Raw genomic sequence first — 115,343 nt, 5'->3', positions numbered from 1 at the left:
CGATCAGCGCGCGCTCGACCTTGCCTTCTCGCGCTCCGTCGAGGGCGGCCTGAAGTATCAACCCCTGTGGCTCGATGCGTCGAACCCCAGCCCGGACCAGGGCTGGCGGCAGGCCGAGCGGTCCGGCTTCTCCACGCGCGCCCGCGTGGATGGCCTCATCGCGCTCGCTTTCGAGCATCACCTCGCCATCGCGAAGAACGTGCCGCTGCCGGAAGTCGTCAACTGGCTCGTGGATATCGCGCCGGTCGGCGTGATCGAATTCGTGCCGAAGAGCGACCCGACGGTGCAGAAGATGCTCGCGCTGCGGGAAGACATCTTCGACGATTACACCATCGAAACCTTCTCGAACGCCCTCGCCCAGCGCGGCCGCATCGTGAAGCAAGAGAAAGTTTCGCAGAGCGGAAGAACGCTGTTCTTCTACGACAGGAGCTAAGCGAAAGGCGGCGGGCGTTTCACGTTTCCGCCGCTTTCGGGTGTTGAACACTTCGCTGCGGCGGGGCGCTTTTGTCGGGAAAAGCCGCAAGAGACAATCGCAACCAAGCCTCGCCTTGCAGCCGAGTGAGACACATGCCTTTCGTCGCCGCCTTCGCCATTGCCTTCCATGTCGTCGTTCTGGCGCCGCTGTTCCTGATCCTCTCTCACGGCGACCGTCTCGAGGTCGGCGTGCTCGACATGCTCGGCTGGCCGCTCCTCGCGGCAATCGGCTTCGCTCTCGTTCTCGGCGCGGCCCTCAAGTTCCTTCTGTCGCGCGGCTACCAACGCCCGCTCGCCTTCACGATGGCGGTCGGGGTTTATCTTTACATCCAGTTCTACCTCTTCGTCTGGAACTTCGGGGTCTTCGACGGCCGCTCAATCGCGTTCTCGTCATACGCGAAGAATGCCGCTCTTGAAGCGGCCGTTCTCTTCGTGCTGCTCGGCATCGCGGTCTTTCGCCCTGCCGTGGCCCGTCAGCTTTTCGGGCGCTTTCTCATCGTTCTCCTGGTCGCGAATGTGGGCTTTGCGGCCTGGCAGTTCTCTGCGGGCGAGGGGAAGCGTGCACCGGTTCAGGCCGCCGCCACGGCCGCGCAGAGCGAGATCGCCTCGGCCAATTTCTTCCGCGACGATGTTGCGGTCATGCGCAATGCCGCGAAACTGTCGAAGAACAAGAACGTCATCATCCTGCTCCTCGACACGCTGCAGGTCGATGTTTTCGAACAGATCGTGCAGGGCGATGCGAACCTGAAGCGGCAGTTCGAGGGATTCACGCTCTTCACGAACGCCACAGGGCATTTCCCCTACACGGCGATGAGCATTCCCTCCATCCTTACCGGAGAGCCCTACAAGGCTGACGGCGAGAGCATTCCCACCTACCAAAAGCGTGTCGGCCACACGCGGGTGGAAGCCGTTCTGGCGCGACAGGGCGCCGAGGCGTCCCGAATTCCGCTCGAGAGCCGGCAGAATTATCTGAGCGGCGACAGCGCGCGGTGCCGCAGCTTTGCGGCGGTCTATGATCTCTACGGCTTTCGCCAGTTGCCGATTGCGCTCAAGCCGTTCTTCTACAATGGCGGGCAGTTCAGGCTGAGCCCTCTGTGCGGGGCCGTGCCCGCAACAAACTCGCAGGTCGATCTGGCCGTTTTCGACAAGCTGATCGGCGAGGCCGCGGTTTCGACGGACGCGCCGAGCGTTAAGTATCTGCATTTCTGGGGCGCGCACCCGCCCTCGATGCTCAGTGCCGATTGCAAGGTGCGGAACCAGGGTCAGGCTTTCACGGATTTCCAGGGCCAGGCTTATTGCGTGCTGCGCAAGACAGGCCAGTATCTCGACAAGCTGCGGGAACTCGGCGTCTTCGACAACAGCATGATTTTCGTGATTTCCGATCACGGCTCGCGGTACGGCTTCCTGAAGGCGTCGCCGCGCACGCCGGTGCCGGGCTATGTCATGTCGTCCGCCAATCCCTCTCTCGCTTTCCACGATTTCGGAGCACGAGGCGAATTCCGCACCAGTGCCGCGCCCGCGATGCTCGCGGACATCTATCCGACGGTCCTGTCGAGTTTCGGTCTCAAGCCGGACGTGTTGGGCATGAGCCTTCGGGACCTGAAGGAGGATGCCAAGCGGGAGAGGCCCTACCTGTATTACAAGGGAATCGCCGATGCCTATGGCGATTTCTTCCCGCAGGTCGAGCGTTTCGTCGTCACCGGCAACGTGCGCGATCCCGCAGCCTGGGCTGTGACAGGAAGCCATTCGAACAGTGCCAACGATGCACCGCTCGGACGGCTGGTCTTCGGCAAGCCCGAAACGAGCCGGTTCCTCGGTCTCGGGTGGTCCGCCGAGGCCGAAGGCGTTCCGGTGTCCTGGATTATCGCGAATCCCGCGTCGATCACCGGCAGGCTGCCCCAGGGCGGTCGTCCCGTCCGCATGGCGATGTCCTTCATCAATCCGCATCCGGGACAGGTCGTGCGGATCAGCCTCAATGGCCGCGAGCTCGCGCGCTGGGATGTTCCCGAAGTCGGGCAATTCAACAGGAATTTCGTCTTCACCCCGACGGAGGAAGACCTTGCGGGCGTGGCGCGCGTTGAAGTCGATGTCGAGAAGATCGCCCCGGTCACACAGGGCGACGTACGCCAGGTCGGGATCGGCGTGAGGTTCGTGGATTTCGGATTCGACGGCGAGCCAATGGTGGCGGACATTCATTCCGGCCCTCTGGAGACGCTGAAGATGAGTGATCCGAAAATTCGCGATTATCTCGATTTCGCGTGGAGCGTGGAAAGCGGCGGCGTGGACACGTCCTGGATCGTCGATGCGCCTGCGACATTGTCGGGGCGGCTGCCGAAGGGCAGGGAAGTCCGCATGACGATGCGATTTATCAATCCGCACCGAAATCAGGCTCTCCGGATCATGCTCAATGGCCGCGAACTTGCGAAGTGGGATGTCGCGGACGAAAAGAATGTCATCGAGAGAAGCGTCACCTTCGCCCCTCATGAGGCTGAGATCGGGCAACCGGTGACGATCGAGATCGATGTCGACAAGATTGCGCAAGTGTTTCCCAACGATTCACGAAAGCTCGGTGTGGGAGTCCGCGAAATCAAATTCGAGGCCTTGAACTGATCACCGCGCACCTGAGCCCGGCCGCCGCAATGGCGTGATCCGGGCTGCAGAGGAAAGAATGTGAAATGCCGTTCGTCATTGCTTTTGCCATTGCCTTTCATGTCCTGATTATCGCGCCGCTTTATCTGATGGACTTGCAGCGGTCGCAGCTTGCCCTGGAGCCTGCAGCCCTTCTTCAATGGCCGCTTGCCACTGCTTTTGGGGTCAGCGTTGCATTGGGCCTTGTGCTCATGGTCCTTGCCCGGCGCGGCTGGGGCCGCGCGGTCGCGATCGCCGCGGCGCTCGGCATCTACCTTTATCTTCAGTTCTACGTGGTGGTGTGGAATTTCGGCCCCTTCGACGGCCGGATCATTTCGTTCGCGGATTACAAACTCCAGGCGGCGCTTGAAATCGCGCTTATCCTTGCTCTTATCGGCAGCGCCCTGAAGTGGCCTGCCGTGACCACGCCGCTTTATGGTCGGCTTCTCGGGATGCTTCTCCTTCTCAGCGGAGCCTTCATCGGATGGCAATTCGCGAATGCTGAGCCGGCGCCCGCGCCGCAGGCAAAAGGTACGACGCCGCCCTCACCGGTGGCCTCCGCGAACTTCTTTCGCGATGCCAAGATGCTTCCCGACGTCACGAAATTTTCGAAGGACAAGAACGTTGTTGTCCTGCTTCTCGACACCTTGCAGTCGGACGTCTTCGAGAATGTGGTTTCAAACGACCCTGTCCTGCGCAAACAGTTTGCGGGCTTCGTGCTGTATCCCAATGCGTCGAGCCACTTTCCGTTCACTGGGCTCAGCATGCCTTCGATCCTGACCGGTGAGCCGTACAAGGACCTGACCGAGAAGATTCCGGACTACCGCGCCCGCGTTGCGCCAAAGCGTGTGGAAGCGGTGCTCGCCGCGCGCGGCTTTCAGGCCTCCCGCATTCCGCTCCACAATCGCGCCGATTTCCTGAGCGAGACCACCGTGGTGTGCCGAAGCTACGGGGCCGTTTACGATCTTTATGGCTTCCGGCAGTTGCCCATCGCTCTCAAGCCGTGGTTCTACGACCACGGCAAGTTCCGCATCGCGCGCCAGTGCAGCAATGTTCCGCCTTCCGATGCCGAGACCGATATCGCCGTCTTCTCCCGGCTGAGGGGCGAGATGTCGGCCGATGCTGGCGCGCCTACCGTGAAGTACTTCCATTTCTGGGGCGCTCACCCACCTGGAATGGTCACCGCCGATTGCCGCCCTCAAACCGAGACGAGCACCTTGAAGGACTTTCAGGGACAGGCGACCTGCGCACTGCGCCAGGCCGGAGAGTTCCTCGACAAGATGCGAAGCCTCGGTGTCTTCGACAACACCCTGCTGTTCATCATCTCCGATCATGGGTCTCGCTATGGCTTTCTCCAGAAGCGTGGGGGGAAGGCGGGCGCGCCGGCCTATGTCATGTCGGCGGCGACACCGTCGATCGCCTTTCATGATTTCAACGACAAGGGCGAGTTTCGGTTGAACCATGCTCCCGTGATGCTCGCGGACGTTCATGCAACGATTCTGTCGGCGCTTGGAGACACGACAGAGACATTCGGTCGGGACGTCCGCAAGGTCGCGGAAGGCGAGCAACGTCAACGCACCTTCCTTTTCTTCCGCAATGCGGGCGATGCCAGCGGCGATTTCCTCAGCAAGATCGACCGCTTTGTCATCAACGGCGATGTGCGTGATCCGGCGGCCTGGTCTCCTTTGGTTGAGGGTGCGAGTGCGCAGGCCGCGCCTCTTGCAGCGATCGATTTCGGAAAGCCCACCATCAGCAATTATCTGGGTCTTGGCTGGTCGGCGGAGGCCAAAGGGGTCGCCCAGTCGTGGGTTCTTGCGAGCCCCGCCTACCTGTCAGGCCGCTTCCCGGAAGGCCGGCGCTTCCGCATGACCATCGATTTGCTCAACCCGCACAAGGACCAGACGGTGAGTGTGAAGCTGAATGGTCGCGATCTCGCGGAATGGAAATTCCCCGACCCGGTGAGCTGGACGGAAAAGACCATCGACATCGAGCTTCGGCCGGAAGAGTTGGGCAAGGCCGCGACTCTGGAGTTCGAGGTGACGCAACTCGGGGATAATGCCCGCGGAATAGCCGTCCGGGCGATCAAGCTGGAGGCGAACGAGGGTCACTGACCGCTGCGATTCAGGCGGTCCACCACGCCCGCAACTGAAGTTGCATCCTCGGCGCGAGACAGAACGAACGCGCCAGCTCGATACCCATGCCGATCATGTTGCCGGCATTGCGCAATGCGACGGCTCGTTCCACATGGAGCCAGGCCTTGAGGCGGCGCTGGAGCGCTTTGTCGATGGCGGGGTGCTGCATCGTCGAGAACTTGCGCTCGATGAGCGCGGCGGATTGAAAGACGTTGTCGGGATTCGCCCGGCGTCCGATACCGATGACGCTGCCGATGATCGGCGCGACGCGCAGTTTGCCGCCGGCAAGGGCAAAACGCAGAAACCAGTCGAGATCCTCCAGCCGCCGAAGGCTCGGGTCGAACGGTCCGACGATATCGAAGGCGCGCTTGGGAATGAGGACCGTCGCGCCGGGGCTGAACCAGCAGCCGCTGGCGAAGTCGCGCGGGTCCGCGCTCTCGATGGGGATGCGGCGATAGCTGTGCCCGGTGTTCTCGTCATTGGCCTGCCAGCCGCAGGCCACCGTCGTCAGATCGTCGTTCTCGCCGAGGAGGGAGAGCTGCGCCGCGAGTTTTTCGGGAAGAAACACGTCGTCGGAATCGAGGAATGCGATGAGCCGCGAGCGCGCCTCCTCCACGCCAACCATGCGTGCACCGGCAGCGCCACGATTTTGTGCGAGACGGACGATGCGGATGCGCGGATCTTCGATGCCGAGGGAGGCCGCCGTCACGGGTTCCGTCGAGGCATCGTCGACGATGACGATCTCATCCGGCGCGCGCGTCTGATCCAGTGCCGACTGCACCGCCTTGCGTAAGGAGGCGGTGCGGTTGTGAACCGGGATGACGACGCTGACCGTCTGGGCGGTCATATCAGTCGCGGAAATCGGCCTGGTGGGCCAGGAACCACTCGTAATAACCCTTCAGGCCCTCGCTCAGCTCGATCTTCGGGCGCCAGCCGAGGCCGTTGATGCGGCCCGTGTCGAGCAGCTTGCGCGGCGTGCCGTCGGGCTTCGTGGTGTCGAAGACGAGCTCGCCCTTGAAGCCGACCGTGTCCTTGATGAGCCGCGCCACGTCGCCGATGGAGATGTCCTCACCCCAGCCTACGTTGAGCGGCACGTCGCCGCTGTAATTGCGCAGGAGATAGACGCAGGCGTCGGCCATGTCGTCCACATGCAGGAACTCGCGAAGCGGCGTGCCTGTGCCCCACACGGTCATGCTCGGCGCATTGGCAATCTTGGCCTCGTGCGCCTTGCGCAGCAGCGCGGGCAGCACATGGGAGGTCGAGAGGTTGAAGTTGTCGTTTGGACCGTAAAGGTTGGTGGGCTGGCAGGAAATGTAATCCCGCCCATGCTGCTTGCGATAGGCCTGGCAAAGCTTGATGCCGGAGATCTTCGCCAGCGCGTACCATTCGTTGGTCGGCTCCAGCGGCCCGGTGAGCAGCGAATCCTCGTTGATCGGCTGCGGCGCGAGGCGCGGATAGATGCAGGACGAGCCGAGGAAGAGCAACTTCTGCACATCGGTGCGGTGCGCGGCTTCGATGAGGTTCGAAGCGATCATCAGGTTTTCATAGATGAAGTCGGCCGGCTGCGTGTTGTTGGCGTGAATGCCGCCGACCTTGGCCGCCGCGATCACCACCACATCCGGGCGCTCGCGCTCCATGAAGCCGCGAACGCTTGCCTGGTCGCGCAGGTCCACGTCCTTGCGGCCTGCCGTCAGCGACGGAATGCCGTCCTGTGCGAGGCGGCGGACGATGGCCGAGCCGACCATGCCGTTATGACCCGTCACGAAGATCTTCTTGCCGTCGAGATTGAAGGTCATTGCCGGTCTTTCATCATCGAAAACTGAAACGAAGGAAATTCAGGGTGCTTTGCCGAAGCGCCTCGCCAAGCCAGAGCGCAGGTTCTCTTATCTCAATGCCGCGACAGGCACCAAGCCTGCTTTTCGCTGTCGAATTCGCAGAAGGGGGCAGCCTTCAAGAGATACAGCCGCTCCGCGAGGGGCCTCAAGCCCCGCGGCAGGGAGCGGCGCAAGCCGACGGACAGGGTCTGGGCGAGCGCATTGCGCGGCCGTGCTCCGAGACCCTCAAGGGCCCGCCGGGCCTCGTTCAGGTAAACGTCCCAATGGGTGCGGCTGAGCTGGTTGGCGTGGCGACGAAAAGTCCCGATGGGGGCCGAGACCGACCAGAGCTCGGCCTGCTGGAAGAACCGCGCCCACAATTCGAAATCCGCCGCGAGGCTATAGGAGAGGTCGAGGCCCCCACCTGCCCGCTCCCACAGGGAGCGCCGCCAGAAGGTCGATTCCTGCTGGATCATGCTCAAGGAGCGGCCCTTCGAGAAGCCTGGCAGGTGTTCCCCACTCAGGAAGCTCTCGCGGGAGACGCCGCTATGGACGTGCTGCTCGACCAGCCGCCCGCGCTCGTCGAGAAAGCTGATGACGCGGCTCGTGATCCACTCGATTTGCGGATGGGTTGAAAAAATCTCGTCGATGACCCGAAGGCTGTCTGGCATCAGGGTGTCGCCGGCGTTGATCCAGCCCATGATCTCGCCCGTGCTTAGAGCGAAGCCCTTGTTCAGGGCGTCATAAAGGCCCTCGTCCGGTTCGCTGATCGTCGCGCTGAGGCGGTTGCGCCTTGCTTTGACCAGCGCCTGCGACCCGTCCGTCGATCCGCCGTCGACAACGATGTAGTCGAGGTCGCCATGATCGGCGGCAAGAACCGAATCCATCGTCTGCGCGAGAAAATCGCAGCGATTTAGATTGGGCGTGACTATCGAAATACGCATCAACGATCCAAGACCCATCCAGGCCGGGCGAGCCAATAAAATAGTCAAGAGTTTGAAAGGGGCTGGATCAGAGGCCAGCGTCAGCAGGCTCTCAATTTAACAGGCGTCGTCCTCTTGTCACCTTTTAGCGAGGCCCCCAACGAAGCGTGACCCAGGGGCGGACGAAGGATTTGAATCCCCGATACCAGTCTTTGAGCGTCATGAAGTCGCCCGCCGTTGCCCCGGATTTTGACAGGGTATAGCGGAAAAGTCCTTTAATACAATACAACGGTGCGCGCGCGTTGAGGGCGACCCACAGTGCCTTGAAATACACCCAACGAATGAAGATGTAGCCGTATTCCCCGTAAAACTGGGCGTGAAATTTCGTATAGAGATGGTCGCTGACCGCCTGGACGTAGTACGGCGATATAATCCCGAATACTCTTTGCTGCGTCGCAAGAATTTCCGCGTAGAGATCGAATGTCTGCGCGGATGTCTTTGTCGTCTCATACCAGCGATTGCCGGAGATATCCGCATCGATGCGCGCGAATGTCGCCCCCGATACCGCAAAGCGGGTCCACAATTCGTAATCCATGCAAAAGTGCAGCGAACGGTCCAATCCGCCCACGCGGTTATAGAGTTCGCGCGTATAGAAGACGGAAGGCTGTGCCACGTAGCCCTTTTCGAACATCTCGCGCTTCACATCGATGCCGGGGCCGACATTGATGGTCGGGTAGGGCCGCTCATTGGAGCCGTCGGCGTCCATGTAATGCCCGCCGCCGATCACGACTTCCGCGTTCGGATTGGCTGCGACGGCCTCGTTCAAGCGCCAGAGGGCGCGATTGCATTGGACGTCGTCGGAGTTGAGCCAGGTGATCCAGGGCTTCGAGGTGCGGGCAAAGCCTTTCACGATGGCGTCCGACTGCCCCTCGTCCTTCTCGCTGATCCAGCGGATCCTGTCGCCATAGACTTTGAGGCGCTCGATGGTGTCATCCGTCGAGCCCCCGTCCATGACGAGGATTTCGAGGTTCGGGTAGTTCTGGTCGAGGAGGCTGCGGATCGTCTCGTCGATGAAGCGGCCCTGGTTGAACGAGGGCACGACGACACTGATACCGATCACGTTTGTGGGCGATGTCTCAGACATTGCGCGCCGTTCTCCTGAGAAACTGTCCGAAGCCGCAAGATTCCTTGCGTCGTCCTTGGTGCCGTTCGTGAGCGAGGTCACACCTCTTCTTCCGAAAAGCAGGTGGTGAATTTGACGTGGAACGAAAGGTGGCGGCCCTTCGTGTGGTCCGGGATGGAGGAACTGAAGGCGAATTCCATCGCCTCCGCCGATCCCGGAATTTCAAGCCGCTCGATCTTGTCGGCCTCGAGCTGATATTCCGCAACCAGCTTTTTCCCGGCCCTGACTCTCAACGTCATCTTGCGGGGGGCGCGCCCTTCCAGAATGAGCGTCCTGTCGCGCAGGGGCGAGGGGGCCATCCGCACGCGGGTGGCGAGCCAGTTGTCGAAATAGACGCCGGAGGCGCCGGCGCTCGGCTGGCGCAAGGAGGCAAGGCGCGGCGACCATTTGATGTGGCGCCTGACCCGCGCCTTGACGCCGCCGGCGATCTTGCGCGCCACATGCCGCAGCGCCTTTGCGGGTGGATAGGCCGGGTCGCCGAGACGGGCCGCGTCGTATTCCACGAAGGTCTTTTCGAGGCTGGGAACGCGGCGCGCGATTCTGGCGAAGGCGTCGTGCCGTTCCCACAGCCGATGGTTCCAGTAGCCCTGGACATAGCTCTTGCTGACCCGGCCCGCATGCTTCTTGGAGATCATGAAGATCTCCCGGTAGATCAGGCCGCGCGCCGACATGGTCTTGGTTTCGGGATAGAGGCGCGAATTGGCGAGGAGGACCGGCAGATGGCGGATGCTGCCGCCGCCGCGCGCCACCCGCAGCCAGTAATCGTAGTCCATCGTGTAATCGAGCGTGTCGTCGAACAGGCCGAACCGCTCGACGACGGACGAGCGCCAGAACGTTGCCGGCTGGCACACGCAGCAATCCTGCACCAGGCGGTCGAAGGAATAGGCGGCGGTGAGGTAGCGGCCCGTCACGTTGTCGTCGACGTCGATGTAATGCGCGTCGCCATAGACGAGATCCACGTCCGGGTTCTCGTTGAAATAGCGCACGATGGTCTCGACCGCGTCGAGTTCCAGCGTGTCGTCGGAGTTCAGATAGGCGAGAATCTGCCCGCTGGTGCGCTTGAGACCCTTGTTGATCGCATCCGTCTGGCCCTTGTCCTTCTCGGACACCCATTGGATGCGATCCCCATAGGATTTCAGGATCTCGACCGACTCGTCCGTCGAGCCGCCATCCATGACGATCAGCTCGATGTTGGGGTAGGTCTGGTTCAGAACGCTGTCGATGGTGCGCTTGAGAAAGCGGCCCTGATTGTAGGAGGGCGTGACGATCGACACTTTGATGGATGTATCGAGCGGGGCCTTGGCGGGAGCAGCCTGCACTGCGGCGCGCTCGCCGGCCCGGCGCGCGACGACACGCTCGAAGGCCTGCTTCAGATTTTCCGCGGCGCGCTGCCACGTATAGATGGCGACGCGCTTGCGGCCTTTGGCGATCAGATCCTGCGCCAGCGCAGGGTCCGACGCGATGCGCGACATGTTGGCGGCGATTTCCGTCGGGCTCTTCGGGTTGCACATCAGCGCCGCGTCGCCCGCCACTTCCGGCAGGCTCGTGGTGTTGCTGCAGATCACCGGGCAATCGTTGCCGAAGGCTTCGAGCAGCGGCATGCCGAACCCTTCGAAAAGGGTCATGAAGGTCAGGGCCTTCGCGTGCCGGTAGAGATAGGCGAGCTCCGCGCGCGAGACGAAGCCGAGATGATGGACGCCCTCGACGGCATGGTCCTTCGCGAGATCCTGCCAGCCCTTGGGATGTCCCGTCAGGAGAAGCGAATAGTCCTTCGCGCGAGGATCGCTCGCCTTGAACCGGCGGAAGGCCTCGAGCAGCACGGGGTGGTTCTTGTGCTTCCACAGGTTGGCGGGGAAGAAGAAGTAAAATCCGAACGCCTCGACCTTCGCCTTGAACTTTGCCGAGACATCGTCCTCTCCCGCAATCTCCGCCACCTGGGAGGCGGGCTGCATCAGGAAGATGTCGTCGAAGGCGTTGCGGTAGCGCGCCCTGATGGTGCCCGCCGCGTGGTCGGAATTCGTCGCCACCGCGCCGCAGCCGGTGATCAGCCGGTCGAAATGGGTGCGCCGGAGCGCCAGCGTTCCCGCGTCGAAGAATTCGGGAAAGAACTCGTGCTGCAGGTCGGGAATGAAGACGATCTGCTTCGTGAGCGGGAATGTCAGCTCATCGCCATTGGGGAAGGGGCGATAGAGCGCGTCGATGTTTTCCGCGTCGAGAACGCGCTGGAGCGAAGGATAATAATCGCCGAGCGGCAGCGTGTAGTGGGTGACGTTGGGCGCGGATGCCGGCACGACATCCTGATTGAACATCGTTCCGAAGACATGGAACTGCCAGTCGGGGCACGCCGCGATCAGCGCGCGGAAGGTCTCGGTGATCTGCGGCGCCACGCCGCCGGACGCTCCCCGCGTGATGTGGCGAAGATCGACGCCGACTTTCAAAGGAGTCTTACTCGACGTGTCGGAGCTGGACATCGGTGGTTCGGGCCTCGCAGGCAGGCGGGAGAAAAGAGCGGCCTTGGCCTGTCGGTCCCCGGAAAGCGAGGCTCCCGTCTGCGGTTCGCGTCTCGTTGTCGTTTAGGCTGAAAATGCGAAAGCGGGGCGCCGGCCCCGCTTTTGAGTCTTAGCCGACCATGTGATTGCGGATCGAATCGGCTTCGCTGTTGCCGCGATTGGTGCCGTTGCGGCGGAACAGGTCGAGATCGGCCTGAACCATCTCGCTCACGAGCTGCGGGAAGGTGGTCTTGTGGGTCCAGCCGAGCTTGGCCTTGGCCTTGGCCGGGTTGCCGAGGAGCAGTTCCACCTCGGTCGGGCGGAAATAGCGCGGATCGACCTCGACCAGCACGTTGCCGGTCTTGGAGTCGACGCCGACTTCATCGACGCCCTCGCCCTTCCAGGCGATGGTCTTGCCCACATGGGCGAAGGCGCGCTCGATGAACTCGCGCACGGTGTGGGTCTCGCCGGTGGCGAGAACGTAATCGTCCGGCGTGTCCTGCTGGAGAATGCGCCACATGCCTTCGACATACTCGCGGGCATGGCCCCAGTCGCGCTTGGCGTCGAGGTTGCCGATATAGAGCTTGTCCTGCATGCCGAGCTCGATGGAGGCGACAGCGCGGCTGATCTTGCGGGTCACGAAGGTTTCGCCACGGGTTGGGCCTTCGTGGTTGAACAGGATGCCGTTCGAGGCGTGCATGCCGTAGGCCTCACGGTAGTTCACCGTGATCCAGTAGGCGTAGAGCTTGGCGGCCGCATAGGGGCTGCGGGGGTAGAACGGGGTGTTCTCGTCCTGCGGAACGGCTTGAACCTTGCCGTAAAGCTCCGAGGTCGAGGCCTGGTAGAAGCGCGCGGTCTTCTCGAGGCCGAGAATGCGGATCGCCTCCAGCATACGCAGGGTGCCGAGGGCGTCGCCGTTGGCGGTGTATTCCGGGGTCTCGAAGCTGACCTGGACGTGGCTCTGGGCCGCGAGGTTGTAGATCTCGGTCGGCTGAACCTCGGCCATGATGCGGATGAGGTTCGTGGAATCGGTCATGTCGCCGTAATGCAGGCGGAAGCGCACATCGCGCTCATGAACGTCCTGATAGAGATGGTCCACACGGCCCGTGTTGAACGAGGACGAGCGGCGCTTCACGCCGTGAACCACATAGCCCTTGCTGAGAAGCAGCTCCGACAGATAGCCACCGTCCTGGCCTGTGACACCCGTAATCAGCGCAACCTTGGCAGACATCGTTTCTTTTCACCCCTGGATCGACAAGCGTTTAAGACCTGCGTCGGCAATCAAGGCTTGTTGATCAATAGACATGGCTCCGGGCGCCTTTCCGCAGTCTATTTTAAATCCGCAGCCGCGCCCCGGCCGGAAATCATGGATATAAGCCGCCGCACTTAGCCCAATGAGGCGGCGTTGTCGAGCCGGATACGAGAAAACTGTGACAATCTAGCAGTTCCACGACTATGCGATGACTTTGCCCCGGAAGGCGACTTCTGCGGCGGCCCTTGCCTTCAAAACGGTGCTGTGGCAGCACAGGGCCTCTGCTGGTCGAGACGGGAAATTCATGAGCATGACTAGGCCTTTGGTGCCCCTCATCATCTGTGGCGGCGCCGGTACGCGCCTGTGGCCTGCCTCGCGTAAATCCGCGCCGAAGCAGTTCATCAACCTGATGGGCGAGCAATCCAGCTTTCAGGAAACGGTGCTGAGGGTGACGGAGCCGGGGCTCTTCGCCGAGCCCGTGATCATCACCAATGAGGAATACCGCCATGTGGCCGCCGACCAGCTCGACGCGCTGGGCGTGAAGGCCGCTATCCTCCTCGAGCCCATGCGGCGGGATTCCGGCCCTGCCATCGCCGCGGGGGCGAGCTTCATCGCCGCCCGCCATCCCGACGCCATCGTTCTCGTTCTCGCTGCCGATCACGTGGTTCGCGATGTAGAGGCCTTCCGCGCCGCCGTCCGCAAGGCGGCCGAAGCCGCGGATGCGGGCTCCATCGTGACCTTCGGCATCAACCCGGATCATCCGGCCACGGGCTACGGCTATATCCGTCGGGGGCCTGAGATCGACATTCCCGGCGTCTCGAAGGTCGATGCCTTCGTGGAAAAGCCGAACGAGGAGACGGCCCGCCGCTACATCGCGGACGGCTTTCTCTGGAACTCCGGCAACTTCATGTTCCGGGCCGATGTGCTGCTCGACGAATACCGCCGTTTCGACGCCAAGACGGTGGAAGCCGTCGATGAGGCCGTCCGCAAGGGCCGGCAGGACCTCGGCTGGACGATCCTCGACCCCGAGGCCTTCGGCTCCGCCGCGGCGGTTTCCATCGATTTCGCAGTCATGGAGAAGACCGACAGGGTGGCCGTGATCCCGGTTTCGATGGGCTGGTCGGATGTCGGCTCCTGGCACGCGGTGTGGGAACTGTCCGACAAGGACGAGAACGGCAACGCCGCCATCGGCGATGCGGTGTTCCTCGACGCCTCCAACAATTTCGTGTCCAGCAAGAACCTCGTCTGCGTCGCCGGGCTCGACAACGTGGCCGTGATCGCCACGGGCGACGCCACGCTGGTCTTCGACCGCAACAACATGGACACCATGCGCCCGCTGGTGAAGAAGCTCGAGGAGCAGGGCCGCAAGCAGGTGGATGAGCACCTCGAGGTGTTCCGCCCCTGGGGCTCCTACCAGTCCCTCGATATCGGCGCGCGCTTCCAGGTCAAGCGCATCGTGGTGAAGCCGGGCGGACGCCTGTCCCTGCAGAAGCACTTCCACCGGGCGGAGCACTGGATCGTGGTCCAGGGCACGGCGCTCGTGACCATCGGCGAGACGCAGAAGATCGTGCGGGAAAACGAATCGACCTATATCCCGCTGGGCGAGGTTCACCGGCTGGAAAATCCGGGCAAGATCCCGTTGGAGCTGATCGAGGTCCAGTCCGGCTCCTATTTCGGCGAGGACGACATCGTGCGCCTCGACGACGTCTATAACCGCGTCTGACCGGCTTTAGCGCCCCCGGACCTTGTCGAGCATGGCCGCCGCGAGGGCGGCCATAGGCGCGAGGGAAGGGCGTCCGTTGACGGATGTCAGGAATTCCAGCGCCTCACCGGGATGGCCGGCGGCAAGGCGGCCTCGCGCCAGCGTCACCAGGCAGCGGCCCTGCAGGGTGCGGGCCTTGTATTTCAAGCTTTCCGGCGCATCGGGCCTCACCGCGATCTCGCGAGCGAGCTTCAGGAGTTCGCTGCGCAGGGCCTCCCCTTCCGTGACCCCTTCCGCGAAGGTCAGCGACCCTCCGTGCTGGCGATAGCGGTAGACGAGGGCGTCGAGTGGGACGGTCTTGAGGCCCGCGATCAGCGTCCGCGCCAGAAAATGCCGGTCGGCGATGTGGGGATAGTCGAGAGAGAACAGGCCGACCTTGTCGAAGACCTCCCGGCGGAAGAACCGAGCATTGGGGATGCAGGCCCCGATCAGGGCGGCATGGGGATCGAGCGCAAGATCGCGCGGGTCGTCGTAGCGCTCCAGAACCCCGGATTCATCGAAAAGCTCCGCTTTCCCGCAAACCGCATCGGCCTCGGGCGCCGAGGCAAAGCCCTGCTCGGCGACGGCGAAAGCTCCCGGCGCATAGAGGTCGTCCGAGTTCAAAAGGCCGATCACGTCGCCCGAGGCGCTGTCGATGCCGAGGTTGATGGCGTCATAGAGGCCAAGGCCGCGGTCGCGCAGCACGGTGACCCCTGCGCGCTCCTTCAGCATCTCCAAGGTGCCGTCCGTCGAGCCGCCATCCACGACGATGTGCTCGACGTTCCCGTGCCTTTGCGCGAGCACGCTGTCGAGCGCCTGCTCGAGCAGGGCCCTGCGGTTCAGGGTCGGCGTGACGATGGTAAAACGCAACCGGGATCGTCCTTGCATGCGGGCCTTTGGAGGGCAGTTGGCGCCCAGGGCCGGATCGGCCAAAGCCCATATCATGCCGCGCCGCGCGAGATATAGGCCTCCCGGGGCGCAGGGGTGATTTTCCGGCGCGATCAGATGTGATTTTCGCTGACCGGGGCAGAGAGATGAGATAGAGGCTTTCCCTAGCGTCAAGCTTCCCGGAATGCTGGCGGGCCGCCCCTCTCTCCCGAAGACGAGCCGTTCATGGATCAAGCCAATCACAACCGACCCGCCGCCACCGGATCATCGGCGGAAATGGAGTGGCGGCGGATCGTCGAGACGACGGACGGGCGAATCAGGGCCATCGTCGCCGGCCTCGTCGCGCAGGATGTGGACCGGTGTGTGGAGGTCTTTTACGCGACGCTGCTGGACGACCCCGAGGCGGCGCCCTTCCTCGATCACAAGGTTGTCAGCGAGCGCCTCCACCTCTCGTTGCGGGGCTGGATGATCGGCCTCTTCCGCTCACAGAACGAGAGCATGGAGGCCTTCGCCGACCGGCAGCGGACAATTGGCGAGGTGCATGCGCGCATTCGCCTGCCGATCCATCTCGTGATGCAGGGTGCGCGCCTGCTCAAGACGAACGTCACGCGTGATCTCCTGGACAGCGATCTCGATCGCGAAGCCTTGTGGCATGCGCAGCTTTATGTCGATGCGATGATCGACCTCGCGATGGCGCTGATGAGCGAGGCTTTCTTCAAGAACACCACACGAAACATCCGCACGGATGAAGCCTATCGCCTGTTCTCCCTCGGGCAGGATCTTTCGCTCGAGCGCGAGAGCCAGCGCGCGGCCTTGATGGAATGGAGCCATGCCGTGCTTCTCGCGCTCCACGCCAATCCCGGGCAGGCGGCGCGCCTGCCTGCCATCGGCAGATCGGAATTCGGTCTCTGGTTGCATCACAAGGCGAGCGTGCTGTTTCAAGGCGCGCCGATGCTCGACCGGATTCAGGCGTTGATGGACCGCATCGACGGCATATCCCTGCCGGCGATGGCCGAGGCGCGGGACAGCACGCCGGAGGAGCTGCCTCAGCTCATCGAGAACTTTCAGGCCGAGTTCGAGGAGATCAAGTTTCTCCTGACGGAGATGTTCCAGACCGCCGCGGGGCTGGAAAGCGGACGCGATCCGCTGACGCGCACCCTCAACCGGCGTTTCCTGCCCTCGATCCTCACGCGGGAGATCGCGACGGCGGCCCAGCACCGCGCCACCTTCTCGATCCTGATGATCGATGTCGATCACTTCAAGACCATCAACGATCAATGGGGGCACCCTATCGGCGATGCGATCTTGAAGCAGGTGGCGGGGACGATTCTGGAAGCGTGCCGCCTCGGCGATTTCGTGTTCCGCTATGGCGGCGAGGAATTCCTCATTCTGATCGTCGAAGCCGATGGCGAGGCGGCGATCGAGAAGGCAGAGCGCATTCGCGAAACCGTCGCGCGGCAGGAATTCCAGGCTCCGACCACGACAAGATTGCAGGTGACCGTCTCAATTGGCGTTGCTGAATTCAATGGCCATCCCGATCATGAGCGATTGGTCCAAGCCGCTGATCAGGCGCTCTATAAGGCGAAGGAACAAGGCCGCAATCAGGTCGTCCTCGCCGGTTGAGGCAAGGCGCCTAGAGCCTGTTTGGAAGTTCAGACCTCAGCCTGCGTCTCGAAGAAGTGTCCAGCACCCGATGGAGACGCCTCGCCCTTCGAGACGGTGCTGACGCACCTCCTCAGGGTGAGGCTCGGGGGCTCTTTCATGGACGGCGCTGTTTCCAAAACAGGCTTTTATAGCACCACGATCCCGGCGTGCTTCGCCTTGTTGTCGGGCTCAACGTGAATCGTCACCTGCGCGTGCTTGTCCTCCTCCTTGAGGGCGCGCTCCAGCCGGTCGCAGATGTCATGGGCGTCCGTCACGCTCATGGCGCCCGGAACGACGAGGTGGAATTCGATGAAGGTCATGCGGCCCGCATGGCGGGTGCGCAGGTCGTGCGCTTCGATGGCCCCTTCCGCATTGGCCGAGATCAGCTCCTTGACCCGCTCCAGTGCCTCCTTCGGCATGGCCTCGTCCATCAGACCGCCGACGCTCTCCTTCATCAGGCCCCAGCCTGACCACAGGATGTGGAGGGCGACGAGGGCCGCGAGGGCAGGGTCGAGCACATGCCAGCCGGTGAGCGTGGCGAGGCCGAGGCCCGCGAGGACGCCGACGGAGGTCAGCACGTCCGAAAAAAGATGCCGCCCGTCGGCGACGAGCGCGGGCGAGCGCGCTCTTTTGCCCGCGCGGATGAGAACCCACGACCAGGTTGCGTTGATGATCCCCGCGCCGCCGTTGATGAGCACGCCGAGGAGGGGCGCATCGAGGGGTTTTGGCGCAAGAAATCCGAAATAGGCCTGACGCAGAATCGAGAGCGCGGCGAGAATGACGAGAACGCCCTCGATCACCGCCGCGAAATACTCGGCTTTGTGGTGGCCGTAAGGATGGTTGGAATCGGCGGGCGCAGCGCTGACGCGGATCGCGATCAGAGCGGCGACGGCCGTGATCACGTTGATGATGCTCTCGAGCGCGTCCGAATAGAGCGCCACGCTGCCTGTCAGACGATAGGCGACGTATTTCAGGGCGAGCACAACGATCCCGACGAAAATGCTGCCGATGGCAAGTTTCTGGATCTTGTCCATGGGGTGACCGGGATTTTTGCCGAACAAGGAAAATGAAAATCAGGCCGCGAAGAGCGGCGGCGCACCGGCGTTATAAGCCTCGGGGCCCGTTTCGCAAGTTCTTGTTTTTACTTGCAAATGGCTTGCAGGAGCGGTGTCGGACGCAAGAGCCTATGAGCCGCCCGACAGCTTCGCCTTCAGCTTGTCGTAATAGTTCGCGAGCGCGGGCCGCAGGTGGCGGCAGCGTTCGATGAGGAGAAGCGCATCGTCGATCTGTCCGGCCTTGATGTGCTCGACGAGGCGAAGATGGATCTCCTCGAATTCCACGAGGGCTGGATCGGCGCGCTCCGCCGCCGGGGCGACCACGGTAAAGATGGCCGATTGCGTCGAGCGTCCGCGCACCGCGATGCGGTCAAGCTCGATCAGCACGTAATGTTCGCGCACGGCTTCCGCCGTCGCGGGGCCGAGGATGATCGAGACGCCGTATTCCTTCGAGAGGCTTTCGAGGCGCGAGGCGAGGTTCACCGTGTCGCCGAGAACCGAATAATCGTAGCGCCAGCGCGAGCCGACATTGCCGACGACGCAATCGCCCGTGTTGATGCCGACGCCCACCGCGAAGGCCGGCGCGTTCTCGCCCTCCTCCTTCTTCAGGTTCTCGTTCAGGCGAACGACAGCCTCCATCATGCGCAGCGCCGCGCTCACCGCGCGCTGGGGATGGTTCGGGCTCGGCAACGGCGCGTTCCAGAACGCCATGATGCAATCGCCCATGTATTTGTCGATGGTGCCGCTTTCCTTCAGCACCGCCTCGGAGAGCGGGTCGAGCAGGCGGTTGATGAGGCTCGTCAGCCGTTCGGGGGAATCTTTCAGACGTTCCGAGAGCGTGGTGAAACCGCGCACGTCGCAGAACAAAATCGACAGGTTGCGGCGCTCGCCGCCGAGCTTGAGCGCTTCGGGATTGCGCGCGAGCTGCGCCACGAGCTCCGGCGAGAGATAGCGCGAGAAGGCCTCCGACACCGCGCGGCGCAATTGCCGCTCGCGGGCGTAGTCGAGCCCGAACCGCGCGCCGAAAACGCCGAGCATCGCGATGGCGGGGAGCGCCGGCGGCGTCCACACGCGTCCGAACCGCAGAAGCAGCCATGCTCCGGCCAATAACGCGAACACGGCAACGGCGGCGATGACGCCCGTGCGCCAGCTCACGCCGCGCCAGCACAGGCCCGCGGCGATGAGCGCGGCGAGGACGATGAGGAGAGAAGCCGTTGCGGGAGACGTCTGCCTGACGAAGAGACCGTGCCGCAGGTTGTCGAGAATCGTCGCGTGGATCTCGACCCCCGCCGTCACGTTGCCGGTCGAGAGCGTGTAGGCGGTCGGAAACGTATCGGCGGCGCCGCTGTCGGGCGTCGGCGCGGCCTTGAGGCTCAGGCCGACGAAGACGATCTTGTCCTTGAAGATGTTCGGCGGAAGAAAATGCTCGGGGTCGAGCGCCTGATAGTACGAGACGGTCGGATAGCTGCGTGGCGGGCCGAAATATTGAATGAGCGCGCCCTGCGGTGCCGGCTTGAACGGAACGCCTGCGAGGGTGAGGGCTGTTGCCGCGAAATTGTCGGCTGTTTGCGGCATGCGGCGCAGATACGCATCGCCGTCGAGATCGACGGAGGTGACGCCCGGCTCCGCGCCGGGAGCGAGCAGGGGTTCGATGGGCTCGACCCGCGTCGTCTGCGTCGCCTGCTGCATTTCCATCGTCACCTCGTCCGCCGCCAGCACCGTGTCGGGGCCGACAGCGGCGGCGAGCGCCGCATCGGCGGCGGGGGTCGAAGGTTCCGCGAAAATGATGTCGACCCCGATCACTTTCGCGCCTGCGGCCCTGAGGCTCTCGATAAGGCGTCCATGAAGATCGCGGGACCACGGCCAGCGCTGCGCGATTTCGGAGAAGGACGGCTCGTCGATGGCGACGATAACGGCCCCGGGCTCCGCAGGCATGGGCTGCGCGATGGTGGAGAAGAGATCGAAGAGCCGCGCTTCAACGAGCTGGAACGAGCGCATGAAGGGCAGCGGCATCAGCAGGATGGCGATCAGCCCCGCGATGCCGACGCCGTGACCGAAGAACAGCGCTCCCGAATCGCCCGCCCGCGCAGGGACAAGCCGCGACAGAAGCCACCCGATCCGTAAGCGGAACCGACGGAAGAGCGTACGCGCGGAAGTCGCTTGCCTTTGGGGTCGAACGGTCTGTTTCTGCATGATCCCTTCGGCAACCTGCCCACACGCCTCAAGGTTTCCATCCTAGAGGCCGATCACGCCTTTTGGAACATGATCGGTTTCTCTTGTTCCGCGCGCTTTTTAGAACCGCGCCTTGAGGGTGGCGGCCACCGTACGGCCCGGGCCGGGAACATCGGGAGCGAGATTGTAATCCGCATCGAAGATGTTCAGGAAGGTCAGGCCCATGAAGAGCCGGCGGTCCGGCGTCTCCCAACTGATCGCCGCGTCGGTCGTCCAGTAATCCTCGAGCGTCAGCCCCTGGAGGTTGCCCTTCCTGTCGCCGACGAAGGTTTCGGCAAGCGTGAACCTGATCCGGCTCGGGTGAACGAAGGTCACGCCCGTACGGGCGAACTTGCCGGGAATGAACGGCACGTCCTGACCGAGCGCCTCGCTGGAGCGGATGTCCGAATTCGTCGCGCCCACCGTTCCGAAAACGCCGATGCCGTAGCCAAGCCAGAGATTGGCGGTGGCAGCGATGCGTTCAATGCGGGCCTTGTCGATGTCGAGGCTCTGCAATGTATCGGAAATCGGCAGATCGAGGTTCTGCGCATCCTGCCGCTGATACTCGACCGCCGTAAAGAAATGCGGCGACCATTCCGCATCCCAGCGCACGGCCAGAGTGTCGGTGTGCCCGCCGAGCGAAACGGGGAGTGCGTTGGGGGAAAGGCCCACCGTCGTCAAAGGCGCGAGGGTGAAGATGAGCGGCAGGTTTCCGTCGCGCTGGTAGGACGCGCGGATCCATTGTCCTTCGAGCGGCGAGATGCCGACGCCGATGCGCGGTGCAAGCGTGGTGTCGTCGCGCTGCCCTTTCACGTCGAGCACCGTCCGCTGAAGGCCGGCCTGCATTTCGAAGCGGTCGGAAGGACGCCAGAACCCGTCCGCGTAAAGACGGCCCGCCTTGAATCTCGACGAGTTGTGTTCGTTGATGTCGACTGGCTCCACCGCGCCGGTGTTGAAATTGCCGACGAGCCCGCTTCCGATGTCGCTCGTGACCGTCTTGCCTGATTGCCCTTCCAGCCCGTAGCGCAGGGTGAAGTCGCCAAAGCCGATGGAATGGTTCAACGCAGCGGTGACGCCTTCGAGCTTGCTGTTCTCTTTCGTCTTGCCGGCGACGAAGAGCGGGAAAAGCTCCAGGTTCACGTCATTCTGCAGGCGTTTGTCCAACCCGCGATAGGCATAGACGGCGCCGGTCAGCACATTGCGGTCGCTGAAGCTGTGGCTCCAGCCGCCGCCGATCTGCATGGTCGTGGCATCCCGCCGACCTGCGAAGAAGTGGAGCGGCTTGTTGATCGTGGCGACGCCGGGACTGATCTCGGAAGCCGAGCCGAAGGCGAGGAAGCGATCCGCCGCGGACGGCGTCGCGCCGATGAAGAACGAGGCGTTGTCCACGCTCTCCTGGTTGACGGTGGTCTTACCGTCAAGCTGTGCTTTGCCCGCCGAGAGCGCGAAGGAGGTCGGCATCGGGGCGTTGGTGAAGCCTTGGACCGTGGCGTCCGTCTGCCAGCCGACCTTGCCGTCCCTGAAAATGGCGCTGCCGCCGACTTCGGTGTCAAGGAAGGGACGGCGCACCAGATCGATGCGGCCGATGCGCCCCGACACGGCGAGCGGATCGAAGAACAGGCCCTGCAGCGTCAGCGTGAAGGTCGAAAGATCGACGTCGTTGCCCTGCACCGTGTCAATGGTGGGCCGGGTCGTGAAGACGTTGGGACGACGCGCGGCGGCTTGGTCGAAATAGCTCGAGCCGGTGAACGGATCGAACACCCGGTCGCCGTAAAAACGGCTCCACTCGGTGAGGTCGAGAAAGCGATAAGCCGCTGCGGGATAGGAGCCGCCATCCTTGTTGACCGCGATGCCCGCGAAGTCGCCGCCGCGCATGCGATAGCGCTGGAGCGTCTCGCGCGCGGCCGTGATGGCTTCGTCGGCGCGGTATTGATCGATGGCGATGGCGGTGCGCACCGTCGAGACGGACGGATCGTTCGGATCGAGCCGGTCCGCATTGTCGAGCGCCTGCTGGGCGAGCGCTTCCTCGCCGTTCTGATAGTAGGCGATGGCCGCCATCAAGAGGCCCTGCGAATAGGCCGGATTGGCGGCGGAGCCCGCGAGGATCGCCTCGATTCCCTTCGCCGTCTCACCCTTCTGCGTGAGGTAGCGGCCCTTGGCGATGTAGCCGGCGCTGAAGGATGGATCGAGCGAGAGCGCTTTGTCGATCAGCGCGCCCGCCTCTTCGACGCGGCTCTGCTCGAGCAGGACGATGGCGAGGTTGGCGTAGGCAACCGGGCTTTCGGGGTCTGCGGCGATGGCGCGGCGCAGGGCCTCCTCGGCGGCGAGCGGCGCATCGAGGGTGGATTCGAAAAGGCCAATGGCATTCCAGATATCCGATTGCCCGGGGGCGATGGCCGCAGCCTTGCGCAATTCCGCGATGCCTGCGCGCAACTCCCCGTCGATGTCACCGCGTACGGCGCCGCTGACGAGAAGCACGTTCGGATCTTCCGGATCGATGCGTCGCGCATCGTCCACGGCCGTGCGAAGCTCATCCCGACGGTTGAGCGCCAGGGCGAGTTGGGCCGCGAAGACGGCAACCTCCGCATCGTTGGGAAAACGCTTGCGCGCGGCCTTCACGACTTCGGCCGCTGCGGGAAGGTCCTGCTTGAAGGCGACGATGTAGGCATGGGCGAGCGCGCCCAGGGGATCGTTCCCGCCGATCTTCGGTTCCGGATAGACCCGATGCGGGTTTGCGAGAGAAAGGGCGATATAGCGTCCGTAAGCGGCGGCGATGCGCTGGCGGCCCGTGACGCCGCGCTCGGCGCGGGCGAAGAGTGCCGCAGCATCGGCCCAACGGCGCTCCGCACCGGCGATGATCGCCTCCACCAGATCGGCACGCGCGCGCTGCGACGCGTCGAGATGCTTGCGGCGGGCTTCCGCCAGCGCCTTGATCGCGATGGGGCGGCCATCGAGGGACAGGGCGATCTCGGCGAGATCGAGCCAATCGGAGGCGCGGCGCGCCTCAGGCGGAATGGCTTCGATCCTCGCGCGCTCCGCGCGCAGGGCCGGACCCTTCAGCGGCGTCGCCGGCATCGCCGTGAACGCATCGCGCAGCGCGAGATAGAACAGCATCTGCTCGCGGTCGCTCGAGTTCACGAGAATGAACTTCGTCGGAGCCTTGCCGATGGAGGCAACCGCTCCCTCACCCTGGCGCACGGTGACGGAGCCTTGCGCGTTGCGCAGTTCCACGACGCCTTCGAGCACCACGAGCGAGGTCTTGCCCGAACCGTCAACGGTGAGGGACCAATCGGTTCCGCGAATGGCCGCGACAGCCGCCGGAGTCTTGATGTCAACGCCCGATCCGCCACGGGCCGCGCGGGCCCACACCGTGCCGGATTGAAGATCGAGCTGCGTCGTGCCGCCGGCATTCGCGGCGACATCGCGCACGACGAGAGTGGAGTTGCGTCCGACGCGGATCTGCGTCTGGTCCGCGAAGAGAATGGCGAGGTTGCCGATGGTGTTCGTGCGCAGCGTATCGCCGTCGAGAAGATCCTGCCGGACTTCGACGGGCTGCCAGCCTTCCTCACGCACGAAGCGCAATTCCTCACCGCCCTTTGCGGCGACGATAGAGCCTGCGGCGGGAGACGGCCGCGACTTTGGCGATTGCGCCTGTGCCCCTTGAATCAATAGGGCGAGTGCGCTGGTCGCTGCGAGGAATTTCAATTGGCGATGTAACATCGTGACAGCCGAGAAAGACTACAACATACCGATAAGGTGCCGCACCTTAGCGATGGACACGCCAACATCAAAGAGGATTCAGCCAAGCTTAGGTGTGCTTAAAAACACAGAGTAAATTCGCGCGACATCACCCCGCAGGACGATGCGAATAATTCGAGTTCAGATTCTTGAAGGTTAGACGCCCGGACGGACGGTTTTGGCGAGCATCAATTTCTGTTTCAGATCGTGTTGCGCGAACGGCTTTTGCAGAACCGGACGATTGCGGAACGCATCCTTGATCCCTGCGCTGCCGTAGCCCGTGGAAAACACGAACGGGATCGAGCGTTGGACCAGCGCCTCCGCGACCGGGTAGATCGGCTCTCCGGCGACGTTCACGTCGAGAATGGCGATGTCCACATCCTCTCGCGCCACCGCGTCGAGAGCCGCCGCCAGCCGCGCCGCCGGACCGATGACCTCACATCCGAAATCGATCAGCATGTCCTCGAGGAGAAGGGAAATAGCCGCTTCATCCTCGACGACGAGAACACGCAAACCTTTGAGTTCTTCCCCGCTCGTCAGATTTCCGATCACAGGTCTTCTTTCTTTAGGTTGGGGGCAAGGCCGTGGACCACTCTAGGGTGTTGTGAGCCAAGAGCCAAGGGGGGAAGAACGGTCCTGACCGTCCCGATTCGCTCATTTTTAGCATTCCCTTGCGGCAAGATGAAACCCGTCACCGAAAACACGCCAGAGTCTTGACGATAAACGCGTTTTCATTCCTGAATGCGGTCCGTGCGATCTGGATCGCGCGTCATTTTTCTTCTCACCGAATACGAAAGCATGTCTCTTCTCGGAAATTTGCGCGATCTTTTCAGCGAAGCGCTCGGACCTGACGATGCAAGCGATGATCGGGCCGCACGAGTCACGGTCGCAGCACTCCTGACCCTCGTCGCGCAGGCGGATGGGCGGGTACTGGGTGTCGAGGAGCGCGGCCTCGCGGTGCTGCTGCAGTCCTATTTCAGGCTCTCCGAGGCCGATGCGGCGCGCATCATTGTACGCGCGGCCGATATCGGCAGCGGATTCGATTCCATAACGGCATTGGCGGATCGCATCCTGCAGGACATCCCCTTTGAGGAGCGTCCCGCTCTTCTCATCCTGGCCTACCGCGTGGCGGCCATCGATGGGCAGGTGCATGAATTCGAGGACGATCTCATCTGGCGTATCGGGCGTCTTCTCGGTATGTCGGACGGGCAGATCGTTGAATTGAAGATCGAGGCGTTGAAGAATCTCTCGCCGGGTGAGGCTCACGACCGGACATGAGCGGAACGAGTGAAAACCGGATGCACGCCTTAGGGAATGACCTGAGATGAAAGCGCCGGTTCTTATGGTGCTCCACCAGGAGCATTCGACCCCCGGCCGTGTCGGGCGCCTGTTGCAGGAGAGGGGGCACGCTCTCGATATCCGGCGGCCGCGTTTCGGCGATGCCTTGCCGGAAACGCTCGCCGCGCACGCGGGCGCGGTCGTCTTCGGCGGGCCGATGAGCGCCAACGACCCGGACGATTTCATCAAGACCGAGATCGACTGGATCGGCGTTCCGCTGAAAGAGAACAAGCCCTATCTCGGCCTGTGCCTCGGCGCGCAGATGCTGGCAAAGCATCTTGGCGCGAAGGTCTGGGAGCACCCGGCGGGACGTGCGGAGATTGGTTATTATCCTCTCGTTCCGACATCCGCGGGGGAGGAGCGCAGCACGCGCTGGGGCGTGACGTGGCCGACCCATGTCTATCATTGGCATCGCGAGGGCTTCGATTGCCCTACCGGTGCGCAGATGCTTGCGACGGGAGACGATTTTCCGACGCAGGCGATCGGCGTCGGCCCATCGGCCTACGGCCTGCAATTCCACCCGGAGGTCACGCACGCCATGATCTGCCGGTGGACCGTGAAGGCAGAGGAGCGTCTGGCGCTGCCGGGCGCGCAGGACCGCATCCGCCAGATCGAAGGGCGCTATCTCTACGATCCGCACGTCTCGCGCTGGCTCGACGTGTTTCTCGATCACTGGCTGGACGAGGGTGCTGCCTGACGCGCATCAGGTCACGTCGAACGTGAAGGGAGAAATGCCGCGCGTCATCTCATCGACGATGAGCGCGTGCATCAAGGGCGGCGCGGCGCGCTGCGGACAGGCGGCACGTTCGCACAGGCGGCAATTGATGCCGATGGGTGTCGGGTCCGGCGCGCTGAGATCAAGGCCGCGTGCATAGACGAGGCGATGCGCGTATTTCAGTTCGCAGCCGAGGCCCACAGCGAACTGCCGCTCCGGCAAACCCCACGGCGTCGAAGCGCGGCTGACGGCGCGTGCGACGGAAAACCAGCGCGAGCCTTCCGGCAGTTCGACGATCTGCGTGACGACCTTTTCCGGCGTCTTGAACGTGGCATGCACGTTCCAGAGCGGGCAAGTGCCGCCATATTGCGAGAACGGAAACTTGCCGGACGAAAACCGCTTCGAGACGTTGCCCGCCGAATCGACGCGCACGAGAAAGAACGGAATTCCGCGCGCGCCGGGGCGCGCGAGCGTCGTGAGACGGTGCGCCACTTGCTCGAAGCTTGCGCCAAAGCGCGCGGCGAGCACTTCAACGTCGTAGCCGAGCGCTTCCGCCGCCGCATGAAACTTCGCGTAGGGCATCATCAATGCGCCTGCGAAGTAATTGGCGAGGGAGACGCGCAGCAGACGCCGCGCCGCGCCTTCCGTCGGTTCCAGCTGCGCGGCGAGGGTGTCGATAGCCTCGCGCATTTCGGCGAAGGCGAGCTGATAGGCCGCCTGAAAAGTGCGGCCCGATTGATCGACGAGCTCGGAGATCAGCAATTGCCGCCGGTGATGATCGTAACGGCGCAAGTTGTCCGACATCACGTCGATGGGCATGACGCGCACGCGGATGCCGTGCTTGGCGCGCAGGCGATCCGCGATGGCGAAGAACGGCTCGTGCCCGGTGAGCTGGAGATCGGAGGCGAGAGTCTCGGCGGCTTCGTCCAATTCCGGAAAATGGTTCTTCGCTTCCTGAATGAGATCGCGCACCCGGTCGATGGGGTTGACCTGCGGCGCGTCCTCCGCCCGGTCGCGGTCGCTCACATTCGGTGCGGCGATTTCCCCTGCGCTGCGCATGCCCACATAGGCGCGGTAGAGCCTGTTGATGGCGTCGATGACGGTTGGCGCGCTTTCGGCAAGCTCGCGGATCTCGTGGCGCGAGACCGGCCCGTTGCGGAAAAGCGGATCGGTAAAGATCTCCTCGATCTCGGAAATCGAGCGCTCGTGGTCGTCGGTGGCGAATTCGCGCGGGTCGAGGGAATAGGCGTGGGCGAGACGGATGAGAACCTGCGCCGTGATGGGGCGCTGGTTGCGCTCCATGAGGTTCAGGTAGCTCGGCGAGATGCCGAGCTCTTCCGCCATGCCCGCCTGGCTCAGGTTCCGCTCCCGCCGCAGACGCTTGAGGCGGGGGCCGACGAAAAGTTTTTTGCTTTCATCCAACATGTAAATTTCTTTACAGTTTTACACTTGACGGCTTGTCGTGGTGTGACAACCTGACTTTTGTTCTTTTCGCAAAGGATTGCAACAGTTTTTTGCCTGGGCATAACTGTCTGCAACAGCGCCGTTGGCCGGAGGTCGGCGGGGCAATTGTCAAGAAATGTAAACGGAAGGAAGACCAATGCCGACGCAAACTACCCCGACCACCTTCGAGGAACTCGTCCCGACTGCGCCGAAGGGCCGTTATGGCGGTCTGCGCCGGCCCTACACCGTTCAGGACGTTCTTCGCCTGCGCGGCTCCTTCCCGATCGCCCACACTCTCGCCGAGCGCGGCGCGCAGCGCCTGTGGAAGCTTCTGCACGAGCGTCCTTATGTCCATTCGCTCGGCGCGATGACCGGCAACCAGGCCATGCAGATGGCCCGCGCGGGTCTTGAGGCGATCTACCTCTCCGGTTGGCAGGTGGCGGCGGATTCGAACGTTGCCGGCGCCATGTATCCCGACCAGTCGCTCTACCCGGCGAATTCCGGCCCGGAACTGTGCCGCCGCATCAACCGCACGCTCCAGCGCGCCGATCAGATCGAGCATTCCGAAGGCGGCGCGAAGCGCGACTGGTTCCTGCCCATCGTCGCCGATGCGGAAGCCGGGTTCGGCGGCCCGCTCAACACCTTCGAGATCATGAAGGCCTATATCGAGGCCGGCGCGGCTGCGGTCCATTTCGAGGACCAACTCGCTTCGGAAAAGAAGTGCGGGCATCTGGGCGGCAAGGTTCTCATCCCGACCTCGGCGCATGAGCGCAACCTCGTCGCGGCGCGCCTCGCGGCCGACGTGATGGGCACGCCGACCCTCATCGTCGCCCGCACGGACGCGGAATCCGCCAAGCTCATCACCTCGGATGTGGACGAGCGCGACCGTCCGTTCATCGAGCCGGACAGCCGCACGCCGGAAGGCTTCTTCCGCCTCAAGGACGGCACGGGCCTCGACCACTGCATCTCGCGCGGCCTCGCTTATGCCGAGCATGCGGATCTTCTGTGGTGGGAGACCTCGCATCCCGACCTCAACGATGCGCGCAAGTTCGCGGAAGCCGTTCACAAGCGCTACCCGGGCAAGCTCCTCGCCTATAACTGCTCGCCCTCGTTCAACTGGAAGAAGAAGCTCGACAAGGCGACCATCGAGCACTTCCAGCGCGAACTCGGCGCGATGGGCTACAAGTTCCAGTTCGTGACGCTGGCCGGCTTCCACCAGCTCAACTACGGCATGTTCGACCTGGCGAGCCAGTATCGTGACCGTGGCATGGGGGCTTACTCGGAGCTGCAAGAAGCGGAGTTCGGCGCCGAGCCACGCGGCTACACCGCGACGCGCCACCAGCGCGAAGTCGGCACCGGCTACTTCGATCAGGTCTCGCTCGCCATCACGGGCGGCGCATCCTCCACGACGGCGATGGGCGAATCCACCGAGACCGCCCAGTTCCAGTCCAAGCTTCAGGCGGCCGAGTAATCGGCCTCCTTCCACCCTCGGTTTTTCGAGTTCGCATGATCTTTTCGGAAAACCGGTTTCCACTTTTCCGGATCATGCGACCACGCACACAGGAGATCACCATGAACAAGATCCGTTACTGGGTGGTCGGTGGCGAATACACCTCCACCGACTTCGAATCCCTCATCGAAGGCACGGAGCGTGTCGTCGGGCCTTTCGAGACCCGTGGAGACGCCGAGCGCACCTGGCGCTTCCTGTCGGAGGATCATCGCCCGCAGGCGCAGGTCCGCTTCACCATCGCTCAGGAAGCCACGAGCCTCATCGGCGCACGCGCCTGACCCTTGAACTTCCAATGCCGCCGGCTCCCCATGTCGGCCGGCCCCCTTGCACCGCGCCCCCTCGCGCGGTGCTTTTTTGTTTGCCGACCGCGGGATGCTATGCCAATGCCGGAAAGAATGTTGCACGCGATGCGGATGAAGACATCGCTGCCAAGCAGGGGAAGCGCATGGCCGATTTCGTTCTGGCGATCGATCAGGGAACCACATCGTCGCGGGCGATCGTGTTCGATGGGGAATATCGCATCCGCGGGGTCGGCCAGCAGGAGTTCCCGCAGCATTTCCCCCGTTCGGGCTGGGTCGAGCACGATCCGGAGGATCTGTGGCGCACGGTGGTCGAAACCATGCGCCGGGCGCTGGGCGATGCGTCGCTTGCCGCCAGCGACATCGCCGGCATCGGCATCACCAACCAGCGTGAGACCGTGGTGGTGTGGGACCGCGCGACGGGCAGGGCGATCCACAACGCCATCGTCTGGCAGGACCGCCGCACCGCCGACATCTGCGCGAGGCTCAAGGCCGAGGGCGCGGAGCCGCTGATTACCGAGCGCACGGGGTTGATCGCCGATTCCTATTTCTCGGCCACCAAGGCCGCCTGGATCCTCGACCATGTGGAAGGCGCGCGTGCGCGCGCCGAGCGGGGCGAACTCGCCTTCGGCACGGTGGATACCTGGCTCCTGTGGCGTCTCACCGGCGGCAAGGTTCACGCGACGGATGCCACCAACGCCTCGCGCACGATGCTGTGCAACATCGACAGCATGGAGTGGGACGAAGATCTCCTGAAGCTCCTGCGCGTGCCGCGCGCCATGCTGCCCGAGATCAAGGATTGCATCGCCGATTACGGCGTCACCGAGCCCTCCCTCTTCGGCGTTCCCGTTCCGATTCGTGGCATCGCGGGCGACCAGCAGGCGGCAACCGTCGGACAGGCGTGTTTTGCGCCCGGCATGCTGAAATCGACCTACGGCACCGGCTGCTTTGCGCTGCTCAACACGGGCACGGAACGGGTGGCTTCCACCAACCGCCTTCTGACCACCGTCGCCTATCGCCTGAAGGGCCGCACCAATTATGCGCTCGAAGGCTCGATCTTCATCGCGGGCGCTGCCGTGCAATGGCTGCGCGACGGGCTCCACATCATCGAGCGGGCGGAACAGTCAGGCGCCTTCGCGGCGGAGGCCGATCCCGAACAGGCGGTGTATCTCGTGCCTGCCTTCACGGGCCTTGGTGCGCCGTGGTGGCGGCCCGAAGCACGCGGCGCGCTTTACGGTCTTACGCGCAACACCGGCCCGCGCGAAATCGCCCGCGCGGCGCTGGAATCGGTCTGCTTCCAGACGCGTGATCTGCTGGAAGCGATGCGTCAGGATTGGGCCGCGCAAAAAGGCGCGGCAAGTGCGGAAACGGTGCTGCGGGTCGATGGCGGCATGGTCGCAAGCGACTGGACGCTGCAGCGCCTCGCCGACATTCTCAACAGTCCCGTCGACCGCCCGGTAGTGCTGGAGACGACGGCGCTCGGCGCGGCCTGGCTCGCGGGCCACGGCGCGGGTGTATGGCCCGACCAGGAAGGCTTCGCCAAGAGCTGGCATCTCAACCGCCGCTTCCAGCCGAGCATGAACGAGGAAGCCCGTCGCAAGGCCATCGCGGGGTGGGACCTTGCCGTGCAGCGCACGATCTGGTCGGGGGAATAACTCTGAAGACTGATCGTGTCTCTTTGAAACACGATCAGTCTTCAGTCCCCTTTATTGCCGCATGATCCGGGCGAACAACCACTTGTTCTGATCGTGCTTACCGCACGAATTGCACCGCAAAGCCGAGCACGGCACAGAGGGCGAGAGTGGCGACCATGCCGAGCTTCAGCCGGAACAGCGCCACGACGGCGACAAGCGACAGCGCGAGCGCGAAGGGATCGACGCTCGACCAGACCGGCCATGCGGGAGAAAGAGGCCCGAGGTCGAGTTCGGTGACGCTGCGAAAGAGAACGTGTAGCCCGAACCACAGGGCGAGGTTGAGAATGACGCCGACCACCGCCGCGGTGATCGCGGCGAGCGCGCCCGAAAGGGCGACATTGCTGCGCAGCCGCTCCACATAAGGCGCACCGAGAAAGATCCAGAGAAAGCAGGGCGCGAAGGTGACCCAGGTGGTGAGCATCGCGCCGATAATGCCGCCGGTCAGAGCCGACACGCCGCCGGGGTCCCGGAAGGCGGCGAGAAAGCCGACATAGGTCAAGACGAGTATCAGCGGTCCGGGCGTTGTTTCCGCCAAGGCGAGTCCGTCCAGCATCTCGCCGGGCTTGAGCCAGCCGTAAGTCTCGACAGCCTGCTGCGCCACATAGGCAAGAACCGCGTAAGCGCCGCCGAAAGTCACCACCGCCATCTTGGAGAAGAACGCCGCGATGGTCGCGTAAACGCTGTGCCAGCCAAAGATGACGCCGAGGAGGATGATCGGCGCGACCCAGAGGCCGCCCCAAATCGCGAGTGTCTTCAGGGCATGGCCCAAGGTCGGCTCGACGCCAGCCCTGCCGCTGTCGAGAAGCGCGTCGATGATGGCCCCGTTACCGGCTGAGGCCTTCTCCGGTTGGGAGACGAAAAGATCGGGCGCGAGCCGCGCGCCGGCATAACCGATCAATCCCGCTACGAGGATGATGAGCGGGAAGGGCACATGAAGCGCATAGATCGCGATGAAGGCGGCGGCGGCCAGCGCCACCATCAGGCGGCCCTTGAGCGCGCGCCTGCCGATGCGGATCACGGCTTCGATGACGATGGCGAGCACGGCGGCCTTCAGGCCGAAGAACAGGTGGCCGAGCCACGCCGCGTTCTGGAACGAGGCATAGAGCGTCGAGAGCGTCAGGATCACGAAGAAGCCTGGCACGATGAAGAGCATTCCTGCGATCACGCCGCCGCGGGTGCCGTGCAAGAGCCAGCCGATATAGGTCGCGAGTTGCTGCGCCTCCGGCCCCGGCAGGAGCATGCAATAGTTGAGCGCGTGGAGAAACCGCGCCTCGCCGATCCAGCGCTTTTCCTCCACGAGCAGCTTGTGCATGAGCGCAATCTGCCCCGCCGGCCCGCCGAAACTCAAAAGGCCGATCTTCGCCCAGACCTTCGTCGCCTCGGCGAGTGTCGGGTGCCGGGGTGTTTCGATGTCGGGCGTCATGCGTTCCTGTCCTGCCGCGAGATTTTTCATTGCGCATGCGTGGAAGGCCGAGCGCCCTTCGTCAAGAAATTTGCGCCAATCGCGAGCACGTGACGGGCGGGGAAGGGACAGGCTGGAGCCATTGTTGACATAACCGCGTTGTCTTCAGGAGACGCATTTGAACGTAAGGGAGAAACGCGCCTCTGGAGAGGCTGCCTGTATGAGTGATCCTGTATGAGTGATGTTCTGACACTTTTGCTTGCCTTGCGACAATCGGCGGATGGTGGCGTGGTGGATGCCATCGAGCGGCTGATCGCCGAAGCCCCCGACCGTGAGCTCAACCGCATCAACGTCCTGAGCTTTGCAGCGAAGAATGGACTCGACGAGGAAAAGACGATTGCGGCCTTTCTGCATGCTGCGCGGCTTGGCCTGTTCGACTTGTCCTGGAACGTGCTGTGCCCCGGTTGCGGCGGTGTGCTCGATGCAAGTACGACCCTGCGGTCCGTGAACCGTGACGAATATTGCTGCGCGCTCTGCGCCGCAGGCTATGAGCCGACGCTCGATGAAATGGTCGAGGTGACGTTCACGGTGAGCCCACGCGTCCGCAAGATCGCCGCGCACGAGCCTGACAAGCTCTCCATGTGGGAGTACGACCGGCAAATGTTCTGGAGTTCGGGCGTCGACCTGCCTGAGGATTTCGAGCATGAGGTGGAGGATATCGTTCTCGATTCCGTGGAATTGCCACCGGGGGAGCGCGCCATTCTCTCTCTGCAATTGCCGCCCGAATTCGTGATCGTTTTCGATCCTGTCACGCATTCGACGCAGTTCATCGACGTGAAGGGCGAGCCGACGAAGGAGCGGCAGGCGTTTTCGATCGTTCTCGAAGAGACGCATCCGCAACACGAAACCCTCACGCTGCATCCTGGGCCATTGCGGCTCGCGCTGGAAAACCACAGCGGCAAGCGCGCCCTTCCTGCGGTGTGGGTCGCGGGACAAAAGCTGCACGATCTCATCGGCCATCGCAGGCCGTTCCTGACGGCCAAGCGCCTGCTCACCAACCAGACGTTCCGCGACATCTACCGCACGCAGACCCTCGATATCGACCAGCGCCTCAAGATCACCAGCCTGACCTTCCTCTTCACCGATCTCAAGGGCTCGACCGAGCTTTACGAGCGTGTCGGGGATCTTGTCGCCTACGATCTCGTGCGCACCCATTTCAAGGTTCTGCAAGATATCGTCGCCTCCGAGGCCGGGGCGGTGGTGAAGACCATCGGCGACGCGGTGATGGCGACCTTCCCGACGCCGGACCGTGCCATCTCCGCCGCGGTGCGGATGCGCGAGGCCATGCGCAAGCTCAACGAGGAGCGCGGCAGCGAGGACCTTCTTCTGAAGATCGGCATTCACGAGGGCCCATGCCTCGCGGTGATGCTTAACGAGCGGCAGGATTATTTCGGCCAGACCGTCAATATCGCCTCCCGCGTCCAGGGCCTCGCCACTTCCCGCGCCATCTTCGCGACCGGGACGGTGGTGGAAGATCCGGAAACATCGCGCTTCATCAAACGGCAGGGCCTGCATCCCATGGCACAAAAAGCGGCCTTGCGCGGGGTCACCGATGAACTCGCGGTTTACGAGATTCCGTGAACCTTAGGCGATAGGGGAACGCATACATCTGCCCTCCCGGTTGCTTGGGTGAGAGGATCGGGGGTGGAGAAATGCGGTTCGCCACCTATTTCGGAAGAGCGGCAGGAAAAAGCCGGAGCATTGGCTTCACAGCAAGGAAACACGCAATGGCAAAGAATACGATTTGCCTCTGGTACGATAAGGACGCCGAGGCTGCCGCCCGCTTCTACTGCGAGACCTTTCCTGACAGCACGCTGGGTGCCGTGCACCGCGCACCCAGCGACTATCCAGCCGGGAAAGAGGGCGACGTGCTGACGGTCGAATTCACCGTTGCGGGCGTTGCCTGCCTCGGCCTCAACGGAGGTCCCGCGTTCAAACATAACCAGGCCTTCTCGTTCCAAATCGCCACCGACGATCAGGACGAGACCGACCGCTACTGGAATGCCATCGTCGGCAATGGCGGCCAGGAGAACGCATGCGGGTGGTGCAAAGACAAGTGGGGCGTGCCCTGGCAAATCACGCCGCGCGCCTTGACGGAAGCGATCGCCGCAGGCGGCGATCAAGCCAAACGCGCGTTTGACGCGATGATGGACATGAAGAAGATCGACATCGCCGCGATCGAGGCGGCCAGGCGCGGTTGATGCCCCAGCGCGCATGGCGGCAAAATTGCCGCCAGCAATTGTCCGCGAGCGATTTCATGAGCCCGGAGGGCCCCTTACTGTTCGGGAGCGATTTGCCTGAGTGAAAAGCCCTTTGATCTCAATTTCTTATGCTTGGGTGAAACAGGTGGTCCGATACGATCTCGTCTCCTCCCTCATTGGTGCTGCGCCAGACGCGCTGAAGGCCCGTATGGCCGAGGCGCTGCGGACGGATCATTGAGAGGTTCGTAAAGACGAAACTCGGAATTTTAGCTCGCCAGCGAAATCAGGGACAGCTCTGCGGCATAGGCTGCAGGGCTTTTTGCAATAATATTGTTAGTGAAATCAGTATAGGTCGTGCGTAACGATCTCCATCATAAGTGGTCCCCTTTCGCTGGGGAAGGCAATCATCAGTATAAAACTTGCAAAAAATTTTCATGACTTTGCAAAAGCGCATTTAGTTTAGATGTAAACCCTCTCCAATCATAGAGTAGTCAGGCTCTTCCAAGGTCGGAAAAACTCCCGAGTGTAACCGTGTATCGGTAATGTAACTACGTATCGATGGGCTGGGGGCAGCTCCATCGGCACTCAATGCATCCGGGCAAAAAGACCCAACTGGAGAACCGACATGAGAGACGACTATTGGGATGGCCACATCGTTCAGTACACCGACGGTATCGCGGCAGCGATCGCGGGCATTCACTACGCCGGTGGCACAGCGCTCTCGCGTCTTGAGCAGGCGATGAATGACTTCTTCGATGGCTCGGGCGGCAGCGTCGGTTATGGCGGTTCCCAGGTCGGGAACGAGGTCAAGGTTGGCCAGATCACCTTGAAGCCCGGGACGACCGTTAAGGAGAATGCCGACGGTACGACCACTCTGACGAATGTCAGCAACGACGGTACCAAGAAAACAGTCGTCAAACTCGATCAGGACGGAAAAATTGTCGAGTCAAAGCAAACAACGATCGAATTCACCGCCAATGGTGGTGCGTTTCAGCGGACCGTCGACCAGGATGGGAATACTCACGACGTCACGCTCGTTCATGGCGGAGACGATCTAAGTCCTCCCCACATTTACTTGGATCAGGCAACTGGTGGAATGACGCTGGTGCAGATCACGTCAGAATCGGATCACCGCAAGGTGGTTACGACTGTGGATGCGGATGGCAATATCACCGACAGGCGGGAATATGATTACACGGCGGTCGAAGGCGCTGTAGTCGAAAGCTATGTCGATCTATCGGGACAAACACATTCTCAAGTCCTTCTCGCTAATGGTATTCCTGGTTCTGGGGCGGTCAGGATCCGTGATGATGGTTCTGTTTTGGCAAGTATAACGAAAGTAGATTCGGATGGCGTGCCCATGCAAATTTGGGCCATAACGAACGTAAGTTCATCTACACACAATACATATAGCGTTACGTTCGGCTTATATTCCGATGGTCGTGTTCTCATGGAGAGAGCGGGGCCATCTTATAGCGGAAACCCCGACCATCATTCATTGAAAATGATAGAGATTCTTCCTGCTGCAGAGGGTGGCGGAATGGCAGTCATGGAAGCGCTGCCCAATGGTGGAGTGAGATTTGTTCATACAAGAGCAGATGGTTCCAAGACATATGCCTACGTGAACCCACTGGGCGATGTCTCTCAAGGAACGATGACCATCGAAGCGCGTAAGGACGGCGCCTGCATCCTGAACATCGTGCAGGATGGCGACGTCTTTACGCAGACGCTCCTGGCACCTTCGGGAACAGCCGGAAGGCCTGTCGTCACTCACGATCCCCAAACTGGCAAGATAAAGATCGAGTCCTATCAGGACGACGGTTCTGTCATCAGGCTCGATGTCTCCAGCGACGGAAGCATTCTGAATAAAGAGCGCGCCACTTATGAGTACGTCACCGATGCCAATGGTATCGGTCGGTATGTCGAGACAATCGTGAATCTACAGGGCAAGGGGGGAATGACCACGACCCTCGAGACCTCGGGATTGTGGTTCGATGTCACGAGCGGTGGTCAAACTCCTCCAGGTGCGCCCCCCAATTATGTGGAGCTTCAGTCCGACCGCCGGGAGGCCATTCATGGTGTCGGCGGGCTTTGGGAAACGTGGAATAACGTGCTCGACTGGAGCCTGAAGGGGGCTCCACGCGCCAACAGCACCACCCAAACCATTGGCGATTCCAAGTGGGAAGGCTGGAAGGAGAACGGCGGCACGATTGATCGTGAGTCCGTCGACTTCAACGGCACGGTCAACCAGAACGGCATGCAGAAGACCTTCCGCGCCAAGGCCGGCGGGGCGGGCCATGACCTGATCCAGGGCACGGGCGGCATCGACCTGTTCTATGGCGGCGCCGGCAACGACACGCTCTCGGGCGGCGATGATAGCGATCTGCTGTCCGGCGAGGACGGCAACGACCTGGTCGACGGCGGCACCGGCAATGACAAGCTGCATGGCGGCAACGGCGACGACACCATCCTCGGCGGCGCCGGCAACGACCTGCTCGACGATGCATTGGAAGGTACTACCGACGGCACCAACGTCACCGGCAACGACTACATGGATGGCGGCGCCGGCAACGACGTCATCAACGGCCGTGCCGGTAACGACACCCTGATCGGCGGTGACGGCAAGGACAGCCTCTATGGCGGTCTCGGCGACGACCGTCTCGAAGGCGGCAACGATGCCGACTACATGACGGCCGGCCATGGCAACGACACCCTGCTCGGCGGCTCCGGCAACGATGCCCTCTACGGCAACAATGGCGATGACTCGGTCGATGGCGGCACCGGCGACGATCTGATCTTCGGCGGCGACGGCAACGATAGGCTCGAGGGCGGTTCCGGCAACGATGTCATGAACGGCGGCGCGGGCAACGACACCGTGCGCGGCGGTTCCGGCGACGACGTGCTGTTCGGCGACACCGGCAGCGACCTGCTCGACGGTGGCGAGGGCAACGACCTGCTGCACGGCGGCTCGTTCAACGATGCCTATGCGGATACGCTGATCGGCGGCGCGGGCGTTGACACGGTCGATTACTCGAACAGCTCCAGCCGCGTCCATGTCAACCTGGCCGGCGGCTACGGCGATGGCGGTGCAGCGGCGGGCGACCGCCTGAAGGACATCGAGAACGTGCTCGGCTCGGCCTACGACGATACGCTCATCGTCGGCACTGCCGACATCGCGAACTTCAACATCGACGATTACCTGGCCAAGAACGGCGACGTGGCGGCGGCCATCGCGGCGGCCGGGCTCGACCGCTCCTGGGCCTACACCCACTGGCTCGATTACGGTCGCTTCGCCGGCCGGGCCGGCGGCTGGGCCGGCGGCTCGCAGTCGGGCGCCGACTGGGGCACCGCCTTCGACGTGGCGGGCTATCTTCTGGCCAACCCGGACGTGGCCAAGATCAAGAAGGACAGCAACCTGTCCGATGCCTGGGTCTGGGAGCATTGGCTTGTCAACGGCGCCCATGAAGGCCGCGCGGGAGCCTTCCGGGTTTCCGGCTCGGTGATCGATGCCGGGGCCGGCAACGACACGGTGCATGGTGGCGTCTATTCCGACTACCTCATTGGCGGCACCGGCAATGATCACTTGATCGGCTATGCCGGCCACGATGTGCTGGTCGGCGGCGAGGGCGACGACACGCTGCGCGGCGGCGACGGCGACGATCATATCTATGGCGGCGCCGGCAACGACGTGCTCGACGATGGCATCACAAGCGGGTACGTCTACGGCAACGATAAGTTCGACGGCGGCGCCGGCAACGACATCCTGATGGGTCGCCTCGGCAACGACACGCTGTATGGCGGCACCGGCAACGACCATCTCGATGGCGGCGAGGACAACGACTATCTCGACGGCGGCGACGGCCACGACTACCTCACCGGCTATACCGGCAACGACATCCTCTACGGCCGCTTCGGCAACGACACCCTGCTCGGTGGCGCCGGTAACGACCATCTCGACGCCGGCGAGGACCATGACTATGTCGATGGCGGCGAGGGCAACGACGCCATCATCGGCTGGACCGGCAACGACACGCTGCTTGGTGGTGATGGCCAGGACACCATCTATGGCGGTGACGACAACGATGCGCTCTATGGCCAGTGGGGCAATGACCTGCTCTACGGCGAGAGCGGCAACGACTTCCTCGTCGGTGACTTCGGCAACGACACGCTGCATGGCGGCGAGGGCAGTGATGAGTTGCTCGGGCAGTGGGGTGATGACCGTCTGTACGGCGGCAATGGCCAGGATTGGCTCTACGGCCATGAGGACCAGGACATGCTCTACGGCCAGGATGGAAACGACTTCCTCTTCGGTGGTACAGGGCAGGACACGCTCTATGGCGGGGCCAACGAGGATACGCTCCATGGCGAGGACGGCAACGACATCCTGCAGGGCGATGACGGTCACGACGTGCTGTTCGGCGGCCTGGGCAACGACTGGATGAACGGCGGGGCTCACAACGACACGCTGTATGGCGGGGCCAACGAGGACACGCTGTTCGGCTCGGACGGTAACGACATGCTGTTCGGCGAGAGCGGCTACGACGTGCTCAACGGCGGCGCGGGCAACGATACCCTGTGGGGCGGTGCGCATTCGGACCAGTTCGTGTTCGATGTCGGTGGCGGCTCGGACGTGGTGAAGGACTTCGGCGCCGGTGACGTGATCCGCCTGACGAGCGTGAGCTCGCAGAACTGGTTCACGGGCCACAACATGCCGAAGACGATCACCGACTGGGGCCGTGTGATCGGCACGGAGATCAACCTGGATGGCGGCCGCAAGATCCTGATCGAGGGGATCAAGGCGGAGCAGCTGAAGGGCGGTGCCGTTAGTGGTGGCGCGTGGGAGTGGCACCTGTAAGGGCCACACTCAGCGTAAGCTGATCACAGCTGATACAAACTCAAAGCCCGCCGTGCAAAACACGGCGGGCTTCTTCATTGGAAGCTCCTAAAGCGTAATAGCAAGCTGCTCGTCGTTGGGCGCGATTCAATCCAATGCGCCAAATGGGATGGTGCTCGCGTCATCACTCCTGCTAGCGGGGGTACAAACAAGTCCCTGACTTGAGCAAGGTGTCCCTTCGGAAACTCCGTGCAAGGAGCCTGAGACAGGGGCATGTAGAGGTTATGTAAATCGTCAGAAAAAGGGGCTGAGAATCGTCTATAGTAAAGATACGTCTTTTATAAACCCACGGAATATTGGGCGTACAAAGGCGATTTATGCTTATTTATAGGAAAGTATGATTGCTTGGTGGAGCTGAGGGGATTCGAACCCCTGACCTCTGCAGTGCGATTGCAGCGCTCTCCCATCTGAGCTACAGCCCCGGTCGGTGCAAGACCAAGCGGGGCGACTTTTAGGCCTGCGGGCTTTCCTCTGTCAATCGGGATGAGCGGGGGTGCTTATCTTTTCGGCGGGAGGCGGGCTTGAGAGCGGCATTACCGGGTTGTTCGGATCGTTCCGGGGCGCTACATGACGGGCGCCGTTTCCTGATGAGATTCCCATGCGCGCCCTGCTCGACGTCATTCTGCTCGCCCTGCAGCTCTATACGTGGCTCATCGTCGCCTCGGCGATCCTGAGCTGGCTTGTCGCCTTCAACGTGGTCAACATCCGCAACGAACTCGTCCGCTCGATCTGGACCTTCCTGAACGCGGTCACCGAGCCGGTGTTGCGGCCGATCCGCAATATCCTGCCCAATCTCGGCGGGGTCGATATTTCCCCCGTGATCCTGATTTTCATCATCTTCTTCATCGAGAGGCTGATTCAGGATTACCTTATGCCGGTGGCCTTTTAAGCCCGATGGCCGATCTGCCCTGGCTCCCCCGCGCCCAGGGCCTCTCCTTGCGTGTGCGCGTCACTCCGCGCGGTGGGCGGGATGCCATCGACGGGGTCGAGGCGCTCTCGGACGGGTCGGCGGTGCTGAAAGTGCGGGTGCGCGTCGCGCCGGAGGACGGGGCCGCCAATGAGGCCGTCCGCAAGCTTCTTGCTAAGGCGCTGAAAGTCCCGGCCTCCACGGTGACCCTCGAGACGGGCGCGACGGCCCGCATCAAGACCTTTGCGATTTCAGGTGAGCCTGCCGCTCTAGCAGCGGGCCTTGCCGCTTTGACAGGACAGGTTTCATGAGCGCTCAGATCATCGACGGAAAAGCCTATGCTGCAGGATTGCGCCAGCGGATCGCCGGGGCGGTGGGTGATCTCGCCGGACGGGGCGTCACACCGGGCCTTGCCGTAGTGCTGGTGGGCGAGGATCCGGCGAGCCAGATCTATGTGACGAACAAGGCGCGCCAGACGCTCGAGGTCGGCATGCGCTCCTTCGAGCACAAGTTGCCCGCCACGGCGAGCGAGGCTGAAGTGTTGAGCCTCGTTCAAAAGCTCAATGCCGACCCGGCGGTGGATGGCATTCTCGTGCAGCTTCCCCTGCCGAAGCACATCGATACGCAGAAGGTGATCGAGACCGTCGATCCGGCCAAGGATGTGGACGGCTTTCACCCCATTAATGCGGGACGTCTGATGACCGGCGTGCCCGGCCTCGTCTCGTGCACGCCGCTCGGCTGCCTTCTCCTTCTGCAGTCGGTGAAGCCGGATCTCGCGGGGCTCGATGCCGTGGTCGTCGGGCGTTCCAACATCGTCGGCAAGCCAATGGCGCAGCTTCTTTTGGCGCAGAGCTGCACGGTGACGGTTGCGCATTCGCGCACGAAGGACCTTCCGGACGTCTGCCGCCGCGCCGACATTCTCGTCGCCGCCGTTGGACGGCCCGAAATGGTACGGGGCAATTGGGTCAAGCCTGGCGCCATCGTCATCGATGTCGGCATCAACCGCGTACCGAACCCCGCCGCGGGTGAGGGCAAGACGCGCGTCGTCGGGGATGTCGCCTATGCGGAGGCGGCTGCTGTCGCTTCCGCCATCACGCCCGTGCCGGGCGGTGTCGGGCCGATGACGATTGCGTGCCTGTTGCGCAACACGCTCGAGGCCGCGTGCCGCCGGCGCGGACTGGCCATGCCGGGCGTGTGACGCGAACGCGCGGACGAAGAGCGCTAGACCTTGAGATCGCATGATCTAAGGCGAACAGCCGGTTCCCACTTGTTCTGATCATGCTCTAGGAGATCAATCCGCGGAGCAGAACAGCCACCTTGCGCGTTGTGAGGCATGTGAACGTCGAGCGCAGGGGCACGCGCGAAGGTTCTCCACCGTTTGAGGGGAGCGAACCATGAACGACATGAGCCTCACCAATCTGCAAGCCGGAAAAACAGCAGTCAGCGCAGCTGTTATCGAGGCGCTGGCAGCGCAGCAGCGTGGCCGTGTGCTGGGCGCGGACGATGCCGCTTACGACAACACGCGCGTGATCTGGAATGCCATGATCGACCGCAAGCCCGCCCTGATCGCGCAATGTGTTGGGGCTGCCGATGTCGTCAATGCCGTGCGCTTTGCGCGCGACAACAACCTGCTCGTCGCCGTGCGTGGCGGAGGTCACAACATCGCCGGTAACGCCGTGTGCGAAGGCGGATTGATGATCGATCTTTCGCCGATGAAATCGGTGCGCGTGGATAAGGCTGCGAAAAAGGCCTGGGTCGAGCCCGGCGTCACGCTTGCCGATGTCGACAAGGAAACCCAGGCCTTTGGCCTCGCGCTGCCGACGGGGATCAATTCGACGACCGGTATTGCCGGGCTGACGCTCGGCGGCGGGTTCGGATGGATCACGCGAAAATTCGGCCTGACCATCGACAACCTTCTCGCGGTGGATGTCGTGACGGCGGATGGCAAGATGCTGCGCGCAAGCGCGAGCGAAAACCCGGACCTGTTCTGGGCGCTGCGCGGCGGCGGCGGAAACTTCGGCATCGTCACATGCTTCGAGTTCAACCTTCACGAGCTTGGCCCGCAAGTAACGTCCGGTCTTGTCGTGCATCCGTTCGAGAATGCCAAAGCGGTGCTGGAGCAATACCGGCAGGCCCTTGAGACCGCTCCCGATGAACTGACCTGCTGGGCGGTGATGCGACTGGCGCCGCCGCTGCCATTCATCCCGCAGGAATGGCACGGCAAGCCGGTGGCGATTCTCGCCATGTGTTATTGCGGCGATCTCGCGGAAGGCGAGAAGGCGACGGCGACGTTGCGCGCCATCGGCAAGCCCATTGCCGATGTGGTCGGCCCGCATCCCTTCACCGGTTGGCAGCAGGCCTTCGATCCCCTGCTCACCCCCGGCGCGCGCAATTACTGGAAGAGCCTCGACTTCACGGAACTCTCCGACGCGACGCTCGGCATCCTGACCGATGCTGTCCGCGAATTGCCGGGGCCGGAATGCGAGATCTTCGTCGGTCATGTGGGCGGGCTTGCAGGCCGCATCCCAACCGACGCCACCGCCTTCCCGCAGCGCAGCTCGCACTTCGTCATGAACGTTCACGCGCGCTGGCGCGAACCGGATATGGATAAGGCGTGCATCGGCTGGGCACGCAAGATTTTCGAGGCGGGAAAGCCGCACGCTGCGCAAACGGCCTACGTCAACTTCATGCCCGCCGACGAGCCCGACCGCGTCGAGACCGCTTACGGCGGCAACTACAAACGCCTCGCCGAAATCAAGCGCCGCTACGATCCGCAGAACCTGTTTCGCATGAATCAGAATGTGAAACCGGGGTGAGGGTTGAAAGGTGTCTCTTTACGACGAAGGTATCACCGGATTGGCTGCATCATGCGGTCCAGGAACGTGACCAGAAGGAACAACTGCTGAGGCTCCTAGGAAGTGCTTTTCTTGATCGTCAAAAAAGACATGCGCCTTAAGAGCTTTCAGTATGGGGGCCTTATCGCGAGTTCCTACGAAATGCGCCTCATCTGCAGGTGTTCCCCATGCTCGTAGAGTGTGTACGACACGCGCATGTGCAGGCGCATTTCTTGCGGTCACTATCGCAATACGAACTTTACTAAACCCATCATTGTTCAGATAAATCTGGCGCAGAATTGAGAGTTTCTTCAGAAAATTGCCAAATGGCCCACCCTTCATGGGGTTCGTCGCGTTCTCCTGCTCGTGAGCGAGAAAGGCCTGTAGACCTTGATCCTTATAGATTTCGTCGGATTCTGGGCTAAAGACAACAGCGTCTCCATCGAATGCTATTCTGACTTCGTCTTCTGCTACTTCTATTTGATCATTCGGAATTGCTCCGAGTTTTGCTGCCGCTGCCCCTGCTATTACGGCTGTCTGAACGTCACTAGCTTCATTCGATAGGAAGAGATCAATATCCCACGCGGAGACGAAAGGACCTAAAGGGCGTCCACTTGTAAAACTTCCGGTCTTAATATTGAGCCCATACTGCACGATCGAATTGAATGCGCGTAATGAAAGATCTGGAGAATTTCGCGAAAGCAAAATCACTTCGACATAGGGTTTTTCAGCCGGTTCATTCAGGCGCAATAGGCGCTCTACAACCTCAAAGCCAGTTCCTTTTTGGATGGCGAGGTTTTCTCGATCCAATTGTAAGGAGGCGTATGCATTAACCCCCTTCGTTTCAAAAACTTGGTGCTCTTCCTCTAATTTAAACAATGCCCGCGTCGATATTCCGATCCTGAGGGGGGCCGCTCGAAGTCTCTCCTTGAGATCGACAGGTTTTGTCACGCAAGAACCCTCTGCAATCACTGATTTATGAGGTTTGCACTAAATAAACCATAAGGCTAGGAATTTTTTGGAGCGGTTGGTGTCGCAAAAAGGATTTTACATCCGAACAAATTCACGCTCGACTTGCACAGTCGCCCAGATGCGCCATGCGGTGAAGTTTAGGGCAGGAGCGAAAGAAGCGGGAACCGCGTGGCTCAGCGGATGTGCAGGAAGATTGAGCAATCTGCCGTTGCGCTCTCCCCGGCGAAGTTTGCTGATCCATATGAGCGGGTAGGGCTGCTCGCGCAGCCCATTCTTTCATCGTCGACTGCGCTGCTGCTGCCACGGGATCGTGGCGGCTTTCGCTTGGAGCACGGAGAGCTTTTCATGAGCAGGATCACGACCAGGGACGGCACGAAAATCTATTACAACGATTGGGGGCAGGGACAGCCGGTGGTGTTCAGCCACGGTTGGCCCTTGAGCGCGGACGCGTTCGAGGACCAGATGTTCTTTCTGGCCTCGCACGGCTATCGCTGCATCGCGCATGACCGGCGTGGGCATGGACGTTCCAGCCAGCCGTGGCAGGGCAACGACATGGATACTTATGCCGACGATCTCGCCGAGCTCGTGCGGCAGCTCGACCTGAAGGACGCGATTCATGTCGGGCATTCCACCGGCGGCGGCGAGGTTGCGCGTTACATCGGCCGCCACGGCACGAGCCGCGTCGCCAAGGCCATGCTCATCGGCGCGGTGCCGCCGCTCATGCTCAAGACGCCGGCCAATCCGGAAGGAACGCCGATGGAGGCTTTCGACCAGATCCGCGCCGGTGTGCTCGCCGACCGCTCGCAGTTCTTCAAGGATCTGACGATGCCGTTCTACGGCTACAACCGGCCCGGCGCGAAGGTATCGGAAGGCGTGCGCAATTCCTTCTGGCTGCAGGGCATGATGGCGGGCTTTCCTGCTTCCTACTTCTGCATCAAGGCATTTTCCGAAACGGATTTGACGGAAGACCTCAAGAAGATTGACGTGCCGACCCTGATCTTGCACGGCGATGACGACCAGATCGTGCCCATCGTGGCCTCCGCCATGTTGTCCTCCAAGCTCGTGAAGGGCGCGCAGCTCAAGATCTACAAGGGCGGCTCGCACGGCATGTGCACGACGCAGAAGGACGATGTGAACGCGGACCTCCTCGCCTTCATCAAGGGATGAGTGAGGACCTTGCGTTTGTGGAAATATGAGGAGGCGGGTGGCTGGCCGCCTCCACCATCACGCGGCAGCCTGATTTTGCGGCGGCGGGATCGCCCGGAGGTGTCGATCTCAGTTCACGCCGGTTAGCGACATGCCGCCGTCGTAAGTAACCCCTCCGCAGCGACTGAACTCTATTTCATGAAGAAATCTATTCTTCAGATGTGTGGCATTAAACGAGACATGCCAGCCCTGACCGGCGTCTTCAAATAAACGCTGGCCATATGAAACAGAACAGCAGTTTGGTTTGGCTTCAATAGCCGACACGTAGTCTTGAGGGCGTTGAAAGCCAGCTTCCTCGAAATAATTCTCCCAGTTGAGAACCGTTTTCGCGAAAACGAGAGCCTCATCGTGCGATTCTATTTTCTTCCCTGTCAAACAAATCCCGGTCTCTTCCAGAAGCTCATTGAGCTGTAGCAAAACGACCAAGGACGGTACCGCTAGGACAGGCAAAACAATGAGAGTTGCGATCAGAAAAAAAGAAACTCTGATTAGTTTTACATTCTGAGCGCTATTCATCCATCCCACCTTTATCGATGAATGTAATAGCAGCACGGAATGGATGTCCATTCTTTCGGCAGTCTGGGTTCAAGCCTTCCCTCGCAAATGCTCGACCAGTTCTCCCGCCGTCGCGGTCAGCGCCTCGCGGGAGCGCACGCATAATGTCAGGTCCCGCGCGGCCCAGGGGTCCTGCAGGGCGATGGTCACGATGGACATGGTGCGGGCGGCGCGGCGGGCCGTGGTTTCCGGCACGATGCCGAGGCCGACGCCGGCTTCCACCATGCGGCACACCGCATCGAAGCTCCGCAGTTGCACGCGCAGGCGCAAAGGTTTGCCGATGCGGGCGGCCTTGTCGGTGAGGAAGCGTTGCAGGGCGCTGGCGCGGTCGAGGCCGACGAAATCGTGGGCCATCACCTCGGCGAAGGCGATGCTGTCGTTCTGCGCGAGGGCGTGGCCGCGCGGCACGACGAGGACGAACCGGTCGCTGCGGAACGGGTAGGTCTCGAGGCTGCCCGTATCGACGGTGCCCGCCACGATGCCGATATCGCCGACGCCTTCGGCGATCAGGCCGACGATCTCGTCACTCAGGCGCTCCTCCAGATCGATGCTCACCTGCGGGTGCCGAGCGAGAAAAGAGCCCAGCGCCTCGGGCAGGAACTCGGTGAGCGCATTGGTGTTGGAGAGAATGCGGATCTGGCCCGCCAGTCCGCCGGAATAGGAGCTCAAATCCTCCCGCAGGCGCTCGGCCTGGGTCAGCATGGCGCGGGCGTGCTGGAGAAGGGTGCGCCCGGCGGGCGTCGGGGTGATGCCCTGGCGGGTGCGGGTGAGAAGCGCCGAGCCGAGCGACTTCTCCATGTTGCGGATGCGCGTGCTCGCGGCGGCCAGCGCGAGATTGGCCCTCGCCGCCCCGTGGGTGATGCTGCCCGCCTCCACGACATGGCGGAACAGGCTCAGGTCTGTCAGATCGAAAAGCATAAGTCTCCCTTCGTCATTCGCGAAGGCTGGCGAGAAATATGACAAATTGTTCTTTTGGTGAAGAGGGTGCACACTTCGCGGGTTACGAAGTCTTAAGTTTGTAACCGTCTCTTGCGGAAGCCGGATTGCAGTGTTACCGCGCATTGGATAGGAACCATTCTAAATTACGGGCGACAATTCCTGTCGCCGACCTGGAGCGAACGCCATGTCCGAGGCGAAATCGACCCCGCGGCCCCTTTCCCCGCATCTGCAGATCTACCGCTGGACCTGGACGATGGCGATGTCGGTGTTCCACCGCGCCACGGGAACGGCCCTTTATTTCGGCATCGCGCTGTTCGCGATCTGGCTGGTGGCGCTGGCCGCCGGGCCGCGCGTCTTCAACGCCGTGCAGTGGTTCTTCGGTTCGCCCCTCGGGCTGCTGATCCTGTTCGGCTACACCTGGGTGCTCATGCACCACATGCTTGGCGGCATCCGCCATTTCATCTGGGATCTCGGCTACGGCATGGAGCGCGAGCAGCGCATCGGCATGGCCCGCTTCACCCTCATCGCCTCGGTCGCGCTGACGCTTGCGATCTGGGTCGTCGCCTTCACGTTCTTCTAAGGAGAGAGTCATGGCCGACAAGAACGTTTCCATGCGCACGCCGCTCTCCCGCGTGAAGGGCCTCGGCGCCGCCGGTCACGGGGTGGAGCATTGGTGGGTGCAGCGCTTGACGGCGGTGGCGAACGTGCCGCTCCTCATCGCCTTCGTCATCATCGTCGCCGCGCTCGCGGGCTCGAACTACGCGCGGGCGCTCGCCATCGTCTCGCATCCGCTCATCGCGATCATCCTGCTTCTCGCGGTGATCTCGGTCGTCAACCACATGCGCCTCGGCATGCAGGTCATCATCGAGGATTATGTCCAGGACAACGGCTGGCGGATCGTCGCGGTGGTGGCGAACAACTTTTACACGGCGGTTATCGGAGCCGCCTGTGTCTTCGCCATTCTCAAGGTCAGCCTCGGGCGGATCCTGCTCTAAGCTCCGGCCCCGCTCCAAGAGCGGGACCAGCGGTTTTCTTTTCTGAAGTCTTGCATGGCCGGCCCCGTGTTGCTCGGGCGGTCATGCGCAAGGGAACTTTCATCATGGCCCAAGGAACCAACGGCAAAGCCTACAAGGTCATCGATCACACCTTCGACGTGGTGGTCGTCGGCGCGGGCGGCGCAGGATTGCGCGCCACGGTCGGCTGCAGCCAGGCCGGTCTTCGCACCGCCTGCGTGACCAAGGTTTTCCCGACCCGCTCGCACACGGTCGCGGCGCAGGGCGGCATCTCCGCCTCCCTCGGCAACATGGGGCCGGATGACTGGCGCTGGCACATGTACGACACCGTGAAGGGGTCGGACTGGCTCGGCGATCAGGACGCCATCGAGTATCTTGTGCGCAACGCGCCCGCCGCCGTCTACGAGCTGGAGCACTGGGGCGTGCCGTTCTCGCGCACCGAAGAGGGCAAGATCTACCAGCGCCCCTTCGGCGGCATGACGACCGAGTTCGGCAAGGGCACCGCGCAGCGTACCTGCGCCGCCGCCGACCGCACGGGCCACGCGATCCTGCACACGCTCTACGGCCAGGCCGTCCGCAACCAGACGAACTTTTTCATCGAGTATTTCGCGCTCGACCTGATGATGAGCGAGGACGGCCGCTGCCTCGGCATCATCGCGCTCGACATGGCGACGGGTGAGCTTCACCGCTTCCGCGCGCACATGACCATTCTCGCGACGGGCGGTTATGGCCGCGCGTATTTCTCCGCGACCTCGGCGCATACCTGCACGGGCGACGGCAACGCGATGGTGCTGCGCGCAGGGCTGCCGCTGCAGGACATGGAGTTCGTGCAGTTCCACCCCACCGGCATCTACGGCGCGGGCTGCCTCATCACCGAAGGCGCACGCGGCGAGGGCGGCTACCTCACGAACTCGGAAGGCGAGCGCTTCATGGAGCGCTACGCGCCGTCCGCGAAGGATCTTGCCTCGCGTGACGTCGTCTCCCGCTCGATGACGATGGAGATCCGCGCCGGCCGCGGCGTCGGCAAGAACAAGGATCACATCTTCCTCCACCTCGATCACCTCGATCCCAAGATCCTGCACGAGCGCCTGCCCGGCATCTCGGAAAGCGCGAAGATTTTCGCGGGCGTCGACGTGACGAAGGAGCCGATCCCGGTTCTGCCGACCGTGCACTACAACATGGGCGGCATCCCCACGAACTATCACGGCGAAGTGCTCACCCTGAAGGACGGCAACCCGGACACGGTGGTGCCGGGCCTGATGGCGCTCGGCGAAGCGGCTTGCGTGTCCGTGCACGGTGCGAACCGTCTCGGCTCCAACTCGCTCATCGATCTCGTGGTGTTCGGCCGCGCGGCAGGCCAGCGCTGCGCCGAGATCCTCACGCCGAACGCGAAGCACTCCGACCTGCCGAAGGGCGCGGACGAGCTTGCGCTCTCGCGCCTCGACAAGTTCCGTTATGCCAACGGCTCGACGCCGACGGCGGACCTGCGCCTCCAGATGCAGAAGACCATGCAGAACAACTGCGCGGTGTTCCGCACCGGCGAAGTGCTGGCCGAGGGCAAGGAGCTCATCCACAAGGTCTGGAACGCGGCCTCCGACATCAAGGTCACGGACCGCTCGCTGATCTGGAATTCGGATCTCATCGAGACGCTGGAATTCGACAACCTCATCGGCCAGGCCGTCGTGACGATGGAAGGCGCGCTCAACCGTCAGGAATCGCGCGGCGCACACGCCCGCGAGGACTTCCCCGAGCGCGACGACAAGACCTGGATGAAGCACACGCTGGCCTCCATCGACGACACCACCCACAAGGTGGCGCTCGATTACCGCCCGGTGCACACCTACACGATGTCGAACGAGATCCAGTACATCGAGCCGAAGGCTCGCGTGTACTAAGCCTGTGATGGTCAACGATCAGCTCTTCTGAGGTCCCATGATCGGTCGTGACGAAGTTGTCTCAGCCTACCGTCTTCTTCTCGGGCGCGAGCCCGAGAACGAAGACGTCGTGAAAGGCTGGATGCAGGCGGAAAATCTCGAGACCCTGCGTCAAGAGTTCATGTCCGGAAAGGAATTCCGGTCAAAACTCGAGCTGGGGCAGTTCCACGCCAACGTCGTGCGAGTCGGGCGCCATCTTTATGGGCCGGGCATGAAACTCGACCTCGATATTTTACCTGCGCAACGCGATCAGATGTTGGCAGAGGTCGCCGCGACGTGGGGACAATTCGGCGAGACGGAGCCGCATTGGTCCGTCGTCACCGACGAGAAGTTCAAGCAAGAGCATATTCAGGAATCGGAGGACGAGTTCTACGCCACCGCCGTCCTGGAGCTGCGGATGATCCGCACCTATTTCGAGCGGAACGGCGAGGATATCGGCGCGATCAAGACGGTGCTGGAACTCGGCTGCGGCGTCGGCCGCGTCACGTCGCAGCTCGCGGCCGCCTTCCCGGAAGTGATCGGTGCCGATGTTTCGGCGGCACACCTTGCCATTGCTCAGCGCTATTTCGAAAAGAAGGGCCTCGGCAACGCTCGCTTCGTGCGCCTTGCGCATGTGGACGATGTCGAGAAGTTGCCGGGCTTCGATCTTTTCTATTCGGCCATCGCCCTGCAGCACAGCCCGCCGCCGATCATCGACGCCTTGCTTGAACGCGTCATGGCAAAGGCCAATCCCGGCGGCTATCTCCTGTTCCAGATCCCCACATACCGCGAGGGCTACGCGTTCAATTTCGCGGATTACAGCAAGAACACGCATCGGGACATGGAGATGCACCTGCTGCCGCAACGGCGGGTCTATGAGCTGATGCGCAAATACAATTTCAACCTGATCGAAGTGCAGGAGGACAACATGCCGAACGATACCGCGTTCGCATCGCATACCTTCTTCGCACGGCGAACCCTGTGACTGGCGGTCCGCGATGATCTGTTCTCAATCTCCTGAAAGATGGGACGCCTGAAATGGCCGAATTCAACCTCCCCAAGAACTCCCGCTACACCGAAGGCAAGAGCTGGCCGAAGCCGGCCGGTTCGAATGTCACGGCGTTCCGCATCTATCGTTGGAACCCGGAGGACGGGCAGAACCCGAAGATCGACACCTATTATGTCGACCGCGACGATTGCGGGCCGATGGTTCTGGATGCGCTCATCTGGATCAAGAACAACGTCGACTCGACCCTGACCTTCCGCCGCTCCTGCCGCGAAGGCATCTGCGGGTCCTGCGCCATGAACATCATGGGGCAGAACACGCTGGCCTGTACGCTCGGCATCGACGAGTGCGAGTCCGACACGGTGAAGATCTACCCGCTGCCGCACATGCCGGTGGTGAAGGATCTGGTGCCGGATCTCACGCAGTTCTACGCGCAGCACGCCGCCGTCGAGCCGTGGCTTCAAACGCAATCGCCGGAACCCGAGAAGGAATGGCGGCAGACGCCGGAAGACCGGCAAAAGCTCGATGGCCTTTACGAGTGCATTCTGTGCGCCTGCTGCTCCACCTCCTGCCCGAGCTATTGGTGGAACGGCGACAAGTTCCTTGGTCCGGCGGCCTTGCTCCAGGCCTATCGCTGGCTCATCGACAGCCGCGACGAATCGACGGGCGAGCGTCTCGATGCCTTGCACGATCCGTTCAAGCTCTATCGCTGCCACACCATCATGAACTGCGCCAATACCTGCCCGAAGGGCCTGAATCCGGCGAAGGCCATCGCCGAGATCAAGAAGATGATGGTCGAGCGCCTCGTCTGAGGCGCATGCGCCACACTCTTTCAAAAAGGCGCCCACTGGGCGCCTTTTTTCGTTGCCAGTGCGGGCGGGTCGGTGTGGGGTCATGTCCCATTCAGGTATTCATTCATACCGGTTCAGGGGATAAGTCGGGAACGGAGAGACAAGCTCCGCATTTCCCCTTTCTCTACGGTCAAGCATGACGGGGATGACGATGACACGGTCGATTTCGATGATGGGCGTGACACTGTGCGCGGCCTTGGCGCTCGGCGCTTGTTCGTCGTCACGGTTCGGCGGCGGCCCGATCCGCGCTGCCGCAGCGCCCGCGCCTGTCGAAGCCGTTCCGTCCGGCCCCGTTGAAACCGCACCCCTGCCGCCGATCGAGAGCCAGCCGCTTTCGCCTGCCGCGGGTGCGCCCATCATGACGCCGGCTCCTGCGACTCCCGGCGCGCCCTCGGAGATTGCCTCCCTGCCGCCGCAAGCGTCGGCTCCGGCCGCGCCCGCGAGCCGCACGTCTCTCGTCGGCGCGTGGACGGCGCGGGAGGCGGCAGGCACCTGCAAGGTGCAATTGTCGAGTTCGCCCTCCCTCGATCTCTATCGCGCCTCGACCTCGGGCTGCTCTAACCAGGACCTTTCGAAGGTGAACGCCTGGGATTACCGCGACGGCGAGATCTATCTCTACCAGACAGGCGGCGCGGTCGCCGCGCGCCTGCGCGGATCGTCGAGCGCGCTGAGCGGGGCGCTCACCAAGTCCGGCGCTCCCCTGTCGCTGTCGCGATAACGAAGGCTCGCCGCGCCGCTTCACCCTGAGGAGGCGTGTCAGCGCCGTCTCGAAGGGCGAGGCGTCTCCAGTGTTCTCTGGAACCTCCTTCGAGACAGGCTGAAGCCTGCCCCTCAGGATGAGGTCTGCATTTCCAAACAGGCTCTCAAGATGAGGGAGAGAGCAATCCCGGCTGGATTGCTCTTCTCAAGCGAGGGGAGTATCCGTTCAAGCCGTGAACGATACCGCTTCCCTTTCTTCCGAAACCGTCTCGGCCCGCTATGAGGCGCTTGTCGCCTCCGGCGCCATCGAGCGCGATCCGGCGCAGGTAGCGCTGATCGGAAAACTCGATGCGCTGGTATCGGTCTTGTCCGAGCACCGCATCGCCCGCCGCCCCAGCGCGCTCGGGCGCTTCTTCGGCAAGCGCAATCCACCGCCACCTCCCAAGGGACTCTATGTCTGGGGTTCGGTCGGGCGCGGCAAGACCATGCTCATGGATCTGTTCTTCGCGGCGCTGCCGGTGGTGCGCAAGCGCCGGGTGCATTTCCACGCCTTCATGGCCGACGTGCATGAGCGCATTCACGTCTGGCGACAGAAGCTGAAGGAAGGCAAGGTCAAAGGCGACGATCCGATCAGGCCCGTGGCGGACGCGCTCGCGCAGGAAGCCTGGGTGCTCTGCTTCGACGAGTTCACCGTGACCGACATCGCCGATGCGATGATCCTCGGGCGTCTCTTCACGGTGTTGTTCGAGTATGGCGTCGTGGTTGTGGCGACATCGAACGTGGAGCCGCAGCGGCTTTATGAAGGCGGTCTCAACCGTACGCTCTTTCTGCCGTTCATCGCGCTTCTGCAGCAGCGGATGGACGTGCTGCGCCTCGATTCCCGCACCGATTTCCGGCTTGAGAAGCTTGCGGGCGCGCCTGTCTTCTACGCGCCCGCCGATGCGGCTTCGCGCCATGCCCTCGATCAGGCGTTCCTGCGACTCACGGGCCGCGCGAAGGGCGCGCCGGTGACGCTCACCGTGAAGGGGCATGAGGTCGAGGTGCCGGAAGCGGCGGGCGGCGTGGCGCGCTTTCGTTTTCCCGATCTCTGCTCGAAGCCGCTCGGCGCGTCCGACTATCTCGCCATCGCCGAGCAGTTCGACACGGTTATCCTCGAGGATATTCCCCGGCTCACTTACGAGCGGCGCAACGAGGCCAAGCGCCTCATCATCCTCATCGATGGGCTCTACGATGCGCATGTGAAGCTTCTCGCCTCCGCCGAGACGGAGGTGACGGAACTCTATGTCGCGGATGAGGGGCGTGAGGCGTTCGAGTTCGACCGCACCGTGTCGCGGCTGATCGAAATGCGTTCGGAGGAATATCTGGCGCTACCGCATGGGCCGCCGGATTCCGCCAGCACCGGCCAGAGCACCGGGCTGGTCGAGACCTGAAAGGTCAGGGCAAACGCATTTCACGAAAAGTGGCGTCCACTTTTCTTGAAAATGCTTCAGGGCAGGAACAGGCTGAGGAGAAGGGCGAGCACTGTCAGCCCCATCAGCGCCGTCGCGCCCCATCCCGCCCAGGCGAGCCAAGGCTTGGCGGTGTAACGTCCAAGAACCTTCTTGCTGGTGATGATCCCCATCATCAGCGCCATGATCGGCACCGCCGCGATGCCGTTGATAACGGCGCTCCAGAGCAGCAGCTTGATCGGGTCGATGGAGGAGAAGGTGAGCGCGATGCCGAGAAGTGTCGCGCAGCCGAGGATGAAGTAGAAGCCACGCGCTTCAAGCAGGCTCAATTCGAGGCTGTTGCGCCAGCCGAAGGCATCGGCGACCGCGTAGGCGGCGGAGCCTGCGAGAACGGGAACCGCGAGCAACCCCGTGCCGATGATGCCCGCGGCGAAGACGAAGAACGTGAACGGCCCCGCGATGGGGCGCAGCGCCTCGGCGGCCTGCGAGGCGGTCTGAATGTCGGTGACGCCGCTCTTGTGGAGTGTGGCGGCGGTCGTGACGATGATGAAGAAGGCGACGGAGTTGGAGAAGATCATCCCGATCCAGGTGTCGATGCTGATCGCCCGCAGCTTGGCCTGTGCTCGTTTACGTGAGTGATCGAAGCTCTTCAGCTTCTTGATGTTCTCCTCCTCCACCTCCTCGGCGGCCTGCCAGAAGAACAGGTAGGGGCTGATCGTCGTGCCGAGGATCGCGACGACGAGGAACCAGTAATTCGCATCGGTCGAGAAGCGCGGCAGGAACGTCTCGCGCAGCACCTCGCCCCACGGAACGCCGATGCTGAACGCAGCGGCGACATAAGCGAAGAGGGCGAGGGTCAGAAACTTGAGGTAGGGCGCATAGCGCCGGTAGGACACGAAAACCTCAAGCAGCAGGCAAAACAGGCCAAGAACAGCGGAGTAGACATGGACGGGCCCGCCGACGAGCATTTCGACGGCTTGCCCCATCGCCGCGAGGTCGGCGGCGATGTTGATAATGTTCGCCCCGCACAACAGCGCGACCAGCACGACCACCAGGCTGCGCGGATAGATCGTCCTGGCATTGGCGACGATGCCTCGCCCCGTGATGGCGCCGATGCGGGCGCTGATGGTCTGGATCGCTACCATGAACGGCGTTGTCAGGAAGACCGTCCACAACAGGCCGAAACCCGTCTGCGCCCCCGTCTGCGAATAGGTCGCAATGCCGCTCGGATCGTCATCCGCTGCTCCTGTGACGAGGCCCGGACCGAGCAGGCTGGCGATGGAGCGGCGCTTTCTCGGCGGTTTGACCACGGGGAGTCCTGACATGAGAAGCGGGGGCGCCTTGCGCCCCGCCCCGTATATGTCGAGGTCGCGCAAGGGCCCGTCAAGCGGCCACGCGCCTAGCGCAGGGCATGGCAGGGTGGTAACGGTTGGCCCGGAAAGATCGCGCGCCGGTTCAATCCATCAGAGCGCGGTCTCGGCAAAGCCGGGGTTCACGATTGAGCCCGCATCAGGCCTGGACCCATGAAGAACATCCGCCATTCGGTGCCGGTGGATATGCACCTCCTGAACATCGCCGCCGAGCAATTGCGGCATGGCGGCGCGCGGAGCGTCACCGTGGTCAGCGTCGCGCAGGCGGCGGGGATGACCCACGCCAACGTCTACCGCTACTTTCCCTCCAAGGCGGAGCTCATCAACGCGGTCGTCGCCCAATGGCTGAAAGAGCTCGAGGTCACGATCGCCGGCATCGCCGATGCGCCGGACCCTGCCGACGACAAGCTGGAGCGCCTCATTCAGGCCTGGGCGCGCACGCACCGGGACCTTTTGACCGAGAACCGGCACCTTTTCGACGTCTATTGCACCGTCACCGAGAAATCCCAACTCCTCGTCCGCAAGCACCGGGCGCGAGTGCGGCAGCTGATCGAGCGGGTGCTGGACGAAGGGGTGGTGACCGGCAAGTTCGACCCGAGGGACCGCGAGCGGGCCTTATCCTTCATCGGCGATGCGGTCTATCGCTTCATCAACCCGCTTGCCGTGAGGCTCGATGCGGAGATGCCGCAAGCCGTTCTGGACAGCCGCCTCGCGGCCATGAGCCGGGTGGTTCTGAGGACCCTCGAACGGGGCATCCTGTAGCTTTAGTTACAGATTTAAAATTTTGTAACATGAAATTCATGAGCCGCCTCCCGGCCTTAAATCATTGTAAAATATAGCTTGTTTTCCAGAGGGCCCGCCATTGCGCTCGGCTCCGAGCCTGAACGGCTTGCCGCTTAACGTTTTGTTGGCTTGAAGCGTCCCTATTTCTGAGTCAAAGACGCGCCCATCCCAAGGCGCCCTGCCTTGCCCAACCAAGGATTTCCACATGGCTCGTCATAAGATCGCGCTCATCGGCGCTGGCCAGATCGGCGGCACTCTCGCTCATCTCGTCGGCTTGAAGGAACTCGGCGACGTCGTTTTGTTCGATATTGCGGAAGGTATCCCCCAGGGCAAAGGTCTCGACATCGCCGAATCTGCCCCGGTCGACGGCTTCGATGCCAAGTACAAGGGCGCGAACGATTATGCCGACATTGCGGGCGCGGACGTCATCATCGTGACCGCCGGCGTGCCGCGCAAGCCCGGCATGAGCCGTGACGACCTGCTCGGCATCAACCTCAAGGTCATGGAAGCGGTCGGCAACGGCATCAAGCAATATGCCCCGAACGCCTTCGTCATCTGCATCACCAACCCGCTCGACGCGATGGTGTGGGCGCTCCAGAAGTTCTCGGGCCTGAAGCCGGAGAAGATCGTCGGCATGGCCGGCGTGCTCGACTCGGCCCGCTTCCGCCACTTCCTCGCGGAAGAGTTCAACGTGTCGGTGGAAGACGTCACCGCCTTCGTGCTCGGCGGCCACGGCGACGACATGGTGCCGCTGACGCGCTACTCCACCGTCGCCGGCGTTCCGCTGCCCGACCTCGTCAAGATGGGTTGGACGACGCAGGCCAAGCTCGACGCGATGGTCGAGCGCACCCGCAAGGGCGGCGGCGAGATCGTCAACCTGCTCAAGACGGGCTCCGCCTTCTACGCACCCGCCGCTTCCGCGATTGCGATGGCCGAGAGCTATCTGCGCGACAAGAAGCGCGTTCTGCCCTGCGCCGCGCATCTCAATGGCCAGTACGGCATCAAGGACATGTTCGTCGGCGTTCCGATCGTGATCGGCGCGAAGGGCGTGGAGCGCGTCGTCGAAGTGTCGTTCACCGCCGAGGAAAAGGCGATGTTCGACAAGTCGGTCGCCTCCGTGCAGGGCCTTGTCGACGCCTGCAAAGAGATCAACCCGGCTCTGAAGTAAGCCAAACGCGTCATGGCCGGGCCCGTCCCGGCCATCCACGTCTTCAACCGCCACGCCGCAACAGGCGTGGATGCCCGGGCCAAGCCAGGGCATGACGGAGAGAAAAACACATGAATATCCATGAATACCAAGGCAAAGCCGTCCTGAAGGAGTTCGGCCTGCCCGTCTCCAACGGCGTCGCCATCTTTTCCGCCGCCGAGGCGGAAGCTGCCGCCAAGAAGCTCGGCGGTCCGCTCTGGGTCGTGAAGTCCCAGATCCATGCGGGCGGTCGCGGCAAGGGCAAGTTCAAGGAAGCCGCTGCCGGCGAAAAAGGCGGCGTGCGTCTCGCCAAGTCCGTCGACGAGGTCAAGCAGTTCGCGCAGCAGATGCTCGGCAACACGCTGGTCACGATCCAGACCGGTGAAGCGGGCAAGCAGGTCAACCGCCTTTACATCGAAGACGGCTCGGACATCGAGCGCGAGCTTTATCTCTCCATGCTCGTCGACCGCGCCACGGGCCGCGTCGCTTTCGTCGTCTCAACCGAAGGCGGCATGGACATCGAGCAGGTCGCGCACGACACGCCTGAAAAGATCCTCACCTTCTCCGTCGACCCCGCGACCGGCGTGATGCCTCACCACGGCCGTACCGTGGCGAAGGCGCTCGGCCTCACCGGCTCGCTCGCCAAGGAAGCGGAAGACGTGGTTGCGAAGCTCTACAAGGCCTTCATCGCGAAGGACATGGAGATGCTCGAGATCAACCCGCTCATCGTCACCAAGGACGGGCACCTCAAGTGCCTCGACGCGAAGATCTCCTTCGACTCGAACTCGCTCTACCGTCATCCTGAGATCGTCGAACTGCGCGACATCACGGAAGAAGACGCGAAGGAAATCGAAGCCTCGAAGTTCGACCTCGCCTATATCGCGCTGGACGGCACCATCGGCTGCATGGTCAACGGCGCGGGCCTCGCGATGGCGACGCTCGACATCATCAAGCTCTATGGCGAAGAGCCGGCGAACTTCCTCGATGTCGGCGGCGGCGCATCGGAAGAGAAGGTGACGGCGGCGTTCAAGATCATCACCGCCGACCCGCAGGTGAAGGGCATCCTCGTCAACATCTTCGGCGGCATCATGAAGTGCGACGTCATCGCCCGCGGCGTGCTCGCGGCGGTGAAGGCCGTCGGCCTCCAGGTTCCGCTCGTCGTTCGCCTTGAAGGCACGAACGTCGAAGAGGGCAAGAAGATCATCCGCGAATCCGGCCTCAACGTGATTCCGGCAGACGATCTCGACGACGCGGCGCAGAAGATCGTGAACGCGGTTCGCGGCGGAAAGTAAGAGGCTTCAGATGTCCATTCTCATCGACAAGAACACCAAGGTCATCTGCCAGGGCTTCACCGGCAAGAACGGGACCTTCCACTCCGAGCAGGCCATCGCCTACGGCACCAAGATGGTCGGTGGCACCTCGCCCGGCAAAGGCGGCTCGACGCACCTGAACCTGCCCGTGTTCGACACGGTCATGGAAGCGCGTGAGAAGACCGGCGCCGATGCGTCCGTCGTGTACGTTCCGCCTCCGGGCGCGGCGGATGCGATCTGCGAGGCGATCCAGGCGGAAATCCCGCTCATCGTCTGCATCACGGAAGGCATTCCGGTGCTCGACATGGTGCGCGTGAAGCGCGCGCTTGAAGGCTCGAAGTCGCGGCTCATCGGGCCGAACTGCCCCGGCATCGTGACGGCGGGCGAATCGAAGATCGGCATCATGCCGGCCAACATCTTCAAGCCCGGCTCGGTCGGCATCGTGTCGCGCTCCGGCACGCTGACCTATGAGGCGGTGTTCCAGACCACCAACGAGGGCCTCGGCCAGACGACGGCGGTCGGCATCGGCGGCGATCCGGTCAAGGGCACCGAGTTCATCGACGTGCTCGACATGTTCCTTTCCGACCCGAAGACCGAGTCGATCGTCATGATCGGCGAGATCGGCGGCTCGGCGGAAGAAGAGGCGGCCGAGTTCATCGCCCGCGAAGCCAGGAAGGGCCGCAAGAAGCCGATGGTCGGCTTCATTGCGGGCCGCACGGCTCCCCCCGGACGCCGCATGGGCCATGCCGGCGCGATCATCTCCGGCGGCAAGGGCGGCGCGGAAGACAAGATCTCCGCCATGGAGGCCGCAGGCATCCGCGTGTCGCCGTCTCCGGCGCGCCTTGGAAAAACCTTGGTTGAGGTTCTCAAAGGCCGATAAAGCCACACGGGCCGCCCCGGAAGGCTGGGGCGGCCGTTTCGTATAATTGGATCGAGTATTGCCATGTCCCGCCAAGACGCCAACGAGAAGTTTCTCAACACCGCTTTCCTCTACGGGGCGAATGCGTCCTACATTGAGGATCTCTACGCCCGCTATGAGGAAAACCCCGCCTCGGTCGATGCCGAGTGGCAGGCGTTCTTCGGCGCGCTGAAAGACGACAAGCAGGCGGTTCTGGCCAATGCGCGCGGGGCGTCCTGGGAAAAGCCGAACTGGCCGATTCCGGCGAACGGCGAACTCGTCTCGGCGCTCGACGGTAACTGGGCTCAGGTCGAAAAGGCCGTCGGCGACAAGATCAAGGCGAAGGCTACCGCCAAGGGCGCCGAGATCAGCCCCGAACAGGTGCTGCAATCGACCCGCGATTCCGTGCGCGCGATCATGCTGATCCGCGCCTATCGCGTGCGCGGCCACCTTCACGCCAAGCTCGACCCGCTCGACATCAACCCGCGTCCGAGCGACGAGGAGCTGCACCCGTCCCATTACGGTTTCACGGAAGCCGATTGGGACCGCAAGATTTTCCTCGATAACGTGCTCGGCCTCGAATTCGGCACCATCCGCGAGATCGTCGCCATTCTCGAGCGCACGTATTGCCAGACGCTCGGCGTCGAGTTCATGCACATCTCCGATCCGGTCGAGAAGGCCTGGATCCAGGAGCGTATCGAAGGTCCCGATAAGGAGATCACCTTCACGAAGGAAGGCAAGCGCGCCATCCTCAACAAGATCGTCGAGGCGGAAGGCTTCGAGAAGTTTCTCGATCTGAAATACACCGGCACCAAGCGTTTCGGCTTGGACGGCAGCGAGTCGCTCATTCCGGCGCTGGAACAGATCATCAAGCGCGGTGGCAATCTCGGCTGTCAGGAAATCGTGTTCGGCATGGCCCACCGCGGCCGCCTCAACGTGCTGACCCAGGTGATGGGCAAGCCGCACCGCGCGTTGTTCCACGAGTTCAAGGGCGGCTCGTTCGCCCCTGACGACGTGGAAGGCTCGGGCGACGTGAAGTACCATCTCGGCGCTTCGAGCGATCGCACCTTCGACGATAACAACGTCCACCTGTCGCTGACCGCAAACCCCTCGCACCTCGAGATCGTCGATCCGGTGGTGCTCGGCAAGGTGCGCGCCAAGCAGGATCAGCATGGCTGCACGGCGGACAACCGCACGGCGGTGATGCCGCTGCTCATTCACGGCGATGCCGCTTTCGCCGGTCAGGGCGTGGTGGCGGAATGCCTCGGCCTGTCGGGCCTGCGCGGGCATCGCACGGGCGGCTCGATCCACTTCATCATCAACAACCAGATCGGCTTCACCACCGATCCGCGCTTCTCGCGTTCCTCGCCCTATCCGTCGGATGTGGCGAAGATGGTCGAAGCGCCGATCTTCCATGTGAACGGCGACGATCCGGAGGCGGTGGTGTTCGCGGCCAAAGTCGCGACCGAGTATCGTCAGAAGTTCCAGAAGCCTGTGGTGGTGGACATGTTCTGCTATCGCCGCTTTGGCCACAACGAGGGCGATGAGCCGGCGTTCACACAGCCGCTCATGTACCGCAAGATCCGCTCGCATCCCTCGATCCTGGAGATCTATTCCAAGAAGCTTCTCTCCGAAGGCGTCGTCACCGAGGCCGAGGTGGAGGAGATGAAGAACTCCTGGCGCTCGAAGCTCGACGCGGAATTCGACATCGCCTCCAACTACAAGCCCAACAAGGCCGATTGGCTCGACGGTCGCTGGGCCGGCCTCAAGGCCGTGCGTGAGGATCAGGACGATCCGCGCCGTGGCCAGACCGGCGTTTCGGTGGCGACCTTGCAGAACATCGCGAAGGCGCTCACCACCATTCCGGAAGGCTTCCACCTTCACCGCACGATCCAGCGCTTCCTCGACAACCGCAAGAAGATGATGGAAACGGGCGAGGGCATCGATTGGGCGATGGCGGAAGCGCTCGCCTTCGGTTCGCTCCTCGTCGAAGGCCACCGCGTGCGTCTCTCCGGTCAGGATTGCGAGCGCGGCACCTTCTCGCAGCGCCACTCGGTTCTCACCGATCAGGAGAACGAGGAACGCTATACGAACCTCAACCACATCTCCGAGAACCAGGCTCGCTACGAGGTCATCAACTCGATGCTTTCGGAAGAGGCGGTGCTCGGCTTCGAGTATGGCTACACCCTCTCCGAGCCCAACGCGCTGACGCTATGGGAAGCGCAGTTCGGCGATTTCGCCAACGGCGCACAGGTGGTGTTCGACCAGTTCATCTCGTCGGGCGAGCGCAAGTGGCTGCGCATGTCGGGCCTCGTCTGCCTCCTGCCGCACGGCTATGAAGGTCAGGGACCGGAGCATTCCTCCGCCCGCCTCGAGCGCTGGCTGCAGATGTGCGCCGAGGACAACATGCAGGTCGCGAACTGCACGACGCCGTCGAACTACTTCCACATCCTGCGCCGTCAGCTGAAGCGCGAGTTCCGCAAGCCGCTGATCCTGATGACGCCGAAGTCGCTCCTGCGCCACAAGCGCGCCGTGTCGTCGCTTTCGGCGATCTCGGAAGGAACCTCGTTCCACCGCGTTCTGCAGGACGACGCGCAGCGCCTCGGCGACAGCGTGAAGCTCGTGAAGGACGACAAGATCCGCCGCGTCGTGATCTGCTCCGGCAAGGTCTTCTACGACCTCTACGAGGAGCGCGAGAAGCGTGGGATCGATGACGTTTACCTGATGCGCGTCGAGCAGCTCTACCCGTTCCCGGCGAAGTCGCTGGCGGCGGAACTCGCCCGCTTCAAGAAGGCGGATGTGGTGTGGTGCCAGGAAGAACCCAAGAACATGGGCTCCTGGACCTTCGTCGAGCCCTATCTCGAGTGGGTGCTCAAGACCGCAGGCTCCAAGGTGGATCGTCCGCGCTATGTGGGCCGCCCCGCCTCCGCCGCCACCGCGACGGGCTTGATGTCCAAGCACCAGGCGCAACTGCAAGCTTTCCTTGACGAGGCTTTCGCGGCTTAAAGCGCCGCGAAGGTCAAACGTTTCCTTTTCACCGGCCTTTGGGCCCAGAACATCAAGACGATCATGGCGACCGAAATCCGCGTACCCACCCTTGGCGAATCCGTTTCAGAGGCCACCATCGGCCGCTGGTTCAAGAAGCCCGGCGACCCCGTGAAGGCCGACGAGCCCGTGCTGGAGCTCGAGACCGACAAGGTGACCCTTGAGGTCAATGCCCCCGCCGCGGGCACCCTCGGCGACATCGTCGCCAAGGACGGCGAGACGGTGACCCCTGGCGCGCTGCTCGGCTCGGTGATCGAAGGCGGCGCTGCCGCTGCAGCTCCGGCTCCCAAGGCGGAAGCGCCGAAGGCTGCTCCTGCTGCAGCGCCTGCGCCTGCCGCCGCTCCAGCTGCCGCCAAGGAGCCCGGCCCAGCGGTCGGCCGTCTCGCGGCTGAAAGCGGCGTCTCCCCGGCTGCCGTCGCCGGCACCGGCAAGGATGGCCGCGTGACCAAGGGCGACATGCTCGCCGCCATCGCGGGCGGCGCTGCCGCCGCTGCGGCTCCGAGCGCTCCGGTTCAGGTTCGCGCTCCCTCCGCGCCGGCCGATGCCGGGCGCGAAGAGCGCGTGAAGATGACGAAGCTGCGCCAGACCATCGCGCGTCGCCTCAAGGACGCGCAGAACACCGCCGCCATGCTCACCACGTTCAACGACGTGGACATGAGTGCGGTGATGAATCTGCGTAGCCAGTACAAGGACGTCTTCGAGAAGAAGCACGGCACCAAGCTCGGCTTCATGGGCTTCTTCACCAAGGCGGTGATCCAGGCGCTGAAGGACATCCCGGCGGTCAACGCCGAGATCGACGGCACCGATCTCGTCTACAAGAACTACTACCACATCGGCATCGCGGTCGGCACCGAGAAGGGCCTCGTGGTTCCCGTAGTGCGCGATGCGGATCTGCTCTCGGTCGCCGGCATCGAGAAGACCATCTCCGATTTCGGCAAGCGCGCCCGTGACGGCAAGCTCTCCATCGACGAGATGCAGGGCGGCACCTTCACCATCACCAACGGCGGCATCTACGGTTCGCTGCTCTCCACCCCGATCCTCAACGCACCGCAGTCGGGCATTCTCGGCATGCACCGCATTGAGGAGCGCCCGGTGGTGAAGAACGGCCAGATCGTCATCCGCCCGATGATGTATCTCGCGCTCTCCTACGATCACCGCATCGTCGACGGCAAGGAAGCCGTGACCTTCCTCGTGCGCGTCAAGGAAGCGCTTGAGGATCCGGCGCGTCTCGTTCTCGACCTCTAAGAAAACGCTTCGTCATGCCCGGCCTCGTGCCGGGCATCCACGCCTTTTGTGCCGGGCGGCCGTCCCAAGACGTGGATGGCCGGGACAAGCCCGGCCATGACGTTCAAGGGGATGCTTCCCATGTCCTACGATCTCATCGTTATCGGCACCGGCCCCGGCGGCTATGTGGCCGCCATCCGCGCGGCGCAGCTCGGGCTGAAGACCGCTGTCGTCGAAAAGCGCAAGACCCACGGCGGCACCTGCCTCAATGTGGGCTGCATTCCCTCGAAGGCGCTGCTGCACGCCTCGCACGCCTTTGAGGATGCGAACACGCATTTCGACAAACTCGGCATCAGTGTCGGCACGCCGAAGGTCGATGTGAAGAAGATGATGGCCTTCAAGCAGGAAGGCATCGACGGCAACACCAAGGGCGTCGAGTTCCTGCTCAAGAAGAACAAGATCGACGCCTTCCTCGGCACCGGCCGCATTGCTGCCGCCGGTCAGGTGGAAGTGACCGCCGAGGACGGCTCGAAGCAGATTCTCGAGACGAAAAACATCCTCATCGCGACGGGTTCGGACGTCGCGCGCCTTCCCGGCGTCGAGATCGACGAGAAGGTCGTCGTTTCCTCCACCGGAGCGCTTGAACTCGAGAGCATTCCGAAGCGTCTCATCGTCATCGGCGCGGGCGTCATCGGCCTCGAACTCGGCTCCGTGTGGCGCCGCCTCGGCTCTGAGGTGACCGTGGTGGAATATCTCGACCGCATCCTGCCCGGCATGGATGGCGAGGTCGCCAAGAACTTCCAGCGTATGCTGTCGAAGCAAGGTTTTGCGTTCAAGCTCGGCTCCAAAGTTACGAAGGTGGGGAAGGGCGCAAAGAGCGCCACCGTCACCATCGAACCGGCAGCGGGCGGCGCTGCGGAGACCATCGAAGCCGACGTGGTGCTCGTCGCCATCGGCCGCGTGCCTTATACGCAGGGTCTCGGGCTCGATGAACTCGGCATCCAGAAGGACCCGCGAGGCCGCATCCTCACCGACGCGCATTTCTCCACCAACGTCACCGGCATCTATGCCATCGGCGATGTGATCGCGGGCCCGATGCTCGCGCACAAGGCCGAGGACGAGGGCGTTGCGGTGGCCGAAATTCTCGCGGGCAAGGCGGGCCATGTGAACTACGACGTCATTCCCGGCGTCGTTTACACCGCGCCGGAAGTTGCCGCCGTCGGCAAGACCGAAGAAGAGCTGAAGGCCGCGGGCATTGCCTACAATGTCGGCAAGTTCCCCTTCACGGCCAATGGCCGCGCGAAGTCCATCGGGCTGACCGAAGGCTTCGTGAAGATCCTCGCCGATGCCGCGACCGACAAGGTGCTCGGCGTTCACATCATCGGCGCGACCGCCGGTGAATCGATCCACGAGGCGGTGATCGCCATGGAGTTTGGCGCATCGTCGGAAGACATCGCCCGCTCCTGCCACGCGCACCCGACCTTCGCCGAAGCGGTGAAGGAAGCGGCCCTCGCGGTGGAGAAGCGCGCGATTCATATGTAATCGCTTCCCTCTCCCCTCGCGGGAGAGGGTGGCCCTCGCGTGAGCGAGGGTCGGGAGAGGGGGCATAAGGTTTCAAAAGCTCATGCCCCGCTTCCGTATTTCCTCTGAGCATCGCGACTTCGCAAAGCAGCAGCGCCGTGAGCCTACGCGCGCGGAAGAGGCGGTGTGGCAAGTTTTGCGCGCCGGGCGGCTGGGTTTCAAATTCAAGCGGCAGGTTCCTATCGGAATTTATACGGTCGACTTCGTTTGCTTGGAGAAGCGCCTCGTCGTCGAAGTCGATGGTCCGTTGCATGAGAACGACGAACAGCGCCTCAAGGATGAGCGCCGCGATCTTTGGCTGATGCCGCAGGGGTTCGAAATCCTGCGACTGCCGAGCGGTCTCGTGATTGGATCTGTCGAGATTGCCGCTCAGCGTATTCTGGAGGCGCTTACTGCCCCCTCTCCCGACCCTCGCTGACGCGAGGGCCACCCTCTCCCGCGAGGGGAGAGGGAGATTATCGCCGCGCTCTCGGATGGGCGGCGTCGAACGCGTCCATCAGGCGGCTTGCATCGACCTTGGTGTAGAGCTGCGTGGTGGACAGCGAGGCGTGGCCGAGCAGTTCCTGAATGCCGCGCAGATCGCCGCCACGCGCGAGAAGATGTGTGGCGAATGAATGGCGCAGGGCATGCGGCGTCGCGCTGTCGGGCAGGCCGAGCGCGCCGCGCAGTTCCTCCACCGCGAGCTGGATGATGCGCGGCGAGAGCGGCCCGCCGCGCGCGCCGACGAAGAGCGGCTCCTCCGGCTTCATCACATAGGGGCAGAGGCTCAAGTATTCCTCGACGGAGCTGCGGATCGCGGAGATGATCGGCACGGAGCGGACCTTGCCGCCCTTGCCCGTCACCGTCACCGAATCGACGCCGTTGATCGGCGCGTCCCGGCGCTGGATGCCGAGGGCTTCCGAAATACGTAATCCCGCGCCGTAGAGCAGCGAGAGCACGGCGGCATCGCGCGCCAGAATCCAGGGCTTGCGATTCTCGCCCGCGCGGACCTCCGTTTCCGTCACCGCCACGGCGGCGGAGGCGGAGAGGGGGCGCGGCAGGTTCTTGGCGACCTTCGGCGTGCGGATCGCGGCGAAGGCCGAGGCCGTGCCGTGGCCCTCCCGCTCCAGATGCCGCGCGAAGGAGCGCAGGGCCGCGAGCTGGCGCATGAGGGAGCGGCTTTGCACCGCCTCGGAGCGCCGCGCGGCGAGGAACGATCGGATGTCGAGGGGCTTGAGGGCAAGAATCGCCTTCACGGTCGGAGGTTCGCCGAGATGCCCGGTGAGAAAGGTTAGGAATTGCCGCAGGTCCCGGCCATAGGCCTCGACGGTCTTGGGGGAAAGGCGGCGCTCCTTGGCAAGCGAAGCGAGCCACGCACGCGCCTCATCGCGCGTGTCGGGCGCGCCGGGAAGGACAAGGTCGAGGACGGCAGGGTGGACAGTTTGCGAATCGCTGACTGGCATGTTCTTGCTTCGAGCCACGGAGTCCCCACCTTAGCCCAGCCAGGTTAACCCGAACCGAATGACCCGCCGCATCGCCGATGTCCTTATCCCGCTCGCGCTGGACACGGCCTACAGCTACGCCGTGCCGGACGATCTCGCGTTAAGCGAGGGCGATGTGGTGCAGGTGCCGCTCGCCAACCGGGAGGTGCCGGGGGTGGTCTGGGCCCTGCGGGAGGGGTCCGGCGGCAACCTCAAGAAGGTGACGGACAAGATCGCCGTGCCGGGGCTTTCGGCCAAGATGCGAAAGCTCCTGGACTGGGTGGCCTGGTACACGCTCTCCCCGAAGGGCTCGGTGCTCGGCCTTGGCCTCAAGCTCGTGGACGACAGCCATCCGGAGGCGGTGCGGATCGGCGTTCGCCGGGCGGGGCCGCCGCCCCAGCGGGTGACGCCCGCGCGCCGCCGCGTCATCGAGGCGTCCGAAGACGGGCTCGTGCGCACCAAGCGGGAACTGGCCGAAGCCGCCGCCGTCAGCGTCGGCGTCGTGGATGGGCTGATCGACGAGGGAACGCTGGAAACCGTGGCCCTGCCGCCGGAGCCGGTGGCCGAGCCGCCCGATCCGGATTTTGGCGGCGCGACCCTCTCGGACGATCAGCGCGCGGCGGCGGAAGACCTGCGCAAGACCCTCCACGAGGCGCAAGCCCCCGTGACCCTGCTCGAAGGCGTCACCGGCTCGGGCAAGACGGAAGTTTATTTCGAGGCGGTGGCCGAAGCCGTGCGCACGGGGCGGCAGGCGCTGATCCTGATGCCGGAAATCGCGCTGACCGCCCAGTTTCTCGACCGCTTTGCCGCGCGCTTTGGCGTGAAGCCTGCGACCTGGCATTCCGGCGTCACGGGCCGCAAGCGCGAGCGGCTTTATACGGGCATCGCCTCGGGCGAGGTGAAGGTGGTGGCGGGCGCGCGTTCGGCGCTGTTCCTACCTTACGCCGATCTCGGGCTCATCGTGGTCGATGAGGAACACGAAGGCGCCTACAAGCAGGACGACGGCGTGCACTACCACGCCCGCGACATGGCCGTGGTGCGGGGGCGAATCGAAAATGCCCCGGTCATCCTCGCCTCCGCGACGCCCTCCATCGAAAGCCGGGTCAATGTGGAGCGCGGGCGCTACCGCCATGTGCAGCTGCCCGAGCGTTTTGGCGGGCGGCAATTGCCGCAGATCCGGGCCATCGACCTGAAGAAGGAGACGATCCCGAAAGGCCGCTGGCTCTCGCCCGCCCTCAACACGGCGGTGGAGGAGACCCTTTCACGGGGGGAGCAGGTGCTGCTCTTCCTCAACCGGCGGGGCTATGCGCCGCTCACCCTCTGCCGTGCCTGTACCCATCGCTACGAGTGCCCCAATTGCTCGGCCTGGCTGGTGGAGCATCGCTTCCGGCGCTCGCTCGTGTGCCACCATTGCGGCCATATCGAGCGCACGCCCCATGCCTGCGTTGCCTGCGGCAGCGTCGATTCGCTCACCTCCTGCGGGCCGGGCGTCGAGCGAATCGCGGAGGAAGTGGCCGAGCTTTTCCCCGACAAGCGCACCATCGTGCTCTCTAGCGACTTTCCGGGCGGCACGGAGCGGCTGCGCAACGAGCTCGCGGCCATCGCGGCGGGGGAGTTCGACATCGTCATCGGCACGCAGCTGGTCGCCAAGGGGCACAATTTCCCGCTCATGACCCTGGTCGGCGTGTTGGACGCGGATATCGGCCTCACCTCCGGAGATCCCCGCGCCGCCGAGCGGACCTTCCAGCTTCTGCAACAGGTCACGGGCCGGGCCGGGCGCGGGGAAAAGGCGGGCCGGGCCCTTGTCCAGACCTGGCAGCCGGAGCATCCCGTCATCGCCGCCCTGATCTCGGGGGATGCGGAACGGTTCTACGCGGAGGAAACCCGCGTGCGGGAACTGGCGGGTCTGCCCCCGTTCGGGCGGCTTGCCGCCATCGTCGTCTCGGCGACGGAGCGGGAGGTGGCGGAAACCCATGCCCGGGGCATGGCGAAGGTGGCCGAGCCGCCCCTCGGGGTGATGGTTCTCGGCCCCGCCGAGGCCCCGCTCGCCCTGATCCGTGGGCGCTATCGCTATCGGCTTCTGGTGAAGACCGAGCGGGAGGTGGATCTTCAGGCCTATTTGCGCGGCTGGCTTGCCCGCTGCCCCAAGATCCGGGGCAACACCCGCGTCTCGGTGGATGTGGACCCGCAGAGCTTTTTGTGATGTACCCGGCCCGTTCGCGGGGCGGAATGGGAGAAAAACATGCCGAAGATCGTTCATTGCATCAGGCACGGGCAATCGACCTTCAACGCCCGCTATGACGAGACCGGCGAGGATCCGCTGTTCTTCGATGCGCCCCTGACCGATCTCGGCCACACGCAGGCGGCGGACGCGGCGGCGCTCCATCGCGGCTTCGCCTATGAGCTGGTGGTGACCTCGCCCCTGACCCGCGCCCTCCAGACGACGCGCGGAATCTTCGGGAATCACCCGGTCGCCCCGCCGATCGTCGTCGAATCCCTTCACCGGGAATATCTTCTGAGCAGCTGCGATGTGGGGCGCGAACCTGTCCATCTTGCCCGGGATTTTCCCGATTTCGCCTTCGCCCACCTGGACGAGGTGTGGTGGCACCGGGACGACAGCCCTGACGAGCGCGGGCTCTCCGTGGAGCCGCTGGACCACCTGGCCGAGCGCGTGAAATCCTTCCGCAGCTGGCTTTCGGCCCGCCCGGAGGGCCTGATCGCGGTCGTCGGCCACGGGACTTTCTTCCGGGAGCTGACTGGAACCTTCCTCCGAAATTGCGAGATGGCGGCCATCGAACTCTGAGGGTTTTGCCAAACTTTCGCCAGAATGCTCCAGAGGTGCGGTTCGTCTGCTTGCACCTCCGGAAATCCCATGTTAGTGCACCCGCGCCTGCTGGGCGGCGCTTCCCGTCCCAGGCTCCTTTCCACCGACCTGACGGGTTTCCCGAGGCCTTTCTAAAAGGTTCTGCCGGTTCGAAGCCCGTGAGATTTGAGAGAGACGACCACGTGGCGCAAAGCGGTTCTCAAGATGGACCTCTCCTGTCGGGCGTAGCGACGCGCTATGCCTCGGCGCTGTTCGAGCTCGCTCAGGAAGCGAAGTCCGTGGACGCCGTCGCCGGCGATCTCGACCGCTTCGACAAGCTGATCAAGGAAAGCGCCGATCTGCAGCGCCTCATCCGCAGCCCCGCCTTCACGACGGAGCAGCAGGAGGCCGCCGTCGGGGCTCTTCTGGACAAGGCCGGCATTTCGGGCCTTGCGGGCAATTTCATCCGCCTCGCCGCCGCCAAGCGCCGCCTGTTCGCGCTGCCGGATATGATCCGGGCCTTCCGCGACCTCGTGGCGGATTCCAAGGGCGTCGTGCGGGCACAGGTCGTTCTGGCCGAAGCGCCGTCCGATACCGTTCTCAACGAAATCAAGGCGGCGCTGCGCGACGTCGCCAAGTCTGACGTCTCCCTCGACGTCAAGATCGACCCGAGCCTCATCGGCGGCCTCATCGTGAAGATGGGCTCCCGCATGGTGGACGCTTCGGTGCGCAACAAACTCAATTCCATTCGTCTAGCGATGAAAGAGGTCCGCTGATGGACATTCGAGCCGCTGAGATCTCCGCGATCCTCAAAGAGCAAATCAAGAACTTCGGTGCCGAAGCCGAGGTTACCGAAGTTGGCCAGGTTCTGTCCGTCGGTGACGGTATTGCCCGTTGCTATGGCCTCGACAATGTGCAGGCCGGTGAGCTTGTGCAGTTCGAGAGCGGCGTGAAGGGCATGGCGCTCAACCTCGAAGCCGACAACGTCGGTATCGTGATCTTCGGTTCCGACCGCGAGATCGCCGAGGGCCAGACCGTGAAGCGCACGGGCGCCATCGTGGACGTGCCGGTCGGCAAGGGCCTGCTCGGCCGCGTCGTCGACGCGCTCGGCAACCCCATCGACGGCAAGGGTCCGATCCAGGCGACCGAACGTCGCCGCGTCGACGTGAAGGCCCCCGGCATCATTCCGCGTAAGTCCGTGCACGAGCCGATGGCGACGGGCCTCAAGGCCATCGACGCCCTCATTCCGGTCGGCCGCGGCCAGCGCGAGCTCATCATCGGCGACCGCCAGACCGGCAAGACCGCGATCGCGCTCGACACCATCCTGAACCAGAAGCCGCTGAACCAGGGCAACGACGAGAGCCAGAAGCTCTACTGCGTCTACGTCGCCATCGGTCAGAAGCGTTCGACGGTCGCCCAGTTCGTGAAGGTTCTCGAAGAGAACGGCGCGCTGGAATACTCGATCATCGTCGCGGCGACCGCGTCCGATCCGGCTCCGATGCAGTTCCTGGCTCCCTTCGCCGGCTGCGCGATGGGCGAGTTCTTCCGTGACAACGGCATGCACGCCGTGATCACCTATGACGACCTGTCCAAGCAGGCCGTCGCCTACCGTCAAATGTCGCTGCTGCTGCGCCGCCCGCCGGGCCGCGAGGCTTATCCGGGCGACGTGTTCTATCTCCATTCGCGCCTTCTCGAGCGCGCCGCGAAGCTCAACGATTCGCAAGGGTCCGGCTCGCTGACCGCTCTGCCGGTCATCGAGACGCAGGCCAACGACGTGTCGGCCTACATCCCGACCAACGTGATCTCGATCACCGACGGCCAGATCTTCCTCGAGACGGATCTGTTCTACCAGGGCATCCGCCCGGCGGTGAACGTCGGCCTTTCGGTGTCGCGCGTGGGCTCCTCGGCCCAGACGAAGGCGATGAAGAAGGTCGCCGGCAAGATCAAGGGCGAGCTCGCGCAGTACCGCGAAATGGCGGCCTTCGCGCAGTTCGGCTCCGACCTCGACGCCACGACCCAGCGCCTCCTCAACCGTGGTTCGCGCCTGACCGAACTCCTGAAGCAGCCGCAGTTTTCGCCGCTGAAGATGGAAGAGCAAGTCGTGGTGATCTACGCGGGCGTGAACGGCTATCTCGACTCGCTGCCGCTCAACCGCGTGCGCGCCTTCGAGGATGGGCTCCTTGGCCTTCTTCGCGCCAAGCACGCCGACATTCTGGAAGCGATCCGCTCCTCGAAGGATCTGGCGAGCGATACGGAAGCGAAGCTCAAGGACGCCGTCCAGTCCTTCGCCAAGTCGTTCTCGTAAGGTCGTTCCTGTTAAGATCGAACCGGGTTACCGGAGAGGGTAGGGCTGCTCGATGCCGAGCTTAAAAGACCTTCGAAACCGAATCGCCTCGGTCAAGGCGACGCAGAAGATCACCAAGGCCATGCAGATGGTGGCCGCCGCGAAGCTGCGCCGTGCGCAGACCGCGGCGGAGGCCGCGCGTCCTTACGCGGAACGCATGGCCGAAGTGCTCGGCAATCTCGCGTCCGGCGTCACCATCGGCCCCGAGACGCCGCGTCTTCTGGCTGGAACGGGTTCCGACAAGGTTCAGCTTCTGATCGTCTGCACGGCCGAGCGCGGCCTGTGCGGCGCGTTCAACTCGTCGATCTCGCGTCTCGCGCGCGATCACGCCAACCGGCTCCTGGCCGAAGGCAAGACGGTCAAGATCATCTGCGTCGGCAAGAAGGGCTACGACATCCTGCGTCGCCAGTTCGCCGAGAACATCATCGACCTGGTCGATCTGCGCTCCGTGCGCCAGGTCGGCTTCGAGCAGGCCGACATGATCGCCCAGAAGGTGCTTGGCCTCTTCGAGGCGGGCGAGTTCGACGTAGCGACCCTGTTCTACGCCCAGTTCAAGTCGGTCATCTCGCAGATCCCGACCGCGCAGCAGATCCTGCCCGCGCAGATCGAGGCGAGCGGCACCACGGCGATCTACGATTACGAGCCCGCCGAAGAGGAAATTCTCGCGACGTTGCTGCCGCGCAATTTCACTGTGCAGATCTTCCGCGCGCTTCTGGAAAACGCCGCTTCCGAACAGGGCGCTCGCATGAGCTCCATGGACAGTGCGACCCGCAATGCGGGTGAAATGATCAAGAAGCAGACGATGACCTACAACCGGTCGCGTCAGGCGATGATCACCAAGGAATTGATCGAAATCATCTCGGGCGCTGAAGCGCTCTGACGATATTCCCGAGAGGAGCCCAACATGGCCAACACAGCCACTACCGCCGGCAAGACCGGCAAGATCACGCAGGTCATCGGCGCCGTCGTCGACGTGCAGTTCGACGGTCACCTCCCGGAGATCCTGAACGCACTCGAGACCACCAACCAGGGCAATCGCCTGGTGCTCGAAGTGGCGCAGCAGCTCGGTGAGAACACCGTCCGCTGCATCGCAATGGACATCTCCGAGGGTCTCGTTCGCGGCCAGCCGGTCACCGACACCGGCGCACCGATTTCGGTGCCCGTCGGCGCCGCCACCCTCGGCCGCATCATGAACGTCATCGGCGAGCCGGTTGACGAAGCCGGTCCGATCGTCGGCGAGGCCAACCGCGCCATTCACCAGCCGGCTCCGTCCTACGCCGAGCAGGCCACCGAGGCGCAGATCCTCGTCACCGGCATCAAGGTCGTCGACCTTCTGGCTCCTTACGCCAAGGGCGGCAAGATCGGCCTGTTCGGCGGCGCGGGCGTCGGCAAGACCGTGCTCATCATGGAGCTCATCAACAACGTCGCGAAGGCGCACGGCGGTTACTCCGTGTTCGCCGGCGTCGGCGAGCGCACCCGCGAGGGTAACGACCTCTATCACGAGATGATCGAGTCGAAGGTGAACGTGGATCCGCGCGAGGCCGGTTCGGCCGCCGGTTCCAAGTGCGCCCTCGTCTACGGTCAGATGAACGAGCCCCCGGGCGCCCGCGCCCGCGTCGCGCTCACCGGCCTCACCGTCGCCGAAAACTTCCGCGACCAGGGCCAGGACGTGCTGTTCTTCGTCGACAACATCTTCCGCTTCACGCAGGCGGGTTCGGAAGTGTCGGCGCTTCTCGGCCGTATTCCTTCGGCGGTGGGCTATCAGCCGACCCTCGCGACCGACATGGGCGCGCTGCAGGAGCGCATCACCACCACCACCAAGGGCTCGATCACCTCGGTGCAGGCCATCTACGTGCCCGCCGACGATCTGACTGACCCGGCTCCGGCCACCTCGTTCGCCCACCTCGACGCCACGACCGTGCTCTCGCGCTCCATCGCGGAAAAGGGCATCTACCCGGCGGTGGACCCGCTCGACTCGACCTCGCGCATGCTCTCGGCCGCCATCGTCGGCGAGGAGCACTACAATATCGCCCGTCAGGTCCAGCAAGTGCTGCAGCGCTACAAGGCGCTCCAGGACATCATCGCGATCCTGGGCATGGACGAGCTTTCCGAAGAGGACAAGCTCACCGTCGCCCGCGCCCGCAAGATCGAACGCTTCCTCTCGCAGCCCTTCCACGTCGCGGAAGTCTTCACCGGTTCGCCCGGCAAGCTCGTCGCGCTCGAGGACACCATCAAGGGCTTCAAGGGTCTCGTCGAAGGCCAGTACGATCACCTCCCCGAAGCCGCCTTCTACATGGTCGGCAACATCGAGGAAGCGATCGAGAAGGCTCAGCGTCTCGCGGCTGAAGCGGCTTAAGAAATATGACACTTGCCGATGAGGAGATTCGCCTTAACGACTCCTCGTCGGTCGTACCGTGGAGCGCGTCTGGCGCCATCGTAAAACAGAAGTAAGCATCGAGTTCTCTGATGGCACGCGACTGTTTGCGGATTGGCAACCCGATCAGCAGCTTGAATGCTCTGTGACCGGCAATAACTTGGGCGACGACGAAAGCTAGGAATACCTATGGCCACTCTCAATTTCGAACTCGTTTCGCCTGAGCGCGTCCTATTTTCGGGCGAGGTCGATGCGGTCGTGCTGCCCGCGAGCGAGGGCGATATGACCGTGCTGCCGGGCCATGCCCCGTTGATGACCACGCTCAAGACCGGTTTCCTCGTCATCACGACGAAGGTCGGCAACGGTCGCCGCGTTCTCGTGCGGGGCGGTTTCGCGGACATCAACCAGAGCGGCCTCAAAGTTCTCGCCGAGCGCGCGATGCCTGAGGAGGAGATCACCTCCGAGGCTCTCGACCGCGAGATCCTGCAGGCCCAGATGATTTACGACGCCAGCAACGACCTCAGCGTGAAGCACGCCGCCGAAGCCGCCCTCGCGCAGCTTCAGGAAGCCAAGGAAGCGTTGAGCTACTAAAGCTCGTGCGATCCGGCCGAAGCCGGTTCGCCACAGGCGTCGCTTCAAGGCGACCCCATCATCGATCTGCGACAAGGCCGGCTCACCGCCGGCCTTTTTCTTTGCCGCCGGGTCATTCCTTGCGGCGGCGGAACCCTTGAACGGATGCGCCGTTCCGTTTGAGCCGGAGGAGGTGGCTCCTTGCCTCACGCGCGCTGCGGCGGGGGCGAACTCCGCAGGTCTGGCTTTTCTGCCTTCGCAATAGGCAGCGTTCGCCTGCCCCTTCGGCACTGGTCCCTTGAATGCGCCGAACCATTTTGGTTGCATGGGCGCATGAGGGGCAGAGCAAAGGGGCCGCCCTTCTCGAACCAGGGGGACGCCGAAGGCGTCGGGGGAGGTAATGATGTCGCGTCGTGGTCTGTCGGGAGATGGAAGGAACACACTGAGAGCGTGGCTCTTGAGAGCCGGCCTTGGTCTTGCGGTGCTGCTGCCGGTGCAGGCGGCGCTTGCGCAGACGCCCGTGCGGTTCAGCCTCGACTGGCGTTGGGAGGGGCCGGCGGCTCCCTTCGCCGTGGCGCTCGACAAGGGATACTTCAAGGCCGAGGGCCTCGATGTCACCATCGATCCGGCGGCGGGCTCCCGCGAGCCGATCTCCCGCGTCGCTTCGGGCACCTACGATGTCGGCTTCGGCGACGTGAATTCGCTGGTGCGCTTTCGCGACGAAAATCCCGGCACGGACATCAAGGCCGTGATGGTGATGTATGATCGTCCGCCCTTCGCCATCATCGGACGCAAGAGCCGCGGCATCACGAGCGATGTCGCAAGCCTGCAGGGCAAGAAGTTCGGCGCGCCTGCCGCTGACGGCGCTTATGCGCAATGGCCGATCTTCAAGGCCGTGAACAAGATCGACGATTCCACCATGAAGTTCGAGAATGTCGGCTTCCCGGTGCGCGAGCCCATGCTCGCCCAGGGCGAGGTCGATGCGGTCTTCGGCTTCTCCATGTCCTCCTACATCAACCTGAAAGCGCGCGGCGTGCCGCAGGACGATATCGTCGTACTGCTCATGAGTGATCACGGCGTCGATCTTTACGGCAACACCATTATCGTCTCGCCGAAATTCGCCGCCGAGAAGCCCGAGGCGGTGAAGGGCCTTCTGCGCGCGATCATGAAAGGCGTGCAGGATACGATCAAGGATCCGTCGAGCGCGGTCGATGCGGTCATCAAGCGCAACGACGTCGCCAAGAAGGACGTGGAGCTGGAGCGCCTGAAGATGGTGCTCGACCAGAACATGCTGACGCCCTGGGTGAAGGCGAACGGCGTCGGCGGCATCGACAAGGCGCGCTTCGAGAAAGCCCTCGACCAGATCGGCCTGACCTTCACCTACAAGACGAAGCCGAAGGTGGAAGACGTGTTCAGCGAACAATACCTGCCCGCCGCCGATCAGCGGAAGGTGAATTGAAGCGCGGCGCACACCTCTCCTGAAAGGTCCGGTGAGGGGATGCGGTCCAAGTGGCCCGTAACCCCTCACCCTCGCTGCGCTCGGCCTCTCCCGGAAGGAGAGGTGAAGGTTCCGGGAGTCCCTCTCATGCCACCCTTTGTCGACATTCACGACGTCACGCATGTCTATGCGCGGGGCGAGGACAGTGCGCCTGCGGTGCAAGGCTTGAACCTCAAGGTGAACGAAGGCGAGTTCGCCGCCATCGTCGGCCCGTCCGGCTGCGGCAAGTCCACCTTGATGAAGCTCGCGACGGGCTTGCAGTTTCCGCGCCAGGGAACGGTCATCGTCGGCGGGCGGGAGGTCGGCGCGCCGGTGAAGATCGCCGGCATGGCGTTTCAGAACCCGACCATGCTGCCGTGGCGCACCACGCTCGACAACATCCTGCTGCCGCTCGAAATCGTCGAGCCGCACCGCTCGCGCCTTCGCCGCCACAAGGCGGAGTATGTCGCGAAGGCGGAAAGCCTTCTGGCGCAGGTGGGCCTCAAAGGACAGGGACATAAATTCCCCTGGCAATTGTCCGGCGGCATGCAGCAGCGCGCTTCCTTGTGCCGGGCGCTGATCCACGAGCCGAAGCTTCTGATGCTCGATGAGCCCTTCGGCGCGCTTGATGCTTTTACGCGCGAGGAATTATGGTGCGTGATCCGCGATCTTCATGCGGCGCAAGGGTTCACCGTCGTTCTCGTCACGCACGATTTGCGCGAGGCGGTTTTTCTGGCGGACCGTATTCATTGCATGAGCGCGCGGCCCGGCCGCATCGTCGCCGAGCGCATCGTGGAGTTTCCACGCCCGCGTGACATCGAAATCACTTACACACCGGAATTTAGTGCCATCGTGCATGAGCTGCGCGGCCATATCGCGCATGCGCGCGCGGCGGTTTGAGGTTTTTCATGCACAAGAATCGCCACCTCGCCATCGCTCCCTGGCTCTTCAGCATCGGCTTCTTCGCGCTGTGGGAAATCGCCTGCCGGGTGCTGAACGTCTCCGGCTTCATCCTGCCCGCGCCGTCTGTGATTCTTGCGGCGATATGGGAATACCGCACGCAGCTTGCTTACCACGCCATGCACACTCTCTGGATGACGGTTGCGGGTTTCTCGCTCGCCGTCGTTTTCGGGCTTGCGCTCGGCATGGCGCTCGGTGCCTCGCGCCTCATCAACGCGGGCACCTATCCGCTTCTCGTCGGATTCAATTCCGTGCCGAAGGTGGCGGTTGTGCCGATCCTCGTGTTCTGGTTCGGTGTCGGCTGGGTACCGCCCGTGATGACGGCGTTCCTGATCTCGTTCTTCCCCATCGTGGTGAATGTGGCGACGGGCATCTCCACGGTTGAGCCGGAGATGGAGGACGTGTTGCGCGCTCTTGGCGCGTCGAAAACCGACATCGTCGTGAAGGTCGGCGTGCCGCGCGCGATGCCCTACTTCTTCGGATCGCTGAAGGTTGCGATCACGCTGGCCTATGTGGGTTCGGTGATCGGCGAACAGAACGCCTCGAATGTCGGCATCGGCAATCTGCTCACCCGTGCTTCCGCCGCCTTCGAAGTGCCCCTCGTCTGGGCGGCCCTCGTGGTGCTCGCGGTGCTCGGCGTCGCCATGTACGCGCTCACGGCTTACGTCGAGCGATCCATGACCGGCTGGGCGCAGCGTTCGCAGATGGCGGCGTAACCAGGCTAGCGCCGCAGCGAGAGCGGATTGTCGGAGAGCGCCGCCGCGTCCGGCTGATCGATGCCGGGCTTGTGGAGGAAGGCGTTCCAGAGCTTCTCGACGCTCTCGCGCTCCAGATCGTCGACGATGAAGACGATGCGGCTACGGCGGTCCGCGCTCGGCCATTGCGGCAGCACGGCCGGAACGTGGATGACGTGCTGCACGCCGTGAATGACCACCGGATGGTCGGGATCTTCGGCCAGCGCGACAAGGCCCTTCACGCGCAGGAGCTTCGCGCCTTGCGATGAGCGCAGAAGATCGAGAAACATGTCGAGCGAGCCTTGCGGGATCGGCGTATCGCTGGTGAGGCAGAAGGCGCGGATGCGCTCATCATGACGGTTCACGTCATGATGGTGATGATCGTGATGATCGTGCCCATGCCCGTGATGGTGATGATGGTGCTGATGCGCGTGGCTTTCGCGCTCGGCCTCCTCCACCGCCTCGGCCTTCAGCCAATCACGCACGTCGGCAATCTTGCCGTTCAGGTCGAACAGGCCGCCGGCGACGATCTTTTCTGCCGGCGCGTCTGCGGGCAGGATCTCCGCGCCGGGATTGAGATGGTGAAGCCGCTCGCGCAAGGCGTCTAGCGTGCTCCCATCCGTCACGAGATCGGTTTTCGTCAGAACGATGCGCTCCGCGACAGCCGCCTGCTTGAGCGCCTCGCGGTGCCGGTCGAGTGTCGCCGCGCCGTTCACCGCGTCGATCACGGTGACGACGCCTTCCACCGCATAGCGCATGGAAAGATAGGGATGGTAGAGAACCGCATGCAGAATGGGCGCCGGATCGGCAAGGCCCGTCGTCTCGATGATCACGCGGCGGAAGGGCGCGATGCGCCCGTTGTCGCGCTTGCGCAAAAGGTCTTCCAGCGTTGCGATGAGGTCGCCGCGCACGGTGCAGCACAGGCAGCCCGCGGAGAGAAGCACCATGCCCTCGTCCACTTTTTCGACGAGAAGATGATCGAGGCCGATCTCACCGAACTCGTTGATGATGACGACGGTGTCGTGCAGCTCAGGGCTTTGCAGCAGGCGGTTGAGCAGGGTCGTCTTGCCCGCGCCGAGAAAGCCCGTGAGGATCGTGAGGGGAATGGGCGGCAGGGGGCCTGCGGGCCGGTCTGACATCGGTTCAATCCGTCGGAACGAGAGGGGTGGAGCGGCGGCTCTCGAGGTAAACATTGGTGACGACGGCAAAGAGCACAAGAACGCCGCCGCCGATCTGCAGGCTTGAGAGACGCTCACCCAGCACCATCACCGAAGCAAGCGCCGAGACGACCGGCTCGATGCAATAGGCGATGCCCGCCGCCGCCGCCGAAATGCGCGCGAGCGCCAGCATCTGGAAGATAAAGCCGATCACATACCCGCCGATGGTCATGAAGACCGCGAAGGGCGCGATGGCGAGGATCGCCGGCGATTCCAGCTGCCCCGTCAGCGCACCGACGAGGAGCGCAGTCGGCAGCACGATCAGGTGAACCCAGAACACCTTCGCGACAGGGTCTGTTTTGCGGCAGCGTGCGGCGGCAAAGAACTGCGTGGCGGTGGCGACGCCTGCGCCCGCCGCAAGCGCAAGCCCACGCCAGTCGAGGCCTTCGAAGACAGGCCCCACCACGAGCACCACGCCGATGAGGGAAATGACGACGACGCCCGCGAGCGAGGGCGTCAGCGGTGTCTTGTCCACAAACGGCGTCGCGAGCACGATCATGGTCGGATAGGCGTAGAAGATCACCGTCGCCATCGTCACGGGAATGAACGCGACGGAGGAAATGTAGCAAAGGCCGACGAAGGCCGTGGCGATGCCGAGCAGCGCCAGCGTACGCCACTCCTCCCGCTCCGCCTTGAGATGCCGGCGCATCAGGTAGGCCGCCCCGACGGTCAGGCCGAGCATCAGCAGCACGCGATAGACAACGATGGCGGGGCCGTTGACCCCCGCGAGCGCCGCGACCCGCGCATAGACGATGTTGAGCCCATAGAGCCCAGCGGAGCCGAGGGCGAATAACAGGCCGTTGAAGGGAAGGGCGGTCTTGGACATCGGTTGCTCAAGAAAGGGGCACCACCGTTCGCGCGGATCGCCGCCGATTGCAAGAGCCTCCATTTGAACCTCCGCTGACAGGAAGGGCTTCCGGATCGGGGTGAGATGTCGCGCGCGCATTCTTGAGACGGCCCCCCTGCATTCGAAGAGAGGAAGGCCGATAGTCCTATGACAGAGTTGTCCATAAGGCCTTTTTTCTGGCCTCATGGAAGGATCTATCATGGGCACCCCTGCTGCCACCGGACCTGCTTTCCGGATCAACTCGGTTGGTTCGTTTTCCGAGGGGCGCAGCGTCGCCACCCTCAAGGACGGGACTTTTGTCGTCGTCTGGCTCGCAGAGGTCATCGAGAACCTGGGAAATGATCCGGAAACGGGAGATCCCGTTCTCGTCAGGCACAGCACTGTCCAGGGGCAGACTTTCTACGCCAACGGCGACAAGCTCGGCGCGGAGTTCTTGGTCAGCTCCAGAACGGGCGATTATGCCGCTCATAACAATCTCAGCGTGGCTGCTCTGAAAGATGGCGGTTTTGCTGTGTCCTACAGCTACTCGCCGGATGGCGCCCCTGTGAACGAAGACGTCTTTCTGCGCGTCTACGAGACTGATCGTACGGCTGGAGCCGAGTTTCTCGCGCTTGAGAACAATGAGAGTTGGCAAGGAGTCCCCACGCTCACCGCCCTCGACAACGGCGGCTTTGCACTTTCCTACATGCATAGCGACACTGTCGCGCCGCAATCCGGTCAGCCTGAAGAATTGGAGACACGCTTCCAGGCTTACGATGCGAACGGAAACCGGACTGGCACCAATATTCTTGTCAGTTCCACCAGCAACATGAATCAGATGACGACGCTCAAGAACGGGAACATCGTCGTCGCTTATGAGGATTTCGAAACTGGCGATGTGCTGGGCCATATCTACAGGCCCGATGGTTCGGAGGTCACCTCGGCAGACGGCATTGTCTTGCCGACGACCTTGGACGGATATCAGATTCAGCCGTCCATCACGGCACTCGCGGATGGGCGGTTCGTGGCCGTCTGGACACAGCAAAACCCAACGAGCGAAGACCCATCCAGCCTTTCGGTTCGCGGGCGCATCTTCAATGCGGACGGCACTCCGGTCGGCGGCGATTTCCAGATCAACGCCAAAACGGAAGGGCTGCAACGCACCCCTTCCGTCGCCGCCTTGCCGAACGGCGGTTTCGCGGTGGCGTATATCGATCTCGTCGATAAGCCAGTTCCGGGCGACAGGACAGTATCGCTTCGCCTTGCGAGTTTCGGGGCAGACGGCACCCGCGATGGCGACGAGATCATGGTCGCGACCGGTGGTTCCTTCGATGTCGAGAATCCCGCCTTGTCCGCGCTGGCCGATGGCCGGTTGCTGCTCACCTGGTCGGAGTTCAACGGCAACAGAGATCCTTACAGTGCGGCCCAGGTCTTCGATCCGCGCGTGGAGAGCCTCGATTGGGCCGGCTCGGACGAGGAAGATAACTACGTCGGAACGGTCTTCAACGACACGCTGAAGGGCCTCGCCGGTCAGGATCGTCTTTACGGCAATGCCGGCTCTGATACGCTCGACGGCGGCACGGGGGCGGACAGCCTCGACGGCGGCGCCGGGGTCGACGTGGCCTCCTATGCCAAGGCCGCGAGCCGGGTCAGCGTCGACCTTGCCAAGAAAACCGGCAGCGCCGGCGAAGCGGCGGGCGATGTCCTCAAGTCGATCGAGGGCGTCACGGGCTCCGATTTCGACGATGCGCTTGTGGGCGACACCCTCGCCAACCTGCTCAAGGGCGGACGCGGGAAAGACAACCTGCAGGGCGGCGCCGGGGACGACAAGCTCTGGGGCGGGCTGGGCCACGATCAGCTCAAGGGCGGCACAGGCAAAGACGCTTTCGTGTTCGACGCCAAGGCCGGCGCGAAGACCAACCGGGACAAGATCGTGGACTTCAGCGTGAAGGACGACTCGATCTGGCTCGACAATGCCGTCTTCGCCAAGCTCGGCGCGAAGGGCTCTGCGGATGCGCCCGCGCAGCTCAAGAAGGGCTTCTTCACCATCGGCGAGAAGGCCAAGGACAAGAACGACTACATCATCTACGACGACAAGAAGGGCGTTCTCTACTACGACGCCGACGGTTCGGGCACGAAGTCCAAGGCGGTGGAGATCGCCACGCTCTCGAAGAACCTCAAGATCACCTACAAGGATTTCTTCGTCATCTGATCGGCTTCAACGCGCACTCATGAGCAAAGCCTCCGCTGGGCTCCGGCGGAGGCTTTTCATTTGTACCGGGACGTGTCGCCGCTGGCGGGATGCGAACCTAAGTCAGTTCGCCTTGGTGGCCGGCTTCGGCGATGCTTTGGCGGATGTCTTCGCAGGCGCTTTGGGAGGTGTCTTGGCCGCGGGTTTGACAGTGCTGCTCACCGGTTTGATCGAGATGCTGGCGCGCGACTGGTCCGCGCTCTTCGCTGCGACCGTTTTTTTGGACTTGGTTGTCCGCGCCTTGTCGGCGGCGTCTTCCGCCGCGGCCTGGGCGGCGAGCTCAGCCGGGCTTGGCGGGTTGAGGCCGATCCAGACCGGCACCGGCTCCACGGCCGAGCGCGGGCCGAGGGCTGTGCGCTGCGGCTGCGCGCCGGCATAGGCGAAGACGTTCGGTGAGGAAAGGAGGTTGGGGGTCGTCGATTCGGGCTCGGCTCCGACGGTGGTGAGGTTTTCCTCCTGCGGCATCGGCCCTTTGCGGTCGCAGATCAGCGGGCGCATGTCGGGCGGCGTCTGGCTCACGGAGGCGGGCAGGGTGTCCAGCGAGTAGCTCGAGGGGCTCGTCGGGCTGTTGAAGCCGAGGTCGAACAACTCCGCCGCCTTCATGGTGCGCTCGTTCGCGGAAGGCGCTCCGAGCACCACGGTGATGAGGTGACGTCCGTTGCGGGTGGCGCTGGCCACCACGTTGAACCCGGCCGAGCAGATGAAGCCGGTCTTCATGCCGTCCGCGCCGGGATAGCGCCCAATCAGGCCATTGGTGTTGCGCATGATGCGGCGGCCATACTGAATGGCGCCAATTTCGAACAGGCCCTGATATTCCGGAAAATGGGTGAGCAGGGCACGGCCGAGAATGGCCATGTCGCGGGCCGAGGTCTGGTTGCGGTCGTCAGGCAGGCCGTGAGGATTGACGAAGCGGCTCTCGCGCATGCCGAGCCGCCGCGCTTCCTCGTTCATCATGGTCGCGAAGCCGTCGATGGAACCGCCGAGGTTCTCGGCAATGGTCGCGGCGACGTCGTTCGCCGACTTGACCATGATGATCTTGAGCGCGTTGTCGAGACGGATCTGGGTGCCGGGCTTGAAGGCCATTTTCGACGGCGGCAGGGCCGCAGCGGCCTCCGACACAGTCAGGAGTTGATCCATCCGCGCCTGTCCCGCTTCGACGAGATCCAGCGCCACATAGACCGTCATGAGCTTGGTGATGGAGGCGGGATACCAGGGATCCGTCGCCCTGTCCGCATGAAGCACGCGGCCGGATTCAAGCTCGACGACCAGGGAGGGGCTGCCTGCATAGGCCGTTCCGACGCCGAGCGTCGCGAGGGCGAGAACCGCGAAACGGAAAGCTCGACTCTTACCCATGCGGAACGACTCCAAAGCAAAAACGGTCGCAAAAGGCCTTGCGCCCCTGCCTCAACGAGCAGGGATATTTTTAACTGCGAAGATAGGGTTTGGCTAGGTTTGGACAGCCCCTGCCTTTTCACGTCCACCCTTTCTAAGGGATTCCGTGGCAAGAGCATGGCAAGAATCGCCTCATTCGAGATTGTCATGCTTCTGAATTTTCTCTGGGTTCCCATAACCTTGGCAGCCGCCGCGGCTCAGACGGGGCGCAACGCCACCCAGCGGAAGCTGACGGGGATGATCGGCACCGTCGGGGCGACGCAGGTGCGCTTTCTCTACGGGTTTCCCTTCGCGCTTCTCGCTCTTCTGGCCGTATGGCTTCTGACCGGCGAGGCCATCCCGGCGCCGGACAGCGGGTTCGCGCTTTATGTGGGGGCGGGCGCCGTGGCGCAGATCCTGGCGACGGCCTTGATGCTCTTTGCGATGCGCGAGCGCTCCTTTGCGGTCGTGACCGCCTACACCAAGACGGAGCCGGTTCAGGTCGCCCTGTTCGGCCTTGTCATCCTCGGCGACCGGCTGACACCGCTGATCGCTTTCGCCATTTTGATCGCGACCGGCGGCGTGATCCTGATGTCGGTAAAGCCCGGCACGAAACTCGCAGGCTCGGGCCTTCGCCCTGTCGTTGCCGGCATCGCCTCGGGGGCCTTCTTCGCCCTGTCGGCCATCGGATTTCGCGGCGCGATCCTGTCGCTCGGGGACAGCTCGTTTTTCATCCGCGCGACGACCACCCTTGCCTGGAGCCTTGGCCTCCAAACCCTGATCCTCCTGGTCTGGCTCGGCCTTTTTGACCGCGACGCCCTCATCAAGAGTTTTCGCGTCTGGCGGACCTCGCTCGGAGCCGGATTTCTCGGTGCGCTGGCCTCTCAATTCTGGTTTCTCGGTTTTTCGCTGACCACCGCCGCGAATGTGCGGACGCTGGCGCTGGTCGAGGTTCTGATGGCGCAGGCCGTGTCGCACCGCCTTCTCGCGCAAGGCACGACGAGGCGGGAGCTTCTCGGCATGGGTCTGATCGTTCTCGGCGTCGGGCTTCTGCTCGCCGGGCAGATGTGACTTGCGCCAGCGAACCCAGGCCGGTATCAAAATGTAATATTAATGCGTCTGAGAGGTGCTATGACGACCGAAGCAAGGCCGCCCTACAACATGATCATGCGCGGCGATCCCGCGCCGCGTTTCGAGCAAAGTTGCGCAGGAAATCCGCGCTATGTCTTCGACATGGCTGCGGGGCGCTATCTGGTTCTCGGCTTTTACGGGACGGCTTCCGATGAAATAGGGCTGGCCCGGCTGGAGGCGATTCAGGGCAAAAACCGGGCCTTGTTCGACGATGAGAAGATCGCGTTCTTCGGCGTCAGTGCCGATCCTCAGGATCAGGAGAGCGGGCGCGCCCGCGAAAGCATTCCCGGCATTCGCCATTTTTGGGATTTCGACGGGCGTGTAAGCCGCCTCTACGGGGCCTTGCCATCCGAGACAGCAAAAGAACCGGGCAATGTTCCTTACCGGCGCTTCTGGCTGGTTCTGGATCCGACCTTGCGCGTTCGTGAGGTCATTCCTTTCCAGCAGGACGGGAGCGATCTCGATCAGCTTCTGAACTGCCTGCGAAACCTGCCGCCGATGGAGCGCTTTCCCGGCTTCGAAATTCAGGCGCCGGTTCTCATCATTCCGGATGTTTTCGAACCCAGCTTCTGCCGTCACCTCATCGATCTTTACGAGGAAAACGGCGGACAGGAATCCGGCTTCATGCGTGAGGTCGACGGCAAGACGGTTCCGGCGTTCGACGCCGTGCACAAGCGTCGCAAGGATTACGTGCTTACGGATCAGGCTCTCATGCGGCAGGTGCAGAGCAGGGTGGTCCGCCGCATCAATCCCGAAATTCGCAAGGTGCATTGCTTCAACCCCACGCGCATGGAGCGCTACATCGTCTCCTGCTACGCGGCGGAGGACGGTGGCCATTTCCGCGCGCACCGGGACAATACGACGAAGGGAACGGCCCATCGCCGGTTCGCCGTGTCGATCAACCTCAACGCGGAATTCGAGGGCGGCGAGATCAGCTTCCCGGAATACGGACCGCGCAGCTACAAGATGCCGCCGGGCGGCGCTGTCGTATTCTCGTGCTCGCTGCTGCACGCGGTCTCGAAGGTCACGAGCGGACGCCGCTACGCTTTCCTGCCCTTTATCTACGACGATGCAGCCGCTCGCATTCGCGAGGCGAACAACCCGCATCTCGGCGAGGGCGTAAACGAATATAAGCCCTAGTCAGAAACTGTGTGAGCCTGGCTTTTTGCGAGGCCAGCCCACACAGTTTATCTTCCGAAAACAGCCCGGTGTCGCTCTTGGCGCGCCGGGCTGGTTCATTTTGGGCGGCTGAATGCCGCCTGTCGCCGCGCTATTCCTGCCTCCGACCTTCGTCCGCTTGCCGCTTTTCCCGAACAGCCCCATCTTGAGGGCAATAATCATCGTGGAGGAAAACGCCGATGACGGCCTGCATCGTCGGGTGGGCGCATACGCCCTTCGGAAAGCATGACACGGAGACGGTCGAGAGCCTGATCGTGCGTGTCACCAAGGACGCTCTGGATCATGCCGGAATCGGGCCGGAGGATGTGGACGAGGTGGTGCTCGGCCATTTCAACGGCGGCTTCTCGCAGCAGGAATTCACGGCCTCGCTGGTTTTTCAGGCGAGCGACCAGTTTCGCTTCAAGCCCGCGACGCGGGTGGAGAATGCCTGCGCCACCGGTTCAGCCGCTGTGCATCAGGCGATCAAGACCATCGAGGCGAAGCGGGCCAGAACCGTGCTCGTGGTCGGCGTCGAGCAGATGACGACGACGCCGGGGCCTGAGATCGGCAACATCCTGCTGAAGGCTTCATATCTGCCTGAGGACGGCGGAACCCAAGGCGGTTTTGCCGGCGTGTTCGGCAAGATCGCCGGGCTCTACTTCCAGCGCTATGGCGATCAATCCGATGCGCTGGCGCTGATCGCAGCGAAGAACCACAAGAACGGCGTCGACAATCCCTATGCGCAGATGCGCAAGGATCTCGGCTTCGAATTCTGCCGCACCGAGAGCGAAAAGAATCCTTTCGTCGCGGGGCCTTTAAAGCGCACCGATTGCTCGCTCGTGTCGGACGGCGCAGCAGCGCTCGTTATCGCGGATACAGAGACGGCGCTGCGCATGAAGCGCGCGGTGGCGTTCCGCGCGACGGCACATGCGCAGGATTTTCTGCCCATGTCGAAGCGCGACATCGTGCAGTTCGAGGGTTGTGCGGAAGCGTGGCGGCGTGCGCTTGCGCAAGCGGGTGTTGCGCTCGGCGATCTCTCCTTCGTGGAGACGCATGATTGCTTCACCATCGCCGAGCTCATCGAATACGAGGCGATGGGCCTGACGAAACCGGGCGAGGGCGCGATCGCGGTCAAGGAAGGCTGGACGAACCGTGACGGCAAGTTGCCGGTGAATCCCTCCGGTGGACTGAAAGCGAAGGGGCACCCCATCGGCGCGACGGGCGTTTCGATGCACGCGCTTTCCGCCATGCAGCTCTGCGGCGAAGCCGGCGGCATTCAGGTGCGCAACCCGGTGCTCGGCGGCATCTTCAACATGGGCGGCGCCGCCGTCGCGAATTACGTGAGCGTGCTCGAGCGAATCAAGTAGCAGCGGAGGCTGCTACTCCCCCGGCGCCTTCGCCTGAATGGCGAGGGCGTGCAGGCCGCGGGCGAAAGCGTCCTTCAACACCTCGTTCACGAGACGGTGACGCTCGACGCGTCCCTTGCCGATGAACGCTTCCGACACGATATGAAGACGGAAATGAGTTTCGCCGCCCTCGCGCCATCCCGAATGCCCGTGGTGTTTGTGCGACTCGTCGGTTACGATGAGTTCGATCGGCTGCAGGCGCTCCTGCAAGGTTTGGGTGATCCAGTCGGTCAAGGTCATGTGAAATGTAAGCCTTTTTGAACGGGTCTGCGGCGAAAAGCGCTAAGGCCTTGGCTATGGTTTAAAGCCCACTCATAATCGTTGCATCATGGATCTCAACTCGCCTTTGTTCGACCGCATCCGCATCAAACCGACCGCCGATGAGCCTCGTGAGGCCAAGGGGCCGGGTTGCGAGCATCCGGGCTGCGCGGCTCCGGGCGAGCACCGTGCGCCCAAGGGGCGCAACCGAGAAGGACAATACTGGCGTTTCTGCCTCGAGCATGTGCGGGCCTACAACGCCTCGTACAACTATTTCGACGGCATGTCCGATTCGGCGCTGGCGGCGTACCAGAAGGACGCGCTGACGGGGCACCGCCCGACGCGGGTGATGGGCGTCAACACCAGCGGACAGGGAGCCGACGCTGCGTCGCAGACGCGGGACTGGGCTTACTTCGACCCGCTGGGCATCCTACGCGGGCAGGACTTCACCCAGGCGCGCCGCCGTCGGGCGGCCCCGCCGGAGCCGAGAAAGCCCCGCTACACGGGCGCCGCGAAGCGTGCCCTCGACGTACTCGGCCTCGACGAGAATGCGGACGGGCCTGCGATCAAGGCGCAGTACAAGGCGCTGGTGAAGCAGTTCCACCCCGACGCCAATGGCGGCGACCGCTCCTTCGAGGAGAGGCTGCGGGACATCATCAAGGCGCATGACACGCTCAAAAGCGCCGGGTTGTGCTAAAAAGCGCAGTCGGAACAAGCGGATACCGAGCTCCCTCCGGATTCGGAGTGCAAATCCGGCCCGCAAACCGCCACTCTAACTAAGAAGCCGGCTAAATGGACACGCGAAGGAATTTGCGCCTGACCGGCTTGATGTTTAAGAAACCTGAAGCACCGTTTGAACGAGATTGAACCCGAGAGGCCCCTATGCAGGCATCAGCAACCGAGACTTCGACCCTCCTGCCGGACATGAAGGTGTCCGTGCGACAGGTCTTCGGCATCGACTCGGATCTGGAGGTGCCGGCCTTTTCGCAATCGGACGAGCATGTGCCGGATCTCGACCCGGATTATCTCTTCGACCGCGAGACGACCCTCGCCATTCTGGCGGGCTTCGCGCGCAACCGCCGCGTCATGATCACCGGCTATCACGGCACGGGTAAGTCGACCCATATCGAGCAGGTCGCCGCGCGCCTCAACTGGCCGTGCGTGCGCGTCAACCTCGACAGCCACGTCTCGCGTATCGATCTCGTCGGTAAGGACGCCATCGTGCTGCAGGACGGCAAGCAGGTCACCGCCTTCCAGGACGGCATTCTCCCCTGGGCGCTGCAGCACAACGTGGCGCTGGTGTTCGACGAGTACGACGCGGGCCGTCCGGACGTGATGTTCGTGATCCAGCGCGTGCTGGAGCAATCGGGCAAGCTCACGCTTCTCGACCAGAAGCGCGTGATCAAGCCGCATCCCGCCTTCCGCCTGTTCGCGACCGCCAACACGGTGGGCCTTGGCGACACGTCGGGCCTCTATCACGGCACGCAGCAGATCAACCAGGGCCAGATGGACCGCTGGTCCATCGTCACCACACTCAACTACCTGCCGCACGACAAGGAAGTGGACATCGTCCTCTCCAAGGCGAAGCACTACCAGAACGGCGACGAGGGCCGCGACATCGTCAACAAGATGGTGCGCGTGGCGGATCTCACCCGCAGCGCCTTCATGAACGGCGATCTCTCCACCGTCATGAGCCCGCGCACGGTCATCACCTGGGCCGAGAACGCCGAGATCTTCGGCGACACGGGCTTCGCCTTCCGCGTCACCTTCCTCAACAAGTGCGACGAACTGGAACGCGCGCTCGTCGCGGAGTTCTACCAGCGCTGCTTCGGCAAGGATCTGCCGGAGAGCGCGGTGAATATCGCGTTGTCGTAGCCATCGGACGTCATCCTGGGCGCATCGCAGATGCGATCCGGGATCGTTTGACGGTTCACTGGTATAAGCGATCCCGGCTCTGCGCTTCGCTTCGGCCGGGATGACGGATTGAAGGTCGTCATGTCCATCTCGAACCGCAAGCCAGGTGAGAAGAAGGAAGCGCCGGCGGAGCCGCTGAAGCGCTCCATCGCCGCTTGCATGAAGGCGATTGCGCGCAAGCAGGATCTCGAGGTCACCTTCGCCTCCGACCGTCCCGCGCTCATGGGCGACAAGGCGCGTCTACCCGAGCCGCCGCGCAAGCTTTCCTCTCACGATGTGGCGATCCTGCGCGGGCAGGCGGATTCGATGGCGCTGAAGCTCGCCTGTCATGATGCCGCTCTCCATCGCCGCCTCGCGCCGGAAGGCCAGGCGGCGCGTGCGGTTTTCGATGCTGTCGAGCAGGCGCGCGTGGAATCCATCGGCTCGCGCCGCATGAGGGGCGTTGCCTCCAACATCACCGCGATGCTGGACGACCGTTATCATCGCGGCGGCAAGTTTGAGGACATCACCGACCGCGCGGACGCGCCGCTGGAAGATGCCGTCGCCCTCATGGTGCGCGAGCGCCTGACCGGTGAAAAGCCGCCGGTTGCCGCTGCCCGGATCGTCGATCTCTGGCGCGATTTCATCGAGGACCGCGCGGGCGCGGATCTCGACGGCTTGCTCAAGCGCATCGAGAACCAGCGCGACTTCGCGCGCGGCGTCCGCGATCTTCTTTCCTCTCTCGACATGGGCGATGAATCCTCCGCTGAGGCGGACGAGGATGAGAACGACGAGGAAAACGAGTCCGAGCAGGAGCAGCAGGAAGGCGAGGGCGAAAGCGAGCAGCAGGCTCAAGGCGACCGCGCCGAAACCGAAGTGAGCGAGGATTCCACGGACGACGTCGAGGACGGCACGCAGGAGGACGCGGAAGGCTCCTCCGACGAATGGCCGGACGAGATGGACGAGGCCGATGCGGAGGATGCGGGCGAAGCCTGGCGTCCGCCGTCCTCCCGCTCCAACGAGCCGCGCGGACCCGACTACAAGGCCTTCACGCATAAGTTCGATGAGGTCGTCCACGCCGAGGATCTCTGCGATGCCGACGAGCTGACGCGGCTTCGCGCTTATCTCGACAAGCAGCTCGCGAACCTGCAGGGCGTGGTGGGGCGTCTCGCCAACCGTTTGCAGCGGCGTCTCCTCGCGCAGCAGAACCGCGCGTGGGAATTCGACCTCGAAGAGGGAATGCTCGATCCGGTGCGCCTGCCGCGCATCATCATGGACCCGTTCCAGCCGCTGTCCTTCAAGCACGAGCAGGATACGAATTTCCGCGACACGGTGGTGACGCTGCTGATCGACAATTCCGGCTCGATGCGCGGACGCCCGATCACGGTTGCGGCGACCTGCGCCGATATTCTCGCGCGCACGCTGGAACGCTGCGGCGTGAAGGCCGAGATTCTGGGCTTCACCACCCGCGCCTGGAAGGGCGGCCAGTCGCGCGAGCAATGGCTGCAGAGCGGCAAGCCCGCCAATCCCGGCCGTCTCAACGATCTGCGCCACATCATCTATAAATCCGCCGATGCACCGTGGCGGCGCGCGCGCAAAAATCTCGGGCTGATGATGCGCGAGGGTCTCCTGAAGGAGAACATCGACGGCGAGGCTCTCGATTGGGCGCATAAGCGCCTGCTCGCGCGGCCCGAGCAGCGGCGCATCCTGATGGTGATTTCCGACGGCGCGCCGGTGGATGACTCCACGCTCTCCGTCAATCCCGGCAACTATCTCGAGCGGCATCTGCGCCATGTCATCGAGGAGATCGAAACCCGCTCGCCGGTCGAGCTCATCGCCATCGGCATTGGGCATGACGTGACGCGCTATTACCGCCGCGCCGTCACCATCGTCGATGCGGAGGAACTCGGCGGCGTGATGACGGAAAAGCTCGCCGAACTCTTCGAAGAGACGCCGCCGACGATGGCGCGCGCTCCGCGCCGCCGCCTGCATGCCTAAAGCGGCCACACCGCAACGGGTGCGCGCATGAAGCTCTCGCGGCGCGGCTTTCTTCTCGGCGGCGGCAGCGCCCTTGCCTCGGCGGCGCTGGTCGATAGAACGCTCGCACGGCCAAAGCCCGCAAACGGCGCCACGTCGCTCGTTGTGGAAGCAACGCGGATCGAGCACTTCTCCGTCACCGAGCCGGCACGGCAACGCTTCGGCGCGCTCACCTTCCGCTCCGGCCTCGATCTTCGCTCGCCCGATCCGAGTTTCGGCGGGTTCTCCGGCCTGTGGCGTTCGGCGGACGGACAGCGCCTCGTCTCCATCGCCGACAATGCGCAATGGCTGAGCGCGCGGATCGAGACGCAGGCTGGCAAGCTCGCGGGGCTCACAGACGCAATGCTCGCGCCCGTGCTCAACGAGCAGGGCAAGCCGCTGGCGAGAACCCGCTACTACGATACGGAGAGCCTCGCGCTCGGCGACGGCGTCGCGTTCATCGGCATCGAGCGAAAACATGCCGTGATGCGGTTCGATTGGGCCGCGAGTGGCATCAACGCGCGTGGACGGCTCCTGAACCTGCCGCGTGAATTGAACGAGGCGGTCTCCGATCTGCCACATAACAGCGGCCTTGAGGCCATCGGCATCGCGCCGCCCCGCTCGTCTCTGGCGGGGGCGCTCGTCGCGGTGTCGGAGCGCTCGCACGATGGTGAGGATGCGCCGACGTCGGGCTTCATCCTGAGCGGTCCGCAACGCGGGCTGTTCAAGGTCCTGCGCTCACAGGGCTACGCCGTCAGCGACCTGAACTTTCTGCCCGACGGGGACATGCTCCTCCTTGAGCGCAAGGTCTCTCTCCTGGAAGGCTTCGGCATCCGCCTGCGGCAGGTGAAAGCCGCGGCGATCCGGCCCGGTGCGCTCGTGGACGGCGCGGTTCTGTTCGAGAGCGAGCCCTCCCATCAGGTCGACAATCTGGAGGGCCTCGCGCTTCATCAGGAGGCAGGCCGCACCATCGTGACCCTGATCTCGGACAACAACTTCAGCCGCTTCCAGCGTACCCTGCTGCTCGAATTCGCCCTCGACGCCGATCCCCGCCAATCTGCTTGAAGCAAGGGCACTTGCCGCTTTTCTCGCCAAGGCGATGCCCGTTTCGTGCGCGCCGCTTGCTTGCTGACGCGCAATCGGCAAACCTAAGCTCATCCCAGATGCGTTCCGGGGATCGAGCGGCAAGCGATTGCCCATTTAGAAGGCGGCTGGCAGGTCGTGGCGACAAGGGCGATTTTCGACGAAATGAACGGCCTCAACGGCGAGGGTCGCGCGGCCTACAAGGTGTTGCGGGAATGGCTCGGCACCGTGCCGCCCGACCTTCTCGAACGCCGCAGCGAGGAAGCGGAGCTTTTGTTCCGCAAGGTCGGCATCACCTTCGCGGTCTATGGCAATGCGGAGGCGGAGGAGCGGCTGATCCCCTTCGACATCATTCCGCGCATTCTCTCGGCGCGTGAATGGGCGAGGCTCTCTCGCGGTCTCGAACAGCGTGTTTCGGCGCTCAACCAGTTCTTGAAGGACATCTACGGCCCGCGCGAGATTCTGCGCGCCGGCATCGTACCGCCGGAACTCGTCTATCAAAATCCCTATTACCGGCCGCAGATGAACGGCCTGAACCTGCGCGGCGGCGTCTATGTGCAGGTGGCGGGCGTCGACATCGTGCGCGTGGACGATGAGGATTTCTACGTTCTCGAGGACAACCTGCGCACGCCCTCCGGCGTCTCCTACATGCTGGAGAACCGGGAGGTGATGCTGCGCCTGTTCCCGGAACTCATGTCGATGCAGCGCATCCTGCCCATCGAGAACTATGCCAACGATCTTCTCGCAACGTTGAAGTCCGTTGCGGGGCGCAGCGACTCGCGCACGCCGACGGTGGTGCTGCTGACGCCCGGCTCCTTCAACAGTGCCTATTATGAACACAGCTTCCTCGCGGACCGTATGGGCGTTGAGCTTGTCGAGGGGCGCGATCTCTTCGTGCGCGACGAGGTCGTCTACATGCGCACCACCGAAGGGCCGAAGCGCGTCGATGTAATCTACAGCCGCATCGATGACGAGTATCTCGATCCGCTGGTGTTCCGTCCCGATTCCGCGCTCGGCGTTCCGGGTCTCATCGCAGCCTACCGCGCGGGCAACATCGCCATCGCCAACGCGCCGGGAACGGGTGTCGCCGACGACAAGGCGCTCTACAGCTACGTGCCCGACATCGTGCGCTTCTATACGGGCGAAGAGCCGATCCTCAAGAACGTCCCCACATGGCGCTGCCGCGAGCCGGAGGCTTTGGCTTACGTGCTCGACAACCTTCACGAGCTGGTGGTGAAGGAGGTCAACGGATCGGGCGGCTACGGCATGCTCGTCGGGCCGCACGCCACCAAGGATGCGCGCGAACAATTCCGCGCCCGCGTTCTGGCGCGGCCCGATAATTACATCGCGCAGCCGACTCTCGCGCTCTCGACGAGCCCGATCTTCACGCAGAACGGCCTTGCGCCGCGGCATGTGGACCTGCGGCCCTTCGTGCTGACGGGCAGCGACAAGGTGCGGCTGGTGCCGGGCGGTCTGACGCGGGTCGCGCTGACGGAAGGCTCGCTCGTCGTCAATTCGAGCCAGGGCGGCGGCACGAAGGATACGTGGGTGTTGAGCGAATGATGAACGCGAGCGAGCGGAGGCGTCCTTGCTGAGCCGTGACGCCGACAGCCTGTATTGGCTCTCCCGCTATGTGGAGCGCGCGGAGAACACCGCGCGCGTTCTCGATGTCGCCTACCGCATGGCTTCCATGCCCATCGCCTATAACGAGGCGCACACCAACGAGTGGGAATCGGCGCTCGTCACCGCGGGCGCCATCGACCAGTTCAGGACCGTTTACGACGAGGTTACGCCGGAGCGGGTGATCGAGTTTCTCGCGTTCTCCGATGCGAACCCGTCGAGCATCCAGCGCTGTTTCGATACCGCGCGGCAGAACGCGCGTTCAGTGCGCGGCTCGCTCACCTCCGAGATGTGGGAGGCGATCAATTCCGCCTGGCTCGACCTTCGCCGCTTCAAGGCCGAGAAGGTGCAGGTGGAAAACCTGCCGACCTTCCTCAACCTCGTGAAGGAAACCTCGCTGCGCTACGACGGCTCGGCCATGCGCACCATGTTGCGCAACGATGCCTACTGGTTCTCGCGGCTCGGCGTCTATATCGAGCGCGCCGACAACACCGCGCGCGTTCTCGACGTGAAGTACCATGTGCTGTTGCCGCAGGATGCGGAGGTCGGCGGCGGCATCGATTATTACCAATGGGCCGCGATCCTGCGCTCCGTCTCGGCACTGGTGAGCTATCAGTGGGTCTATCACCAGAACCTGCGACCCTGGCTGGTGGCGGATCTCCTGATCCTGCGGGAGGAGATGCCCCGTTCGCTTGCCGCGTGCTACGCGGCCCTCTCGCGGCATCTTGACGATATCGGCCACCGCTATGGAACGTCAGGCCCCTCGCAGCGCCTCGCCCGCGCCTCTCATGCGCGCCTCGCGAACCAGACAATCGAGGATATCTTCCAACACGGGTTGCATGAGTTCCTTCAGGAGTTCATAGCCGAAAACAACAAGCTCGGCCTCGCCATCACGAATCAATATCTCGGTTGACCCATGCGCATCCGGATCCAGCACGAGACGACGTACCGCTACGCGGCGCCGGTCAAGTCGGCGATCCAGCTCCTGCGCCTCACGCCCCGCAGCCATGAGGGGCAGACCATCCTGCACTGGGCCATCGATTCCGACCACGATTCGCGCCTCGTCCGGCGGGAGGACTGGTATGGCAACATCATGCACAGCCTCTATGCGGAAGGGCCCGTCGAGCAGATTTCGTTGCGGGTCGTCGGCGAGGTTGAGACCACCGATGTCGCCGGCGTCATCCGCGGCAGCGCCGAGCGGTTCCCGCCGGCGTTCTATCTTCGCGAGACGCCGCTGACGGCGGGCGACGCCGCGATCTACGATTTCGCGGCGAGGGTTGCCGGGGCCCTGCAAAACCCGCTCGACAAGGCTCATGCCCTGATGGGCGCATTGAACGAACGCCTGCGCTTCGATGTGGAGGCCACCCACGCGGCGACGACGGCGACGGAGGCATTCGCCGCCGGTCACGGGGTGTGCCAGGACTTCACCCACGTCTTCCTCGCGGCGATGCGGCGGCTTGGCATCCCGGCGCGCTATGTCGCAGGCTACCTCCACAAGCCGGACGAGCCGGTGCAGGAGGCAGGCCACGCCTGGGCGGAGGCCTATATCGAGGGTCTCGGTTGGGTGAGCTTCGATGCGGCGAATGCGGTTTCCGTCACCGAGCATTATGTGCGCGTCGCCATCGGCCTCGATTCGACCGAGGCCGCGCCGGTGCGCGGCACTTATTACGGCTTGTCGAGAGAGGACCTCGCCGTATCCTTGAGAATTGAAAGCGCACGGCAGGCGCAAGCATGAGCCCGCAGCCGCAGCCGGGCCAGAGAGCCCCCGGAGGAACGCCCGTGACCTATTGCGTCGGTATCCTGGTGAAGGACGGCCTCGTGATGATCGCCGACACGCGCACCAATGCGGGCGTCGACAACATCGCCACCTTCCGCAAGCTGCACCTTTTCGAGGTTCCGGGAGAGCGTGTCATCACGCTCGCGACAGCGGGCAATCTTTCGGCGAGCCAGACGGTGCTATCGCTGCTCACAGAGGGCATCGAGGATCCCGAGACGGGGCGGACCGAGACGCTTTTGTCCGCCTCGAGCATGTTCAAGGCGGCGCAACTCGTCGGTTCTGCGATCCGGCAGGTTTATGCGCGCGATGGCATCGAGATGGAAAAGCACGGCATGACGTTCGACGTCACCATGCTGCTCGGTGGGCAGATCGGCCAGCATCCGATGCGGCTCTACCAGATCTATTCCGCCGGCAATGCCATCGAGGCGACGCTCGACACGCCGTTCCTGCAGATCGGCGAACCGAAATACGGCAAGCCCATTCTCGACCGCGCGATCGCGCACGATACCGATTTGATCGAAGCCCTGAAGCTCGGCCTCATCTCGATGGATTCGACGCTGAAGTCGAATCTCGGCGTCGGCCTGCCCATCGACATCGTCGTGGCGCGGCGCGATGCGCTCAAAGCCGGCGTCAAATACCGCATTCAGGACGACGAGCCTTACTTTCGCGACTTGCGCGAGCGCTGGTCGGCGGCTTTGCGCGCCGCGCACCAGGCGATTCCCCACCCGCCTTACGCGGACGGGGCTTTTTAGGCCTCGCGGCGCTGGATCGTCAGCGGGCGCATGAAGCGCAGCATAGCACCATAGGGGATGATCGAGAGTGCCGAGAGGGTGAGCTTGACGCCGTAATCGGCGATGGCGAGCGTCACCCACGGCAGCGCCAGGCATTCGTCGGGGATGCCGACGCGGCTCAGCACATCGCTGATGGTCGCATCCGTGCCCGGGATCGCGTCGCAATAGAACGCAATCGAGAAGAAGAGCATCGTGTCCACCGCCGCAGAAATGGTGGAGGAGGCGAAGGGCGGCAGCCACCAGGCCCGGTCGCGCAGACGCGAGAAGATCGAAATGTCGAGAAGCTGCGCCGTCAGGAAGGCGGTGCCCGACGCGATGGCGATGCGCGGCGTCGCCAGGATGACCGAGAGCACGACGGCCAGGATGAAGCCCACATAGACCACCCGGCGGGCGCCCTTGGGTCCAAATCGGCGGTTCGCCAGTTCCGTCACCAGGAACGAGAAGGGATAGGTGAAAGCGCCCCAGGTGAAATAGTCCTCGAGGCCGAAGGCATGGAACGGGTACTGGACGAGGATGTTCGAGGCCAGCACCACAACGGTCATGGCGGCGAGCGCGATGGCGAAGTCACGGCGGTCCAGAGCGGTCATCAGCATCCATTCCTAGATCAAAACGCAAAACGGGCGGCCCTTACAGCCGCCCGCTTTACGAAAATTCCTGGCAGAATCGAGATCAGTTCGCGGCAGCGAGCTTCTTCTCGATCTCGCGCTTGATCGTGCGGGCGTTGTCCGACAGCTCGTCATTCTTCGCCTTGGCGAGGAAGCTGTCGAGGCCGCCGCGATGCTCGACCGAGCGCAGGGCGTTCGCGGAGACGCGCAGGCGCACGGAGCGCTGCAGGGTTTCCGACTGCAGGGTGACGTTGCAGAGGTTCGGGAGGAACTTCCGCTTGGTCTTACGGTTCGAGTGGCTCACCAGGTGGCCGCTCAGGACGGCCTTACCGGTCAGTTCGCAACGGCGCGACATGGTACTATCCTATCGTCTCATAGGGGCCACGGCTTGGTTTTTCACGGGTTTGCTGAACGCAGATCCCGCGGCGCCGGACACCGAAAGTCTGTGAAGGTGCGAGGCTATAGGCTGAAAACCGGCCCCGCGTCAACAATCGCTGTCGCCAGCGTGCAATTTTTGTAACATCGTGGTCACGATTTATTCCGATTTTAGTGCGATCACCCTTAACGGACTGGACTTTCCATTCGAGCCCTCAACGAGATCCTCCCCAAGAGCCCCGCGATGCGTCTCCCTCTTTTTGCCCTCTTGAGCCTGGCTTTCGCCGGAATCGGCGCGGCCCAGGCGCAGACCCTCAAGGCGGATTACGATGTGAGTCTCGCCGGCCTCTCGCTTGGCACGGCGGATCTTTCCTCCACCTTCGAGGGCCCAAAATACACGATGCAGCTCGGCGTGAAGCTGACCGGCCTCGCCAAAATGCTGACCGGTGGCAAGGGCGCGGGCACCGCTTCCGGGGCCATCGCCGGGGCGATTCCGCAGCCGGCGGCCTTCGCCGTTACCTCGCGGGCGTCCGGGGATCAGCGCACGGTGCGCATGGGGCTCACCGCCGGCACCGTCGCCGCCGTCGAGATCGTGCCGCCCATCGACGAGAAGCCCGACCGGGTGCCGGTCAAGGAGGCGGATAAGAAAAGCGTGGTCGATCCGATCAGCGCGCTTCTCATGCCGGCCCTGGCTTCCGGCAGCCTGACCGATCCCGCCAATTGCAACCGCATCATCCCGGTTTTCGACGGGGCAGCCCGGTTCAACGTGGTCCTGACCTATGGCGAGACCAAGGAGATCGACAAGCCCGGCTACAAGGGGCCGGTTCTCGTCTGCAACGCCCGCTATGTCGCCATTTCCGGCCACAGGGCCCTGCGCCCCTCGACCAAGTTCATGGAAGACAACAAGGACATGTCGGTCTGGCTGATGCCGCTGGAGGGACCGCGCCTGCTCGTTCCGGTCAAGATCGCGGTGCGCACGATGATCGGCATGAGCGTCGTGGAGGCCACCAATCTCTCCCTGGGCGGGGAGGGGAAAGTGGTGCCCGTCTCCAACAGGCCCGTTCAGGCCGGGGCGGTGCGATAACCTTCGCGATGGCAAAGAGGCGCTGGCATTCCCATATGGGGAAGGGCCGCCTCATTCTTCGCAAAAGCGGAAACCGCTTGGCTGAAAAGGCGCGCGGTTCCTGTTATGACGCATGATCCTGCGGGGAGGGGCGACAGCCGTCTCGCCGGGCCATGCCAGGGGATCCAGCCAGTTGAAGGGATCCGGTTAGCTTGAACCATAACGTTTTCCCGAAACCCCGTGGTGAGTCCGCGGCCCGCCGCTCGCTGCCGCCGCAGTTCCGTGCGCGGGGCGTCACGGCTGTGCTCGGCCCGACCAATACCGGCAAGACCCACCTCGCCATCGAGCGCATGCTGGCCCATGAGAGCGGCATGATCGGCCTGCCGCTGCGCCTCCTCGCCCGCGAGGTCTATGGCCGCGTGGTGGAGAAGGTGGGGGCGCACAACGTCGCTCTCGTGACCGGCGAGGAGAAGATCAAGCCCGACAAGCCGCGCTACTGGATCTCCACCGTCGAGGCGATGCCGCGCGATCTCGACCTCGCCTTCGTTGCCATCGACGAAATCCAGCTCGCCGCCGATCTCGACCGGGGCCATGTGTTCACCGACCGCCTGCTGAACCAGCGGGGCCGGGAGGAAACGCTGCTCATCGGCTCCAACACCATGCGGCCTTTGATCGAAGCGCTGATTCCCAACGTTCACGTGGTCACCCGCCCGCGCCTGTCGCAGCTTACCTTCTCGGGAGAGAAGAAGGTGTCGCGCCTGCCGCGCCGGTCCGCCATTGTCGCCTTCTCGGCGGAGGAAGTTTACGCCATCGCGGAACTGCTGCGCCGCCAGACCGGGGGCGCGGCGGTGGTGCTCGGCGCGCTGTCGCCCCGCACGCGCAATGCGCAGGTGGAGCTCTTTCAGTCCGGGGACGTGGACTATCTCGTCGCCACCGATGCGGTCGGCATGGGCCTCAACCTCGATGTGGACCATGTCGCCTTCGCCTCGGACAAGAAGTATGACGGGTTCCGCTTCCGCAAGCTTTACCATTCCGAACTCGCCCAGATCGCCGGACGGGCCGGGCGTCACATGCGCGATGGCACCTTCGGCACGGCGGGGCGCTGCCCGCCTTTCGATGCGGAAACCGTCGAGGCGCTGGAAAACCACACCTTCGATCCGGTCCGCCTGCTGCAATGGCGCAATCCCGATCTCGATTTCCGCTCGCTGGAGCGCCTGCGCAACACTCTGGCCGAACAGCCCCGGGAGTACGGCCTCGCCCGCGCCCCCATGGGGGAGGACGTCGCGGCCCTGGAATTGCTGGTGCGGGACGAGGATATCCAGGCCTTCGCCCGCTCCCAAAAAGCGGTCGAGCGGCTCTGGCAGGTGTGCCAAGTACCTGATTATCGGAAGGTTTCCCCACAAACTCATGCGGATCTCGTCGGCCAGATCTACCGGTTCCTGATGAAGGACGGCGCGGTGCCGGAAGACTGGTTTTCCCGGCATCTTTTGGCCCTCGACCGCATGGATGGGGACATCGACACCCTCTCCAACCGCATCGCGCAGGTCCGTACCTGGACCTTCGTGGCGAACCGTCCGGACTGGTTGAGGGACCCGGAGCATTGGCAGGGTGTTGCGCGTCGGGTAGAGGACAAGTTATCGGACGCGCTCCATGAGAGGCTCGCCCAGCGCTTTGTCGACAGGCGCACGAGCGTGCTCATGCGGCGGTTAAGAGAGAATGCGATGTTAGAGGCCCAAATCACGACTTCCGGCGATGTGACCGTCGAAGGTCAGCACATCGGTCACCTGCACGGCTTCCAGTTCGTGCCGGACCCCCAGGCCGACACGGCGGAAGTTAAAACCCTGCGCAATGCGGCCGGCAAGGCTCTGGCTGGGGAAATCGAAGCCCGGGCCGACCGGTTCGCGGAAGCGCCGGACACGACGCTCGTTTTGTCCAACGACGGCACGGTACGCTGGATGGGCGACCCCGTGGCGAAGATCGAGGCGGGCGACAAGCTGTTCGACCCGCGCCTGCGTGTTCTCGCCGACGAACACCTGACGGGCTCTGCCCGCGACAAGGTGGACGCCCGGCTGCGCGCCTGGCTCAAGGCCTACATCGTGCGCCTGCTCGGGCCTGCGATCCAGCTCGAGGAAACGGCAGAGCTGCAGGGCCTTGCCCGCGGCATCGCCTTCCAGATCGCCGAGGCGCTCGGCGTTCTGGAGCGCGCCAAGGTGCTGAACGACGTCCGCAGCCTCGACCAGGACGCGCGCGGCGCGCTGCGCAAGGCGGGCGTGCGCTTCGGCGCTTACCATCTTTATCTTCCCGCCCTCCTCAAGCCCGCGCCGCGCACGCTCGCGGCCCAGCTCTGGGCGCTGCAGAACGGCGGGCTCGATCAGAAGGGCATCGACGAGATCGCGCATCTCGCCCAGTCCGGACGCACCTCGATTCCGGTCGACACCGAGATCGCCGCCGGTCTCTATCGCGCCGCCGGTTTCCGCGTGTGCGGCGGGCGGGCCGTGCGCGTCGACATTCTGGAGCGTCTGGCGGATCTCATCCGTCCTGCCATCGCGTACCGTCCCGGCGTCACCCCCGGTGAGCCCCCGGCAGGGGCCGCTGATGGCGAAACCTTCGTGCCGACCGTCGCCATGACCTCTCTCGTCGGCTGCGCCGGCGACGATTTCGCGACGATCCTGAAATCCCTCGGCTATGTGATGGAGCGCCGCCCCGGCCCCGCCATCACCGTGCCGCTGATCGAAGCGCCGAAGGAAGTGGTTCCGGCCACGCCCGCAGCCGAGGGTGAAGCCGCCGAGACCACCGCGGCTACCGTGGAAGAGACCGTCGAGCCCACGCCGGAGGCTCCAGCGCCGGAAGCGGTGGTGGAACCTGTGGCCGAGGCTCCTGTCGCGGAAGCGGCTCTCGCCGAGGGCGCTGCGGAAGGCGAGGTTTCGGTCGAGCCGGTCCTGCTTGAGGTGTGGCGCCAGCATCGCCGTCATCACGAGGGCGGGCATGCCCGTCATGGGCGTGGACGTCCCGAGCGCGGCCAGCAGCAGGAGCGCGGCGAGCGCCGTCCCCGTCACGGGCAAGGTGAGCGTCCCCAGGGCGAGCGTCCTCAAGGGGAGCGCCCGCAAGGCGAGCGCCGCCACGACCGCCGTCCCGACCAGCGTCGCGACGGTGAGGGTGGGCGTCCGCAGAACAGGCCTCCGCGCGGCCCGAACCGCACGGATGAGCGCCGCGCGCCGCGCTTCGAGCAGCCTCGCCGCGAGAAGCAGCCGGATCCGGATTCACCCTTCGCCAAGCTCATGGCCCTCAAGGCCCAGCTTGAGGATACCAAGAAGTAGGGGTATCCCGGCATGCGCGAGGATCGGCAGCGACTGGACAAGTGGCTGTGGTTCGCGCGCTTCGCGAAAACAAGGACGCTCGCGGCCAAGCTCGTCGCGAGCGGCTTCGTTAGGGTGGACGGCCAGCGCACGGACAATCCGGCCAAGGCCATTGCGGTGGGAGACGTCATCACCATCGCGCTCGCCCATGCCACCTTGATCCTCCGCGTCGAGGCGCTCGGCACGCGCCGCGGCCCTGCGGCGGAAGCAAGGCAGCTCTACGCGGACCTGAACGGCGACACCGGGGCGCTTGTCAGCGGCGACGACAGGGGCTAGAGCGGCGCTGTCCGTCTCACGGTTTGCGTCATTAAAGCCCGAAGGATCGCCCATGCCCTACGTCGTCACCGAAAATTGCATCAAGTGCAAATACATGGACTGCGTGGAAGTGTGTCCGGTCGATTGCTTCTACGAGGGTGAGAACATGCTCGTCATCCACCCGGACGAGTGCATCGATTGCGGCGTTTGCGAGCCGGAATGCCCCGCCGAGGCGATCAAGCCCGATATGGAGCCGGGCCTTGAGCAGTGGCTGAAGCTGAACGCCGACATGGCCAAGAGCTGGCCCAACATCACCCAGAAGAAGGACGCCCCGGCGGACGCCAAGGAGTTCGACGGCGTGCCCGGCAAGTTAGAGAAGTACTTCACCCCCAATCCAGGTGAGGGCGACTAAAGGTCGATCCTGCCTTCCTTGGGGCACGATCAACCTGACGATTTCTTTGGTTGCTGCATGATCCGGGGTGCGCTCCCGTTCTGATCGTGCCTTGCGCAAGCTAAACCATATTCGAAGCTTCTCCCGCTTCTCACTGAAATATTTTTGCTTTTTGGCGCAAACTGTGATAGGGTTTGCAAATGCCGTCGCTTGCGCCTGACGTGCAGCTATCCTCCGCGAAAGTAGCGGTCCAAGAATATGAAAGATGATGCACGACCGATGAAGGAAGATAGCATCGGCTATCTGGGGTCATCCGGTATGGGCGCGTTCTAGTTACTGGCCGATCAGGGAGACGAGCGGGACATTCCGTCACGCCGTCAACAATGTTGTTCTCGGGACCCTGCCCGTGGAATGAAAGCTCTTCCGCAAGGACAGAGCCATGCAAGGAGGCCTCTCTCGCATGTCGACCGCCAAGAAGTCTGCCCAGCGCCTGGGTTTTAAGACCGGTGAAGCGATTGTCTATCCGGCTCACGGCGTTGGCCGCATCACGGCCATCGAAGAGCAGGAAATCGCGGGTTTCAAGCTGGAACTCTTCGTGGTCTCCTTCGACAAGGACAAGATGGTCCTGCGCGTTCCCACCGCGAAGGCCACGTCCGTCGGCATGCGTAAACTGGCCGATGCGGCCCTGGTGCAGAAGGCTCTCGACGTTCTGACCGGCCGTGCCCGCGTGAAGCGCACCATGTGGTCGCGCCGCGCCCAGGAATACGAAGCGAAGATCAATTCGGGCGATCTTATCGCCGTCGCCGAGGTCGTTCGCGATCTCTACCGCTCCGAGGCCCAGCCCGAGCAGTCCTACAGCGAGCGTCAGCTTTACGAATCCGCCCTCGACCGCGTCGTGCGCGAGATCGCAGCGGTGAACAAGATCACCGATACGGAAGCGCTCAAGCTCATCGAGCAGAGCCTCGCCAAGTCGCCCCGCCGCGCGCCCAAGGGCGCCGAGGCCGAGGCGGAAGAAGGGGAAGATATGCAGGAAGAGGCCGCATAAGGCTCTCATCCCTGTCGCTTTTTGCAAAAACCCGGCTTCGCGCCGGGTTTTTCTTTGCCGAAAAAGCCTGCAAAAGCTTGCCTTTCGGCCGTTCGATTCTACTTTTCTCGACCTTGACGGTTTTGGACTGAACTTTTTCCCGTCTCGCTCGTTTCCCTCCTGCGCAAGGGAGGACGAGGATGGGAGAAATCTCAGGGGTTCGTCGCAAGTTTGTCCGTGCCGCCATGAACGCTCCGTTCCTCGAACGCGAGGAAGAGCATCTTCTGGCGGTCCGCTGGAAGGAGGAGCGCGACGAGAATGCGCTCCACCAACTGACTTCCGCCCATATGCGGCTGGTCATCGCCGTTGCCGCCCGCTTCCGCCATTACGGTTTGCCGATGGCCGATCTCGTGCAAGAAGGGCATGTCGGGCTTCTGGAAGCCGCCGCCCGGTTCGAGCCGGAACGCGAGGTGCGCTTCTCGACCTACGCCACCTGGTGGATCAGGGCTTCGGTGCAGGACTACATCCTCAGGAACTGGTCCATCGTCCGGGGCGGAACGAGCTCCGCGCAAAAGGCCCTTTTCTTCAACCTCCGCCGCCTGCGTGCGCGCCTCACCCGCAACGGCGACGAGCGCATCTCCGCCGAAGTGCATGTGAAGATCGCCGAGGCTATCGGCGTTTCAACCGCCGATGTCGCCTTGATGGACGCGCGCTTGTCCGCGCCGGACGCTTCGCTCAACGCCCCGGTTCTCGATGTCGATCCCGGTAATTCCGCCGAGCGGATGGAGTTCCTTGTCGATACGAGCCCGCTCCCTGACGAGAGCGTCGGCGAGGTCATCGACGGCGAGCGCCGCGTGCGCTGGCTGCGGCAAGCGCTGAAGGTCCTCAACGAGCGTGAGCTGCGCATCCTTCAGGCGCGGCGTCTCGATGACGAGCAGGTGACGCTGGAATTCCTTGGCGATAGGCTCGGGATCTCGAAGGAGCGCGTCCGCCAGATCGAGAACCGCGCCTTGGAGAAGCTCAAACGCGCGCTCCTCGAAAAGCACCCGATGGCGCACGGCGCTTTCGTCTGACAATAAAGCGGGCTTCGCTGAAGCCCGCTAATCCACCACGATCTTGTAGCTCTCGCCGCCCTTCAGCGGTCCGCTCCGGTCGAGGCCGTTGAGCAGGGTGAATCGCTCGAGCGGACGCTCGCTCACGGGCATGCGGGCCGAGAGCGTTTCAGCCGTGTCCCCATCCCTAGCCGTGATGACCTTGAGGTGGAACGGCTGCACGCTGCGCGCCTCGTCAGCCTGGACGTGGCGCACGGTGGCGAGGGTCTGCCGGAACGTGCCGTCGAGATCTCCCGAGCCAGCTTTCGCCGCCATGATGAGGCGGTAGGTGGTGGTGCCGATCCGAATGGCGGAGAGGCGGAAATTCCACTCCTTGCCGCGTGAGAGCGCGGTCGCCACGGGGAGCCCGTTGATGGTGGCGGTTTCCATGCTGCCGGGCTCGATACTGTCGCTCCAGGTGGAGCGCAGAACCTCTTCCAGACTCTGGCCGTTCGGCGTCTCGGCGGCATCGAAGAGAAGGCGGCGCGCCCCGTCCACTGAGGCACCGAGGACCGCCTGCGAGGTGTTTTCCAGGGTGAAGCCGATGGGAGCCTCGAATGAGACGCCGAGGCGGGCATGGATGAAGGCGCGCCCGCGCACCACGCCATCCGCCGGGTCGTCCCCATAGGCGAGCCCGTCGATGGCGGCGAGATAGCGCGCCTTGTCCGCCTCGCCGATGCCGGGCGCGCTCGCACGCCGCGCGGCCTGCTGGGCCTGAGAGATCCGCTCGGACGTTGCCGGATGAGTGGAGCCGAGTTCCGTGCCATTGCCGCGTCCCGCATCGGCATTGGTGGCCGAGCGGCCAAGCGCGGTGAGAAGCCGCGGCGCGCCGAATGGGTCGAAGCCGGCACGGGCGAGAACCTTCACGCCCGCCTGATCGGCTTCCAGTTCCTGCGCGCGGGAGAAGCTCGCCAGCGTCATGCGGGACTGGTCGCGCACCACAGCAGCCTCGGCGGCGTTGTTCAGCACGTTCTCGGTAACGCGGGTGATGAGGGACGAGCGCGCCTGCAATTCGTTGCGCTGGGAGGCGTGGCGCAAGGTGACGTGGGCAATCTCGTGCGAGAGCACCGCCGCGATCTCGGAGGTGTCGTTGGCGAGCGCCAGAAGCCCGCGGGTCACGTAGAGCCTGCCGCTCGGCAGCGCGAAGGCGTTGGCCACGGGGGAATTGAGAATAGTGACCTGAAAGGTCTCGCTCGGCCGGTCCGAGGCCTGGACCAGGCGGTTCACGATGTCAGTCAGAAGCTGGTGGGCCGCCGGGGATCGGATTTCGCCGCCGAAGGCCTCGACAAGCTTGGCGTGATCCCGGTCGGCTTGGCTTTCAGCCACGGTGCGCGGTGCGGTCGGGGGCAGGGAAATGGTGGAGGCGCTGTTGGATGTGGAGCAACCGGCAAGCCCCGCTGTCGTCAGCAGGAGCCCGAGGGTCAGACCGATCTTGATGCGCCGCGTTCCGTTCATGCCGTTCAGTATCGTGGGCCTTCGTCCGTGATCAACTCGATGGTTTCTGGCGTGGAGACGGTCAGCGCAGTGCCCTGCCAGTCCTCCAGGATGCCTCTCGCCCGAATCCGGCTTCCCTTCAAGGCTTTTGCCGTCAGTCCGGCCTCGGCCATCGAAGCCCAGACCTTCTTCGGGATGATGATAGTGAAATCCTCGGTCCAGGTTCCTCCGAAATTGAGATAGGTTTGCTGCTGCCGCTCGCCAACACTTCTAACCCGCCCTTCCACGAGGACGAAAGTGCCTGTTTTTTCGCGCAGGCGTTCTATTTCCAGCGCGTCCACCGGCTTATAGCGGTCTCCGGCCCAGAGACCAAGACCGCGCTCGCGGGCGGCTTTTTCGAGGGCAAGAAGCTGGGGCTGGCAAAAGGGCGTCGCGCCGCCGGGTTCCGTGAGGGCGAGCCCCGCCGCGACGAGCCCCTGCGACAAGTCGGACGGCGGGTCGCCGCCTCGGGTGAGGGCGATCGCGGCGGGAACGCGCGCCCACCGGTCGCTGTCTCCAAGGGCGCGCACGATCACCGGCTGTCCAATACGCTCCCGCAGCCACGCCAGCGCGCTCTCGCGCAAGGAAGCCTCATCTGGCAGCCGGATGCCCGGCAGGCGCACGAGCGCGCCGGAGGAAAGCTGGAGATCACCGTGCCGCGAAAGACCGGAGACCACATCCGCCCGCTCCTCCCCCTGACAGGCGGGAGCAGCGGCGGGCAGCCCCCGCGCACCGGTCGGGCCAAGGCTCAAAGCCACGGCAAAGCCCATGAGAATTCCGCGCATCATCGCCCGCAGGCTATCTGAAGGCGCCGCCCCATTTCAACGCTGCATTCGGGCCCGGTTCATCACAGGCGCGGCGGCGTCCCCCATTTACCGGGGCGGCTTTTGTGTTTACTCATCCCGCTCACGCGGTCCCGTAGCTCAGCAGGACAGAGCAGCGGTTTCCTAAACCGAAGGTCGGAAGTTCGAGTCTTCCCGGGATCGCCAAGGGTTTTGAGGTTGCGCGCCGGGTGGCGACGAGGCGCGGTTTCTTTTGTGTCGTGGGACTGAGCGATCTGCCGAAACCTGCCCACCATTCCAATTCCCGCCGCGTTAGAACTGCACCTCCGGCAGGAGATAATCGGGAACGAATGGGCAGGGTGCGCCGTCGCACCTGCGCCGATACGGCCGCAATAAAACTAGTTACTTAACGAGAGACGCCGCAGCGGAAGGCGTGGCATGTGGCCCTCCTATACCGGAGAGGGCTATATGACCGTCATCAGCACATCTGTCATCAAAACTGGCGTCGAAAATGCCGTCACATTAAATTACGGCGGATTTGCTTTTATCGGCTCTGGCATAACAGTCGCGGCTGAAAACGGTGTCGGAGTTTTTAGCGCTGCCGGCGGCGTAGAACTGCACTCATATGGCAACATCATTGGCGGCGGCGGAATCACCCTAGAAAAGGGTGGAAATTCTATTCGCCTTGGTGAGACCAGTGTCCTTCATGCGTTTGGCGATGCCATTGCTATGGGTGGGCCAACGACTCCTGACAACTCTGTGATCAACTACGGCATTATCGAAGCCGGCTCCACCGCAATTCATCTGTATGGGCCAGGAAACACCATTACGAATTATGGGCGGATTATAGGTGAACGTGGAATTCATATCCGGAACGAGGGCGCTTTCGATCGCCCCAACAAATTTTGGAACCGGGGGACACTCGAAGTCTATAACGCGGGCTCGGCCAATTCGGAGGCGTATTTTGGCTCGCCGGCAGATGACACAGTGATTAACGATGGCGTCATACGCGGGCGCGTGGTGATGGCGGGCGGGCAAAATTTTTATGATGGTCGCAATGGAAGCGTGGAAGGTGTGATCGCTTGCAGTGGTTATGACACGATTTATGGTGGGGCACAGTCAGAGACCGTCAACGTCTCTTACGGCACCAGCTACGTGAACGGGAACGGCGGACAGGATACCATCCAACTTGGCTTTGAATGGTGGGGCAGCCAGACTGAGACAACGTTAGATCTCAGGATCACAACAAGTCAAAACACGGCCTATGGAAAAAGCACGATACTAAATTTCGAGAATATTCAGTCGTTCGGATCTGCTGACAAACTCACCGGCAACGAGACGTCAAATATGATCTCCTCCGGCGCCGGTGCTGACACGCTGGACGGCTGGTATGGTGACGATACGCTGGATGGTGGGGACGGGTTGGACACCGCCCTGTTCTCCGACGCTGTCGGTGCCCGTGTCGACCTGACCAAGCAGGGACAAGCGCAGAACACCAACTACGGCCTCGACACGCTCTACAGCATCGAGAACCTGGAGGGCGGCTCTGGCGCGGATTGGTTCCGCGGTGATGACAAGGCCAACGTGCTCACCGGGAATGGCGGCAACGACACCCTCGACGGCGGCGCGGGCAACGACACGCTCGAGGGCGGTACCGGCACCAACACTGCCGTATTCTCCGGCTCGGCCGATCAATCGAGCGTGACCAACAACGGTGACGGCACATTTACTGTCACAGGTCCCGACGGCATCGATTTGATGCGCGACATCCGCCTGCTGCAGTTCACCAACACGACAGTGGCCCTGTGGAACACGGCTCCCACATCCCTTGGCCTGTCCACGACCGTCGTGGCCGAGGATGCGCTCGCCGGCATCGTGGCAAGTCTATCGGCGAGCGATGCCGACGGCGACGCCCTCAGCTACAGCCTCGTCTCCGACGGGCCATTCCGGATCGACGGCAACAACCTCGTCCTCACCGGTGCCCTCGACTTCGAGACTACGGCCAGCCACAGCCTCACCGTCGTGGCTAAGGACGCCTATGGCGGCCAGACCAGCCAGTCCTTCACGATTGAGGTCGCAGACGTGGTCGAGATGACCCCGTTCATCCTCACCGGCACGGCTGGCGACGACCGACTCGAGGGCGAGGCCGGCAACGACATGCTCAAGGGTCTTTCCGGCAACGATGTGCTTCTGGGTGAGGCGGGTAACGACATGCTCTATGGCGGGGCGGGCAGGGACACGCTCACGGGCGGCGTCGGCCAGGACGTGTTCGTGTTCGACACCAGGCTCTCGAAGTCATCGAGCGCGAACAGGGCCAACCAGGACACGATCACCGACTTCAGCGTCAAGGACGACACGATCCATCTCGCCAGGAGCGCGTTCACCAAGCTGGCCAAGAAGGGCGTGCTGAAGGCGGGCGAGTTCCATGCCGGCGCGAAGGCGCACGATCACGACGACCGGATCCTCTACGACAAGAAGACGGGGGCGCTGTCCTACGATGCGGACGGATCCGGAGCGCAGGCCCAGATCCAGATCGCAACCCTCTCCAAGAACCTCAAGATGACCTACAGGGACTTCTTCGTGGTTTGACAGACTTGGCAAGGCTCATGGGGAACCGGAGCCTCTGAGGCTGCGTCTGCTAGGCGTGGCCGCGAGGCGCGGTTGCCGGGCGGTTACGAGGTGGGAAAAGCGCTGATTGTTCGGCGCTTAAACATGAGTTCTCAACTAACTCTCCGCCTTTAAGGTTTGAGAGATTCGAAGTCTCTCCTTCCCAGGCAACGAAGCCGGTGTCCTCGTCTAGATGACAAAGAAATCCTTGTAGGTGAGCTTGAGATTTTTGGAGAGCACCGCGATCTGGATCTGAGCGGATGAACCAGTGCCATCGGCGTCGTAGTAGAGCGCGCCGGTTTTCTTGTTGTAGATGATGTGATCCGAGTCATCCTGCGCCTTCGTGCCGACATAGAATTCGCCCGCCTTCAGCACGCCCTTCTTCGACAGCTTGGTGAACACGCTCTTGGTCAGCTGGATTGTATCATCGGCCACAGAGAAATCCGTGATCCGATCGATATTGGTGCGCCGGTCCGCCTTGGTATCGAACACGAACACGTCCTGGCCTGAGCCTCCGGTGAGCGTATCGTGGCCCGCTCCGCCAAAGAGTTTGTCATTGCCGGCCTCACCAAGAAGCGTGTCATTGCCGCCCAGCCCCCGGAGGACGTCGTTACCCGCCTCACCCTGCAAGTTGTCGGCGCCAGCGGCGCCAATCAGCGTGAAGGCTGTCGTCTCCACCACATTGCCAACCTCGATCGTAAAGCTCCGAGAAACCTGCCCGCCGTAGGCATCTTCGGCCACCACGGTCAGGTTGTGGCTGGAGCGGGTCTCGTAGTCGAGGGAACCGGTGAGAACGAGGCTGTTGCCGTCGAGGCGGAACGGGCCGTCGGAGACGAGGCTGTAGGTCAGCGCATCACCATCGGCATCGAAGGCTGACAGGCGCGCTACGATCGTGTCGGACAGCGCATCCTCCGGAACCACATTCGTCGAGAGCCCCAATGCCGTGGGGGCGGCATTCCATAGCGCGACGGTGGTATCCGAGAACTGCAGCAGGCGAATGTCACGCAGTAGATCGGCGCCATCGGGACCGGTCACGGTCCAGGTGCCATCACCGTTGTTGGTCACAGTCGATTGGTTCGGGGATCCTGAAAACGCGGCCGTGTTGACGCCGGTACCCCCGTCGAGCGTGTCATCACCCTCGCCACCGATGAGGGTGTCGTTGCCACCGTTCCCAGTGAGCCGATTGGCCCCGCCATCGCCACGAAACCAGTCCGCGCCGGAACCGCCCTCCAAGTTGTCGATACGGTAAAATACATCAATGCCGTAGCCGGTGTCCTGCCCTTGGCCCTGCCTTGTCAGATCTGCCCGCGCACTAACAGAGCTCGAGAACATCAAAGTATCACTGCTGGATGCACCAATAATTGTGTCACTCCCAAACCCTGCATCAATTTTATTTTGACCGACAGCGTTAGTGAGCTGGAGCCAATTCGCCTGATCTGTACCAAAAATGGCGCTGTTGCCCGTCGTAGAAACGGACACGTTTTCAAAGCCGATTAATGTTTTTGTTCCGATGCCGGTCTGTTGTGGGCCGATTTCCCGCAGATCCAATCGAACATCGTTCGTCCCTGCGTAGAGACTTGCGGTATCGATGCCACCGGCTGCATTGATGAAGTCGTCACCGAGATTGATAATGAACTGTTCGTCAGCGTCAGTTGTCCAAATTTCGTTTTTGCCGTTTCCAAGGAATATCCGAAAATTGGTAAGCGTTCCGGAGCGGCTGTCAAAGATATTGCTACCGTCTCCAAGCCGTACCTCGCCATTGATCGTGCCGGTGTTTGTAAACTTCGAATAAACGCCCGAAATATCGATGGCCCCTGATATGATTCCCGCATTTGAAGCGAAAATGAGCGAGTCTTCTTCCGTCGAAGCCAGTCTTACGGCCGTTCCAACGTGCGCATATACACTCCCGCTATTGCTGAAGATAATGTCGCCAGTGATATCGATGCCATTGTTCCATCCTTCAATGCTCCCATCGTTGGTGATTTTATGGGTTCGATCACCGAACGATCCGGACAGAATTTTAATGGCTGCAGAGGATCCGAAAAGGACACCGCCTGCGCCGATATGGATCGAGCCAGGACCTGCTGGTGAGTAAAGCCCGTATTGCCCGCCAGAGACACTTCCGAAAATAACGGCCGAAAGGCTGCCCGCACTCTTAATACCGTTTGCAAGAGACCCGTTCGCTGAAAGCGATCCTAGCCGTTCGACAACAACGACTTCGCCTCCTGCGACCTCCAATGCGTGGGCCTGGCTGTCGGTTTGAGTTGGTTGGACGGAGGATATGATTTTCGTCACTCTGAGCGTCTCCAGTTTTGTCGGAGCAGACTCGCACACCTTCCCTTGCGTTGGCTCTTGGTGAACAACTAGCTTTTTTTGCGCCCGGATCAGCGCAGGGTGCGCCGGCGCACCTTCGGCTTATTATCTTTGCGCGCGTCGGATGCGCGAAAGCTTAGCGAGATCCGATCCGCTTCGTCTTTTCAGTTCTTCAACCTGTTTTCGCACCTGACGTCGATCGAGAACATCATGCTCGCGATACGCGTCAAGAACGTGCCGTGCGATCAGGCCGAGGCGCGGGCCCGCGAGCTGCTCCAACTGGTCAGTCCTTCAGATAAAGCCGATGTGATGTCGGGAATGCTGTCGGGCGGGCAGAAACAGCGGATTGCGATTGCCCGAACGCTGGCGATGGATCCTTCGGTGATCCTTTCCGATGAGGTGGACCAGAGGCGGCTTCGATCCCGTTCAGGGAAATATCGCCTCCTTGGTTACTCGCCGAGCAACGGGGCGCGGCGAGTCTCGTTCGTGATGTCGATCTCGCCGATTTTTTCCGCGAGCGAGCTACCGCCCACGAAGACTTGAATGGCGCCGCGTTCGATGAGGTAGGTTCCGTCATCGAGATGGAAGCCGAGGCGGTCGACGGGGACATGCAGCGTGACGCGTCGGCTTTCGCCGGCTTCGAGCGAGACTTTCTCGAAAGACTTCAATTCTCGCAAAGGACGGCTGCGGCTCGCCACGGGGTCGCGCATGTAAAGCTGCACCACTTCCTTGCCGGCGCGGTGGCCGGTGTTCGTCACGGTCACGCTGACTTCCAGCGTTTCATCGGCGGTCAGGCGCGCGTTGGCGATGTGCGCATTGGAATAGGTGAAGTTGCTGTAGCCGAGGCCCCAGCCGAACGGGAAGAGCGGCGTGATCTCCTCGTCGAGATAGCTGAGCGTGAAGCGGTTGTTGGGCAGAGGTGGGCGGCCCGTTGGCAACCGGTTGTAGTAGAGCGGCAATTGCCCGCCCGCGCGCGGCCAGCTCAGGGGGAGCTTTCCGCTCGGGTTTACGTCGCCGAAAAGCGCGTCGGCCACCGCCGTGCCGCCTTCCGTGCCCGGATACCAGGCCATGAGGATCGCGGAGAGATTTTCAGCCAGCGAGTTGAGTTCAAGCGGGCGGCCCGCGACCAGCACCAGCACAACGGGCTTGCCTGTGGCGATGAGAGCCTTCAGCGCGTCCTCCTGCTTGCCGGTGAGGGCCATGCGCGTGCGGGAGGCGGCTTCGCCAGAGAGGTCCTGCGGCTCGCCGAAGACCGCGATGACGAGATCGGACGCGCGGGCCGCCTCGAGCGCCTCGGGAAGGTGGTCAATGGTCCGGCAGAAGAGATCGCAGGTGGGAGCGTGGCGAACCTCCACGCCCGCTTTGGCGGCGCGGGTGCGGATGCCGTCGAGAAGGCTGACACTGTCCTGCGCGTGGCCTCGGGCGGCGTGAGGGCCGAGCTGATCGCGCGGCGCATTGGCGAGGGGGCCGACGACGGCGATGGAGCGGATGCCGGCGCCGACCGGCAATGTCTCATTGCGGTTCTTGAGGAGAACGAGCGTTTCCGCCGCGACGTCGCGGGCGGCCTTGCGCGATTCCAGAGAGGGGAAGGCGGCGTCCGTGTGGCTCGGGTCAGCGTCCGGGCGGTCGAACAGGCCGAGCCGCATCTTCGTGCGCAGCACGCGCCGCACCGCCTCGTTCACCACCGCCTCCGGCACGCGGCCCGCGCGCACTTCCGTGGGTAGGTGCGAGACGTAGAGTTCGCCCATCATGTCCATATCGACGCCCGCGAGAATGGCCTTGCGCGCGGCCTCCGCGCCATCCGCCGCGATGCCATGGCCAACGAGTTCGGCGATGCCGCTCCAATCCGAGGTCACGAAACCGCGAAAGCCCCATTGCCGGCGCAACACGTCGGTCTGAAGCCAGCCACTCGCCGTGGCGGGCGAGCCGTTGAGAGCGTTGAAGGCCGCCATCACGCTTTCCGTTCCCGCCTCCACGGCGGCGCGGAAGGACGGCAGATAGATGTCGTACATCTCGGCGCGCGGGATGAAGGTGGTGTCATAGTCGCGCCCACCCTGCGGCGCGCCATAGCCCGCGAAATGCTTGACCGTCGTGGCGAGCCCGCCCTCATGAAAGCCTTTGACGCGAGCGGCTGTCAGGACCGCGCCGAGATATGGGTCTTCCCCGAAGCCTTCGACGATGCGGCCCCAGCGGCTATCCCGCGAAAGATCCGCCATCGGCGCGAAGGTCCATTGCAAGCCGACATGAGAGGCCTCCCGCGCGGCCCAGACAGACGCAAGCCTTGACAACTCAGGATTGAAAGAAGCCGCTTCTCCAAGCGGAACGGGAAATTGGGTCCTGAAGCCATGCAGGATGTCGAGGCCGAAGATGGCCGGGATCTTCAGGCGCGATTCCCGCGCGAGCCTTTGCGCCCGTGCGATTTCCTCAGCACTGTTGAAGTTGAGAAATGCGCCGATGCCGCCTTTTGCAATATTATCCCAATTAAGCGGAGGTCCGTGGGAGATAAGATTGAGCTGTCCCACCTTCTCTTCGAGCGTCATGCGCGATAAAAGGTCATCAATGCGATGCTCTAAATTATCTTGCGCGCGCGCGGCCGGGGCTGAAGACACGACCACGAGAAGGCCCAGGGTCCGAAAGAGGCTCGTCAGGTTCAATGCAGGGCAAATTCGCAAAACGAACTCCTACGGAAAGGTTAGCGCCGGGGCCATGACGTCCTGCGCGATGCCAGACCAAGGGGCTCCTTGGTGCCGGATAGCTCTTGGCGTCCGGGGCCTGCCACGTCAATGCCTTTGCTCGAACGGTAACTGATGAGCCGACAGCCTCATTCTCTCAAGACCTCTTTCGCGGCCTCCAGCTGCGTGCTGATCCTTGGGGGGCTTGTGGTCGCCGGTTTCGCTTTCGTGAAGGGCGAGTATTTCCTGGCGGCGGCGAGCGCTGCCGTGTTCCTTCTCGCCGCGATTGTGGCGCAGGTGTCCGCCAGAGGGCAGGCCGGTGACTCCGTTGCCGCCTCGGGGGAGGAG

At 63.2% G+C, this 115,343-nt stretch carries 92 protein-coding genes and 2 tRNA genes (2 of these 94 only partly in view); 65 read left to right on the top strand and 29 right to left on the bottom strand.

Annotation, left to right across the window (positions count from 1 at the left end; all coding sequences use genetic code 11):
* The 3 genes from DQW91_RS01465 to DQW91_RS01455 form a co-directional block, all read left to right on the top strand.
* Positions 1 to 433: the final stretch of a class I SAM-dependent methyltransferase gene (locus DQW91_RS01465; protein ID WP_112661799.1), read on the top strand. The gene continues 968 nt to the left of window position 1, outside the view; 433 of the gene's 1,401 nt are visible here — the last part of the coding sequence; its start codon lies off the left edge, out of view; its stop codon occupies positions 431 to 433.
* 134 nt (positions 434 to 567) lie between these two features.
* Complete coding sequence (locus DQW91_RS01460; RefSeq protein ID WP_112661798.1) at positions 568 to 3,084, top strand: sulfatase-like hydrolase/transferase; 2,517 nt, start codon at positions 568 to 570, stop codon at positions 3,082 to 3,084.
* A gap of 65 nt (positions 3,085 to 3,149) precedes the next feature.
* Positions 3,150 to 5,213, top strand: coding sequence for a sulfatase-like hydrolase/transferase (locus tag DQW91_RS01455; RefSeq protein WP_112661797.1), 2,064 nt, complete (start codon positions 3,150 to 3,152; stop codon positions 5,211 to 5,213).
* Positions 5,214 to 5,223: 10 nt separating this feature from the next.
* On the opposite strand, the gene DQW91_RS01450 is transcribed toward DQW91_RS01455, so the two are convergent.
* From DQW91_RS01450 to gmd, 6 genes are all read right to left on the bottom strand, one after another.
* Entirely contained in the window at positions 5,224 to 6,081 is an 858-nt protein-coding gene (locus DQW91_RS01450; protein ID WP_112661796.1) for a glycosyltransferase family 2 protein, read from the bottom strand.
* 1 nt (position 6,082) lies between these two features.
* Positions 6,083 to 7,030, bottom strand: a complete 948-nt coding sequence (fcl, locus tag DQW91_RS01445) for a GDP-L-fucose synthase (protein ID WP_112661795.1) — start codon at positions 7,028 to 7,030, stop codon at positions 6,083 to 6,085.
* A 92-nt stretch (positions 7,031 to 7,122) separates the two neighbouring features.
* The gene (locus DQW91_RS01440) at positions 7,123 to 7,992 is read right to left on the bottom strand and encodes a glycosyltransferase family 2 protein (protein WP_157961299.1); all 870 of its coding nucleotides are present in this window, start codon (positions 7,990 to 7,992) and stop codon (positions 7,123 to 7,125) included.
* A gap of 124 nt (positions 7,993 to 8,116) precedes the next feature.
* Complete coding sequence (locus DQW91_RS01435) at positions 8,117 to 9,115, bottom strand: glycosyltransferase family 2 protein (RefSeq protein WP_157961298.1); 999 nt, start codon at positions 9,113 to 9,115, stop codon at positions 8,117 to 8,119.
* A 77-nt stretch (positions 9,116 to 9,192) separates the two neighbouring features.
* Positions 9,193 to 11,625: a glycosyltransferase gene (locus DQW91_RS01430; RefSeq protein ID WP_112661792.1), complete on the bottom strand. Its 2,433-nt coding sequence runs from the start codon at positions 11,623 to 11,625 to the stop codon at positions 9,193 to 9,195.
* Positions 11,626 to 11,773: 148 nt separating this feature from the next.
* Positions 11,774 to 12,874: a GDP-mannose 4,6-dehydratase gene (gmd, locus tag DQW91_RS01425; RefSeq protein WP_112661791.1), complete on the bottom strand. Its 1,101-nt coding sequence runs from the start codon at positions 12,872 to 12,874 to the stop codon at positions 11,774 to 11,776.
* A 331-nt stretch (positions 12,875 to 13,205) separates the two neighbouring features.
* On the opposite strand from gmd, the gene DQW91_RS01420 reads away from it, so the two are divergent.
* Positions 13,206 to 14,618 carry a mannose-1-phosphate guanylyltransferase/mannose-6-phosphate isomerase gene (locus DQW91_RS01420; protein ID WP_112662401.1) on the top strand — a complete coding sequence of 471 codons (1,413 nt, stop codon included), beginning with the start codon at positions 13,206 to 13,208 and terminating at the stop codon, positions 14,616 to 14,618.
* Between the two features lie 6 nt (positions 14,619 to 14,624).
* Here the strand turns inward: DQW91_RS01420 and DQW91_RS01415 are convergent, their stop codons facing one another.
* Positions 14,625 to 15,524 carry a glycosyltransferase family 2 protein gene (locus DQW91_RS01415; RefSeq protein WP_157961297.1) on the bottom strand — a complete coding sequence of 300 codons (900 nt, stop codon included), beginning with the start codon at positions 15,522 to 15,524 and terminating at the stop codon, positions 14,625 to 14,627.
* Positions 15,525 to 15,749: 225 nt separating this feature from the next.
* Here DQW91_RS01415 and DQW91_RS01410 point away from each other — a divergent pair, with 225 nt between their 5' ends.
* Positions 15,750 to 17,147: a diguanylate cyclase gene (locus tag DQW91_RS01410; RefSeq protein WP_112661789.1), complete on the top strand. Its 1,398-nt coding sequence runs from the start codon at positions 15,750 to 15,752 to the stop codon at positions 17,145 to 17,147.
* Between the two features lie 167 nt (positions 17,148 to 17,314).
* Here DQW91_RS01410 and DQW91_RS01405 read toward each other — a convergent pair whose 3' ends face one another.
* The 4 genes from DQW91_RS01405 to DQW91_RS01390 form a co-directional block, all read right to left on the bottom strand.
* Positions 17,315 to 18,202: a cation diffusion facilitator family transporter gene (locus DQW91_RS01405; RefSeq protein ID WP_112661788.1), complete on the bottom strand. Its 888-nt coding sequence runs from the start codon at positions 18,200 to 18,202 to the stop codon at positions 17,315 to 17,317.
* Positions 18,203 to 18,352: 150 nt separating this feature from the next.
* Positions 18,353 to 20,416 carry a CHASE2 domain-containing protein gene (locus tag DQW91_RS01400; RefSeq protein WP_245410861.1) on the bottom strand — a complete coding sequence of 688 codons (2,064 nt, stop codon included), beginning with the start codon at positions 20,414 to 20,416 and terminating at the stop codon, positions 18,353 to 18,355.
* 99 nt (positions 20,417 to 20,515) lie between these two features.
* On the bottom strand, positions 20,516 to 24,154 hold the full coding sequence (locus tag DQW91_RS01395) for a FecR domain-containing protein (protein WP_112661787.1): 3,639 nt from the start codon (positions 24,152 to 24,154) through the stop codon (positions 20,516 to 20,518).
* Between the two features lie 174 nt (positions 24,155 to 24,328).
* On the bottom strand, positions 24,329 to 24,721 hold the full coding sequence (locus DQW91_RS01390) for a response regulator (protein WP_112662399.1): 393 nt from the start codon (positions 24,719 to 24,721) through the stop codon (positions 24,329 to 24,331).
* A gap of 249 nt (positions 24,722 to 24,970) precedes the next feature.
* Here DQW91_RS01390 and DQW91_RS01385 point away from each other — a divergent pair, with 249 nt between their 5' ends.
* Both DQW91_RS01385 and DQW91_RS01380 read left to right on the top strand, forming a co-directional pair.
* Positions 24,971 to 25,450: a tellurite resistance TerB family protein gene (locus tag DQW91_RS01385; RefSeq protein ID WP_157961296.1), complete on the top strand. Its 480-nt coding sequence runs from the start codon at positions 24,971 to 24,973 to the stop codon at positions 25,448 to 25,450.
* A gap of 46 nt (positions 25,451 to 25,496) precedes the next feature.
* Positions 25,497 to 26,207, top strand: a complete 711-nt coding sequence (locus DQW91_RS01380) for a glutamine amidotransferase (RefSeq protein ID WP_112661785.1) — start codon at positions 25,497 to 25,499, stop codon at positions 26,205 to 26,207.
* A 6-nt stretch (positions 26,208 to 26,213) separates the two neighbouring features.
* On the opposite strand, the gene DQW91_RS01375 is transcribed toward DQW91_RS01380, so the two are convergent.
* Positions 26,214 to 27,650: a helix-turn-helix domain-containing protein gene (locus DQW91_RS01375; RefSeq protein ID WP_112661784.1), complete on the bottom strand. Its 1,437-nt coding sequence runs from the start codon at positions 27,648 to 27,650 to the stop codon at positions 26,214 to 26,216.
* A gap of 175 nt (positions 27,651 to 27,825) precedes the next feature.
* Between DQW91_RS01375 and aceA the strand changes: the two genes are divergently transcribed.
* The 3 genes from aceA (at position 27,826) to glpK (ending at position 31,132) form a co-directional block, all read left to right on the top strand.
* Positions 27,826 to 29,139 carry an isocitrate lyase gene (gene aceA / locus DQW91_RS01370; RefSeq protein WP_112661783.1) on the top strand — a complete coding sequence of 438 codons (1,314 nt, stop codon included), beginning with the start codon at positions 27,826 to 27,828 and terminating at the stop codon, positions 29,137 to 29,139.
* Between the two features lie 101 nt (positions 29,140 to 29,240).
* Entirely contained in the window at positions 29,241 to 29,456 is a 216-nt protein-coding gene (locus DQW91_RS01365) for a DUF4170 domain-containing protein (protein ID WP_112661782.1), read from the top strand.
* A gap of 167 nt (positions 29,457 to 29,623) precedes the next feature.
* The gene (gene glpK, locus DQW91_RS01360) at positions 29,624 to 31,132 is read left to right on the top strand and encodes a glycerol kinase GlpK (RefSeq protein WP_112662398.1); all 1,509 of its coding nucleotides are present in this window, start codon (positions 29,624 to 29,626) and stop codon (positions 31,130 to 31,132) included.
* A 97-nt stretch (positions 31,133 to 31,229) separates the two neighbouring features.
* Here the strand turns inward: glpK and chrA are convergent, their stop codons facing one another.
* On the bottom strand, positions 31,230 to 32,594 hold the full coding sequence (gene chrA / locus DQW91_RS01355; RefSeq protein ID WP_112662397.1) for a chromate efflux transporter: 1,365 nt from the start codon (positions 32,592 to 32,594) through the stop codon (positions 31,230 to 31,232).
* A gap of 213 nt (positions 32,595 to 32,807) precedes the next feature.
* On the opposite strand from chrA, the gene DQW91_RS01350 reads away from it, so the two are divergent.
* The 3 genes from DQW91_RS01350 (at position 32,808) to DQW91_RS17175 (ending at position 39,689) form a co-directional block, all read left to right on the top strand.
* A complete protein-coding gene (locus DQW91_RS01350) occupies positions 32,808 to 34,214 on the top strand; it encodes an adenylate/guanylate cyclase domain-containing protein (RefSeq protein WP_112661781.1) in 1,407 nt (468 codons plus the stop codon).
* A 146-nt stretch (positions 34,215 to 34,360) separates the two neighbouring features.
* Positions 34,361 to 34,834, top strand: a complete 474-nt coding sequence (locus DQW91_RS01345; protein ID WP_112661780.1) for a VOC family protein — start codon at positions 34,361 to 34,363, stop codon at positions 34,832 to 34,834.
* A 625-nt stretch (positions 34,835 to 35,459) separates the two neighbouring features.
* Complete coding sequence (locus tag DQW91_RS17175; RefSeq protein ID WP_112661779.1) at positions 35,460 to 39,689, top strand: calcium-binding protein; 4,230 nt, start codon at positions 35,460 to 35,462, stop codon at positions 39,687 to 39,689.
* A gap of 385 nt (positions 39,690 to 40,074) precedes the next feature.
* Here DQW91_RS17175 and DQW91_RS01335 read toward each other — a convergent pair.
* Positions 40,075 to 40,150 (bottom strand) — tRNA-Ala (locus DQW91_RS01335).
* A gap of 176 nt (positions 40,151 to 40,326) precedes the next feature.
* On the opposite strand from DQW91_RS01335, the gene DQW91_RS01330 reads away from it, so the two are divergent.
* The 4 genes from DQW91_RS01330 to DQW91_RS01315 all read left to right on the top strand — a co-directional run bounded on the left by DQW91_RS01330 (position 40,327) and on the right by DQW91_RS01315 (position 43,451).
* Complete coding sequence (locus DQW91_RS01330) at positions 40,327 to 40,617, top strand: YggT family protein (protein ID WP_112661778.1); 291 nt, start codon at positions 40,327 to 40,329, stop codon at positions 40,615 to 40,617.
* Positions 40,618 to 40,622: 5 nt separating this feature from the next.
* Positions 40,623 to 40,946 carry a DUF167 family protein gene (locus tag DQW91_RS01325; RefSeq protein ID WP_112661777.1) on the top strand — a complete coding sequence of 108 codons (324 nt, stop codon included), beginning with the start codon at positions 40,623 to 40,625 and terminating at the stop codon, positions 40,944 to 40,946.
* Complete coding sequence (gene folD / locus DQW91_RS01320) at positions 40,943 to 41,833, top strand: bifunctional methylenetetrahydrofolate dehydrogenase/methenyltetrahydrofolate cyclohydrolase FolD (protein ID WP_112661776.1); 891 nt, start codon at positions 40,943 to 40,945, stop codon at positions 41,831 to 41,833. Before DQW91_RS01325 ends, folD begins: the two co-directional genes overlap by 4 nt.
* A gap of 196 nt (positions 41,834 to 42,029) precedes the next feature.
* Positions 42,030 to 43,451 (top strand): FAD-binding oxidoreductase, encoded by a 1,422-nt coding sequence (locus tag DQW91_RS01315; RefSeq protein WP_112661775.1) that lies wholly within the window; start codon positions 42,030 to 42,032, stop codon positions 43,449 to 43,451.
* An 18-nt stretch (positions 43,452 to 43,469) separates the two neighbouring features.
* Here DQW91_RS01315 and DQW91_RS01310 read toward each other — a convergent pair whose 3' ends face one another.
* Positions 43,470 to 44,420, bottom strand: coding sequence for a 5'-nucleotidase (locus tag DQW91_RS01310; RefSeq protein ID WP_112661774.1), 951 nt, complete (start codon positions 44,418 to 44,420; stop codon positions 43,470 to 43,472).
* 366 nt (positions 44,421 to 44,786) lie between these two features.
* Between DQW91_RS01310 and DQW91_RS01305 the strand changes: the two genes are divergently transcribed.
* Positions 44,787 to 45,608, top strand: coding sequence for an alpha/beta fold hydrolase (locus DQW91_RS01305; RefSeq protein WP_112662396.1), 822 nt, complete (start codon positions 44,787 to 44,789; stop codon positions 45,606 to 45,608).
* A 108-nt stretch (positions 45,609 to 45,716) separates the two neighbouring features.
* Here DQW91_RS01305 and DQW91_RS01300 read toward each other — a convergent pair whose 3' ends face one another.
* Complete coding sequence (locus DQW91_RS01300; RefSeq protein ID WP_157961295.1) at positions 45,717 to 46,163, bottom strand: hypothetical protein; 447 nt, start codon at positions 46,161 to 46,163, stop codon at positions 45,717 to 45,719.
* A 69-nt stretch (positions 46,164 to 46,232) separates the two neighbouring features.
* On the bottom strand, positions 46,233 to 47,120 hold the full coding sequence (locus tag DQW91_RS01295) for a LysR substrate-binding domain-containing protein (protein ID WP_112661772.1): 888 nt from the start codon (positions 47,118 to 47,120) through the stop codon (positions 46,233 to 46,235).
* A gap of 205 nt (positions 47,121 to 47,325) precedes the next feature.
* Here DQW91_RS01295 and sdhC point away from each other — a divergent pair, with 205 nt between their 5' ends.
* The 7 genes from sdhC to zapE all read left to right on the top strand — a co-directional run bounded on the left by sdhC (position 47,326) and on the right by zapE (position 54,053).
* Positions 47,326 to 47,721: a succinate dehydrogenase, cytochrome b556 subunit gene (gene sdhC, locus DQW91_RS01290; protein WP_112661771.1), complete on the top strand. Its 396-nt coding sequence runs from the start codon at positions 47,326 to 47,328 to the stop codon at positions 47,719 to 47,721.
* 10 nt (positions 47,722 to 47,731) lie between these two features.
* On the top strand, positions 47,732 to 48,136 hold the full coding sequence (sdhD, locus tag DQW91_RS01285; RefSeq protein ID WP_112661770.1) for a succinate dehydrogenase, hydrophobic membrane anchor protein: 405 nt from the start codon (positions 47,732 to 47,734) through the stop codon (positions 48,134 to 48,136).
* Positions 48,137 to 48,237: 101 nt separating this feature from the next.
* Positions 48,238 to 50,049 (top strand): succinate dehydrogenase flavoprotein subunit, encoded by a 1,812-nt coding sequence (sdhA, locus tag DQW91_RS01280; protein ID WP_112662395.1) that lies wholly within the window; start codon positions 48,238 to 48,240, stop codon positions 50,047 to 50,049.
* Between the two features lie 37 nt (positions 50,050 to 50,086).
* Positions 50,087 to 51,052, top strand: a complete 966-nt coding sequence (locus DQW91_RS01275; protein ID WP_112661769.1) for a class I SAM-dependent methyltransferase — start codon at positions 50,087 to 50,089, stop codon at positions 51,050 to 51,052.
* A 53-nt stretch (positions 51,053 to 51,105) separates the two neighbouring features.
* On the top strand, positions 51,106 to 51,885 hold the full coding sequence (locus tag DQW91_RS01270) for a succinate dehydrogenase iron-sulfur subunit (protein ID WP_112661768.1): 780 nt from the start codon (positions 51,106 to 51,108) through the stop codon (positions 51,883 to 51,885).
* Between the two features lie 190 nt (positions 51,886 to 52,075).
* Positions 52,076 to 52,642, top strand: a complete 567-nt coding sequence (locus tag DQW91_RS01265) for an AprI/Inh family metalloprotease inhibitor (protein WP_245410859.1) — start codon at positions 52,076 to 52,078, stop codon at positions 52,640 to 52,642.
* A 214-nt stretch (positions 52,643 to 52,856) separates the two neighbouring features.
* A complete protein-coding gene (zapE, locus tag DQW91_RS01260) occupies positions 52,857 to 54,053 on the top strand; it encodes a cell division protein ZapE (protein WP_112661766.1) in 1,197 nt (398 codons plus the stop codon).
* Between the two features lie 56 nt (positions 54,054 to 54,109).
* Here the strand turns inward: zapE and DQW91_RS01255 are convergent, their stop codons facing one another.
* On the bottom strand, positions 54,110 to 55,396 hold the full coding sequence (locus tag DQW91_RS01255; protein ID WP_198411744.1) for an Nramp family divalent metal transporter: 1,287 nt from the start codon (positions 55,394 to 55,396) through the stop codon (positions 54,110 to 54,112).
* Positions 55,397 to 55,594: 198 nt separating this feature from the next.
* Between DQW91_RS01255 and DQW91_RS01250 the strand changes: the two genes are divergently transcribed.
* The 8 genes from DQW91_RS01250 (at position 55,595) to DQW91_RS01210 (ending at position 65,886) form a co-directional block, all read left to right on the top strand.
* Positions 55,595 to 56,203, top strand: coding sequence for a TetR/AcrR family transcriptional regulator (locus DQW91_RS01250; RefSeq protein ID WP_245410858.1), 609 nt, complete (start codon positions 55,595 to 55,597; stop codon positions 56,201 to 56,203).
* Positions 56,204 to 56,429: 226 nt separating this feature from the next.
* Positions 56,430 to 57,392, top strand: coding sequence for a malate dehydrogenase (gene mdh / locus DQW91_RS01245; RefSeq protein WP_112661765.1), 963 nt, complete (start codon positions 56,430 to 56,432; stop codon positions 57,390 to 57,392).
* Positions 57,393 to 57,502: 110 nt separating this feature from the next.
* Complete coding sequence (gene sucC, locus DQW91_RS01240; protein ID WP_112661764.1) at positions 57,503 to 58,702, top strand: ADP-forming succinate--CoA ligase subunit beta; 1,200 nt, start codon at positions 57,503 to 57,505, stop codon at positions 58,700 to 58,702.
* Between the two features lie 10 nt (positions 58,703 to 58,712).
* Entirely contained in the window at positions 58,713 to 59,600 is an 888-nt protein-coding gene (gene sucD, locus DQW91_RS01235) for a succinate--CoA ligase subunit alpha (protein ID WP_112661763.1), read from the top strand.
* Between the two features lie 63 nt (positions 59,601 to 59,663).
* A complete protein-coding gene (locus DQW91_RS01230; RefSeq protein ID WP_112661762.1) occupies positions 59,664 to 62,624 on the top strand; it encodes a 2-oxoglutarate dehydrogenase E1 component in 2,961 nt (986 codons plus the stop codon).
* A 63-nt stretch (positions 62,625 to 62,687) separates the two neighbouring features.
* Positions 62,688 to 63,908 (top strand): 2-oxoglutarate dehydrogenase complex dihydrolipoyllysine-residue succinyltransferase, encoded by a 1,221-nt coding sequence (odhB, locus tag DQW91_RS01225; RefSeq protein ID WP_112661761.1) that lies wholly within the window; start codon positions 62,688 to 62,690, stop codon positions 63,906 to 63,908.
* A gap of 120 nt (positions 63,909 to 64,028) precedes the next feature.
* The gene (lpdA, locus tag DQW91_RS01215) at positions 64,029 to 65,429 is read left to right on the top strand and encodes a dihydrolipoyl dehydrogenase (protein ID WP_112661760.1); all 1,401 of its coding nucleotides are present in this window, start codon (positions 64,029 to 64,031) and stop codon (positions 65,427 to 65,429) included.
* 82 nt (positions 65,430 to 65,511) lie between these two features.
* Positions 65,512 to 65,886, top strand: coding sequence for an endonuclease domain-containing protein (locus tag DQW91_RS01210; RefSeq protein ID WP_112661759.1), 375 nt, complete (start codon positions 65,512 to 65,514; stop codon positions 65,884 to 65,886).
* A 37-nt stretch (positions 65,887 to 65,923) separates the two neighbouring features.
* Here the strand turns inward: DQW91_RS01210 and DQW91_RS01205 are convergent, their stop codons facing one another.
* Positions 65,924 to 66,910: a tyrosine recombinase XerC gene (locus DQW91_RS01205; protein WP_112661758.1), complete on the bottom strand. Its 987-nt coding sequence runs from the start codon at positions 66,908 to 66,910 to the stop codon at positions 65,924 to 65,926.
* A gap of 58 nt (positions 66,911 to 66,968) precedes the next feature.
* Between DQW91_RS01205 and DQW91_RS01200 the strand changes: the two genes are divergently transcribed.
* The 10 genes from DQW91_RS01200 to DQW91_RS01155 all read left to right on the top strand — a co-directional run bounded on the left by DQW91_RS01200 (position 66,969) and on the right by DQW91_RS01155 (position 78,172).
* Positions 66,969 to 69,131 (top strand): primosomal protein N', encoded by a 2,163-nt coding sequence (locus tag DQW91_RS01200; RefSeq protein ID WP_112661757.1) that lies wholly within the window; start codon positions 66,969 to 66,971, stop codon positions 69,129 to 69,131.
* 39 nt (positions 69,132 to 69,170) lie between these two features.
* The gene (locus DQW91_RS01195) at positions 69,171 to 69,731 is read left to right on the top strand and encodes a histidine phosphatase family protein (protein ID WP_112661756.1); all 561 of its coding nucleotides are present in this window, start codon (positions 69,171 to 69,173) and stop codon (positions 69,729 to 69,731) included.
* Between the two features lie 203 nt (positions 69,732 to 69,934).
* On the top strand, positions 69,935 to 70,507 hold the full coding sequence (locus DQW91_RS01190; protein ID WP_112661755.1) for a F0F1 ATP synthase subunit delta: 573 nt from the start codon (positions 69,935 to 69,937) through the stop codon (positions 70,505 to 70,507).
* Positions 70,507 to 72,036 carry a F0F1 ATP synthase subunit alpha gene (atpA, locus tag DQW91_RS01185; protein WP_112661754.1) on the top strand — a complete coding sequence of 510 codons (1,530 nt, stop codon included), beginning with the start codon at positions 70,507 to 70,509 and terminating at the stop codon, positions 72,034 to 72,036. The genes DQW91_RS01190 and atpA overlap by 1 nt, the downstream gene beginning before the upstream one ends.
* A gap of 52 nt (positions 72,037 to 72,088) precedes the next feature.
* A complete protein-coding gene (locus DQW91_RS01180) occupies positions 72,089 to 72,955 on the top strand; it encodes a F0F1 ATP synthase subunit gamma (RefSeq protein ID WP_112661753.1) in 867 nt (288 codons plus the stop codon).
* A gap of 24 nt (positions 72,956 to 72,979) precedes the next feature.
* Entirely contained in the window at positions 72,980 to 74,431 is a 1,452-nt protein-coding gene (gene atpD, locus DQW91_RS01175; protein WP_112661752.1) for a F0F1 ATP synthase subunit beta, read from the top strand.
* A gap of 207 nt (positions 74,432 to 74,638) precedes the next feature.
* Positions 74,639 to 75,040: a F0F1 ATP synthase subunit epsilon gene (locus DQW91_RS01170; protein ID WP_112661751.1), complete on the top strand. Its 402-nt coding sequence runs from the start codon at positions 74,639 to 74,641 to the stop codon at positions 75,038 to 75,040.
* Positions 75,041 to 75,419: 379 nt separating this feature from the next.
* Positions 75,420 to 76,478 carry an ABC transporter substrate-binding protein gene (locus DQW91_RS01165; protein ID WP_245410857.1) on the top strand — a complete coding sequence of 353 codons (1,059 nt, stop codon included), beginning with the start codon at positions 75,420 to 75,422 and terminating at the stop codon, positions 76,476 to 76,478.
* A 126-nt stretch (positions 76,479 to 76,604) separates the two neighbouring features.
* A complete protein-coding gene (locus tag DQW91_RS01160) occupies positions 76,605 to 77,396 on the top strand; it encodes an ABC transporter ATP-binding protein (protein WP_112661749.1) in 792 nt (263 codons plus the stop codon).
* Positions 77,397 to 77,404: 8 nt separating this feature from the next.
* Positions 77,405 to 78,172, top strand: a complete 768-nt coding sequence (locus DQW91_RS01155; protein WP_112661748.1) for an ABC transporter permease — start codon at positions 77,405 to 77,407, stop codon at positions 78,170 to 78,172.
* Positions 78,173 to 78,177: 5 nt separating this feature from the next.
* Here the strand turns inward: DQW91_RS01155 and DQW91_RS01150 are convergent, their stop codons facing one another.
* Together DQW91_RS01150 and DQW91_RS16465 are read right to left on the bottom strand one after the other, a co-directional pair.
* A complete protein-coding gene (locus DQW91_RS01150) occupies positions 78,178 to 79,329 on the bottom strand; it encodes a CobW family GTP-binding protein (RefSeq protein WP_112661747.1) in 1,152 nt (383 codons plus the stop codon).
* A 4-nt stretch (positions 79,330 to 79,333) separates the two neighbouring features.
* Complete coding sequence (locus DQW91_RS16465) at positions 79,334 to 80,233, bottom strand: DMT family transporter (RefSeq protein WP_198411743.1); 900 nt, start codon at positions 80,231 to 80,233, stop codon at positions 79,334 to 79,336.
* A 220-nt stretch (positions 80,234 to 80,453) separates the two neighbouring features.
* On the opposite strand from DQW91_RS16465, the gene DQW91_RS17170 reads away from it, so the two are divergent.
* Positions 80,454 to 82,445 carry a calcium-binding protein gene (locus tag DQW91_RS17170; protein WP_281023995.1) on the top strand — a complete coding sequence of 664 codons (1,992 nt, stop codon included), beginning with the start codon at positions 80,454 to 80,456 and terminating at the stop codon, positions 82,443 to 82,445.
* Positions 82,446 to 82,547: 102 nt separating this feature from the next.
* On the opposite strand, the gene DQW91_RS01135 is transcribed toward DQW91_RS17170, so the two are convergent.
* Positions 82,548 to 83,837 carry a D-alanyl-D-alanine carboxypeptidase family protein gene (locus tag DQW91_RS01135; protein ID WP_157961293.1) on the bottom strand — a complete coding sequence of 430 codons (1,290 nt, stop codon included), beginning with the start codon at positions 83,835 to 83,837 and terminating at the stop codon, positions 82,548 to 82,550.
* 186 nt (positions 83,838 to 84,023) lie between these two features.
* Between DQW91_RS01135 and DQW91_RS01130 the strand changes: the two genes are divergently transcribed.
* The 3 genes from DQW91_RS01130 (at position 84,024) to DQW91_RS01120 (ending at position 87,511) form a co-directional block, all read left to right on the top strand.
* Positions 84,024 to 84,926, top strand: coding sequence for an EamA family transporter (locus DQW91_RS01130; protein ID WP_112662392.1), 903 nt, complete (start codon positions 84,024 to 84,026; stop codon positions 84,924 to 84,926).
* A 60-nt stretch (positions 84,927 to 84,986) separates the two neighbouring features.
* A complete protein-coding gene (locus DQW91_RS01125) occupies positions 84,987 to 86,126 on the top strand; it encodes a 2OG-Fe(II) oxygenase (protein ID WP_198411742.1) in 1,140 nt (379 codons plus the stop codon).
* Between the two features lie 218 nt (positions 86,127 to 86,344).
* A complete protein-coding gene (locus tag DQW91_RS01120) occupies positions 86,345 to 87,511 on the top strand; it encodes an acetyl-CoA acetyltransferase (RefSeq protein ID WP_112661744.1) in 1,167 nt (388 codons plus the stop codon).
* 12 nt (positions 87,512 to 87,523) lie between these two features.
* Here DQW91_RS01120 and DQW91_RS01115 read toward each other — a convergent pair whose 3' ends face one another.
* The gene (locus tag DQW91_RS01115; protein ID WP_112661743.1) at positions 87,524 to 87,790 is read right to left on the bottom strand and encodes a BolA family protein; all 267 of its coding nucleotides are present in this window, start codon (positions 87,788 to 87,790) and stop codon (positions 87,524 to 87,526) included.
* 88 nt (positions 87,791 to 87,878) lie between these two features.
* Here DQW91_RS01115 and DQW91_RS01110 point away from each other — a divergent pair, with 88 nt between their 5' ends.
* The 8 genes from DQW91_RS01110 to DQW91_RS01075 all read left to right on the top strand — a co-directional run bounded on the left by DQW91_RS01110 (position 87,879) and on the right by DQW91_RS01075 (position 96,949).
* Positions 87,879 to 88,505, top strand: coding sequence for a J domain-containing protein (locus tag DQW91_RS01110; protein WP_112661742.1), 627 nt, complete (start codon positions 87,879 to 87,881; stop codon positions 88,503 to 88,505).
* A 185-nt stretch (positions 88,506 to 88,690) separates the two neighbouring features.
* Positions 88,691 to 89,683, top strand: a complete 993-nt coding sequence (gene cobS, locus DQW91_RS01105) for a cobaltochelatase subunit CobS (protein WP_112661741.1) — start codon at positions 88,691 to 88,693, stop codon at positions 89,681 to 89,683.
* A 120-nt stretch (positions 89,684 to 89,803) separates the two neighbouring features.
* Positions 89,804 to 91,699, top strand: coding sequence for a cobaltochelatase subunit CobT (gene cobT, locus DQW91_RS01100; RefSeq protein WP_112662390.1), 1,896 nt, complete (start codon positions 89,804 to 89,806; stop codon positions 91,697 to 91,699).
* 27 nt (positions 91,700 to 91,726) lie between these two features.
* Entirely contained in the window at positions 91,727 to 92,782 is a 1,056-nt protein-coding gene (locus DQW91_RS01095) for an esterase-like activity of phytase family protein (RefSeq protein ID WP_112661740.1), read from the top strand.
* A gap of 183 nt (positions 92,783 to 92,965) precedes the next feature.
* Positions 92,966 to 94,363 (top strand): circularly permuted type 2 ATP-grasp protein, encoded by a 1,398-nt coding sequence (locus DQW91_RS01090; protein WP_112662389.1) that lies wholly within the window; start codon positions 92,966 to 92,968, stop codon positions 94,361 to 94,363.
* A 25-nt stretch (positions 94,364 to 94,388) separates the two neighbouring features.
* Complete coding sequence (locus DQW91_RS01085; RefSeq protein WP_112661739.1) at positions 94,389 to 95,333, top strand: alpha-E domain-containing protein; 945 nt, start codon at positions 94,389 to 94,391, stop codon at positions 95,331 to 95,333.
* A gap of 3 nt (positions 95,334 to 95,336) precedes the next feature.
* Positions 95,337 to 96,155, top strand: coding sequence for a transglutaminase family protein (locus DQW91_RS01080; protein ID WP_112661738.1), 819 nt, complete (start codon positions 95,337 to 95,339; stop codon positions 96,153 to 96,155).
* 44 nt (positions 96,156 to 96,199) lie between these two features.
* On the top strand, positions 96,200 to 96,949 hold the full coding sequence (locus tag DQW91_RS01075) for a proteasome-type protease (protein WP_112662388.1): 750 nt from the start codon (positions 96,200 to 96,202) through the stop codon (positions 96,947 to 96,949).
* On the opposite strand, the gene DQW91_RS01070 is transcribed toward DQW91_RS01075, so the two are convergent.
* Together DQW91_RS01070 and rpmB are read right to left on the bottom strand one after the other, a co-directional pair.
* On the bottom strand, positions 96,946 to 97,581 hold the full coding sequence (locus DQW91_RS01070) for a queuosine precursor transporter (protein WP_112661737.1): 636 nt from the start codon (positions 97,579 to 97,581) through the stop codon (positions 96,946 to 96,948). The two genes, DQW91_RS01075 and DQW91_RS01070, sit on opposite strands and share 4 nt — an antisense overlap.
* Positions 97,582 to 97,657: 76 nt before the next feature.
* Positions 97,658 to 97,948 (bottom strand): 50S ribosomal protein L28, encoded by a 291-nt coding sequence (gene rpmB, locus DQW91_RS01065; RefSeq protein WP_112661736.1) that lies wholly within the window; start codon positions 97,946 to 97,948, stop codon positions 97,658 to 97,660.
* Positions 97,949 to 98,212: 264 nt separating this feature from the next.
* On the opposite strand from rpmB, the gene DQW91_RS01060 reads away from it, so the two are divergent.
* The 6 genes from DQW91_RS01060 (at position 98,213) to DQW91_RS01035 (ending at position 105,130) form a co-directional block, all read left to right on the top strand.
* Positions 98,213 to 99,052, top strand: coding sequence for a DUF3108 domain-containing protein (locus DQW91_RS01060; RefSeq protein ID WP_112661735.1), 840 nt, complete (start codon positions 98,213 to 98,215; stop codon positions 99,050 to 99,052).
* A gap of 191 nt (positions 99,053 to 99,243) precedes the next feature.
* Complete coding sequence (locus tag DQW91_RS01055; protein ID WP_112661734.1) at positions 99,244 to 102,348, top strand: helicase-related protein; 3,105 nt, start codon at positions 99,244 to 99,246, stop codon at positions 102,346 to 102,348.
* Positions 102,349 to 102,360: 12 nt separating this feature from the next.
* On the top strand, positions 102,361 to 102,663 hold the full coding sequence (locus tag DQW91_RS01050; protein ID WP_112661733.1) for an RNA-binding S4 domain-containing protein: 303 nt from the start codon (positions 102,361 to 102,363) through the stop codon (positions 102,661 to 102,663).
* Positions 102,664 to 102,715: 52 nt separating this feature from the next.
* Positions 102,716 to 103,054, top strand: coding sequence for a ferredoxin FdxA (gene fdxA / locus DQW91_RS01045; protein ID WP_112661732.1), 339 nt, complete (start codon positions 102,716 to 102,718; stop codon positions 103,052 to 103,054).
* A 439-nt stretch (positions 103,055 to 103,493) separates the two neighbouring features.
* Positions 103,494 to 104,078, top strand: coding sequence for a CarD family transcriptional regulator (locus DQW91_RS01040; RefSeq protein WP_112661731.1), 585 nt, complete (start codon positions 103,494 to 103,496; stop codon positions 104,076 to 104,078).
* Between the two features lie 179 nt (positions 104,079 to 104,257).
* Positions 104,258 to 105,130: an RNA polymerase factor sigma-32 gene (locus tag DQW91_RS01035; protein ID WP_112661730.1), complete on the top strand. Its 873-nt coding sequence runs from the start codon at positions 104,258 to 104,260 to the stop codon at positions 105,128 to 105,130.
* A gap of 27 nt (positions 105,131 to 105,157) precedes the next feature.
* Here DQW91_RS01035 and DQW91_RS01030 read toward each other — a convergent pair whose 3' ends face one another.
* Entirely contained in the window at positions 105,158 to 106,603 is a 1,446-nt protein-coding gene (locus DQW91_RS01030; RefSeq protein ID WP_112661729.1) for a M48 family metalloprotease, read from the bottom strand.
* 5 nt (positions 106,604 to 106,608) lie between these two features.
* Complete coding sequence (locus tag DQW91_RS01025; RefSeq protein ID WP_112661728.1) at positions 106,609 to 107,409, bottom strand: thermonuclease family protein; 801 nt, start codon at positions 107,407 to 107,409, stop codon at positions 106,609 to 106,611.
* Positions 107,410 to 107,533: 124 nt separating this feature from the next.
* On the opposite strand from DQW91_RS01025, the gene DQW91_RS01020 reads away from it, so the two are divergent.
* Positions 107,534 to 107,610, top strand: a tRNA-Arg gene (locus DQW91_RS01020).
* Between the two features lie 231 nt (positions 107,611 to 107,841).
* Positions 107,842 to 109,992 carry a hypothetical protein gene (locus DQW91_RS16805; RefSeq protein WP_112661727.1) on the top strand — a complete coding sequence of 717 codons (2,151 nt, stop codon included), beginning with the start codon at positions 107,842 to 107,844 and terminating at the stop codon, positions 109,990 to 109,992.
* Positions 109,993 to 110,199: 207 nt separating this feature from the next.
* Here DQW91_RS16805 and DQW91_RS17165 read toward each other — a convergent pair whose 3' ends face one another.
* Entirely contained in the window at positions 110,200 to 112,305 is a 2,106-nt protein-coding gene (locus tag DQW91_RS17165; protein ID WP_157961292.1) for a cadherin domain-containing protein, read from the bottom strand.
* Between the two features lie 99 nt (positions 112,306 to 112,404).
* Between DQW91_RS17165 and DQW91_RS01005 the strand changes: the two genes are divergently transcribed.
* Positions 112,405 to 112,866: an ATP-binding cassette domain-containing protein gene (locus tag DQW91_RS01005; protein ID WP_198411740.1), complete on the top strand. Its 462-nt coding sequence runs from the start codon at positions 112,405 to 112,407 to the stop codon at positions 112,864 to 112,866.
* Here DQW91_RS01005 and DQW91_RS01000 read toward each other — a convergent pair.
* On the bottom strand, positions 112,773 to 114,863 hold the full coding sequence (locus DQW91_RS01000; protein WP_245410856.1) for a glycoside hydrolase family 3 N-terminal domain-containing protein: 2,091 nt from the start codon (positions 114,861 to 114,863) through the stop codon (positions 112,773 to 112,775). The two genes, DQW91_RS01005 and DQW91_RS01000, sit on opposite strands and share 94 nt — an antisense overlap.
* 267 nt (positions 114,864 to 115,130) lie before the next feature.
* Between DQW91_RS01000 and DQW91_RS00995 the strand changes: the two genes are divergently transcribed.
* Positions 115,131 to 115,343 carry the start of a response regulator gene (locus DQW91_RS00995; protein WP_112661724.1) on the top strand. Its footprint extends 1,299 nt past the window's final position, so only the first 213 of its 1,512 coding nucleotides appear in the window; it begins with the start codon at positions 115,131 to 115,133; the stop codon falls past the right edge of the window.

The organism is Microvirga flavescens, from assembly GCF_003290125.1.
GTDB lineage: Bacteria > Pseudomonadota > Alphaproteobacteria > Rhizobiales > Beijerinckiaceae > Microvirga > Microvirga flavescens.
The sequence above is the reverse complement of the archived record's forward strand: the minus strand, read 5'-3'. Positions and strand labels throughout refer to the sequence as shown.

What these genes read in the sequence shown, in the direction of transcription:
- DQW91_RS01460 (WP_112661798.1), top strand. Translation starts at nt 568, where the DNA reads ATGCCTTTCGTCGCCGCCTTCGCCATTGCCTTCCATGTCGTCGTTCTG.
- DQW91_RS01455 (WP_112661797.1), top strand. Translation starts at nt 3,150, where the DNA reads ATGCCGTTCGTCATTGCTTTTGCCATTGCCTTTCATGTCCTGATTATC.
- DQW91_RS01450 (WP_112661796.1), bottom strand. Translation starts at nt 6,081, where the DNA reads ATGACCGCCCAGACGGTCAGCGTCGTCATCCCGGTTCACAACCGCACC.
- fcl (WP_112661795.1), bottom strand. Translation starts at nt 7,030, where the DNA reads ATGACCTTCAATCTCGACGGCAAGAAGATCTTCGTGACGGGTCATAAC.
- DQW91_RS01440 (WP_157961299.1), bottom strand. Translation starts at nt 7,992, where the DNA reads ATGCGTATTTCGATAGTCACGCCCAATCTAAATCGCTGCGATTTTCTC.
- DQW91_RS01435 (WP_157961298.1), bottom strand. Translation starts at nt 9,115, where the DNA reads ATGTCTGAGACATCGCCCACAAACGTGATCGGTATCAGTGTCGTCGTG.
- DQW91_RS01430 (WP_112661792.1), bottom strand. Translation starts at nt 11,625, where the DNA reads ATGTCCAGCTCCGACACGTCGAGTAAGACTCCTTTGAAAGTCGGCGTC.
- gmd (WP_112661791.1), bottom strand. Translation starts at nt 12,874, where the DNA reads ATGTCTGCCAAGGTTGCGCTGATTACGGGTGTCACAGGCCAGGACGGT.
- DQW91_RS01420 (WP_112662401.1), top strand. Translation starts at nt 13,206, where the DNA reads ATGACTAGGCCTTTGGTGCCCCTCATCATCTGTGGCGGCGCCGGTACG.
- DQW91_RS01415 (WP_157961297.1), bottom strand. Translation starts at nt 15,524, where the DNA reads ATGCAAGGACGATCCCGGTTGCGTTTTACCATCGTCACGCCGACCCTG.
- DQW91_RS01410 (WP_112661789.1), top strand. Translation starts at nt 15,750, where the DNA reads ATGGATCAAGCCAATCACAACCGACCCGCCGCCACCGGATCATCGGCG.
- DQW91_RS01405 (WP_112661788.1), bottom strand. Translation starts at nt 18,202, where the DNA reads ATGGACAAGATCCAGAAACTTGCCATCGGCAGCATTTTCGTCGGGATC.
- DQW91_RS01400 (WP_245410861.1), bottom strand. Translation starts at nt 20,416, where the DNA reads ATGCAGAAACAGACCGTTCGACCCCAAAGGCAAGCGACTTCCGCGCGT.
- DQW91_RS01395 (WP_112661787.1), bottom strand. Translation starts at nt 24,154, where the DNA reads ATGTTACATCGCCAATTGAAATTCCTCGCAGCGACCAGCGCACTCGCC.
- DQW91_RS01385 (WP_157961296.1), top strand. Translation starts at nt 24,971, where the DNA reads ATGTCTCTTCTCGGAAATTTGCGCGATCTTTTCAGCGAAGCGCTCGGA.
- DQW91_RS01380 (WP_112661785.1), top strand. Translation starts at nt 25,497, where the DNA reads ATGAAAGCGCCGGTTCTTATGGTGCTCCACCAGGAGCATTCGACCCCC.
- DQW91_RS01375 (WP_112661784.1), bottom strand. Translation starts at nt 27,650, where the DNA reads ATGTTGGATGAAAGCAAAAAACTTTTCGTCGGCCCCCGCCTCAAGCGT.
- aceA (WP_112661783.1), top strand. Translation starts at nt 27,826, where the DNA reads ATGCCGACGCAAACTACCCCGACCACCTTCGAGGAACTCGTCCCGACT.
- DQW91_RS01365 (WP_112661782.1), top strand. Translation starts at nt 29,241, where the DNA reads ATGAACAAGATCCGTTACTGGGTGGTCGGTGGCGAATACACCTCCACC.
- glpK (WP_112662398.1), top strand. Translation starts at nt 29,624, where the DNA reads ATGGCCGATTTCGTTCTGGCGATCGATCAGGGAACCACATCGTCGCGG.
- chrA (WP_112662397.1), bottom strand. Translation starts at nt 32,594, where the DNA reads ATGACGCCCGACATCGAAACACCCCGGCACCCGACACTCGCCGAGGCG.
- DQW91_RS01350 (WP_112661781.1), top strand. Translation starts at nt 32,808, where the DNA reads ATGAGTGATGTTCTGACACTTTTGCTTGCCTTGCGACAATCGGCGGAT.
- DQW91_RS01345 (WP_112661780.1), top strand. Translation starts at nt 34,361, where the DNA reads ATGGCAAAGAATACGATTTGCCTCTGGTACGATAAGGACGCCGAGGCT.
- DQW91_RS17175 (WP_112661779.1), top strand. Translation starts at nt 35,460, where the DNA reads ATGAGAGACGACTATTGGGATGGCCACATCGTTCAGTACACCGACGGT.
- DQW91_RS01330 (WP_112661778.1), top strand. Translation starts at nt 40,327, where the DNA reads ATGCGCGCCCTGCTCGACGTCATTCTGCTCGCCCTGCAGCTCTATACG.
- DQW91_RS01325 (WP_112661777.1), top strand. Translation starts at nt 40,623, where the DNA reads ATGGCCGATCTGCCCTGGCTCCCCCGCGCCCAGGGCCTCTCCTTGCGT.
- folD (WP_112661776.1), top strand. Translation starts at nt 40,943, where the DNA reads ATGAGCGCTCAGATCATCGACGGAAAAGCCTATGCTGCAGGATTGCGC.
- DQW91_RS01315 (WP_112661775.1), top strand. Translation starts at nt 42,030, where the DNA reads ATGAACGACATGAGCCTCACCAATCTGCAAGCCGGAAAAACAGCAGTC.
- DQW91_RS01305 (WP_112662396.1), top strand. Translation starts at nt 44,787, where the DNA reads ATGAGCAGGATCACGACCAGGGACGGCACGAAAATCTATTACAACGAT.
- DQW91_RS01300 (WP_157961295.1), bottom strand. Translation starts at nt 46,163, where the DNA reads ATGAATAGCGCTCAGAATGTAAAACTAATCAGAGTTTCTTTTTTTCTG.
- DQW91_RS01295 (WP_112661772.1), bottom strand. Translation starts at nt 47,120, where the DNA reads ATGCTTTTCGATCTGACAGACCTGAGCCTGTTCCGCCATGTCGTGGAG.
- sdhC (WP_112661771.1), top strand. Translation starts at nt 47,326, where the DNA reads ATGTCCGAGGCGAAATCGACCCCGCGGCCCCTTTCCCCGCATCTGCAG.
- sdhD (WP_112661770.1), top strand. Translation starts at nt 47,732, where the DNA reads ATGGCCGACAAGAACGTTTCCATGCGCACGCCGCTCTCCCGCGTGAAG.
- DQW91_RS01275 (WP_112661769.1), top strand. Translation starts at nt 50,087, where the DNA reads ATGATCGGTCGTGACGAAGTTGTCTCAGCCTACCGTCTTCTTCTCGGG.
- DQW91_RS01270 (WP_112661768.1), top strand. Translation starts at nt 51,106, where the DNA reads ATGGCCGAATTCAACCTCCCCAAGAACTCCCGCTACACCGAAGGCAAG.
- DQW91_RS01265 (WP_245410859.1), top strand. Translation starts at nt 52,076, where the DNA reads ATGACACGGTCGATTTCGATGATGGGCGTGACACTGTGCGCGGCCTTG.
- DQW91_RS01255 (WP_198411744.1), bottom strand. Translation starts at nt 55,396, where the DNA reads ATGTCAGGACTCCCCGTGGTCAAACCGCCGAGAAAGCGCCGCTCCATC.
- DQW91_RS01250 (WP_245410858.1), top strand. Translation starts at nt 55,595, where the DNA reads ATGAAGAACATCCGCCATTCGGTGCCGGTGGATATGCACCTCCTGAAC.
- mdh (WP_112661765.1), top strand. Translation starts at nt 56,430, where the DNA reads ATGGCTCGTCATAAGATCGCGCTCATCGGCGCTGGCCAGATCGGCGGC.
- sucC (WP_112661764.1), top strand. Translation starts at nt 57,503, where the DNA reads ATGAATATCCATGAATACCAAGGCAAAGCCGTCCTGAAGGAGTTCGGC.
- sucD (WP_112661763.1), top strand. Translation starts at nt 58,713, where the DNA reads ATGTCCATTCTCATCGACAAGAACACCAAGGTCATCTGCCAGGGCTTC.
- DQW91_RS01230 (WP_112661762.1), top strand. Translation starts at nt 59,664, where the DNA reads ATGTCCCGCCAAGACGCCAACGAGAAGTTTCTCAACACCGCTTTCCTC.
- odhB (WP_112661761.1), top strand. Translation starts at nt 62,688, where the DNA reads ATGGCGACCGAAATCCGCGTACCCACCCTTGGCGAATCCGTTTCAGAG.
- lpdA (WP_112661760.1), top strand. Translation starts at nt 64,029, where the DNA reads ATGTCCTACGATCTCATCGTTATCGGCACCGGCCCCGGCGGCTATGTG.
- DQW91_RS01210 (WP_112661759.1), top strand. Translation starts at nt 65,512, where the DNA reads ATGCCCCGCTTCCGTATTTCCTCTGAGCATCGCGACTTCGCAAAGCAG.
- DQW91_RS01205 (WP_112661758.1), bottom strand. Translation starts at nt 66,910, where the DNA reads ATGCCAGTCAGCGATTCGCAAACTGTCCACCCTGCCGTCCTCGACCTT.
- DQW91_RS01200 (WP_112661757.1), top strand. Translation starts at nt 66,969, where the DNA reads ATGACCCGCCGCATCGCCGATGTCCTTATCCCGCTCGCGCTGGACACG.
- DQW91_RS01195 (WP_112661756.1), top strand. Translation starts at nt 69,171, where the DNA reads ATGCCGAAGATCGTTCATTGCATCAGGCACGGGCAATCGACCTTCAAC.
- atpA (WP_112661754.1), top strand. Translation starts at nt 70,507, where the DNA reads ATGGACATTCGAGCCGCTGAGATCTCCGCGATCCTCAAAGAGCAAATC.
- DQW91_RS01180 (WP_112661753.1), top strand. Translation starts at nt 72,089, where the DNA reads ATGCCGAGCTTAAAAGACCTTCGAAACCGAATCGCCTCGGTCAAGGCG.
- atpD (WP_112661752.1), top strand. Translation starts at nt 72,980, where the DNA reads ATGGCCAACACAGCCACTACCGCCGGCAAGACCGGCAAGATCACGCAG.
- DQW91_RS01170 (WP_112661751.1), top strand. Translation starts at nt 74,639, where the DNA reads ATGGCCACTCTCAATTTCGAACTCGTTTCGCCTGAGCGCGTCCTATTT.
- DQW91_RS01165 (WP_245410857.1), top strand. Translation starts at nt 75,420, where the DNA reads ATGATGTCGCGTCGTGGTCTGTCGGGAGATGGAAGGAACACACTGAGA.
- DQW91_RS01160 (WP_112661749.1), top strand. Translation starts at nt 76,605, where the DNA reads ATGCCACCCTTTGTCGACATTCACGACGTCACGCATGTCTATGCGCGG.
- DQW91_RS01155 (WP_112661748.1), top strand. Translation starts at nt 77,405, where the DNA reads ATGCACAAGAATCGCCACCTCGCCATCGCTCCCTGGCTCTTCAGCATC.
- DQW91_RS01150 (WP_112661747.1), bottom strand. Translation starts at nt 79,329, where the DNA reads ATGTCAGACCGGCCCGCAGGCCCCCTGCCGCCCATTCCCCTCACGATC.
- DQW91_RS16465 (WP_198411743.1), bottom strand. Translation starts at nt 80,233, where the DNA reads ATGTCCAAGACCGCCCTTCCCTTCAACGGCCTGTTATTCGCCCTCGGC.
- DQW91_RS17170 (WP_281023995.1), top strand. Translation starts at nt 80,454, where the DNA reads ATGGGCACCCCTGCTGCCACCGGACCTGCTTTCCGGATCAACTCGGTT.
- DQW91_RS01135 (WP_157961293.1), bottom strand. Translation starts at nt 83,837, where the DNA reads ATGGGTAAGAGTCGAGCTTTCCGTTTCGCGGTTCTCGCCCTCGCGACG.
- DQW91_RS01130 (WP_112662392.1), top strand. Translation starts at nt 84,024, where the DNA reads ATGCTTCTGAATTTTCTCTGGGTTCCCATAACCTTGGCAGCCGCCGCG.
- DQW91_RS01125 (WP_198411742.1), top strand. Translation starts at nt 84,987, where the DNA reads ATGACGACCGAAGCAAGGCCGCCCTACAACATGATCATGCGCGGCGAT.
- DQW91_RS01120 (WP_112661744.1), top strand. Translation starts at nt 86,345, where the DNA reads ATGACGGCCTGCATCGTCGGGTGGGCGCATACGCCCTTCGGAAAGCAT.
- DQW91_RS01115 (WP_112661743.1), bottom strand. Translation starts at nt 87,790, where the DNA reads ATGACCTTGACCGACTGGATCACCCAAACCTTGCAGGAGCGCCTGCAG.
- DQW91_RS01110 (WP_112661742.1), top strand. Translation starts at nt 87,879, where the DNA reads ATGGATCTCAACTCGCCTTTGTTCGACCGCATCCGCATCAAACCGACC.
- cobS (WP_112661741.1), top strand. Translation starts at nt 88,691, where the DNA reads ATGCAGGCATCAGCAACCGAGACTTCGACCCTCCTGCCGGACATGAAG.
- cobT (WP_112662390.1), top strand. Translation starts at nt 89,804, where the DNA reads ATGTCCATCTCGAACCGCAAGCCAGGTGAGAAGAAGGAAGCGCCGGCG.
- DQW91_RS01095 (WP_112661740.1), top strand. Translation starts at nt 91,727, where the DNA reads ATGAAGCTCTCGCGGCGCGGCTTTCTTCTCGGCGGCGGCAGCGCCCTT.
- DQW91_RS01090 (WP_112662389.1), top strand. Translation starts at nt 92,966, where the DNA reads ATGAACGGCCTCAACGGCGAGGGTCGCGCGGCCTACAAGGTGTTGCGG.
- DQW91_RS01080 (WP_112661738.1), top strand. Translation starts at nt 95,337, where the DNA reads ATGCGCATCCGGATCCAGCACGAGACGACGTACCGCTACGCGGCGCCG.
- DQW91_RS01070 (WP_112661737.1), bottom strand. Translation starts at nt 97,581, where the DNA reads ATGCTGATGACCGCTCTGGACCGCCGTGACTTCGCCATCGCGCTCGCC.
- rpmB (WP_112661736.1), bottom strand. Translation starts at nt 97,948, where the DNA reads ATGTCGCGCCGTTGCGAACTGACCGGTAAGGCCGTCCTGAGCGGCCAC.
- DQW91_RS01060 (WP_112661735.1), top strand. Translation starts at nt 98,213, where the DNA reads ATGCGTCTCCCTCTTTTTGCCCTCTTGAGCCTGGCTTTCGCCGGAATC.
- DQW91_RS01050 (WP_112661733.1), top strand. Translation starts at nt 102,361, where the DNA reads ATGCGCGAGGATCGGCAGCGACTGGACAAGTGGCTGTGGTTCGCGCGC.
- fdxA (WP_112661732.1), top strand. Translation starts at nt 102,716, where the DNA reads ATGCCCTACGTCGTCACCGAAAATTGCATCAAGTGCAAATACATGGAC.
- DQW91_RS01040 (WP_112661731.1), top strand. Translation starts at nt 103,494, where the DNA reads ATGTCGACCGCCAAGAAGTCTGCCCAGCGCCTGGGTTTTAAGACCGGT.
- DQW91_RS01035 (WP_112661730.1), top strand. Translation starts at nt 104,258, where the DNA reads ATGGGAGAAATCTCAGGGGTTCGTCGCAAGTTTGTCCGTGCCGCCATG.
- DQW91_RS01030 (WP_112661729.1), bottom strand. Translation starts at nt 106,603, where the DNA reads ATGAACGGAACGCGGCGCATCAAGATCGGTCTGACCCTCGGGCTCCTG.
- DQW91_RS01025 (WP_112661728.1), bottom strand. Translation starts at nt 107,409, where the DNA reads ATGATGCGCGGAATTCTCATGGGCTTTGCCGTGGCTTTGAGCCTTGGC.
- DQW91_RS16805 (WP_112661727.1), top strand. Translation starts at nt 107,842, where the DNA reads ATGTGGCCCTCCTATACCGGAGAGGGCTATATGACCGTCATCAGCACA.
- DQW91_RS01000 (WP_245410856.1), bottom strand. Translation starts at nt 114,863, where the DNA reads ATGACGCTCGAAGAGAAGGTGGGACAGCTCAATCTTATCTCCCACGGA.